Below are 114447 nucleotides of genomic sequence, written 5' to 3'. Positions count from 1 at the left end.
GGTCAAGGAACGCCGGACCCCCACAGCCCAGAAAGTTGCGTACTATCGCTCCGGCAGTGCGGGTTCCCGGATTGCGCCCGACGACGTCAACGAACGGCTGATTGCGGGGGCGGCGTTGCTCCATGTCAGCGGGATCACCCCGGCACTCTCTCCGCAGGCCGCTTCCACCCTTCACTACGCTGTCGCCGCAGCCAAAGCAGCCGGTGTTCCGGTATCTTTCGACCTGAATTACCGCAGCAAGCTCTGGGACGCCGAGGCCGCCGGAAGCGCCTACCGCGAGATCATCCCGCACGTGGACATCGTCTTCGCGGGCCTTGAGGAGGCCGAACTCGCAGTCGGGACAGTCCGCGACGCCGAAGAGGCCGCCAGGCGCATCGCCGCCATGGGTCCGGGCCAAGTGATTATCAAGTTGGGCGCAGATGGCGCGTTGGCATTCATCGACGGCCAACTCTTCCGACAGGAAGCCATGGAAATCGACGTCCTCGATACCGTGGGCGCCGGCGACGCGTTCGTGGCCGGATACCTCGCCGAATTCGTCGAAGGCTTGGGGGCTGGGGAGCGTCTTCAGACAGCCGTCAGAACCGGTGCATTTGTGTGTCTCGTGCCCGGCGACTGGGAGGGGCTCCCCCGGCGCGATGAACTGCGACTCCTCGGCAACCCTGAGCCGGTCAGTCGATGAGCACCTTCTTTGTAGGGCCTACGCGGTAGGGGCCTACGCGGCAGCACCAAGCTTGAAGCGATGGGAAGCTCGATCTGGCCCGCCGCGCCGAACCGTAACCTTCCCTCCATTCGGGACGATTACCCCTCGGGGGACGAATGTCCATGTCCCCGGCAAAGGGGGCCTAGACTGTACGGGCTCCGTCGGTTCGAAGAATGCGAGGTAAACCCGTGCCGGATGGCCCTATCACTGGAGACAGCGATGCTCTTATTGCGGGTCGGTACAGGCTGGGAACCCTGATCGGCCGCGGCGCGACTGCGTCGGTGTACCGGGCACAGGACGAGAGGCTAGGCCGCGACGTGGCGCTAAAGCTCTTTGCTCCCCAGCTCGGAGGGCCGGACGAGCTTGCCCGGCATGAAAACGAGATGCGGCTCCTGGCGACATTCAACCATCCGTCACTCGTGACTCTCTTCGATGCCGGTACCGACCATCGGGACCCGGAGCATGCCCGGACATTCCTCACTATGGAACTGATTCATGGTCCGGATCTGTATTCCAGATTGCGGGACCGGCCGCTGACGACCCAAGACGTAGCCCACATAGGAGCGGATCTGGCGTCGGCCCTGGAATACGTCCATGGGCGCGGGGTCATCCACCGCGATATCAAACCTGCGAATGTCCTCCTGCCTGAAGCCCCGGTAGGGTCACCTATCCGGCCCAAGCTCACCGACTTCGGAATCGCCCGCATCATCGAGGGAACGCGCCTGACGGCTACGGGCACCATGGTGGGAACCGCCGCGTACTTGAGTCCGGAACAGGCCACCGGCTCTGCCCTCGGACCGGCCAGCGATATCTACTCCCTCGGCCTTCTCCTCCTCGAATGCCTGACCGGAAAGCTCGAGTACCCGGGAACCAGCGTGGAGTCGGCCGTTGCGCGGCTCCACCGGCCGCCCCGTGTGCCGGAGGCCCTCGGGACGCGGTGGGTTGACCTCCTCACCGCCATGACATCGGCTGAGCCCTCCGCCCGGCCCGGCGCACTGGAGGTTGAGCAAGCACTGCGGGATGCCTTCAGTTCCGGCGTTCCCGCGCCAACGCCGGTTGCCCCGAATGGAGCCACGCAGAGCCTTCCCCGCATGCCCGATCGCCCGCCCCGCACCGCGAAGGCCACCGTCCAGATGGGGGTGCAGCCCGCGGCAATGGCGGGGCGGGGGAAGCCCGCAATCCGAGCGCGCCGAAAGGCGTGGGCCGTCGGTGCGGCACTTCTTACCACCGCACTGGTGATTGTTGGTGTGAGTGCCTTCCAGCCGCCTGCGCCCGCCGCACCGGACCCGTCCGTCTCGGCAACGCCAACGCCCAGCACCCCCACGCCGACGCCTTCACCGAGCGTTGAGATATCGACGCCGGTTGCTCCGGCTCCTGCAGCACCGGTGCCGCCGGGGCGCCACAAGGGCAACGGCAAGGGAAACGGCGGTTAGGAACCGGCGCTTGGTCTGAGGACGGGCAACAATGGGTTTGATCGCCGTCCGGGCACATGGAAAAGGGGAGTGCCGGCACGCCGACCCTCCCCTTCGTTCCTATTGTTGCTAGATTCCGCCGTCGCGGGTGTCCCTGGTCACGATGCGGTCCCCCGTGACGGGGTCTACTGTGGCGCGGCTTTCGCTGATTCGACGGGTCCGGCGCGGGCCGAACACGAAGAGGGAAACGATCAAGCCGATGACGCCGACGACCATGAGGATGTAGCCGACCATATGGAGGTCGATGAATGACACGACATCTCCGGGGATCGCGAAGGCCAGAATGGCGCCTATCGCAATAAGGAAGATGGATGATCCGATACCCACTGGTGTACCTCCTGCTGAACCGCGGACCCGGCGGTGGCGGGTATTACTAAGCTTACTTTGCATCGCCAAAACTACACGTCGACGCCCCATCCGGCAACCACATCCCTGCGGAATCCGGGATCTGTGCGGCGCAAGGGGCTAAACGCTAAGGGTGCTTTGCTTTAAGGTGACCGCCGGGTACGGTCGTTAGAAGGACGATATGTCTCTATTGGGGAGGTCAGCGTGGCAGGAAAGTTTGAACTATTTGTCGATGCCCGGGAACGCTACAGGTTCCGGCTTAAGGCGGCGGACGGGACCGTCATGGCGGTCTCGAAGGATTTTGAGACAAAACGCGCCGCAGTGGTGGGAATCCGCGAAGTGCGGGCATGCGCGGGAATGGGACTGATCACGGACCTGTGCCCGGGCCAGCCGGCAGCACCCGGACCGGCATCCGGAATCTCCGCGCCAGCCCTTCCAGAAGCGAGGCCGCCCCGGGGCCGGAGTTGGCTGGGCCGAACCTCCATCGCTCGCAAGCGCGGCAACAAAGCACTGACGTCCAAGCGGTGGCCGAACCTGGTCAAATAGCGCCGGACTGCGGAAAAGGCCGGTTCCGCACTCTTCAGAGAGTGCGGAACCGGCCTTGTCTGTTAAGCCTACTTTGAGACCGGGGTCTTCTTCCGGGTCAGCGCGGCCCACCGGGAGGCGAGCCCCCACTTGGTGACGTTGATCATGGCCTCAACAACTATATTGCCGCTCATCTTGGAGGCACCCAGCTCGCGCTCAACAAATGTGATGGGGCATTCGACGATCTTCAGGCCGAGCTTGGCGACCCGCCACGCCAGATCCACCTGGAAACCGTAGCCAACCGATTCGACCTGGTCCAGCTTGAGCGCCTCTAGCGTGCTGCGCCGGAACGCGCGGTAGCCGCCGGTGATGTCCTTGATCTTCAAGCCAAGCATGAGCCGGGCGTAGGTGCTCCCCGTGCGTGAAATCGCTTGACGGTAGAACGGCCAGTTCACCGTGCCGCCACCGGGAACCCAGCGTGAGCCCATCGCAAGGTCGGCGCCGTCGTTGATCGCGTCAAGCAGCAACGGCAGCTGCTCGGGCTGGTGCGAACCATCGGCGTCCATCTCGACAAGGACGTCGTAGCCGGCGGCCATGCCCCATTTGAATCCGGCGATATACGCGGCTCCGAGGCCTTCCTTGCCCTTGCGGTGTAGGACATGGACCTGGCCGTCCTCGGCGGCGATGCTGTCGGCTAGCTGTCCCGTGCCGTCAGGGCTGTTGTCGTCGACAACCAGGACGTCTGAGGCGGGCACAGCCGCGCGCAGCCGTCCGAGGGTCTTGGGTAGCGATTCCAGCTCGTTGTACGTGGGGATGATCGTCAGGACACGCAAGAAGAGGCCTTTCCTTGATGGAGCGGTCAGTGGGCCGGAGCAGCAGCGTGGCTGGCATTCAGGCGCAACTCTCCATTATAGAACGACAACTTGACGTACCTGGGGACACCTGTGGCGTCCGCCACATGGGTCTCACTTGGCCGCGGGCAGGCCCACTAGCGCAGGTCCAGTGCCGGCACGCGTGTTGAACTCGAGGCCGAACCGTTTTCTGCGGCGCAGTGGACCTGCCCACTACGAGTGCCACGGTCTTGGAAAACGGGTCCGTTGACTGTTTTTGGCAGCGGACCCCACCGCGGCCAGACAACCAGGTATTTCCTGTGGAAGCCTGTTGACCCTAAATGCTACGGACTTCACAAATCCTGTCAAGCGCCGCCTGAGCTGGGGCTTTATCTATACATGCAGGTCAGGGGCCCCAGGACCGGCAAAGCTATCTGCAACTATGACCGCAAAATTTCGCTCGCGAAGATCTCCTGGCCTTCGCGTACGGTCTGCAGGCAAGCGGGATCGCTACCGCTGTCCAGCGCGGGGAGGAGGGGCGTCCGTGCACGTGGATCGGTAGACCAGGACTGGACGCGGTCGTCGGCCACCTGCACCATCAGCTCTTCGACTTCCCACACCGCAAAACTCGCAGGTGCCCCGGGAACCAACTGTCCCATCAGCGGATTGCGCTCTTTGCCGGCCCGCCAACCGGCCCGGGTGTGTCCGAGGAACGCTGCCCGCGCCGAAATGCGCTGATCCGGATTGCTGTGTTCCAAGCATGCCCTGACGCTGGACCATGGGCGCAACGGGGTGACCGGGCTATCGCTTCCGAAGCACACCGGCACGCCCGTGGAGTAATACGAAGCGAAGGGGTTCATGGCCACGCTTCGCGCCCCCAGGCGCTGCTCGTACAGTTTTCCCGCCCCGCCCCAGGTGGCATCGAAGGCGGGCTGTGCGCTCACTGTGATCGAATATTTCGCAAGCCGCGCGAGATCGCCGGCATCGGCCATTTCCACATGCTCAAGACGGTGCGCGGCGGCACGGACCCGCTGCTCCCCCACCTCCGATGCGGCAACGTCAAAAGCGTCCAGCGCCGTCTTCAGTCCTGCGTCGCCAATGACGTGGAAGCCTGCCTGGATACCGAGCGCTGAACAGGCCGCAATGTGGCCGGCGGCTTCGTCGACGGAGACGTAGAGGCTTCCACGGTGGCCTGGAGCGTCGGCGTAGTCTGCGCTGAGGGCAGCCGTTCTCGAACCGATGGAACCGTCGATGTTCAAGTCCCCCGCCAGGCCAAGGACGGGCACGCCCAAGCCTTCCAGGATGGCAGAGGCGTGCTCGGCCGATGTGGCGAGTTCGCCCCAATAGGGAAGGATCCCGGGCACGCCCGCGCTGCCCTCCTTCCACGACGCAGAGTTCCACGACGCAGACATCCGAAGGTCGTCGACGCTGCAAATGTGCGGGGCCGCCATCTCGGCCAAGGCGACATAGCCGTGGGCCGCAGCCTCGCGCAGGGCCAGTTCCTGGTATCGGCGGCGCTCGGAGTCGGGGAACTGCCTGGCGACCAGCCGGGCCGCGGCGTGCGCGGCCCTCAGGACGTGCGCCGAACCGTCGTAGCCATCGAGGCCGTCCAGCCCGGCCGCGGATGCCAAGGCGGATGAGGCAAGAGCCGAGTGCGCATCTACGCGCGCCAGGTACACCTTGCGCCCGCCCGCCGCGCGGTCGAGCTCCTCGGGCGTGGGCAGCGTCTTTTCGCGCCACACCGACTCGTCCCAACCGTGGCCAAGCACGACGCCGCTGGTACCGAGTGCCTTGGCGGCCAGGGCGACGGCGTCGAGCAGCTCCCGCGCCGAGCGGACCCCGGCCAGGTGGAGGGAATCGGAAGCAATTCCGGTCTCCGTGAGGTGCATGTGGGAGTCTACGAAACCGGGCGCCAGCAAGGCTCCCCGGAGATCGATCACCTCCATCGATGAGTCGGCAATCGATGTTGCAGCCTGCTCAGAGCCAACCCAGGCAACAGTGTCACCGTCAACCAGCATTGCCGTCGCGAAGGGATCAGCGGCTGTGTAGACGGAGCCGTTCCGGTACATCGTGACCTTGCGGGGCCGGGTTTCGGCGGGCACGCCTGGATGAGTCATGGATATGCTCCTTGCTGGGAATCTGTGGTGTGTCAGGAGACGTTGGAGTAGGCGACGACGCCGCGCCGGACCAGATCGATCGCTTCGCGGCACATCTTGGTTTGGCGCCGTTCGAGCCCTGGAATCTTCGCCATCTGGTCCAGCAGGTCGATGACCTGCTTCGCCCAGCGCACAAAGTCGCCTGCGGCGAGGTCGGTGCCGCTGAGGACCTCCTGGAGATGGCGGCCCTTCGCCCACTTGAAGATGGGCCAGACAAGTCCCAGCTCCGGTTCGGCGGTGAGCGGGAGCCTGTTCTTGTCCTCGACCTCCTCCAACGCAGACCACTCCCGGACCACGATGTCCACGGACGTTTCGAGGGATACGGACGGCATTTTGGGTCGCAGGCCGCGATCGTCGCGCTTGGCTTGGTAGACCATCGTGCTGGCCAGCGCAGCCAGTTCGGCGCCATCGAGGTCCTTGATGGCCCCTTGGCGGATGGATTGGGAGATCAGTAGGTCTTTTTCGCCGTAGATGCGGCGCAGGCGCTGGCCGTCCGCGCTGATGGTGACATGGCCGGCGTCGGACGTCTGGAGGTAACCGTAAACGGCGAGGACATCGCAGACCCGGTCAAATGTCTTCGCGATCGTATTGGTACGGCCCTGGATCTGCCGGATGAGCCCATCGGTTTCATGCCGCAGTTTCCACCAGCGTTCGGCCCAACGGGCATGGTCCTCACGCTCGCTGCAACCGTGGCACGGATGGGCTCGCAGTGCCCGGCGAAGGTCTGCGATCTTCTTTTCCTGGTCCGGCATGTAGCGGGCGCGCCCGAAGTCCTCGCTCCGGTTCGTGCCGCGGGCCGGCGGACGCCCCTCCCGCACGGCATTCCGCATGGCGGATGCCAGATCACGGCGGGATTTGGGCAGCTTGGCGTTGAACGCCTTGGGAATCCGGATCCAGGACACGGGATCAACCGGCCCTTCGACTTCGTGGGCACCGATCCTGTGAAGCTGGTTGTCTTCCGTCAGGACCGCGGGCCGAGGTTCGCGCGAGTTCGGATCGGCATTGAGCACGACGGCGTAACCCGGCGTGCGTCCGCCCGGAACCTTGACGATGTCGCCGGGCATGAGCCGGCTCAGGGAGTCAACGGTCAGCGACTTGCGGGCCCGCGAGGTGCTCCTCGAGGCGAATTGTTCTGCCTCGCTGAGATCCCGCCTGAGCTTGGCGTACTCGGTGAAATCGCCGAGGTGGCACTTCATGGATTCGGCATAGCCGGCCAGGGACTCTTCACGGCTTCGCACCTGCCGGGCCAGCCCGACGACTGAACGGTCCGCCTGGAACTGGGCGAACGACGATTCGAGGATCTGCCGTGCCCGGGGCCGCCCGAACTGGGCAATCAGGTTGATGCTCATGTTGTAGGTAGGGCGGAAGCTTGAGTTGAGCGGATAGGTGCGCCGCGAAGCGAGGCCGGCGACGGCAGCAGGATCCGTACCCGGTTGCCAAAGCACCACTGCGTGGCCTTCGACGTCGATTCCGCGCCGTCCCGCCCGGCCGGTCAACTGGGTGTACTCCCCCGCGGTGATGTTGACGTGGGCTTCGCCGTTGAACTTGTCGAGCTTCTCCAGGACGACACAGCGTGCGGGCATGTTGACGCCCAGGGCGAGGGTCTCCGTGGCGAAAACGGCTTTGACCAGGCCATCGGCGAAGAGTTTCTCGACGACTTCCTTGAAGGTCGGCAGCAAACCGGCGTGGTGCGCCGCGAGCCCGCGGAGCAGCCCGTCGCGCCAACTCCAAAAGCCCAGGACATCGAGGTCGTCGGCGGGAATCTCCCGGCTCGCCTCGTCCACCCGGGACGCAATGATCTGCTGTTCGCGCTCGGTCGTGAGCCACAGCCCGGCCGCGGCACACTGCGCAACAGCTCCGTCGCAACCGGCGCGGGAGAAGATGAAGGTAATGGCCGGAAGCAGTCCTTGGCGGTCCAGGCTCGCAATGATCTGGGGCCGGCTGGCCTTGCGCACCGGGCTGCGCTGCTCACTGGCTGTGTTGTCACGCTGGCGGTCCTGCCGCCGGCGGCTGCGTCCGCCATGGCCAAAGCGGCCGCGGAAGTTCATCTGGCTTTCCGCCCGTGCCATGGAAAGCAACTCCGGGTTGACCTCGAATTCCCTTTGCGGGGGGTTCCTGTCGGGCTCCCGGACTGGCTCCGGCACGGATCCTTCGCCGTCTGCTGCCTCCGGAGCGATCTCGTCAAAGGTGGTATCCCCCGCGAAGAGATCAACGATTTCACGCCCCACCATGACGTGCTGCCACAAGGGGACGGGACGGTGTTCGGAGACAATCACGTCGGTGTGTCCGCGCACCGTGTCCAGCCACGCGCCGAACTCTTCCGCGTTGGACACCGTGGCGCTCAAGGAAACCACTTGCACTTCGCTGGGTAGGTGGATGATCACTTCTTCCCAGACTGCGCCGCGGAAGCGGTCTGCCAGGTAGTGCACCTCATCCATCACGACGTAGCCAAGGTCCCCCAAGGTGTCCGAATCGGCATACAGCATGTTCCTCAGGACTTCAGTGGTCATCACCACGATCGGAGCCTCGCCGTTGATGGTGGTGTCGCCGGTCAGCAGTCCCACGCTTGAGGCACCGTACTTCGCCGATAGCTCGGAGAACTTCTGGTTGCTCAGCGCTTTGATCGGCGTCGTGTAGAACGCCTTGAGCCCGCGTTCGAGGGCCAAGTAGATGGCGAACTCGCCGACGATTGTCTTCCCGGCCCCCGTGGGCGCCGCTACGAGTACTCCCTTGCCTTCCTGGAGCGAACGGCACGCGTCACGCTGGAAAGGGTCAAGCTCGAACTCCAGCGACTGGGCAAAGGTGCCAAGATAAGTTTTCGACTCGGCACTCCGTTGCGCTGCTGCTTGAAAGGCTTCTGAGGGCGAAAGGGCCCCTGAATTGGAGGACATGCTTCAAGCCTAGTGGCCGTGGGACTACAGGTTCTCCAGATCGGAGGCGGGTGTGGCGAGGTCGGCCGTGGCTTCCGTCTCGGCGGCAATCTTCGACTGCTGGCGGGCGCGACGTTTGTCGTTCAGCATGCAGAGACCAATCGCGGCGAAGAACAGCACCAGGAGCGGGCCGGCAAGCATGAACATTGACAGCGCGTCAGCACCGGGCGCGGCAACCGCTGCCAGGACAAACACGAGAAAGACCGTGATGCGCCAGGCCTTGAGGATGGTCCTGCCGCTCAAGACGCCCGCCATGTTGACGCCCACCAGCACCACCGGTACCAGGAAGGCGATACCCAGGAAAAGAAGCATGTGCGTAGCGAACGTCAAGTACTGGGAAGCGTCGATGTTGTTGGCACCGTTTTGTGGAGTGAACTGCAGCAGTGCCCGCACGACGTTCGGAATCACCAGCCAGGCGACGTACACGCCAACCAGGAACAATGGCACAGCGGCGGCCATGTACCCGAGCGTGTACCGGCGTTCCTTCTTGGTCAGGCCGGGAGTGATGAATGCCCAGACCTGGTAGATCCAGATAGGGCTTGAGAGTACCAGGCCGATCTGGATAGCAATGCGGAGCTTGAAGTCGAAGGGATCGGCCACGCTAGCGAAGTTCAGGACCGCGGTGCGTTTGGTCTCCTGCGCGATCTTGACCAATGGATCCGACAGGCTGTTGACTACCGGCTCATAGAGGAACCACCCTGCCACGGCGCCTAGGAGAATGCCGATGGCAGACTTGATCAGCCGGTTCTTAAGCTCCCTCAGGTGGTCTAGGAGCGCCATCCGCCCTTCGGGGTTGGCTTTGCGGCCCGTCTTCGTTGCCACTACTGCTTAGCTACGGCTTGCAGGCGGAACGTCGGTGTCGTTGCCGCTCTTGTTCGCTTCGGGGTGGTTGACCACTTTGCCTTCAACGGGGTCCGTGTCGTCCTTGGCCGCCGGCTTGCCGTCGTTCTTCATTTCCTTGACTTCGGATCTGATGATGCGCATCGATTGGCCGAGGCTGCGGGCCATGGCAGGCAGCTTGGGTGCCGCGAAGAGCAGCAGGGCCACGATGATGATAATGACAATTGGCCAAGGGCCATCAAATAGTCGTCCCACGGGAAGTCCTTTCGTTGGAATACATCCTACGTCTAACTGAAATCGATGTCGTGCAGAGACTGGGGTTGGCCCCGTTCCGCTTTGCGCTTAACGCGCTTCTGGCGACGCACTTCCTGGCGGGAGGCCTTGGCCGTCACGTAATCATGACGCATCTGTTCCGGTGAGGCAAAAACGGCCGCACCGAACACTTTCACTGGAGACTCGCCGTCGTCGTCGGGGCGTTCGGGAAGGTGCGTGCGGTGCCCTAGCCGCTCGCCTGCGGCACTCAATTCACGCACCGCGGCCATGAACTTCCGGAAAAGCCGGACGCCCAACAGGACGTAGCAAAGCAGCGACACCGCGATCAGCGCGAGCCATAAAAGGATCCAGGACCACCAAGGCATCTGAGTAGTCTAACCAGCCTTCATTGCTTGTACTGCGCAAGTGCGGCAGCCAGCCAGGCGACCGAGGCGTCGGCAAGCCCCTCTGGCGCCAGTATGCGGGCCGCACCGCCGTGCTGTGCAACAAACATCGGCAACCAGTCCGCATTTCCGAACCGGACCTCGGCAAGCAAGCCGCCGTCGGGAAGCACGGCCGTCCGTTCCGCATAATAGTCATCCGCCAGCCCCGCGCCTTGCCGGGTCAGCTGGAGCACGACCACCACGTCGTCGTCGTTCGGTGTGTATAGCTTCACCGGGACGCCCTCCTCGGTGCTTGCGCTCTTGGAAACGGAACGGCCGTTGGGCGCGATCTCCTCGATGCGGTCCAGGCGGAAGTTCCGCAGCCCGGCTTTGCTGTGGCAGTACGCCTCGAAGTACCAGGTGTTGTCCAAGGAATAAAGCCGGAAAGGGTCGACGTCCCGTTCGGACACGGAGTCGTGCTGCTGCGACAGGTAGCGAAGCCGCAATTGGCGGCCCTCCTGGATCGCGCGGGTGATGGTGTCGAACGCGCCGGCGTCGGCCGGGGCGACGGGCGGGCCAGCGACTGCCGCCGCCAAACGGCCGGCCTCCCCTGCCGCGCCGGTGAGCTTCAGTGTTACTGACTGCAGGGCTCCGCTTTGCTCGTCCTCCGACATTCCGGCTTGGGCGGGAAGCCCGCCCAGGGTCGCCAAGCCCGTCAGCAGGGCGGAAGCCTCATCAACACTGAAGCCGATGGGCCGGTTGAGGTCGAGGTGCTCGCGGATGTAGACGTGCTCGTTTTCCCAATCGATATCGAACAAGTCATCCGGATAGCCTTCGGGGCGGCCGGAGCAAATCAGGATCTTCAGGTCCTCGACTAGTTCCTCGCGGGTGACACCGAAACGGTCCGCCACTTCCTGGATGGGCAGGCCCTGGTTATGGACAAGGAAGGGGACCAGCTGGAGCATGCGGTTCAGCTGGTCTTCCGAGGTCCGCTTACGCGCCCGCGGTGCCGGTCCGGCGTCTTCGAAGCGGACCTCGACGGCGGGGCCCGAGGCGAACGCGGCGGCAGCCTCAAGGCGACGGATCACGGCGTCGCGCAGCTCGGGAGGTCCCTCCACGAACACGTGGGGACCGTAGGAGGCCAGTTCTTCGGCGAGCAGTTCGCTATCCCGGTACGGCACGGAGAGGCGGTCCCTTCCCATCCGCGAGCCACTGACGCCTCCGGCTCCGCCGACACCCACCGCGCGCTTGCGAAGACCCAGCAGACGGCCTTCGGCGACGTCGAGCTGGGCCTCCTGCAAGGGAAGTTCATTGAGGCCGTCCAGTTCGGCACGGGTATCAAACCCTGGGGGGATTTCGCAGTGATACGCCGTCTCAACGTGAACATCGCTCGTCATCCGGGACAGCCTGAAAAACCGTTTCGCTTTCCGGCCCCTGTCGTAGCCCACCAGGTACCACTGGCCGAACCGGCTCCCGAGGCCCCAGGGCTCTACCATCCGGCGTTCGTCTTTGCCGGTACTCGCGGCACGGTAGCCAAAACTCACAGGGTGCCGGCCGTTCATGGCCACGATGATGTCGTCAAAAGCCTGGCCGGCGGGCTTGATGCGCGGCTGGACGCCGGCGGGGAGTTCGACGTCGGCAAGGTCGCCGGAAGCCTGCAGCTTACGTAGCGCGCTTGCAGCGGCAGAGCCAAGCGCCGCGCGTTCCCACAGCTGCGCGGCCAGAAGCAAAACCGTGCCTTCGGCCGGCGTCAGGTGCACGTACGGCAATCGATTGGACTCCTTGCCGATCCGGTATCGGGTCGAAGCGGGATCGTCCGAGCCGAAACCGTGGTCAAGGAGCGTTTCGATGTCGAAGCCAAACCGCTTCAGCTCCGCCTTGTCCCGCTCAAACATGCGTCCGAACGCGACGTCACTCTCGCCGGAATCGTGATAGACCTGCTGGATTTCTCCGGCTGCAGACGCGCCTTCCCATGCTGCGAAACCTAGCGGACTGCTACGAGGTCCACCACGAAGATGAGGGCTTCGTTGGGCTTGATGGCCCCGCCCGCTCCACGGGAGCCGTAGGCAAGCTCGGACGGGATTTCAAGGCGACGGCGGCCGCCGACCTTCATGCCAAGCAGGCCCTGGTCCCAGCCCTGGATGACCTGGCCGACTCCCACGCGGAAGTCCAGCGGTGCGCCGCGGCCCCAGGACGCGTCGAATTCCTCGCCGGTGGACCAAGCAACGCCAACGTAGTGGGTGGAGACGGTGTCGCCGGCCTGAGCCTCGGCGCCGTCACCAACGATGATGTCCTTGATAACGAGTTCCGTCGGGACGTCGCCCTCCGGGAAGTCGATCTCCGGCTTAGTGCGGTCGTAATCGCGCTGACCAAATGACATGGGTACTCCTCAATTTGATAGGGACGGTGTTATGGAGGTTTGCGGATGCTTACTGGGCGCCCAGGATGTCCACGACGAAGACGAGGTCGCCTGTGGGCTGGCCCTGGGCCGCGGCGCCGTCGCCATACGCGAGGCTCTTGGGAATGACCAAGAGGACGCGGGAGCCGACTGTCTTGCCGGCAAGGCCTTGCGTCCAGCCCTTGATGACGCCGTTGAGCGCGAAGCTGGCGGTTTGGCCCTTGTCGTAGCTGGAGTCGAACTTCTTGCCATCAGCCAAGGTGACGCCGACGTAGTTGACCGTCAGGGTGTCCGTTTCCTTGACGACCGCGCCCTTGCCCTTGATGAGGTCCTGGGCGACGAGGGCCGACGGCGCCTTCGCGCCGTCAACGGAAATCTGCGGAATTCCCTTGTCGTCGACCTTGACCGTGGGGAGGCCGGCGGGCGGGGTAACGGGATCGCCCTCGGGCTTGTCCAGGGGCTTGACAGCGTCCTTGACGCCGGTGACCTTGAAGACCACCAGCTGGGATGACGTTGCCGCTGCTTCAGCCGAAGCAGGAGTTCCCGGGACGGCGAAAGCGATGTCGGCGCCGACCTTCGCACCGACCAGAGCGTTGTAGAACACAGCGCTGCCGGTCTTGAGCTGGTCGTTCAGTTCGACGGGCTGGGACCCTGTCGGGAAAGTGTCTTCGAGGGTCTTGCCGTCCTTGCCGTCGACGGCAATGTAGGTGATCTGCGCCACCTGTCCGGCCTTCACCTTGTCGCCGGTGCCGTCGCTGACCATTTTGATGGTCGGCTGCGTTACGTCCAGCGGCTTGTTGAATTCCAGGCCGGGTGCCTTCTTGTCTCCATTGTCGGAGACCTTAAGGGAATCCAGCTTGGCGACTTCGCCGGCGGACTGACTGGTGGGCTCCGGGGTTGCTGTTGGTGCCGGGCTTCCGCCGCATGCGGTCATCAGCAAGAGGCCGGGGATAAGAATTGCTAGTAGACGTCGCACAAATTGAACTTTCGTCGGGGCAAAAGGAGGGCATGGACGGGCCAGGCTCGGCCATGCGCGTAGAGGCCTGTTAAGAGGCCAACCTCCAGAGTAGCGGGTGAAGCTGGGAGTCAGCTCATCGAGTCCAGGAGGGCATCTACTCTTTCGTCGACGCTGCGGAAGGGATCCTTGCACAAAATCGTCTGGTGCGCGCGGTCGTTCAACTTCAGATGGACCCAATCCACGGTGTAGTCACGGCCGAGTTCCTGGGCGCGCCGGACGAAGTCGCCGCGGAGTTTTGCCCGGGTGGTCTGCGGCGGCGCATCCACTGCATCCTTGATGTCCGTGTCGGCAACCAGACGCCGCGCCGCGCCGCGGGACTGGAGCAGGAAGAAGAGCCCGCGCTTGCGTGAGATGTCGTGATACGTCAGGTCCAATTGCGCGATCCGCGGGGAGTCCAGGCCGATTCCATGGCGGCGCATGTACCCATCCATCAGCTTCTTCTTGATGGCCCAGTCCACTTCGGTGTCTATTCCACTGGTGTCGCCGCTATCGATCGCGTCCAGCGTCCGCTCCCAAAGATCCAGGATGAGCGGCACGTGCGGATTGTGGGCTCCATTCGATGCGACAAAAGCGGTGACCTTTGCAAGGTACTCCCGCTGGATGTCCAGGGCCGTCAGTTGCCTGCCGTTGGCCAGGCGAACCAAGGCCTTACCGCTGAGATCATGGGAGATTTCCCGGATGCTTCGGATGGGGTTCTCCATCCGCATGTCCCGCATGATCACTCCGGCCTCAATCATGCGCAGGAGCAGATCCACCGTTCCCACCTTCAAGAGCGCGGTGGTCTCGGACATGTTGGAATCGCCGACGATCACGTGCAGACGGCGGAAGAACTCGGCATCGGCGTGCGGCTCGTCACGGGTGTTGATGATGGGGCGGGATCTCGTCGTCGCCGAAGACACGCCTTCCCAAATGTGGTCGGCACGCTGGGAGAACGCGAACGTGGCCCCGTGGGGCGTCTTCAGGACCTTGCCCGCACCTGCGATCAGCTGACGCGTGACGAGGAAGGGAATGAGGATCTCCGCGAGCCGCGAGAACTCGCCCCGCCGCGGAATCAGGTAGTTTTCGTGGCTGCCGTAGGAATTGCCGGCGGAATCGGTGTTGTTCTTGAACAGGTAGACCGTTCCGTTGAATCCCTCCGCCGCAAGCCGGGCCTGTGCTTCATCAACGAGGTCATCGAGGATGAGCTCCCCCGCCCTGTCGTGGGCGATCAGCTGCGCGAGGTCGTCGCATTCCGCGGTGGCGTACTCCGGGTGCGAGCCTACATCCAAGTACAGGCGCGAGCCATTCGTGAGGAAGACGTTTGAGGAGCGTCCCCAGCTCACTACTTTGCGAAAGAGGTACCTGGCCACTTCCTCGGGAGCCAACGGCCGTGAGTCGGGGCTCGAGTACGAAATACCGAACTCCGTTTCGATCCCGAATATCCTCTTGTCCATCTCAGGCCTCCCCTGCCAGCAGTTGCGTGATTTCGTCAGCCCTGAGCCGCCGGAATGCCCTCCGGGATCCGCGCCCGCTTTCCGGACTCCGGTCCAACACCGCGGCTTCGACTGCCGTCCCGGGAAGCGCGTCCACTTCCTTGTCCGTGGCCAGCGCCTTGACGGCCAATCGAAGCGCCCCGGCCAGGCTGAGGTCAGCCTTCCAACCGCGGCCCACCGTCTCGGCTACTTGCTCGGCCAAGCCGCCCATCACCACAAAACCGTTCTCGTCGGCAATCGAGCCGTCGAAAGTCAGCCGATAGAGGTGGTCCTCGGCCTGTGTGTGCCCGACCTCTGCCACCGCCAGTTCGACTTCGAAAGGTTTTTGTTCCGCGGTGAAGACGGCGCCAAGGCTCTGCGCGTAGACGCTGGCCAGACCGCGTGCGGTGACGTCCTCGCGATCGTATGAATAGCCGCGGACGTCGGCGTAGCGGACACCGGCTTGCCGAAGACTCTCAAACTCGTTGTACTTCCCCACGGCTGCGAACGCGATCTTGTCGTAGATCTCACCGATCTTGTGGAGCGACGGCGAAGGGTTTTCAGCCACCAGCGCGATGCCGTCAGCGCAACTGATCACGACGACGGACCGGCCGCGGGCGATGCCCTTCCGCGCGAAGTCCGCACGGTCCTTCATCAGTTGTTCGGGCGAAACATAAAACTGCTGGGTCATCTCAGGCCTCCCGTCCGGCGACTGCGCGCGATTCAACAATAGATCCAGCGATCGCTGCCAACTCCCGTTCCGGCACCCGTCGGGCACCGGCACGGTTGACCGTGTAGACCACCGGCCAGAGCTGCCGGACCGGGTCCGGACCGCCCGTGGCGGAGTCGTCGTCGGCAGCGTCATAGAGGGCTTCAACCGCGACGGCGACGGCCTCGTCTTCGGTGAGGTTCGGCCGCCACAGCTTCTTCAAGGCGCCGCGTGCGAAGACGGAACCCGAGCCGACAGAGTGGTGCTCGAATTCCTCGTACCGTCCGCCTGTCACATCATAAGAAAACAACCGTCCCACGCCGGCTGCCTGGTCGAAGCCCGCGAAGAGCGGGATCACCGCGAGGCCTTGCATGGCCATCGGCAGGTTTCCCCGGATCATGGCGCCAAGCCTGTTGGCTTTGCCGTCCAGGCTCAGCAGAGTGCCCTCGATCTTTTCGTAGTGTTCCAGTTCCACTTGGAACAACCGCGTGATGTCGATGGCCAGGCCCGCGGTCCCGGCAATTCCCAGGACGGAGTATTCGTCGGCCGGGAAGACCTTCTCGATGTGCCTGCTGGCGATCACATTGCCCATCGTGGCACGCCGGTCCCCCGCCATCAGGACGCCACCGGGGTAACTGAGGGCGACGATCGTTGTGGCATGGGGCACGGGGGGAATCTGTCCCGCGGGCAGCGCTTGATTAAAGGGGAGGAGTTCAGGCCTGGAGCGTTGCAGATGCTCTATGAACGAAGACGTTGCTTGGGTGGCCGGGTGGCCGGTTGATGGATCCTGCATTGCTGCGCTCCTTCGACTCTGACATCCGATGCCCGGCGGCCTCGCGCCGGCCGGGCCCTTGGCTTAGCTGGCGGCGGGCTATTGGCCGCCCTTTTGCACAAATGCCCTGACGAACTCTTCGGCGTTCGATTCAAGCACGCCGTCGATTTCGTCGAGGAGATCGTCCACGCCCTGCGTCGCTACCGAGGCCTGGGCCTCCGGCGCTGCGGGCGGCGCCTCGGGGGCGTCGGTCTCTACGTCGACGTCCCGCGACTGCGGTTGCTGCTGCTCCTGAGCTGCCATTTCCTTCTCCATTCTGTCCATCCCCGGCAACGGGGACTTCCTGTAATGCCATACTGCCACGGGGCGGGCCGCCACGCTGCGGTTTTAAGGGCCCGTTTGACGCCCTTTAGCCGGCTGCTTGTTCAGGCAGGCGGGGCCGGGTCCAGGCCGAGCAATTCGCGGAGGAATGCGCCCGCCGTGTCGTGTTTCCGAAACAGTTGTCCGGTGAGTGCTTCCGTGCCGCGGAGGGGTTCCCGAGTGGGCACGCGCTGCAGTTTTCCAATGCCGGGAACGTCGAAGATGACCGAATCCCAACTGGCACCGACCACGTCCTTGCCGAAGCTGGAAACACACTTCCCGCGGAAAAACGCGCGCGTGTCCGGCGGCGGTTCGACTACAGCGCGGCTGATGGCGGCTTCGTCCACGATCGTCTGCATGCGGTCGCGGGAAAGCATCCGGTAATAGAGGCCCTTTTCCGGCCTCACGTCGGACCATTGCAAATCGACGAGGCCCAGGCGGGCATCGTTCCATTCCAGGCCGTCACGGTTCCGATAACCATCCAGCAAGGACATTTTGGCGAGCCATTCGACCGATGACGCGGCACCGGCGGGGTTGGTCCCCAAGAGCCCCAGCGTCGACTCCCACCGTTCCAGGACATCCCGGGTGTGGCCGTCTCCGCTGAAGGAATCAGAAACCCCGGTTTCCTGTCCAAGTTTGGCCGCTGCCTCGTAGTACATCCACTGGATATCGAGCGCTGTGACGCGCCGTCCGTCAAGGAGCCTGACCATGGCAGTCAAGGAGGTGTCGTGGCTGATTGCCTGGAGGCCGGCCACCGGCTCATGCACCTCGATCTTCGGAGCTTGGCCGGCTTCGATGAGGCTCAGGACCAAAGCCGTGGTGCCGAACTTCAAGTAGTTCGACACCTGGCTCAGGTTGGCGTCGCCGATGATGACATGCAGGCGCCGGTATTTGTCCGCCGTCGCGTGCGGTTCATCCCGGGTATTGATGATCGGGCGCCTGATGGTGGTTTCCAGTCCCACCTCGGCCTCAAAGAAATCCGCACGCTGACTGATCTGGAATCCAGCGGTTGAACCGTCCTGGCCCTTGCCGAGCCGTCCGGCACCACAGATGACCTGGCGCGTGACGAAGAAAGGCGTCAGGCCGCGGACGATGTCCCCGAAAGGTACCGACCGTGGCATGAGGTAGTTTTCGTGGGAACCGTAGGACACAGATTTGTTGTCGGTGTTGTTCTTGTACAGGTTGATGGCCGGCAGATCCGGATCCGCGGCGACTTTCCGAACCGTGGCCAGGGCGACGAGGTCGCCGGCCGCGTCCCACGCGACGATGTCCCGGGGATTCGTGACCTCCGGACTCGAATATTCCGGATGGGCATGGTCCACGTACAGGCGCGCCCCGTTGCCGAGGACCATGTTCATCAGCAACGAGCCTGACTCGTCGCCGCCGTCGGCTTCGAGCTCCTGGCGCCCGTACGCCAAGGCGACTTCCTCGGCGTCGAGCACGGGGGGCCTGTCCGTCAGCTGGCTGGGGTCGGCGGCACTGCGCTCCACCGTCCAACCGCGTGCGTCATGCAGGGGCTCTTCGTCCGTATAGTCCCAGCGGGTCTCGGCCCCGCCGGCCGCCCGCTGTCGCGTGAGGTTGGCGTAGGCCTGGATGATCCGCGCGGACATCATCGTGGCGTTCGCCCCCGGAGCGGAGGGCGCATGGATACCGTATTCAGTTTCCGAACCCATGACCCGCATGGCCCCGCCCACGGGAAGCTTGTCCGAAGGCAGGCCTTCCGGCCGGGCCGTCACAGGTACTGGCCGGTGTTGGGAGTCGTTTCGATCGACTTCCCGGGCTCCTGGCCGGCCTTGCCCTGGACGATGGTGCGGATGTAGGTGATGCGTTCGCCCTTCTTGCCCGAGATGCGTGCCCAGTCGTCCGGGTTGGTGGTGTTGGGCATGTCCTCGTGTTCGCGGAATTCGTCGACGACGGCGCGCAGGAAGTGGTCGATCCGCAGGCCTTTCTGCTGGGTTAGCAGGAGGTCCTTGATGGCGTACTTCTTGGCCCGGTCCACGACGTTCTGGACAACCGCGCCGGAGTTGAAGTCCTTGAAATAGAGCATCTCGGTATCGCCGTTGGCGTAGGTGACTTCGAGATACTCGTTGGACTTCTCCGTCGAATACATGGCTTCAACGGTGCGCTGGATAATGGCGTCGACCGTGGCCTGGACGTCGCCGCCGTGCTCTGCCAGATCCGTCGCGTGGAATGGAAGGTCGGTGGTGATGTACTTGGCGAAAATGTCGGCGGCCGCCTCGGCGTCGGGCCGCTGGATCTTGACCTTCACGTCAAGCCGCCCTGGACGAAGAATAGCCGGATCGATCATGTCTTCACGGTTCGAGGCACCGATCACGATGACGTTGTCCAGGCGTTCGACGCCGTCGATCTCGCTCAGGAGCTGCGGGACGATGGTTGTTTCGACGTCGGAGGACACCCCGGTGCCGCGGGTGCGGAACAGCGAGTCCATTTCGTCGAAGAACACCACCACGGGGCTGCCATCGGAGGCCTTCTCCCGGGCACGCGCAAAGATCAGGCGGATGTGCCGCTCTGTTTCGCCGACGTATTTGTCAAGGAGTTCAGGCCCCTTGATGTTCAGGAAATAGCTCTTCAGGTCTACGTTGCCGGCCCGTTCGGAGGCGCGGGCGGCGAGCGAGTTGGCAACGGCCTTCGCGATCAGCGTCTTGCCGCAACCCGGAGGGCCGTAAAGCAGGATGCCCTTGGGGGCTTTGAGACCGTGTTCGCGGTACAGGTCCGGGTGCAGGAACGGCAGTTCCACCGCGTCGCGGATCTGTTCGATTTGAGGGCCCAGGCCGCCGATGTCCTCGTACGTAATATCCGGGACTTCCTCGAGGACGAGGTTTTCGACCTCTGCCCGGGGTACCTTCTCCAGTGCGTAGCCCGTGCGGGAATCGAGCGACAAAGCATCGCCGACGCGCAGGTGCACCTTCTGCAATGCGCCTGAGAGCCTGACTACCCGCTCTTCATCGGCCCTGCCCACGACGAGGGCGCGGTCCGTGCCCAGCATTTCCTTGAGCGTGACAAGTTCGCCTGCCCGTTCGTAGCCCAGGCCTGTCACCACGAGGAGGGCCTCATTGAGGAGGACTTCCTGCCCAACGGCCAGCTGGTTGATGTTCACGAGCGGGCTGACGCCCACGCGCATCTTGCGGCCGGCATTGAAGATGTCGACCGATTCCTCGGTGGCCGCCTGGCCGGTGCTTCCTGCCGTCGGCTGGCGCCTTGGATTGATCTGCAGGATGGTCCCGAAGCTGTACGGTGGTTGGCCGTCCTGCTCGAGGGCGCCTTTGAGTCGCAGGATTTCGGCCTTCGCCGTCTCCAGCATGGTCACGAGCTTGGTGTTGTTCTGGGTGGCGGCGGCAAGCTGACGGTCGATATGGCGCAGTTTGTCTCGAAGGATGTTTATCTGGCGTTCCGCGACAGTGAGTTCCGCGGAGTCGTCCACCGGTTGGATTGCCCCACCCCCGTGTCCCGCTTTTCCTTCAGTCACAGCCTTGTTCGATGGCTCCTCCGGCGTTGTTCGCCCGAAGTCATTGTTCGACGTATCCACGAAGCATCAGCTCCTTCCCGCTTTCTATAAATAGACCTTAGCCCTCAAAAGCGTTGGGTAACCTGTGACATCCGGAATGCGGACCAGTTTGTGATCTTTCCCTAGGGGGCGGGTGTGGGGTCGTCCTTGACGTTGGTGCCGGCAATCGCATCCCGTGCGGCCCGGCGCAGTTTCTTGTCGGAAACCGCACGCTCTCCTACCGCCCCCGGAGTCCAGGCATTCAGGTCCTCTTCGCTGAACTCGGTCTTGGACGGTCGCCGTTTGACGGAGATCCCGGTCACGCCGTCGGCGAGGCGACGCGTCACCAAAAGGAAGCCGGTGTGGGCCACCATGCGGTGGTCGGGACGGACAGCGAGGCCCTCAAGGTGCCAGCCGCGCACCATGGACTCCCAGGCGTCCGGTTCCGTGAAACGGCCGTCGGCGCGGATCGCTTCAGCGGTACGGGAGAGCTGGGTCACGGTGGCCACGTAGTTGATCCACACGCCGCCCGGGGCCAAAACGGTGGCTACGGCGTCGAGGCATTCCCACGGAGCGAGCATGTCCAGCACCACGCGGTCCACGGATCCGGGCCCTTCGGAGCGGACGACTTCCTCCTGGAAGTCGCCAAGAGAGATCTTCCAGGCCGGGTGCGGACCGCCGAAAATGGTTTCCACGTTGCCGCGGGCAATGTCGGCGAATTCTTCGCGACGCTCGAAGGAGTGGAGGTACCCGTTGTCGCCGACTGCTCGAAGCAGGGAGATCGAAAGGGCGCCGGAACCAACGCCGGCCTCCACAACGCGGGCCCCCGGGAAGATATCGGCCATGGTGACGATCTGGCCGGCATCCTTGGGGTACACCACTGCGGCACCGCGGGGCATGGACAACACGAAGTCCGAGAGCAAGGGACGGAGGGTCTGGTACTGCTGGCCGATGTTGTTGGCCACCACTGAACCGTCAACCTGGCCGATGATTTCGTCGTGGTTCAGGAAGCCGCGGTGCGTATGGAAAGCGCCGCCTTCCTCCAGGGTGATGGTGTTCATCCGGCCGCGTTCGTCCGTGAGTTGAACCCGCTCGCCCACACGGAAGGGCCCTCGGCGCCGGGCCGCACCAGTCGGCTGAATGGCGGTGTCGGCGGCGCCGGTGGCCGTGTAGTTGGCGGCGGTTTCGCTGCTCATGGGTGTTTCCTCGCTCCTGTACGGCTGGGCCGTCATTTGTTGCCGCAGTTACTGCTTAGTGATGCGCACTGCCGGCCGGGTTAATTCACGACCGGCAGGTAACTCTACCGGGAAGGTCCTACGGGCGTCCGCTCCGTCGGGCTACTTTACCTGTAATGGCTGTCACTACCGCCTGCTGACGCAGCAGGCCCATGACCGTGCCGCGTTCGTCCACGACCGCGTATTCGGCGCCGCTGAGCTGCGCCAAATACTGGATCAGTTCCTGGCCGCTGGACGTCCAGGGGACGTAGGCACCGTCGGCGAGCGGGGTGGAAACCGCGGTCACGAAGGTCGTGGATACCTCGGAGGCCGGCACGGCTGCAGTCGCAGCCGGATCTACCAGACCCTGTGGCCGGCCATCCGGTCCGCAGATCACGACGGCGGGCGTGCCGTAGGGTGCCACGCGCAGGACTTCGGCGACCGTGGCCGAGTTCGGAATTCCGACGGCGGGTTCGGCCAAGGCGGCGGCACTCACCGAGGGGAGGCGTCCACGGAGCGTGGCCTGCTTGATCGCGCCCGAGGCGCCCATCCACAGGAAGCTGCAGACAAGGACAGTGATGAGCGTGTAGCTGAGATCCGGGGTATTTCCGCTCAGCAGGGGCAGCACGATAAACCACACGATCAAGACGATCACGATCACCCGCCCCGCCCAGCCAGCCGCCACTGTTCCCTTTTCCTGGCTACCCGTGGCTTTCCATACCGCGGACTCCACCAGGCGACCTCCGTCAAGGGGAAGACCCGGGAGCACATTGAAGATGCCGATGAGCACATTGGCGGCCATGAGGATGTTCGTCAGCGTGTCCGCTACCCCAGTGAAGTCATTTGCCGCTCGCAGCAGCCATGTGGCCCCCGCAAGGACAAAGTTCGCGGCGGGCCCCGCCAAGGCGACAACCACCGAACGGCCCGGGGACGCGATGAAGCTTTCGAATTGCGTGTGCCCGCCCCAGAGATTCAACACGATCTTCTCGGTGGGCCAGTTGAAGGCCTTGGCGCTCAACGCATGGGCGAGTTCGTGGACAAGGACCGAGAACGCAAGGAGCAGCGCGTAAGCAAAGGCAACGAAGTACGCGGCGATACCCAACGTGTGGTCTCGGATGAGCAGCGCCGGGCCGAAGACGATCACCGTGAACGCGGCGATGATGAACCAGGAGTACGCAAGGTACACGGGGATTCCCGCGATGCGGCCGAGCGGAATCCCGTCCTTCCTGCTGCTACGTGTGCTGTGGCCACCGTTCCGGGGAGTGCTCACTTAGTTTGCCTGTCCAAGGAAAGCCGCGGCGGGCATGGTGGCGGAAGCGCGGGCGGCGACAAGCGCCTCAAGGTCGGAGACCTTCCGTCCCTGCAGGGTGTCCCAGGTTGCCCGGCGGGCATCCTCGGGCAAAGCCATTTGGTGCGGAATTCCCACCGTGACCACCCCGGAGGCGATCGCGGACGCAACGCCCGGCACGGAATCCTCGAGGGCGACGCAGTGATCCACGGTCAGCGCAGGATCCGTGTCCCGGAGCCGCTCGACGGCGGCGAGGTAAGCCTCGGGGTGGGGTTTTCCTTGGCTGACGGTGTCCCCCGTGATGAGGAACTCGAAGTAGGGCTTGGGGAGGTTGGCGACGACTTCCCGCGCCATCGGGCCTTCGGACATCGTCACGAGGGCGCAGCGGACGCCCGATTGATACAGCTCGTCCAGCAGCTCCTTGGCACCGGGCCGCCACGGCACCTCGACGCGGAGGCGGTCGATGACCTGGGCGCTCAAGGAGTCAACGATCTCCCGCTTCTCCAGGTTCACTCCAGCCTTTTGGAGAATGCCGGCCGAGTGCATGAGCGATTGCCCTACGAGCTGCATGGCTTGTTCATGGCTCCAGGCGCCTCCGTAGGACTCCACGAGGGTGCGCTCTGCGGCAATCCAATACGGCTCGGTGTCCACCAGGGTGCCATCCATGTCCCATAGCGCGGCTTTGAGCTCGGCTTTTACAAAGGGCTGGGTGGCTGAAGCAAGCATGCCTAAAGTCTACGTGGAAGGAGGCAGGGCGATTGCCGCTCTACGCCCGGGGCGAAGTATGGCCACGCCGGTCCCCGCACGCCATGCATCGGTGGCGGTGTTGGACGTAGGGTGAGTGAATGAACAGTTTGGACGGAGCCCCTGACGGACAGGCCACTTCACCGGAGCCTGAGCGCCTTCTCCAGCCTGTAGCCGAAGGTCAGCGCATCACCGTGATGCTCGCGGCTTTCGAAGGTTGGAACGACGCCGGTGAGGCGGCCAGCGATTCCCTGCACTACTTGAACAAGTTGTGGCAAGGAAAGAAAGTGGCATCCGTTGATGCCGACGACTATTACGACTTCCAGTTCACCAGGCCGACTGTGCGACGCACGGCCGCCGGGACGCGCAAAGTGAAGTGGCCTTCCACGCGCTTGTACAAGGCCAGCGTCCCGGACAGCAACGTCGATGTGGTGTTCGTGCTCGGCACCGAGCCGTCCTACCGCTGGCGTGCCTACACGGCCGAGCTTCTGGTCCACGCTGAAACGCTCAAGGTCGACTATGTGGTGTTGATCGGCGCCCTTCTGGCCGATGTCCCGCACAGCCGCCCGATCCCCGTGAGCACCACCTCGGACGACAGCGGATTGCGGCAGCGGTTGAACCTGGAGGCTTCGCAGTACGAGGGTCCGGTAGGCATTGTGGGCGTGCTGGCGGAATTCGCGCTGCTCGCGGGCTTGCCCACGGTGTCGCTGTGGGCGGCCGTGCCGCACTATGTCGCCCAACCGCCCTCCCCCAAGGCGCAACTGGCCATCTTGAACAGGATCGAGGACCTGCTCCAGGTGCCGCTGGACACCCACGCCCTCAACGAGGAATCCGAGGCCTGGGAGCGGGGCGTGGACGAACTGGCCACCGAAGACCCGGAAATCGCCGCCTACGTGCGGCAGCTCGAGGAGGCCAAGGACACGGCCGACCTGCCGGAGGCCAGTGGCGAATCCATCGCCCGCGAGTTCGAGCGCTATCTCAAGCGCAGGGGCAAGGACAAGCCCTAACCCAACGCGGGGTCACTTACGGCCCGTCCAAGGGGACATTATGGGCCGTAAGTGACCCCGCGTTGCTTAGAGCTCGACGCCGAGCAATCCGTTGATCGCGTCGCTCACCAGGGCGGAATCCAGTGCACTCGGATTAGCGGTGGACGGATTACTGAGAGCCGCCGCGGCCCAGGCATCGACGGCGGCGACCGCGCCGGGAGCATTCAGGTCGTTGGCCAGCTCGGCACGCATCCGCGTCAGCAATTCCGCCGCTGTTCCCTCGGGAGCGATGTCCCGGGCGGCCCGCCACGTGTTGAGGCGTTCCTTGGCCTGGGCGAAGCCTTCATCGGTCCAGGACCAATCCGAGCGGTAGTGGTTGGCCAGGATCGCCAGGCGGATTGCGGCGGGCTCTTCGCCTGCTGCACGGAGCTTGGACACCAGCACCAGGTTGCCCTTGGACTTGCTCATCTTTTCACCGTCCAGGCCCACCATTCCAGCATGGGCGTAGTGGCGTGCCAGGGGAATGCCGCTTAGCGAATACGCGTGTCCGGCGCCCATTTCGTGGTGCGGGAAAACGAGGTCAGATCCGCCGCCCTGCACGGTGAACGGTTCCGGCAGGTACTTCTGCGCGATGACCGTACATTCGATGTGCCAGCCGGGACGTCCGTCACCGAGGCTTGCGCCCGGCCAGCTCGGCTCACTGTCGCGGGCAACGCGCCATAGCAGGGGATCAAGGGGATTCCGCTTGCCGGAGCGGCCGGGATCGCCGCCGCGCTCGGCGAAAAGCTCGAGCATTTCCACTTCGCCGAGCCCCGAAATGTCCCCGAGGGTCCACGCGTCCGGGCTATCCGACGCCTTGCCGGCTGCCTCGACGTCGTAGTAGACGTCGCCGTCGGGTTCGCCACCCGTGCCGTGCACGCGGTAGGCGAGCTCGTCCGCGATCAATTTCTCGATAGCCGGAACGATCATCGGGATCGCTTCGACGGCTCCGATGTAGTAATTCGGGGCCAGCACATTGAGGGCGTCCATGTCGGTCTGGAAAAGCTCAATCTGGCTCGCAGCCAACTCCCGCCAGTCAACGCCGGTGGCGGTGGCCCGCTCCAGGAGCGGATCGTCGACGTCGGTGACGTTCTGGACGTACGCAACGCGCTGGCCGCTGTCCCGCCATGCCCGGTTGAGCAGGTCGAAGGCGACGTAGCTGGCGGCGTGGCCCATGTGGGTGGCGTCGTACGGCGTGATGCCGCAGACGTACATGGATTGCTCCGTACGTGGCTCGACCTCCACGAGGGACCCGAGGGCGGTGTCGAACAGCCTCAACGGGGGCATGCTGCCGGGTAGTTCAGGCACAGGGCGGGAGATCCACGATTTCACAGCCTCAACCATAGTGCTAGGCGCTGATGACATTGAAACCGAGCAATACATAGAGGGCTAGTCCCAGGAGAATGCGGTACCACACAAAGGCACGGTAGCTGTGGGTGGAAATGAATTTCAGGAACCAGCCAATGATGATGAAGCCCACCACGAAGGCGATAACGGTGGCCAAGGCTGTTTCCGGAAGGCCGAAGGGTCCGGTGATTCCTTCCTTCGAGACCACCTTGTACAGCTGGTACAGGCCGCTGCCGAAGACAGCGGGTATGGCAAGCAGGAACGAATACCGTGCGGCGGCTTCACGCGTGTACCCCATCAAGAGGCCGGCCGTGATGGTTCCGCCGGAGCGGGAGACGCCCGGGATGAGAGCCATGGCCTGGGCCAGCCCGTAAAGGATGCCGTGCTTGAAGGTCAATTGGCTCAGCTCGCGTTCCTGCTTGCCGACGGCGTCGGCCACCGCGAGGATCATGCCAAAGACGATGAGCATCGTGGCGACGATCCACAGGCTGCGCAGGACGGATTCGATCTGGTCCTGGAAGAGCAGGCCGAGCACGATGATAGGCACGCTGCCGAGGATGACCAACCAGCCCATCCGCGCGTCGGGATCATCCCTGGAGACTTTCCCCCGCAGCGATCCGAACCAGGCGCGGACAATCCTGACGATGTCGCGCCAAAAGAAAACGATGACGGCCGTCTCGGTGCCTAGCTGGGTAATGGCCGTGAAAGCAGCTCCGGGATCCGCCGCATTGGGCAGGAACGAGCCGACAATTCGCAGGTGTGCGCTTGAAGAAATCGGAAGGAATTCTGTCAGGCCCTGCACGAGGCCAAGGAAGGCTGCTTCTATCCAGTTCACGTGAATAGACCCTACGTCATGATCTACCCGATCTCCCCGTAAGCTATCAGCTATGCAGCAGCGTTACGTCGGCAACAGCGGGTTTCGGGTGTCCACCCTTTCCCTGGGCACTATGTCCTGGGCGGAAGAAACGGACGAACAGGATGCACGGGAACTGCTCCATACGTTCATCGCTGCCGGCGGCACCATGATCGATACCGCCGCTTCCTACGCCGGTGGACGGGCCGAAGCCCTGCTGGGTTCCATGCTGGGGGACGTTGTGGCGCGTTCGGAGGTTGTCCTCTCCACGAAAGCGGGCGTCTCGACGTCGGACGGCCGGCGCAGCGTCGATGCGTCCCGCGGATCCATGCTGTCCGCTCTCGACGCCAGCCTCGCCCGCTTGGGAACCGACTACGTGGACATCTGGTTCGCGCACGCTTGGGACGGAAACGTACCGCTCGAGGAAACCCTTTCCGCGCTGGACCTCGCGTTGCGCTCGGGCCGCGCACGGTACGTCGGCATCTCCAACTACAACGGCTGGCAGACCGCCAAGGCTGCGGCGATCGCGGGATTCACCCTGGTGGCCAACCAATCCGAATACTCGCTCCTGCACAGGAAGCCCGAAGACGAACTGGTGCCTGCCATCGAGGACGCCGGCCTCGGCCTCATGGCGTGGGGGCCCCTCGGCCGCGGAGTGCTCAGCGGCAAATACCGCGGACAGATTCCGTCCGAATCACGGGCGGCTGAAGGCCGCCTCAGCGGCTACGTCGAGAAGTACCTCGATGCGCGGGGAGCACGGATCGTCGAAGCGGCAGCCATGGCTGCGCGCGGCTTGGGACGGTCCGCCGTCGATGTTTCCCTGAGCTGGCTGCTCTCGCGCCCTGGGGTATCCACCGCCATAGTGGGCGCACGCAATGCGGTCCAGCTCAAGGAACTGCTCGATGCGCAGCTTTCGCCTCTTCCCGCCGAAATTTCGAGGGCACTGGAAGACGTTTCAGCGATCTGACTCAACTGAAACTCGGGCATTACTGATCGGGCTTACTGGTCGAGGATCTCCAGCTCGTCTTCGTCGAGGAGTTCATTGTTGTCCTCGTCGTCATCTTCTTCATCGTCGTCGAACACCTGAAGTGGTGTGACTTCCGAGTAGGCCTCGTATAGTGAGTCCTCATATACCTCAAAGGCATCTGCAACGGCGAAAAACGCTGCCTCCACAGTGGGATCTCCTTCGCCCCGGCGGGCGGAAGCGGCAATCAGGTGCTCTTCCAAGGCTGCTGTCAATGACTGAAGCGCGACACGCGGATCGATGCTCATGACTTCACGTTAGCCCGAAAAAGACGAAAATGGAGAGGGATGAGAGAACAATTTCTGAGCAGTTCAGTGGAGCGTCAGCGGGACTACGCAAGGCAGTACGAGTACCTCGTACTGACCGTCAGCCCTGACGATTCCTTGCCCGAGGCGCGGCGTCGGCTCGTGGAGCACTCCGAATACGGCAAGTGGGAACTGGAGCGGAGCATCCTCTATATCGGCGGCGGTCGCCGGTTCTGGCTGCGCCGCAGAGTACTCAACGTACAGCGCACCGTGTAAGCAGCACGGCCGTTATTTCAGGGTCCCCGCTCCAGCGTTCGAGTGTTTCAGCTTTCGAGCGGACCAAGCCACGCGTTGGCAACTGTGGTGTGCGCGGATTCCTCATTGGAGGGATGGAAGATCCCGGCCAGCACATCGCGGTACAGCCGTTCGAGTTCGGAGCCCCGGAAGTAGCTGGAGCCTCCCGAAACTCGTATCGCCACGTCCACGATGGTCCGGGCGTTCTCCGTGGCCCGCACTTTGAGCCCCACGAACTTGGGAAACCACTGCGACCCGTGATCGACCAGGGCATCCACGTCACGGGCCACCGACGCCAAATGCGGCTGGATGGAATCCATTCCCATGGCGGCGTCGGCAATCTTCCAGCGGATGTCCGGGTCCTGCGAAAAGCTTCGGCCCCCGTACTTGGCCGAGGTACGGCGCTTGACGGCCTCGACCGCCAGCGTGAATGCCCGCTCCGCGATGCCTGTGTAGACCGCGGCAAGCAGCGTTTCGAAGCACGCGAAGATCGCGAAGATCAACGGATCCTGGTTGGGTCCTACGGGCAGTTTCCGGAAGATCCGTTCCGGCGGCACCATGGCGCCGTGGAGGAGCGTGGTGTTCGATTGGCTTGCCCGCATGCCCAGGGTGTCCCAGTCATTCAGTGTCTCGTGGCCGGGTGCGTCGCGTTGGATAAAGCCGAAAACCAGCTCACCACTCCCCTCCCGTGCGCCGCCATCCTTGCCGAAGATGCCGAGGCGGGTCCATGCCGGCGACAAGCTCGTGAAGATCTTCCGCCCGGTGAAGCTGTACCCGCCGTCCAGCTGCGGTTCCGCCGTGGTCCCTGAGTCGAAGAGCATGGAGTCATTTCCCGGCTCGGAAATCCCGAAGGCAAAGACCTCGCCGTGTCCGGACTCCTTCAGCACAAAGTCGAGGGAGCCGTCGCCGCGCCTCGCCAGGACGTGCGCGACGCCGGTCCAGACAAGGTGCATGTTGACGGCCAACGCCGTGGCCGGGGCAGCCGTGGCAAGCCGGCGCTGAAGCGCCGCCGCGGCTTCGAGCCCGAGCCCCAGTCCGCCGTCGGACTCCGGGACGAAGATCTTCAGGTATCCCGCCGCGGCGAGCTCCTCAAGATCCTCGTGGAAGAACGAGTTGTTCTGGTCGTACCCCGCGGCGCGGTCCCGGATGCGGCGGAGCATCTCGTCCGGCAGGATCTCTTCGGGGGTCAAGGCGTTCTCCCTAGTAGTTGCTGAGCAGGGTGTTGAGCACCCTGGATCCGAACTTGAGCGAATCGGCAGGAACGCGTTCGTCGACCCCGTGGAACATGCCAGTGAAGTCGAGTTCCTCCGGGAGCATCAACGGGGCGAATCCGTAGCCTGTGATGCCGATCTTGCTGAGCGACTTGTTGTCGGTGCCGCCGGACAAGGTGTAGGGCAGCACTTTGGCGCCGGGGTCTTCCGAGTGCAAGGCATCGATCATGGCGTCCACCAGGTTGCCGGCAAACGGCACTTCCAGGGACACGTCTTTGTTGACGTAGCTGACCTCCACGCCGTCTCCGGCGAGTTTCTTGACGGTTTCGAAGACCATCTCCTGCTGGCCGGGGAGCGTGCGGCAGTCCACCAGCGCTTCGGCCGATTCGGGGATGACGTTGTGCTTGTATCCGGAGCTCAGCAGCGTGGGGTTCGAGGTGTTTTGAAGGGTGGCTCCGACGAAGCGGGCGACGGTGCCGAGTTCCTTCAGCAGGGCCTCGGGATTGTCCGGATCGAACTCGACGCCGGTCAGTTCCGTCACGCCGTCGAGGAACTGACGGGTAGTGGGGGTCAGCTCAATCGGCCAGGGGTATTCGCCGATCCTCATGACTGCCCCGGCCAGGCGGGTGATCGCGTTGTCGGTGTTGATTTGCGAGCCGTGCCCGGCACGGCCGTGCGCCACGAGGCGCAGCCAGGAAAGTCCCTTCTCCGCGGTCTGCAGCAGGTAGGTGCGCTGGCCCCCGATGGTGGCCGAGAACCCACCTACCTCGGAGATCGCTTCCGTTGCGCCGTCGAAGAGTTCCCTGCGATGCTCGACGGCGTAGCGCGCGCCGTGGTTGCCCCCGGCTTCCTCGTCGGCGAAGAAGGCAAAGATGATGTCGCGCTTGGGCTTGCGTCCCGTCCGGGCGAAGTCACGCATGACCGCGAGGATCATGGCGTCCATGTCCTTCATGTCCACGGCGCCGCGTCCCCAGATGAGTCCATCCTTGAGTTCGCCGCTGAAGGGATCCACGGACCACTGGTCCTTGAGCGCCGGAACCACGTCGAGGTGGCCGTGCACCACCAGTGCGCCGGCCGAGGGGTCCTCCCCGGCCATGCGCGTGACAACATTGGCCCGGCCCGGAGCCGACTCGAAGATTTCCGCGTCCAATCCAACTTCATTAATAAGCGCCGCCGTGTATTCCGCTGCGGCGCGTTCGCCAGGACCGGAATCGTCACCGAAGTTCGAGGTGTCTATGCGGATGAGTTCCTGGCAGATCCGGACTACTTCGTCCTCGGGTCGGATATCAGTCATGGAACTCTCCTTGCTGGCTGGGATGGACGTACTCCGTCGGGAAGGCAGGTGGTGCGGACGCTCCCCGCGCGCTTCCCTCAGCCTACCCACCGCATGCCCGTTTGGCCGCGCGCTTTCCCGCGTTTTGGCGCGGATTGGCGAGGCCCAATTGCCGTTGACAGCGCCGTCTCGAGCTCCGGTTTTTTTATTTCCCAGAAACCGTGTTAGAGTTTTTCTCGCTGCTTCGGAGGAAAGAGAAGCGCCGAGAGGCGCAGAACGAACGCTCCGAACACCACCTGCGCGGGTGGCGGAATGGCAGACGCGCTAGCTTGAGGTGCTAGTCCTCGAAAGGGGGTGGGGGTTCAAGTCCCCCTCCGCGCACAATTGCAAGGCCTGGAATTCTGAGAATTCCAGGCCTTGTTTGTTTAACCTGAATTTGCCTTTTCGGACGCTAATGCGGCGTTCATCACATTTATTAAATTGCATTACTGGGAATTCACCACCGGCAATGAATCCGCCGTCGAACCCGGCTCCGGGACCCGGCTCTGAATCCGGCTCCGTCAGGCGCGACGACGGCGGCCGCCCGCGTGGGTGACCGCCGTCGTCGTAGCTGTTGTTGGACCCTGGACCGTGACCCTGAAGCTTGCCCCTGAACCTGGAACCCGAAACCGGCGCCCTACAGCGCCGTCACGGATCCGCTGAAGTGCCTCCTGCCGCTTCGCGGGTTCCAGGCCACGTAGTCCGAACGCTCCCACGAGCCTGACGCGGAGTGGACCGTGCCGATTTCCAGGGCCACCCGCGCCGGAAGGAACACCGGCGCCTCGAAGTTCACGTCCCACCGGAACGCTTCCGACTTCACCGAGCCCACGTCAGCCAAGGCCCGGGACGCAAGGTACATGCCGTGCGCGATCGACCGCGGCAGGCCCAACGCCTTGGCCGAGAGCAGGCTCAAGTGGATCGGATTGAAGTCCCCGGATACGGCGGCGTACAGGCGGCCGGTATCCACTCCGAGCTGCCAGACGGCGGTTGGTGCGGGCGCCCTGAACTCCGGTGGAGCGGCGGCCGCGGCGGCCTTGTCGACTCCCGGAAGGAAGACCCCCTTGGCGAGGTACGTCGAGACGCCGCGCCAGAGCAAGGCCCCGCCGTTGCTTGACCGGACTTCGGCGACGACGTCCAGCTGGGTTCCAGCCCTGTGGCCGCGCATGTGCTCTGCCCAGGACCGGACGTCGAGCGGCTCACTGAACTGGACTGCCCGCAATTGCTCCACATGGTTCTTCAAATGGATCATCCCCAGCAAGGGAAGCGGGAAATCGTCCCGGTTCAGCACGCTCATGGCAACCGGGAACGCAAGGGCATGGATGAAGCCCGCCGGCAGTGCGTCATTCGCTGTCTCCCCGATCAGGTGCTGGTAGGCGGTGAGGTTCGCGACGTCGGCCCGCACCCCGCGGACCTCGTGGCTCCCGTGGGGCAGCGCGGTGGCTGCCTGGAACCCCATCACCCTCCGCCGTGCCGCCGTCGCCGCCGCGTTCACATACAGCTTAGAGAGGGACGGCAGTTCCCCCAGGATGAGCGGTTGTTCCGTAGTCATGCACCCACCAGGTTCTGTCCACAGACCCTGAGCACTTCTCCCGTGATTCCACCGGCCTCGTCCGATGCCAGGAACGCGATTGCCTCTGCCACGTCGCCGGGCAGGCCTCCCTGCTGCAGCGAATTAAGCCTGCGGGCTACTTCCCGGGTAGCGAAGGGGATCCGGGCGGTCATGTCTGTCTCTATGAAGCCGGGCGCGACGGCGTTGATGGAGCTGCCGCGTTCAGCCAGCAAGGGCGCCGTGGCCCTCACCATGCCGATCACTCCCCCTTTGGATGCGGCGTAGTTTGTCTGCCCGCGGTTGCCCGCGATGCCGCTCGTAGAGGCCACGGATACGATCCGCGGGGTTTTGTGGAGCTGGTCCGCACCAAGGAGTGCCTCGTTGATTCTCAACTGCGAGGCGATGTTCACGCCGATGACGGAATTCCAGCGGCCCTCATCCATGTTGGCCAGGAGCTTGTCCCGGGTAATACCCGCGTTGTGGATGACGATGTCCAGCGCGCCATGGCGTTCCACGGCGTGGTCGATGATCCGCCTCCCGGCGTCCCCGGCCGTGATGTCCAATTGCAGGGCAGTGCCATGAACCTCGTTGGCGACGGCGGCGAGGTGGTCACCCGCCGCGGGAATATCCACCACCACGAGCCGGGCGCCGTCCCGGTGCAGCGTCCGTGCGATCGCCGCGCCGATCCCACGGGCGGCTCCCGTCACGACGGCGACCTTCCCGGCCAAGGGCTTGTCGGGGTCGGCGGAAAGTTGGCCGGCGCCTGAGGTAACGGTCAGGAACTGACCATCCACGAACGCGGACCGGCCGGACAGGAAGAAGCGCAGCGCGCCGAGCGTGCTCGGGCTCGTGGTGCCGGCACCGTCCCCGAGGAGAATGCCGTTGGCCGTGGCACCCGCCCGGAGTTCCTTGGCGAGCGAACGGAGCAGCCCGTCGACGCCTTGACGGCCGGCGGCAACAGCCGGGGTGGCAGCGGACGCCGAGGTGCGGGAGATCGTGACCACCCGCGCGCCGGGGGCCAAATCGCGGAGCGACGGAGCCGCAGTGAGAACCGGTCCGGCAAGCTCTTCCGGATGCTCGACGGCGTCAAGCACCAGGACGATCGCACCCAGCTTTTCCTTGGGCAAGGCGGAACGCCGAACGTCGAGGCCCCAGCCCGCCAGGGCGGCAGCCAAGTCGTCGGAGCCGGCGGTTCTGCCGTTGCCGCTCCCGAGTACCAGGACCGGCCCCGGAACCAGCGGCTCTCCCTCTTTGTACCTCCGGAGCACGGCAGGTTGGGGCAGTCCGAGCTTTTTGGCCAGGTCCTTGCCGATCCCGTGGCTGACAAACTGCGTGTATTTGTCCGTCATGCCGGTTACCGACCTTCCGGAGCGGAGTAGGCCTCGAGGATCGCGACGACGCCCTGCCCTCCGGCAGCGCAGATGGAAATGAGTCCGCGCGCAGGGCGGCCGTCAACCGGGCCGTTGTCGTGGAGCATCTTCGCCAGCGAAGCCACGATGCGTCCTCCAGTGGCGGCAAAAGGATGTCCGGCGGCGAGGGACGAGCCATTGACGTTGAGCTTGGCGCGGTCGATCTTGCCGAACGCACCGTCCAGTCCCAGCCTGGTTCGGCCGAATTCCTCGTCTTCCCATGCGGCGAGCGTGCTCAGGACGGTGCCCGCGAAGGCTTCGTGGATTTCGAAGAAGTCGATGTCTTCGAAGGACAGCCCGTTGCGTGCGAGGAGTCGCGGTACTGCAAAGGCCGGGGCCATGAGGAGTCCGTCCTTGCCGTGGACGAAATCGACGGCGGCCGCCTCTCCGTCAACGACGACGGCCAGCTTGGGCAGGCCACGGGCGTCAGCCCAGTCCTCAGTGCCGAGGAGCACCGTGGAGGCGCCGTCCGTGAGCGGAGTCGAGTTGCCGGCCGTCATGGTGGCCTCCGCGCCAAGGCTCTTGCCGAAGACGGGCTTGAGGGTGGCCAACTTCTCCATGGACGTATCGGGCCGGAGGTTCGAATCACGGCTCAGCCCGCGGTATGGAGTGACGAGGTCATCGAAGAAGCCACGATCGTAGGCCGCGGCGAGGTTGTGGTGGCTGTTGAACGCGATCTCGTCCTGGGCTTCGCGGCTGATCTTCCATTGGGCCGTGGTCAGCGCCTGGTGTTCTCCCATCGACAGGCCGGTACGCGGTTCCCCTGTGTTCGGAGCATCCGGGGCGAGGTCCTTGGGACGCAGCCGCGAGAGGACCTTGAGCCGATCGGGCAGGGACTTGGCGCGATTGAGGTCGAGCAGGACCTCGCGGAGGCCCTCGCTGACGGCAATCGGGGCATCGGAGGCAGAGTCGACGCCGCCGGCGATGGCCGAGTCGATCTGGCCAAGCTTGATCTTGTTGGCGAGGCCCAGGACGGTTTCAAGGCCGGTGGCGCACGCCTGCTGGAGATCGTAGGCGGGTGTCTCCGGCGAAAGGGCCGAGCCAAGCACCGCTTCGCGTGTCAGGTTGAAGTCGCGGGAGTGCTTCAGGACAGCTCCGGCTGCGACTTCACCGATCCGTTCCTCCTGAAGGCCGAAGCGTGCGATCAGCCCGTCCAGTGCAGCCGTCAGCATGTCCTGGTTCGAGGATTTGGTGTAGGCGCCCCCGGTACGGGCAAAGGGGATCCTGTTCCCGCCAACCACCACTGCCTTGCGGACTGTACCCGGGGCTACCGGGGATTCGTGTGGCGCGCTCGCGGAATGTGCTGCTGCAGGCATGCGTTGCTCCTTAGATCACATCGGGTTACTGATACCCAGCGTACCTGATACGCTGAGTATCGTGAACATCCCCAGCCCAGGACTTCCCGCCGACCGCGACGCCGTGACCCCGCCCCCCACGGACAGCGAGGCTCCCGCCGTCGACGGCCGTGCCGCCCGCTGGCAGGTCCACCGCGAAGAACGCCGGCGGGAACTCATCAAGGCCGCCCGCAAAGCCGTCCATGCACTGGGCAGCGACGCCTCCATGGAGGACATCGCGACCGCGGCCAGCACCTCCAAGTCGGTGTACTACCGCTATTTCGGGGACAAAGCCGGCTTGCAGCAAGCCATGGGCGAAGTAGTCCTCGGACAAATGCAACGACGAATGAAGGAAGCGGCAGAAAGCGCTCAAACTCCCCGCGAAGGCCTGTTCGCCATGGTTTCCGCGTACCTGCAGATGGCGGAGTCCAGCCCCGCCGTCTACGCGTTCATCACGCGGCTCTCGCAAGGGGAACCATCGGCGCAAGACGCCATCGCAGCTTCGGGAGCCCTTGGCCACTTCTTCGAATCAATCAGCGCCATGATCGCCAGGCCCATGCGGGAACACCTGGGGGCGGAAAAGGAAGCGTTGATCGACTACTGGCCCACCGCCGCCATCGGGCTTGTCCGCAATGCCGGCGAGAGGTGGCTCGGCAGTCCCGCCTCCCCCGCTAAGCCCGACCAGGAAACCATGGCGGCCCGGATCACCGATTGGCTGTGCGTGGGAATCGCCCCGGAACTCAAGATCAACTCCCCTGAATATCAGCAATGACTCCACGTTGTTCGGAACCAAAGAAGGAATGACCATGACTGAAGTAGTGGACCGCACCTCCTCCAGCAACCGGGTGGCCGCGGAAACGGCTGCAACCACACAGCCAGTTGAGCCCGCCCCCACGGTGGACGTAGCGGCCCTTGGCGAACTGCTGCTCGGCAAGTGGGCCCACATCCGGCACACGGCACGTGACCTCGCGGGCCGCCCCGAGGTGCACAAGATCGAAGGCTTGACGCATACCGAGCACCGCAAGCGCGTCTTCGGGCAGCTCAAGTACCTCGTGGACAACAACGCCGTGCACCGGGCTTTCCCCACCAGCCTGGGCGGTTCGGATGACCACGGCGGCAACATCGCCGGCTTCGAGGAGCTCGTCACTGCCGATCCATCACTGCAGATCAAGGCCGGCGTCCAGTGGGGCCTCTTCGGTTCAGCCGTGATGCACCTCGGCACGAAAGAGCACCAGGACAAATGGCTGCCCGGGATCATGAGCCTGGAGATCCCCGGCTGCTTCGCCATGACCGAAACCGGGCACGGCTCCGATGTTGCGAGCATTGCCACCACGGCCACCTACGACGAGGCCACCCAGGAGTTCGTCATCAACACTCCGTTCCGCGCCGCGTGGAAGGACTACATCGGCAACGCAGCCGAGGATGGCCTGGCCGCCGTCGTATTCGCCCAACTGGTCACCCGCAATGTGAACCATGGCGTCCACGCGTTCTATGTCGAGCTGAGGGACCCGGACACCAAAGAGTTCCTGCCCGGAATCGGCGGCGAGGACGACGGTATCAAGGGCGGGCTCAACGGGATCGACAACGGCCGCCTCCACTTCACCGACGTCCGCGTCCCGCGCACCAGCCTGCTCAACCGTTACGGCAACGTCGCCCCCGACGGCGAATACACCTCGCCGATCGCCAGCCCGGGACGGCGCTTCTTCACGATGCTGGGTACTTTGGTGCAAGGCCGGGTCTCCCTCGACGGAGCCGCAGTCGCAGCCAGCAAGGTGGCCTTGACGACAGCCATCCGGTACGCCGCCGAACGGCGCCAGTTCAACGCCTCATCCCCCACGGACGAGGAAGTACTGCTGGACTACCAGCGGCACCAGCGCCGCTTGTTCACTCGCCTTGCCACCACCGTTGCGGCGAGCTTCGCGCATGAGCAGCTGCTCGAAAAGTTCGACGATGTCTTCTCCGGCCGGCACGACACCGACGCCGACCGCCAGGACCTCGAGACCCTGGCCGCCGCCCTCAAGCCGATGAGCACCTGGCACGCCCTCGACACCCTGCAAGAGTGCCGCGAGGCCTGCGGCGGCGCCGGATTCCTGATCGAGAACCGATTCGCCTCGCTGCGTGCGGACCTGGACGTCTATGCCACTTTCGAAGGGGACAACACCGTGCTTCTGCAGCTCGTGGCTAAGCGCCTCCTGGCGGACTATGCCAAAGAGTTCCGCAATGTCGACTTTGGCGTGCTGGCCCGCTTCGTCGCTGCCCAGGCTGCCGACGTCGCCATCAACCGGACCGGCCTGCGGCAAGTGGCGCAGTTCGTGGCGGACACCGGATCAGTCCAGAAGGCTGCTTTGGCCCTGCGGGACGAGGAAGGCCAACGCACGCTCCTGACGGACCGGGTGCAGTCCATGGTGGCGGAGGTCGGTTCGGCGCTCAAGGGTGCGAACAAGCTTCCGCAGCACCAAGGCGCCGCCCTGTTCAACCAGCACCAGGACGATCTGATTGAAGCCGCCCAGGCCCACGCCGAGCTACTGCAATGGGAAGCGTTCACGGAAGCCCTTGGCAAGGTCGGCGATCCGGGCACCTTGCGAGTGCTGACCTGGCTCCGCGACCTGTTCGGCCTTTCGCTCATTGAGAAGCACTTGTCCTGGTACCTCATGAACGGCCGCCTCTCCATGCAGCGCGGACGCACTGTGGGGGCCTACATCAACAGGCTGCTCGTCAAGATCCGTCCCCACGCCCTGGACCTGGTCGATTCCTTCGGCTACGGTCCGGAGCACTTGCGGGCGGCCATCGCCTCGGGGGCCGAGAAGGAACGCCAGGACGAAGCCCGGGGCTACTTCCAGGCGCAGAGGGCAAGCGGCGAGGCACCCGCCGAGGAGAAGAGCCTCCTCGCCTTGAAGGGCCGCACCCCTCAGCGGGGGTGCGGCGCCGCCGTCGTTCTTCCCCAACTGACTCGCATTTGTTGTCGTTATGAGCCCTCATAACGACACTTACTGCGAGTCAGTTGGGCTGGTGGGCTACGGGGTGAGGACCGAGCGATAGACCTCAAGGGTTGTTTCGGTGATCGATTCCCAGGAAAAGTGTTCCTCCGCCCGGACGCGGCCCGCGGCGCCCATGACCTTGGCTCGCGCAGGATCGGACACCACCTCGTTGAGGGCGGCGGCGAAATCTGCGACGAACTTTTCGGGATCCAGCGGGGTGCCGGTACCGTCCGTGACCTGCTCCAGTTCCACCAGCAGTCCTGTTTCACCGTGCTGAACCACTTCGGGGATGCCGCCTGTAGCGCTGGCCACCACGGCTGCGCCACATGCCATGGCCTCAAGGTTGACGATGCCGAGGGGTTCGTAGATCGACGGGCAGGCGAAGGCCGTGGCATGGCTGAGGACCTGGATGAGCTCATGCCGCGGAAGCATGCGTTCGATGACCAGGACACCTTCGCGTTTGCCCTGCAATTCCTCGATGAGCCGGGCCGTTTCGGCCGCGAGTTCCGGAGTGTCCGCCGCGCCCAAGCACAGCACAAGCTGCACATCGTCGGGCAGGCTGGCCGCAGCCTTCAGGAGGTAAGGAACGCCCTTCTGCCGGGTGTTGCGCCCGACGAAGACCACACTCGGCTTGGCGGGGTCGATGCCGAGGGCACGGATTGCGTCTTCGCCTTCGTCCGGCTGCCACATGTCGACGTCGATGCCGTTGTGGACCACGCGGACCTTGGCGGGATCCACGTTCGGATAGCTGCGCAGGATGTCCTTCCGCATGCCTTCCGAGACGGCGATGATAGCGGCGGCAGCCTCATAGGCGGTTTTTTCAACCCATGAGGACAACGCGTAGCCGCCACCCAACTGCTCCGCTTTCCATGGGCGCAACGGCTCCAGGCTATGTGCGCTGAGCACGTGGGGTATCCCATGCAACAGGGACGCCAGGTGGCCGGCCATGTTGGCGTACCAGGTATGGGAATGGACCAGGTCCGCTCCGGCGATGTCCGGCACGATGCGCAAATCCACGCCAAGGGTCTGGACAGCGGCATTGGCCGCGCCCAGATCATCCGGTGTGGAATACGACGTCACCGTTGCCCCGTGGAAGTCCGCATCACGGGGCGCGCCAAAGGCACGCACCTGCAGATCCACGTGCTTCGCCAAGACGCGGCTGAGCTCGGCAACATGCACACCGGCCCCGCCATAGATTTCGGGTGGAAACTCTTTAGTCACAATGTCTACGCGCACGCTACCTAACGTAGTCCTTCCGGAGTATGTGTTCTAGTGTGAAAGGGTCCGGCAACCCGGGCTTTTTTCGGGGGCTACAAAGACGTACAGGGAGAGCAAACACCATGGCGTTGAAGAAAGTATTGTCAATTGTGTTGGCAGGCGGCGAAGGAAACCGCCTTATGCCATTGACGGCAGACAGGGCAAAACCTGCGGTGCCGTTTGCGGGGGGCTATCGGTTGATCGATTTCGCTCTCTCGAATCTGGTCAATTCCGGGTACCTCCAGATCGTGGTGTTGACCCAGTACAAGTCGCACAGTCTTGACCGCCACATCTCCGAGACCTGGCGGATGTCCACCCAGCTGGGAAGATATGTCGCCTCGGTTCCGGCCCAGCAGCGCGTGGGCAAGAGCTGGTTCCTCGGCAGCGCGAATGCCATCTACCAGTCCCTGAACCTGATTCACGACGCCAACCCGGACATTGTGGTGGTTGTCGGAGCGGACCACGTCTACCGCATGGACTTCCAGCAAATGGTTCAACAGCACGTTGCGAGCGGAGCCAAGGCCACGGTTGCGGCCGTCCGCCAGCCGCTGAACATGGCCAACCAGTTCGGCGTCATCGAGGTCGACAAGAACGATCCCCAGAAGATCTCGGCGTTCGTGGAAAAGCCCGCTGAAACGGAAGGCCTCGCCGCCGATCCCTCGCAGTTCCTTGCTTCCATGGGCAACTATGTCTTTGACGCCGATGCCCTGGTGGAAGCACTTCGCATCGATGCGGAGCGCTTGGACACCAAGCACGACATGGGCGGCGACATCATCCCCTATTTCGTGTCCCAGGGTGAGGCCGGCGTCTACGACTTCACGCTCAACGACATCCCCGGATCCACCGACCGCGACCGCACCTACTGGCGTGACGTTGGAACCATCGATTCGTTCTATGACGCCCACATGGACCTGATTTCCCCGGTCCCCGTGTTCAACCTGTACAACTCGGAATGGCCCATCTACACGCGGCAGAGCATCTCTCCGCCGGCCAAGTTCGTCCGGGGAGACAACAACACGGTCGGCACCGCTTTGGACTCCATCGTGGCCAGCGGCTCGGTGATCTCCGGAGGAATCGTGGAAGGGTCCGTCCTCTCCAACGATGTCTACGTTGGACCGGCCAGCAGGATCCAGGACTCGGTGCTGATGGACAAGGTGCGCATCGGTGAAGGCGCCGTCATCAAGCGGGCCATCATCGACAAGAACGTGAAGGTTCCTGCCGGGGCCGCCATTGGATTGGATGCCGACCTCGACCGCGCGCGCGGCTTCAAGGTCACCGAATCCGGAATCACCGTACTCGCCAAGGGTCAGGTAGTACCGGAGCCTGACGGTTCCGAGCTTGCCCTGGCTGCCGAGTACCGCCGCTCGGTGCCGGAAGCAATCAAGGCTGCCACGGAGAAGTTCCCCGACATCAGGGACTCCGCGGAGCAGGTCACGAAAATCCAGGCGGACTCGGTAGAGGTCTGACCCGGAACACCGGAACCAGGATAGCCCCCGGCCTCCCGGCCGACAGCAGGCCTCCAGCCTCTGTTGCCCGGGAGGCTTTGCTGTGCCTGACCCTGTAAAATTGACCCAATGAGCCCCGCCGATTTGACGCCTGAAGAAATCCAGGCCTGCCTCAAGGTCTTGAACACCATCCACGCCTACGACGAGGAGCACCCGGACTACGTCGCAATCCGTCGTGCCACGGGAAAGATGTTCAAAGCCGTCAAGCGGCATCGCCGGGTCACCAAACGGGACGAGATCGCGGAAGCCGACCGCGCCGTCATCGCACTGACCGCCACCGCGGCCCCGGACAGGATCGACGACGAAACCCGCGGCAACAAGCTGGCAACCTCGGCGACGGGCGAAATCGCCGGCCACCTCATCCGTTCCAGGCCCTGCTACATCTGCAAGCAGCACTACACGCAGGTAGACGCGTTCTACCACCAGTTGTGCCCGGAATGTGCGGCCTTCAGCCACAGCAAGCGCGATGCCCGCACCGACCTCAGCGGACGCCGCGCCCTCCTCACGGGCGGGCGCGCCAAGATCGGCATGTACATCGCCCTCCGCTTGCTCCGCGACGGCGCACACACGACGATCACCACCCGCTTCCCCAAAGACGCGGCACGACGCTTCGCCGCCATGGAAGACAGTGCTGACTGGTTGCACCGGCTCAGGATTGTGGGCATCGACCTCCGGGACCCCTCACAGGTCATGGCCCTCACCGATTCCCTCAACGAAGCCGGCCCGCTCGATATCATCATCAACAACGCCGCCCAGACCGTCCGGCGTTCGGGGAATGCGTACAAGCCCTTGGTCGATGCCGAGGACGAGCCGCTGCCTGAGGCCTTGGAGGCAGCCAACGGCGGCCCCGAACTCGTCACCTTCGGGCATGCCCACGACAAACACCCGTTGGCCATCACCCACAGCGTCACGGAACATCCCGTGCTCGCGGGAGATGCGATTACCTCGCTCGCGCTGTCCACGGGCTCCGCGTCGTTGGAGCGGATAGCGACAGGCACCGCGATCGATGCCGGCGGCCTGGTTCCCGACCTCGCGGCCATCAATAGCTGGACCCAGGTGGTGGACGAAGTAGATCCGCTGGAGATGCTCGAGGTTCAACTCTGCAACGTCACGGCGCCGTTCCTCTTGGTCAGCCGACTCCGAGGGGCCATGAAGCGTTCCACCGCACGCAGGAAGTACATCGTGAACGTCTCGGCCATGGAAGGGCAGTTCTCCCGCGCCTACAAGGGCCCCGGGCACCCGCACACAAACATGGCAAAGGCCGCGTTGAACATGATGACGCGGACCAGTGCACAAGAGATGCTGGACAGCGACGGGATCCTGATGACCGCCGTCGACACCGGATGGATCACGGACGAACGCCCGCATTACACCAAAGTGCGGCTCATGGAGGAAGGCTTCCACGCGCCGCTCGACCTTGTGGATGGAGCGGCGCGTGTCTACGATCCCATCGTCATGGGCGAAAACGGCGAAGACCAGTACGGCGTCTTCCTGAAGGACTACAAGCCCTCCCCCTGGTAAATCCAGGCGGAGGGCCGCGGTCCTGCTAAGTGAGCCGGGTTATCTCGACAGTGACGGTGAGGCCTGAGCCGCCGCCCCCGGACAAGATCCCCTTCAAGGGCGGAACATCCCGGTAATCCCGGCCCCGCGCCACGGTGACGTGGAGATCTCCGGCAGGCTTGTGGTTGGTGGGATCCCAGCTGCGCCATTCGCCGTCCCACCATTCCAGCCACGCGTGGGATTGGCCCGCGACGGTTTCGCCGATCTCGGCCGTGGGCCGCGGATGGATGTACCCGGACACGTACCGGGCCGGGATACCGCAGCTGCGGAGTGAGCCGATAGCCAAGTGGGCCAGGTCCTGGCAGACTCCTTGACGCTGGTTCCAGGCTTCTTCGGCGTTGGTGGTGACGCCCGTGGTGCCCTTCACATAGCTCATTTCGCCGCGCATCCATTCGAAAATGGCCATGGCTGTCTCGTGCGGATTCTTGCCGGCGACGACGGCGGGAATGATGCCGAGGACTTCCTCCCCCGGACCCGTGAGCTGCGACTGTGGCAGCCAGTCGCTGAACTGGTCCCGGATCTCGTCGGAAGCCATCACATCCCAGCCCACAATCTCGTCGTCCAGGGCGACCCGCTCCACCCGGTGGACCTCAACGGTGGTGGTTGCCACCACTTCGAGGCGCTCGTGCGGCATCTGCATATCGAAGGCGGTGACGCGGGTACCCCAATAGTCACGGTAGGTGCTCACGGCAGCTTGCGACGGCGTGATCTTCAGCGAGGATTCAAGCACCACCTGTTGCGGATCGGTCAACGGGGTCATGCGTGCCTCGTTGTACGACAGGGTCACTCGGCGGTTGTATTTGTAGGCCGTCTTGTGGACGATGCTCAGCCGGGTCATGAAACTTCTCCCACCCAGGCCAGTTCATCCGCCTGATTGAAGTACTTACGGGAAATCGCGTCGGAGGCCTGCGTGACGGCTTTCTGCACCCGGTCCATGTGCTCGGGCAGCTCGGACATGAGATCGTCCGTGCGATGGAACTCAAGGAAGGTACGGGCCTGGCCGACGATCCGACGGGCGTCGTTGATGAAGCCCACCCGCTGGGCGGAGGGATCCAGCTTGGCCAGGCATTCGTCGGCGTCGCGCAGGGCGAAGACGATGGAGCGGGGAAACAAACGGTCCAGCAGGAGGAACTCCGCGGCGTGTTGGTCTCCGAACGCCGCACGGCGGGTCCGAAGGAACGACTCGTAGGCGCCGGCGCAACGCAACATGTTCACCCAGGACATTCCGGCGGAGAGCACATCCCGGGTGGAGAGCATCCGCGCGGTCATGTCGGCGCGTTCGAGCGAGCGACCGAGGACCAGGAAGAGCCAGCTTTCGTCGTGGCTCACCGTAGTGTCCGCGAGGCCCCTGACCATTGCGGTGCGTTCCAGGACCCAGTTGCAGAAGCGGTACGTACCCACGACGTCTTTACGGTGCTGGTTCAGCCCGTAGTAGGTGGTGTTGAGGCTCTCCCACAATGACGAGGACACAGTCTCGCGCGCGCGCCGCGCATTTTCACGCGCGGCCCCCAGGGACCCGGCAATCGAGGTGGCACTCGTCTTGTCGTAGGCGAGGGCGTGCAGCAGCTCCGGCAAGCCGAATTCCTCGCTCTGTGGCCGGGCTCCCATGACAGCCAGGAGTTCCCTCGCCACACTGCGTTGCTCCTCGAGCGGAAGGTGGTTTAGGCGTTCTAGATGGACGTCCAGGATTCTGGCCGTTCCGTCGGCCCGCTCCACGTAACGGCCGATCCAGAAAAGGGATTCAGCAATACGGCTCAGCATGGGGCTGTGCCTCCTTCGGGTCCTGCGTTGTGACGATGAATGTATCCTGCTCCGGCACCATAGCGTGACGGATCACTGCTGCTGGTCCGATTGGCGGTCCCGCCAGTTGCTTTCGACGGGCCAGACCGAGACCTGTTCACGCACCGTGATGGAGGAACGGGGCAGTTCGACGGCGGGCAGTTGCGGGGAGTCGGAGAGTACCCACGTGTCCTTGGAACCGCCGCCTTGGGAAGAGTTCACGATCAACGAGCCCTCCTTCAGTGCCACCCGGGTCAGCCCGCCCGGCAGCACCCAGACGTCGTCGCCGTCGTTGACCGCGAACGGACGCAAGTCCACGTGGCGGGGCCCGAAGCGGTCTCCCGAGAGGGTGGGCACGGTGGAAAGCTGCAGCACCGGCTGCGCGATCCAGCCTCGCGGATCCGCCAGCACCCGCTTCCGCAAGGCGTCCAGCTCGTCCCGTGAAGCATCCGGACCGATCACCAGGCCCTTGCCCCCGGAACCGTCCACCGGCTTGACCACGAGTTCCTCGAGCCGGTCCAGGACCTGCTCCCGGGCTTCCTTCTCCTCCAGCCGGAAAGTCTCCACGTTCGCGATCACCGGCTCTTCGTGCAGGTAGTACCGGATCAGGTCCGGCACGTAGGAATAGACCAGCTTGTCATCGGCCACCCCGTTTCCAACGGCGTTTGCGATCGTCACACCGCCCGCCCGGGCCGCGTTCACGAGTCCCGGACACCCGAGCATGGAATCGGAGCGGAACTGCAGCGGATCCAGGAATTCGTCGTCGATCCGCTTGTAGATCACGTCCACCCGCTGTTCACCGGCCGTGGTGCGCATGTAGACCCGGTTACCGCGGCAGATCAGGTCCCTGCCCTCGACCAGTTCAACGCCCATCAACCCGGCCAGCAGCGTGTGTTCGAAGTAGGCGCTGTTGAACACACCGGGGGTAAGCACCACCACCGTGGGGTCATCGACCCCGGACGGCGCCGTCTTCCGCAACGCCGACAGCAGACGCCGCGGGTATTCCTCGACCGGACGGATGTGCTGCTGCCCGAACGCCTCCGGCAAACCCTTCGCCATCGCCCGCCGGTTCTCCAGCACGTAGGACACGCCGGAAGGCACACGGACGTTGTCCTCCAGCACCCGGAAGGTGCCCGCCGCATCGCGGACAACGTCGATACCCGACACGTGCACCCGCACGCCACCGGCCGGTTCGAAACCATGCACGGCACGGTGGAAATGCGCGCTCGTGGTCACCAATGCCCGCGGCACCACGCCATCAGCGACCACCGCCATCCGCCCGTAGACATCGTCCAGGAAAGCCTCCAGCGCCCGCACCCGCTGCGCCACCCCGCGCTCGAGGACATCCCACTCGTCAGCCGGAATCACCCTCGGCACGATATCCAGCGGGAAGGGTCTCTCCTCCCCCGCATAATCGAAGGTCACGCCCCGGTCCAAGAAGGTCCGCGCCATCGACTCGGCACGCGCGCTCACATCCGCAAGCGAAAGCTCGCGAAGTGCGCCGTCCACCTGGCCGTAGGACTTTCGGGCAACGGTGCCTGGGGCGAACATTTCGTCGTAGGCGCCGGAACGCGCGGCGGCCTCGGAGTAATCCCGGAATAGCTCTGACATGGGATTCAGACAATCACCTTTTCGATTACGAACGCATTTCGCGTTCTGCATGTTGCGACACCAAGCGTGAACCCGGTTCGCATTTCAGCGCCTGCATGCATCAAGGTTGACGAATGCACTCCAATCGTTTCCCGGCCCCGGTCTCCCGATTGGGAGCCGGGATCGTCATGGCAGTGGCAGCCACTGGACTTGCCTTCATTGTCCATGCCCTGCTTCCCCCCATCCCTGCCATGACAGCCGCTGTAGCGCTGGGTTTGTTAGCTGCAAATATACCGGGCACGGCGGCATGGGCTGCCGGACGCGCCCGCCCGGGCCTCGACTTCGCGGGCAAGCACCACATGCGGGCGGGCATCGTGCTGTTGGGCCTGAAGGTCAGCGTTGTCGATGTCCTCGACCTTGGCTGGTTCGCTCTCGGTCTGATTGCCGCCGTCGTGCTCCTCAGTTTCGCGGGCACCTATGGGCTGGCCCGCTTGGTAAAGCTTCCCCGCGAGGGGGCCCTGCTGATAGCCACCGGCTTCTCCATCTGCGGTGCCTCCGCGATCGGAGCCATGGCCGCGGTACGCCGCATCAAACACCAGGACACCGTCCTGCCGGTTGCCCTGGTGACCCTTTGCGGCACGCTCGCGATCGGCGTCCTGCCCCTGCTCATGCACCCCTTGGGCCTGAGCCCGGAACAATTCGGCGCCTGGACCGGGGCTTCCGTGCACGACGTCGGCCAGGTAGTCGCGACTGCACAGACTGCCGGTCCGGTGGCGCTGGCGCTCGCCGTCGTCGTGAAACTGACCAGGGTGGTCCTGCTGGCCCCCATCGTGGCCGGGGCGGGCCTTGCGCAACGATGGTCCATGCGGCGGAAGTCGCGCAACGGTACGGAGGCGAACGACGACGGCGGTAAGTTTCCGCCGATCGTCCCTCTCTTCGTGCTCGGGTTCATCGCGATGGTGGCCGTCCGTTCCGTTGGCTGGCTCGGTCCTGGCGTGCTGGACGCCGCAGGAGGGCTCCAAGACATCCTGCTCGCCTCGGCCTTGTTCGGGCTGGGTTCGGCGGTCCGCGTCCGCACGCTGTTGCACACGGGTGGCCGCGCCGCGCTAGTCGCGCTTGGCTCCTGGTTCCTTATCGCCATCTTGGGCCTGGGCGCAGTCTTCTTCATGATTAGATAGCTGGGTGTCGAATCACAACTTGGCGCGCGCTGAAGCCGCCACCCGTTCAGCCCTGATCAGCACCCACAGCTACGATGTCTCCCTTGACGTCCGCGAAGCCGCAGATTCCGGCGTGCCGGGGTACACCAGCCGCAGCATCATTGACTTCTCCGCGGAGCCTGGTTCCTCCACGTTCCTGGATTTCATCCACGGCGGCGTGCACAGCGTCTTCCTCAATGGAAAAGGACTCGACGTCGCCGAGGTGGTGGACGGCGACAGGATCCACCTCAACAATCTCCAGGCCGAAAATCAGGTCACGGTCACCGGAACCGCCCTTTACAGCCGATCCGGCGAGGGCATGCACCGCTTCGTCGATCCGGCCGACGGGCAGTGCTACCTCTATACGCAATACGAACCGGCGGATGCCCGCCGCGTGTTCGCGAACTTCGAGCAGCCGGACCTGAAGGCCGAATTCACCTTCCACGTCATGGCGCCTTCCGCTTGGCAGGTGGCTTCCAACGGCGCAGAGCTTGCCCGGACGCAACTGACCAGCGACCCGGCTACGAGCCGCTGGGACTTCGCCACCACCAAGCGGATGTCCACCTATATCACCACCGTCCTCGCCGGTCCCTATTTCCGCGCTACTGACCGCTGGAGCAAGACGCTCGACGACGGCACCAGCCTTGAGGTTCCGCTGGCGCTCTATTGCCGCGCATCCATGCAGGAGTCCTTCGACGCCGCGGAGCTTTTCCGGCTGACGAAGAACGGCCTGGACTTCTTCAACGATCTCTTCGACTACCCCTACCCGTGGGGCAAGTACGATCAGGCGTTCGTGCCGGAGTACAACCTCGGTGCGATGGAAAATCCCGGCTTGGTCACCTTCACGGAGAAGTACGTCTTCACCTCACGGGCCACCGATGCCCAGTACCAAGCCCGCGCCAACACCCTCATGCACGAGATGGCCCACATGTGGTTCGGAGACCTCGTGACCATGACCTGGTGGGACGACCTCTGGCTCAAGGAATCCTTCGCCGACTACATGGGCACCCTCGGCGTGGACAAGGCCACGGACTGGGACACCGCCTGGGTGAATTTTGCGAACAAGCGCAAGTCCTGGGCCTATGTGCAGGACCAGCTGCCCACGACCCACCCCATCGTGGCGGACATTCCCGACCTGGAAGCCGCCAAGCAGAACTTCGATGGCATTACCTACGCAAAGGGCGCTTCCGTCCTCAAGCAATTGGTGGCCTACGTCGGGTTCGAGGCGTTCATTGCCGGCTCGCGACGCTACTTCAGGGATCACGAATACGGCAACACCTCGCTGACCGACCTCCTGGAAGCCCTGGGCACGGCATCGGGCCGGGACCTTGGAACCTGGGCCCGACAGTGGCTGCAGACCTCGGGGATCTCCACCATTGCGGCCGAGATCTCCGGGAGCGGCGATGCCATGGCGGCGGTCACCCTGCGCCAGGACTCCGTGGACCCCATCACCGGCAAGCAGGAGCACCGGCCGCATAGGCTCAGGATAGGTCTTTACAACTTTGACGACGGCGGACAGTTGTTCCGAACCGAGGGCATCGAGCTCGACCTCGACGGCGCCGACACTACCGTGGGCGGACTCGCCGGCAAGCAGCGCCCGGCCCTCCTTCTCGTCAACGACGACGACCTCAGCTATGCGAAGGTCCGCCTGGATGCGGGGTCCGAAGCAACAGTACGTTCCTCCCTGGACCGGATCAGCGATCCGATGGCCCGGGCATTGTGCTGGACAGCCTTATGGGATTCAGCTCGCGACGCCGTGACCCCGGCGGCACTGTACGTCGCCGCCGTCGAACGCTTCGCGCCCGCCGAGCCAGGAATCGGCGTCCTCCTCAACGTTCTCGGCAACGCGGTGACCGCCGTCGAGCGCTACGTACCGGCTCCGCAGCGCGATGAGGTCCGGGAGGGCCTGATGGCTGCCAGCGCGATGCGGTTGCGAAGCTCCGAGCCGGGTTCGGACCAGCAACTCGCGTGGGCCAGGACCCTGGCAGACTTGTCGCGGCATGATGGCGCCTACGTCGAATTCTTCCGCGGCATTCTCTCCGGCATCGTCGTAGTGGACGGGCTGGCGGTGGATGCGGATCTCCGGTGGAGCCTGTGGCAGGCATTGGCAGCGAACGGAGCGGCCACCCTCCCGGAATTGGATGCCGAACTCGCCCTGGACCACACCGCCTCCGGACGCGAAGGCCATGCACTGGCCGCGGCTGCCCGTCCCGATGCCGACGTCAAGACGGCCGCATGGGATGCCGCAGTCAACGACACCGGGCTCTCCAACGAGATTCTGGGCGCGACAATCGCAGGCTTCTCCCTTGCCCCGTCCGGGCTCCTGGACGGCTTCACCGAACCGTACTTCGACAGCCTGGAAGACATATGGCAGTCCCGGAGCATCGAGATCGCGGGCCGGATTGTCCGGGGGCTGTTCCCCTCGGCCCAGGATCTTCAGGCCGGCATGGCGCCGGCAGATCATCCGGTGCTTCGACGCACGGACGATTGGCTAGGCACCCACACGTCAGCCCCGCGGGCGCTCCGACGCATCGTCATTGAGCAGCGAAGCCATTTGTTCCGCGCCCTGGCGGCGCAAGCCGCCGGTGCCCCGCAACGGGAAGCTGTGGCGCTCGAGCGGGGCTGACGCAGGAGCCGGCGATCCCGGGGTGGACTGCTGGCCTTGAACCAAGGGGATCGCCGGCATCGTCTTTAGTTGCAAAGCCCGGCGCTCCGCATGGGCCTTTCTTGAGGACGGTCACCATGAAGATTCCTCGCCCCGTGCTTGCCGTCGCGGCGCTGGGTGCCAGCCTTTTGCTCGGGGGCTGCTTCGGCGGACAACCTGCCGCTCCGGCGCCCGCAAGGCCGCCGGCGAGTACAACGCCCGCCCCAAGCACACCGTCACCCGCGCCGACGGCGACGCCGGTCGCGCCGCCTGCTACCCCACCCGCCGTCGTTCCAGCCACGGTTCCACCCGCAGCGCCAGCCGTCGTTCCGCCACCCCCAGCGCCGCCAGCCGTGGTCCCGCCGCCGGTACCGGCGCCACCGCACATGGCGCCGCCGACCCCGCGGCACCCCAATGGCGGCGACCGCGACGGCGACGATAACGGCGGACCGGACGACGGCGATGGAAACCGCTAGCACGCCGCCTCGCAATAAACCGGCACTATTCGCCGGGCTCTCCTTGGGCACGGCTGCTGCGATAATCGCCGTCGCAGCTTGCAGTTCCGCTGGTCAAAGCCCGGGTTCCCGCCCCGAGCAGTCTGCGGAAGCGCCGTTCGGGTGGTTCACGGCAGCACCGGCCCCGGCAGGCTGGAGAACCATGGACCTCCCGGATGGCACCGGGGTCCTTTCGGTCCCTGCCGATGCGAGTCCTGCGGAAAGCGACCCGGGCAGCGTGTCCGCGGCTGTCTCGTCCCCAACGGGTGAACCTCGGATCTACTTCAACGCCACGCCCCGGCAGGGCAGCGAGTCGCTGGACAATTGGAGCACCTTCAGGATTGATCACTTGGCGGACGAGAACTCCTCGTCGCCCACCAAAATCGCCGAGCGATCCGGAATGGCTTTCCTTGGCGGTACGGGATCCTGTGTCGAGGACAGCTACGTGACCCGCGTCGGCAACAACCAATACCGGGAAATGGCTTGCCTCGTAGCGGGGAGTAAGGGCAGCAGCGTCCTCATCGTGGCGGCTCCCGCCGATTCATGGCCGCTCTACGGTCCGGTCCTGGAACACGCAGTGGACGCGTACCGGGCCGGTTAAGGAGGGAACACCCGCAGTTAAGGAACACGGTGCAGTTAAGGGACACGGTGCAGCCATTCTTCAGTACCGAACTTTGACTGCACCCGCTCCCGGGCTATCGCCAATTCAGCGTCGGTGATGCGGGACTCCGTGGCGCCGTAGCGCTCGGTGAAGACTTCCTGCATGGCTTTGATGATGTCCGTCCGCGCCAGGCCGGTTTGCCGTCGGAGTGGATCCACGCGCTTCTTTGCGCTGCGGGTGCCTTTGTCGGAAAGCTTTTCCTTGCCGATGCGCAGAACCTCCACCATCTTGTCGGCGTCGATGTCGTAGCTCATGGTGACATGATGCAGCATGCCGCCGTTGGCGAGGCGCTTTTGCGCCGCACCGCCGATCTTTCCCTGCTCGGTGGCGATGTCATTGAGCGGGACGTAGAACGCGGTAATGCCCAGTTTTTCCAGGGCAGCCATGACCCACGCGTCCAGGAACGCGTAGGAGTCGGCGAAGCTGATGCCATCGACGAGGCTCTGTGGCACATAGAGCGAATAGGTGATGCAGTTCCCCGCTTCCATGAACATCGCTCCCCCGCCGCTGATGCGGCGGACCACCGTGATGCCGTGGCGGGCAACGCCGTCGGGATCCACCTCGTTGCGGTAAGACTGGAAGCTGCCGATTACCACCGACGGCTCTTCCCAGTCCCAGAAGCGCAGGGTGGGCTTGCGTAGCCCGGCCCCGACCTGTTCGGTGAGGACCTCGTCCAGCGCTACATTGAGGTGGGTGGGAAGGACCGACGGCGGGATGACCTCCCACTGGTGGTCCGCCCACCCGCTCGCCTTGGACAGCGCCCTGCGGACAGCGACGGCGACGGCGTCGGCAGAGAAGCCGAACAGGACAGCGTCCGCGGGCAATGCGGCGGAGACGGCAGCGGAAATCTCTGCCGGCGTCGAACTTTCCGGAAGGCCCGTGAGCGCCCGGTTGATGTCCTGCAGGGCCTCGTCCGGTTCCAGGAAGAAGTCTCCGCTGAGCGAGACGTGCGCGAACTGCCCATCCACGACGTCGAGGTCGACCACCACGAGCTTTCCGCCGGGGACCTTGTATTCGCCGTGGAGCAGGGGATCGGGTTGCTCGAAAGCCATGCTGGAAGTCATGGCTTCCATCCTGCCGGAAAACGCAAAAGCCCGCAGCCACCGAAGATACGGCGGGTGCGGGCTTTCACAGAAGCTTGGAGGTGAAGTTGATTACTTCTTGCCGCCGAAGCCCTTGAAGCGAGCGTTGAAGCGCTCGACGCGGCCTGCAGAGTCCATGATGCGCTGCTTGCCCGTGTAGAACGGGTGGGACTCCGAGGAGATTTCGACGTCGATGACCGGGTAGGTGTTGCCGTCTTCCCACTCGATGGTCTTGGAAGAAGACACGGTGGACTTGGTCAGGAACTTGACGCCGGAAGCCAGGTCGTTGAATACAACAGCTTCGTACTTCGGGTGGATATCAGACTTCATAATGGGACCTTTGTTCACGCAGCTGGATTTTGCCAGTTGCCAGGTATGAATGGAGGTGGTCCGTTGCTTCCATTTGCAAATTTCAGCGGTCGGGCCAACAACCAATCATAGCGGAAACCGCAGGGCCAAACGAACCGAGGTCAGCCGCGGGGGCGGTCTCCTCATTGGCCGCGCCTGTCAGGAGTGCCTGCAAGTGTCCTGGCTAGTTTGCTTCCCTGTAGTCGTGGTGGACGTCGTTCGGCAAGGACTCTGCCTCGCGTGAGCGGAGTTCTGCTTTCAGCTTCCGCGTCTTCTGGATCTGTATTTCGTTGAGTATCAGAGGAATGAGCACAAAGAGCGGGAAGACGAGCCGCCCGAAGACAGGGAGGTCTTCGAGAAAGATCGCCCAGAACATTGCGAAGACGAATACAGCACTATAGATGTACCGGAAGACAAGCATGTTTCTCCTCGTGCGTTCTGCGCAGTCGCGGGCTGGCACGGGTATGGCCCCGGCTCCAGGATTCCAAATCCTGGATCCGTAGCAACCCCACAGGAGAAGCCCTGAGCTGGACTGCCAGACGTTTCCGATGTTGCGGACGATGTCAGCCTCCCAGCCGTACATGGCGACGACCGGGTATGGAATCCACTGGATCGAGGGATCCGCGACGATTGGATAGGCAGCACCGTTGGTGTTGACGTGCTGGGTGATTTTGGGCCCGTTGACGGTATACGACGTCGGGAGCTTCTTGCCGTTGGAGTCGAGTGCCCATGGGGCACTGATGAATGGAATCACGATGCGGGCGGACTGGTTGCGGAGCTGCACGCCGCCGTCGTTGGTGAGTTCTGCGACGTACCCGTCCGGGATCGACATGGAGAAGTCCGCGGAAGCTGCCAGTGCCGCGGTTCCCGGGAGCAACTTCTTCAGTGCATTCATCAAGTTGTCCCCTAACCTCTGATTGACTTGGAATCAGCAACGCCAAAGGTGATAGCCGTCTTTCACTTTATTTTGCGGCGTCGACGGAAACGTCATCCTCGGGGACTAGATTGTGCGCCGATTCGGTTTTGCCTGGTCCACCTATCGGATGAGCCGGATAACGACGCTCAGACCCTTCGCGCCGCAGGCGTGCCCGACCGGGGCAGAGCGCCGGCTGTTGCTTGGCTCGCCCGTCTAGTGTTCGACGGGTCGGAATCGCGGGCTCGAGTTGGCGAAGAGACAGCAGACCCCAGCCAAAGAATCATGCTGCACTTTGTCTCAGAAGTCCGCATGTGGAGCGGTGGATCCCACTTCAGCTGTACGAGGCCACGCCGACCTGCGCCGAGATCGCAATGGAGGGTCGGAGCGGCTAGCGCACCAACTGGGTCTCCTCCTCCAAGTGGCCCAGCTTGTCCGGGTTACGCATGGCGAAGATCCGCGCGATCCTGCCGTCCTCCACCACCAGGCTGATGAGCGACGGACCGCCTGCTTCGTCGTCGATCCGGATGCCGAGGCCGCCGTTGAGCCAAAGCAGAGCGATTTTCGGGTTGAGCGCGGCCTCTGGGAAGGACCGCAGCAGATTTGTCACCTTCTTCGCACCGTACACCGGCACCCGAACCGCCTGCGCGATGCCGCCGCCGTCGGCGATGAGTACGACGTCCGGCGCCAACACATCCATCAAGCCCTGCACATCCCCGGTGGTGACCGCCGCCAGGAACCGTTGGACGACTTCCTGCTGCTCGCTGCGGTCCACGCGCATGCGGGGGCGGCGGGCGGCCACATGAGAGCGCGCACGGCTGACGATCTGGCGCACGGCGGCCGCTGACTTGCCCACGGCCTCGGCAATCTCCTCGTAGGGCACGTCGAAAACCTCCCGTAATACGAAAACCGCCCGCTCCACAGGGGTGAGGGATTCGAGAACCGTGAGCATGGCGATCGAGACGCTTTCGGCCAGTTCCACGTCCTCGGCGACATCCGGCACGGTGAGCAGGGGCTCGGGCAGCCATTCCCCGACGTAATCCTCCCGCCGTCGTGACAGCGTGCGGAGGCGGTTGAGCGCCTGGCGGGTGACGATACGGACGAAATAGGCCCGCGGGTCACGCACCTCCGCGCGGGCTCCGGTGCCCAGGTCAGACCACCGCAGCCAGGCCTCCTGCACCACGTCCTCGGCATCGGCGGCGGAGCCAAGCATTTCGTAGGCGACGGTGAAGAGCAGGCTGCGATGAGTGACGAAAAGGTCCAAGCTGTCGGCGGCGCCGGAGCTACTCATGCCCGCCACGCTACCGCGCGCCGCTTCGTGCCGCGAGCGGCTTCAAGCCACAGGCATCCGCGAAACCCTCGGACTCAATGCCCAGGGCGACGTTGCCGCGGGTCGTGAGGTTGGCAAAGCCGATAACGCTGGTCAGCTCAACCAGGCCCGGTGAGCCGAGCTGCTCCAGCAGCCGGGCAGCGAGCTCGTCAGTGACCGTTACGGGGGTCGTACTCATCGCTTCGGCATATTCCAGCACGTCCCGCTCCAGGGGCGTGAAGACCCCGGAATCACGCCAGCGCGGGATCTGCTGTGCCTTTTCCAGGTCGAGGCCGTGGTTGTGGGCCATGAAGTAGTTGTAGTCCAGGCACCACGTACAACCGATGAGTGAGGCCACGGCCATGTGCGCGTAGGACTTCAGCGACTCGTCACACCTGTTCCACTTCTGCAGCTTCTGTCCGAAGCCCATGGATGCCTTGAGAACGGGCTGGTTGTGCCACGTGACGCCCAACGATTCCGGGACTTTGCCAAACATCTTCGCGCTGAATTTCTTGATGAGTGCGCCGTAGAAACCGGTGATCTCTGCGGCCGGGATCCTGCTGGTCATGACTCCTCCTGCGGGTCTGTTCTGGGTCCTACGACATGAAGACACCGCCCGCGCCCGATCTGTGACAGCGACGTGACGCCAGAGGGCGGCGTCCACCTGATCTGATAACTGTCCCCGCCCGCGTAGCCTAGGGCTAACGATTATTGGGGGGAACCAGTGAATTTAAGTCCAGCCTTCAGTGTTATTGGGGTTCTGTACGCGATCGTCACGTTCGTGCTGGCCGGACTGGCGGTGTACGCCCTGGTCCTCGTCATTGTTTTCCTTCGGCTGCGGATCGCCGAGCTGAAGCAGGCGGCACGGCGCAAAGACGATCCCCTGCGGTGATGACTCGAGCAAGCGAATGACCCGGTCAGGACGCGTCAGGGCTGCCATGGGATATGGCGACGGACACAGCGAGCAGCTGATCGGGATGGTGCTCACCGATCGGCAGGAGCCGGTGGTCGTCGCGACCAAGGCCTCGCCGAAGAACAGGCAATGGCCCGCGGCGGCCGATACGCCGGTCTCGGAGGCCTTCCCCAAGGGCTATCTCCGCGAGTGCACCGAGGCGAGCCTCGCACGGCTCGGCACGGACAGCATCGACGTGCAGCAGATGCATGTCTGGGCACCCTGACCCGTCTCAGATTTTCCTTCGTGCCATTCGTTACCTCGTCGCGTAGAAGGCGACAGCCGACGACGCAGCAACGTTCAGCGAGTCGACGCCGTTCATCATCGGAATCGTCACGCGGGCATCAAGTAGTTGATCTGTCTCGGGCTTCAGCCCGTCGCCTTCGGTTCCGAAAACCAGCACCAGGTTTTGATGATCCTGGGCCACCAGCTCATCCAGAGTGATGGCTCCCTCCCCCAGGGACATGCCTGCCACGAAGTAGCCCGCCTCTTTCAGCTGTTCGATGCTAGCTGGCCACGGGTCGACCCTTGTCCACGGCACCTGAAAAACTGTGCCCATGCTGACCCTGATCGAGCGCCGGTACAACGGATCGGCACACTGAGGTGACACCAGCACGGCGTCGACGCCAATGGCCGCGGCTGACCTGAACACGGCTCCGACATTTGTATGGTCGGTAAGGTCCTCAAGCACTGCGATCCTTGATCGCCCTCGTGCACGAACGCAATCGGCGAGAAGTTCCTCGAGGGGCACCGGTGCGGGGCGATGCATGGCCGCCATGGCACCGCGGTGCAGGTGGAATCCGGTGATTTCCTCGAGCAGCGAAGCTTTGCCGACGTAGACCGGGACCTCCGGGAACTGTTGGAAGACGTCGTCGAGGTCTTCCAACCATTTCTCCGCCAGGAAGAAGGAACGGGGTTGGTGCCCGGCCGCGAGGGCGCGTCGCAGGACCCGTGACGACTCTGCGATGTACATGCCCTCAGCAGGCTCGCGGAGCTTGCGGAGGTGTACATCCGTCAATTGCGTGTAGTCGGCAACGCACGGATCGTCGGCCGACTCGAGGTAGTGGAAAGTCACGGGGTTCCTATTTCAGCAGGTTGGCGATCATGAACCCGAGGGCCACGATGCCGAGCGCGAAGATCACGATGCGCAGCGCGAGGGGCTTCAAACGCCGTCCCACTTTGGAGCCCACCAGACCGCCGATCAACGAACTGACCGCGATGACTGCCACCACCGGCCATTCGATCCGGCCAAAGGCAAACAAGAGGTAGGAGCAGGCTGCCACTACGTTGACGGCCAGCACCAGGATGTTCTTCATGGCGTTGGCGTTCTGGATGGTGCCGGTCATGAAGACACCCAGAATGCCAACGAGCAGGATGCCTTGGGCTGCGACAAAGTAGCCGCCGTAGACCCCCGCGAGGTACACCAACACCACCAGGATCACGGTGTGCCGCTTGTCGTGGATGGCGTGCTCCGGGTTGCCGGCCCGGTCCTGGACCCACCGTTGGAGTTTCGGCTGGAAGAGCACCATGAGCAGCGCGACCACAATCAGGATGGGAGCGGCGTAGTAGAAGACTTTTTCCGGAAGGTGCAGCAGCAGCCAAGCACCCGTGATGCCGCCAAGCAACGACGCCGGCAAGAGCCTGAGCAGTTGCCGGCCCCTGCCCCTGAGTTCGTGTCGGTAGCCCCAGGCCCCTGTCACGTTGCCGGCCACAAGCCCCATGGCGTTGCTGATGGTCGCCGTGACGGGCGCGTAGCCCAGGGCGATGAGGACCGGGAACGTCACCAGGGTGCCGGAGCCGACAACGCTGTTGATGGTTCCGGCCCACAAGCCCGCGAAAAAGATCAGGATGCCGCTAAGGATCTCCACTGCTTCTCGCTGCCCCGGCCTAGCGGCGGGCGGTGGCCGTGTATCGGCCGGAGTTTTCGGTCACATCCAGGGGCAGGCCGAAGGTGTTGCTGAGGTGTTCCGCGGTCAGGACTTCCTCGATGGGTCCTGCGGCAACCACCCCGCCGTCGCGAAGCAGCATGGCGTGGGTGAATCCCGGAGGAACTTCTTCAAGGTGGTGCGTCACGAGGACCATGGCGGGGGCGTCCTCGTCACGGGCGAGTTCACCCAGTTTGTGGACGAGCTCTTCGCGTCCGCCGAGGTCCAGGCCGGCGGCCGGCTCGTCGAGGAGGAGCAGCTCCGGGTCGGTCATGAGGGCCCGGGCGATCTGCACGCGCTTGCGCTCGCCCTCGGAAAGCGAAGAGAAGGAGCGGTTCAGCAGCGGACCCATGCCCCACTCGTTGAGAAGGCCGAAGGCCCGGCGCTCGTCGTCGCGCTCGTATCCCTCACGCCAGCGGCCGGTCACACCATAGGCCGCGGTGACCACGACGTTCAACACGTTTTCCTGTTCCGGGATCTGGGTAGCCAGGGCCGCAGAGGAAAGGCCGATCCGCGGACGGAGCTCGAACACGTCCACCCGGCCTAGCGTCTCGTCCAGGATCCCGGCCTTCCCGCTGGTGGGATGCATCCGGGCTGCGGCGATCTGGAGCAGAGTGGTCTTTCCGGCACCGTTGGGACCGAGGATGACCCAGCGTTCGCCTTCATTGACCTGCCAGTCAACCTTGTCCAGCAGGGTCTTGGTACCTCGGACAACGCTGACGGAAGCCAATTCAAGAACATCACTCATAGGAGTAGACACTAGGACAAAAATAGGGGCGATAGATAACTGGAACTCCGGTCACATGGTTTGCGCGACGACGTGGATGAAGCACGAGTTCGGGCGGCGGTTCCCCGCTCGCTAAGATTGCAGCCATGAGTTCGAACTTGACCGCGGTCAGCTATGGCGTGAATTTGTCCCTTTCGGAGCTTGAACACCTGCGCAAGGTCTTGTCCGGATCGGGGGCTACCTTCACGTCGGAGTCGCGTTCGGGCGACGAGCGCTTCGGGGTCTATACCATGGGCCTGGCCGTTGACGGGGCTACTGACACCGACTTGTCAGGCCTCCGGCGCAGGGTCGCCGAGGCCTCCGCACCGGGCATGGACACCGCGATTGTCGCCGACGCGCTGCGTGACGCTTCGCGCAAGCTGCTGATCATGGATGTGGACTCCACCTTGATCCAGCAGGAAGTGATCGAACTGCTTGCCGCGCACGCCGGCAAACGCGAGGAAGTAGCCGCCGTGACCGAGGCTGCGATGCGCGGCGAACTGGACTTCGCGCAAAGCCTCCACGCCCGGGTGGCGGTCCTCGCAGGCCTGCCGGCCGCCGTCGTCGACGCCGTCCGCGCTGAGGTGCGCCTGAGCGAGGGGGCCGCGGAACTCGTGGCCGCGTTCAAGGCCGCCGGCCATGCGGTGGCGGTGGTATCCGGTGGCTTCAACCAGATCCTTCGGCCCATCGCTGAGGAACTCGGCCTGGACTACTGGATCGCAAATGAACTTGAAATCGTTGACGGCTTCCTGACGGGCAAGGTCCTTGGCGACGTGATCGACCGCGCCGCCAAGGAGAAGTACCTTCGCGAGTGGGCAGCCGCCGAGGGAATCGACCTGGAGCACACCATCGCAGTGGGCGACGGTGCCAATGACCTGGACATGCTGGGCGCTGCGGGCATCGGTGTGGCGTTCAACGCCAAGCCTGCCGTCCGGGCGGTAGCCGATGCCGCCATCAACATGCCGTACCTGGACGCGGTCCGGCATATCGCCGGCGTTTAGGCGGAAATGCACGCGCAACGACGAAGCGGCCCGGGACAGTGTCATTCAGACAGTCCCGGGCCGCTTCTTTATGCGCTAAGAGGTGATCAGGCGCTCTTGCCGAAGTAATCGGCGCCGCCGACGTACTCGGTGTGGCCGCTCTCGACGTCGGCCGTGGCCATCTTCGCCACCTCGGCTGCGAACTCCTCCACCGAGTACAGCTTGCCGGCCTCGGCCCGGCGGGCCTCGATGGCGCCAGGGTTCGAGCGGTCCAGCAGGGTGGCCGTCACGGTGCCCTCGATCATGTCGCCGGAAACCACCACGAGGGAGATGCCCTTGTCGCTAAGGTTCGGCAGAAGTTCACGCAATGCGTCTTCGCCGGCGCGCTTGCTCCGGGCAACGGGCTCGTACTCGGGCATCGTGGGAACGGTCTCGACGAAGTGCGCCTGGTGGCTCGTGACGAACACCACGCGGGAACCTTCCGGCATCAGCGGAACTGCGGCGTTGAGCATGTTGATCTGGGCGTCGCGGTTCAGCTTGAGGGCGTAGTCCTCTTCCATGCCGGACTCCATGCCGCCGGAAGCGTTGAGCACGAGGACGTTCAGCGAACCGAATTCCTCCATGGCGGCGCTGGCCAGCGCCTGGACGCCTTCCTGCGTGGTCAGGTCCGCGCCAACGGCTACGGCACGGCCGCCGGCCGCCTGGATCTCGCCGACTACCTTGTTGGCCCGGGGGGCCTTCTGGCGGTAGTTGACGACGACGGCAGCGCCCTCGCCAGCCAGGATCTTGGCTACTTCAGCGCCGATGCCGCGCGAAGAACCGGTGACGATTGCCGTCTTGTTGTCCAGCAGTCCCATTCGTGCTCCTTTATTCAAAACGTCCAACTTGTTGAAAACATCCAACTTCTATTAATTCCGAGTCAATCATGCCAGCGGGATTGGTGATCTAGTGGCCCATGCCCAGGCCGCCGTCCACGGGGATGACGGCACCGGAAATGTATGCGGCTTCGTCACTGGCAATCCAGCGGACCACGTTGGCCACCTCGGAGGCTTCGGCAAAGCGGCCGGCCGGAACACTCGCCAAGTAGGCCTTCTGGGTGTTTTCGGGAAGCTCGGCGGTCATGTCCGTGTTGATGAACCCCGGTGCCACCACGTTCGCCGTGATGCCCCTGCTACCAAGTTCGCGGGTGAGGGAACGGGCGATGCCCACCATGCCCGCCTTCGAGGCCGAGTAATTGATCTGTCCCGGTGCGCCGTAGAGACCCGACACGGAAGAGATCAGCACAACCCGGCCCTTGCGCAGGCGGATCATGCCTTTGGAGGCACGCTTGATCACCCGGAAGGCGCCCGTGAGGTTGGTGTCGATGACGGACGTGAAGTCGTCCTCGCTCATGCGCAAAAGGAGAGTGTCCTTGGTGATCCCGGCGTTGGCTACCAAAACCTCCACGGGTCCATGGGCGGCCTCGACTTCCTTGAACGCTGCGTCGAGGGAGGCCTCGTCCGTCACATCGGCCTTGACGCCAAGGATGCCCTCGGGAAGGGGGGTTTCGCTGCGGTAGGTCACGGCGACCTTGTCGCCGTTGGCGAGGAATGCCTCTGCGATAGCCAGGCCGATGCCGCGGTTTCCGCCCGTGATGAGGACGCTGCGGGCGGTTGATACTGCTTCAGACATGCTGCTCTCCAGAGTTCCGCGGCAGGACTGTGCCGCTTGAAAGTGGGTGATTTCCTGCATCGATCTTAGCCGCCGCGAGGCCCCGGCCGCGGGTAGCTGCACCTGGCGCGGTTTGGGAGGCCCGTTCAAGGGTGAGAGAATTGAGGGAAGCCGTTGGAGCGTGATGAATCAGCCGTGACAAGAGATAGCAGTCCCCTGCAGGCGCCCGGGGACCCCGACGCCGTATCAGGTGACCCCGTGGTGCATAGCATTACCGACGCCGCCGCCGCCCACTCGGACGACATGCGCGAACGAATGATCAAGTACGCCTTGGCAATGGGTATCCGCTTGGTGTGCCTCCTCCTCATTTTCGTGGTCGACGGCTGGTTCAAGATCATCGCTGTCGCAGGGGCCGTGTTCCTGCCCTGGATTGCCGTAGTGATCGCCAATGGCAGCGACAAGGCCGAAGTCCACAGCGACGCCTTGCTGGACTACGTCCCGGCCGTCGAGCTGGAAGCGGCACCGGCTGAAGAAGGGGCGCCGTCGGCGGCGCCCGTCACTGTCCTGGAAGGCGAACTCATCGACGACGACGGCGACGACGCCACCGTCCAGGACGCTTCCGGTCCGGAACCAGCCGACAACACCGGTGCCAGCAAGCAGCGATATCCGCTCGGCGGGGAAGAACAGGCGGCTTCATGAATATCTTCACTATGGGCGGCCTTGGGCTGGAGAATGAAGAGCACGCGGGCCGGGGCGGGACGCATCCGGCCGTCTGCTCACGCAAGGCGTGCCGCGCCGAGGCGACGTGGCAGCTCCTGTGGAACAATCCCCGCATCCACACTCCCGAGCGCCGCAAAGTATGGCTGTCCTGCGAGGAACACCGGGAATGGTTGGAGGACTACTTGCAGACCCGCGGCCTCTGGAAAGAGACCATCCCGTTCGCGATGACCACTGACCCAGGCGAGGCCAGCTGAATGTACCGCTTTCTCTTTTCCAGCAAGTGGCTGGGCTACTTCGTCTTGGCCGTGATCTTCGCCACCGGCTGCGTCTTGCTGGGTCGCTGGCAAATGGACCGCAGGGCCGAGACGTTGGCCGAGATCAACCGCGTTGTCACCAACTACTCGGCCGCTCCCCTTCCCTTCTCCGCCGCCAAGGCGGAGTTCCAGTCCCTGGACCCCGAACGGGAATGGGCACAAGTTGAGCTCCACGGAAGGTATGACGTTGCGGGCCAACGAGTCGTCCGTAACCGTCCCCTCAACGGCCAGCCCGGGTACGAAGTAGTGGTCCCGTTCCGATTGTCGAGTGGCGACGCCGTGGTGATTGACCGCGGATGGTTGCCCATCGGAAACAAGACGCCCGGGCACCCCGACAGCATCCCGGCCCCGCCGGTCGGCGAGGTTACCGTCGTCGCCCGCTTGAAGGCCTCTGAACCGGATCTGGGCCGCGGCGCCGTGGACGGCCAGCTGGCATCGATCGACCTCCCTTCATATGCCACGGAGCTTGGCTATCCCATCATGACCGGGGCCTACGGGCAGCTCGCCACGGAATCGCCCGCCGTCCAGGTGATGCCCGCGCCGTTCGCCAAGCCGGCCACCGACGAGGGCACCCACCTTTCCTACTCCTTGCAGTGGTTCGCGTTCGGCGTGCTGATGTTCGTTGGTTTCGGCTACGCTGCCAGGCAACAGGCCCGCAATGCCCGGATTGATGCCGAGGACGAGGAAGAAGAAATCAGCGCGATGCCTCGTCCGAAGGCACCCGCGCCACGGAAATCAAAGCGGCCAACGGCCGAAGAAGAGGAAGACGCCATCCTGGATGCGCAAGGCTACTGAAACGATCCCGGCCTCCGTGCTGAACGTGAAGTCCGCCCTGACCGCGGCGGGCGCCCAGGACACGGTGCTCACCTTCGACGACGATGTCCCCACCGCCGCTGCGGCAGCATCCTTGCTGGGTTGCGACATTGCGGCCATCGCCAACAGCCTCGTCTTCGAACTCGACGGCACTCCCCTGTTGATTCTCGCGAGCGGGGCCGCGAAGGTGGACACCGCCTTGGTCGCGGATTCCTTGGGCACAGCCAGGATCCGCCGGGCTAGCCCGGACTTCGTCTTGGAGCACACCGGCCAGGCCGTAGGCGGCGTGGCTCCCCTTGGACACCCGCGGCCCCTACGAACCATCCTCGACATCTCGCTCGAGGAGCATCCACTGCTCTGGGCGGGCGCGGGTGACCATAACTCGATGTTCTCCATCAGTTACTGCGAACTCCAGCGGATTACGGCCGCCCAGCCCCTCAAGGTCCGCTGAGCCAGCAGTCCGCCGGGCTATTGATCCGGCGGAGCCGTCGTTCCGCTGCGGCCTGGGGCTAGGCTGTTGAGCATGGCTGAATACACCTACGTCACGTACATCGAAGGAACCGCGGACCAGATTTGGACGGCGCTCACGGACGCAGCCCAAAGCGCTGAATACTGGGGCCATGCCAATGTCTCGGATTGGAAGGCAGGTTCACGATGGGAACACCAGCGCACGGACGGCTCCGGAACCGCCGACGTCGTGGGAACCATCCTGGAAGCAACACCCCCGGCGCGCCTGGTGAACACGTGGGAGGATCCCGCGGTTCCAGCGGTGGTGAAGCCCGACGTTGTCACGTTCACCATCGAGTCGCATGACGGCATTGCAAGGCTCACGGTCCATCACAGGAACATCGCCGACGACGAACAGTTGGCGATCGCAGGCCGCGGCTGGTCGGCGGTCCTGTCCAATCTGAAAAGCTACATTGAACTGGGCCGCCCGCTTGCCTCCGTGCCGTGGGAAATGCCCTGACGCCGTGGGAAAGGCCCTGACCCTCAGCCCTAAGCGAGCGTGATGAGGTCCAGGTAGTCTTCGTTCCAGTGGTCTTCGACCCCGTCCGGAAGCAGGACAACACGTTCCGGGTTCAGGGCCTGCACGGCGCCCTCATCGTGGCTGACGAGCACGACGGCGCCGGAATAGTTTCGCAGTGCGCCCAGGATCTCGGCGCGGCTGGCCGGGTCGAGGTTGTTGGTGGGTTCGTCGAGTAGCAGCACGTTGGCACTTGAGGCCACGATCGTGGCGAGGGCCAGCCGCGTCTTCTCACCGCCGGAAAGCACACCTGCCGGCTTGTCGACGTCGTCACCCGAGAACAGGAACGACCCGAGGATCCCGCGGACCTCTGCGTCCTTCATGTCCGGAGCCGATGAACGCATGTTCTCCAGGACCGTGCGGTCGTGGTCCAGGGTTTCGTGTTCCTGCGCGTAGTAGCCCACTTTGAGCCCGTGGCCCGGGACGATATCGCCAGTGTCCGGCTTGTCCACCCCCGCGAGCATCCGCAGGAGGGTGGTCTTGCCGGCACCGTTGAGGCCCAGGATGACCACTTTGGAGCCACGGTCGATTGCCAGGTCCACGTCGGTGAAAATTTCCAGTGAGCCGTACGACTTGCTCAAACCCTCTGCCGTGAGCGGAGTCTTGCCGCACGGAGCAGGATCCGGGAAACGCAAGGCTGCCACGCGGTCATTCTCGCGGACTGCTTCCAGGCCGCCAAGCAGCCGTTCGGCACGCTTCGCCATGTTCTGCGCGGCCACGGCCTTGGTGGCCTTGGCACGCATCTTGTTGGCCTGGTCCATGAGGACCTGGGCCTTCTTCTCGGCATTGGCGCGTTCGCGCTTTCGGGCGCGCTCGTCGGTTTCTCGCTGCTGCAGGTAGCGCTTCCAACCCATGTTGTAGAAGTCGATCTGCGCCCGGTTGGCGTCCAGGTGGTAGACCTTGTTGACGGTGGCTTCCAGGAGCTCCACATCGTGGCTGATCACAATCAGCCCGCCCTGGTGGCCCTTGAGGAAGTCGCGGAGCCACGTGATGGAGTCTGCATCGAGGTGGTTCGTGGGTTCGTCCAGGAGGAGGGTCTCGGCGTCCGAGTAGAGGATCCTGGCGAGTTCCACGCGGCGGCGCTGGCCGCCGGAGAGTGTCTTGAGCGGCTGGTTCAGGAGACGCTCGGGAAGTGCCAGGTTGGAGGAAATAGCTGCGGCTTCCGCCTCGGCCGCATAACCGCCTCCCGCGAGGAACTCGGCTTCCAAACGGTCGTAGCGGTTCATGGCCTTGCGCTGGACCGTGGCGTCCTCGCTGGACATGTCCGTTTGCGCCTGCTTCAGCTTGCCCACCACCACGTCGAGGCCGCGGGCGGAAAGGATGCGGTCGCGTGCAAGCTGTTCCATGTCCGGGGTCCGGGGATCCTGGGGCAAGTAGCCAATCTCGCCACTGCGGGCAACCTTGCCGGCAGCGGGGAGTCCCTCACCGGCGAGGACGCGGGTGAGGGTCGTCTTGCCTGCACCGTTCCGGCCCACCAGACCGATTTTGTCCCCCTTGTCCACGCGGAAGCTCACCTGGTCCATGAGCAGGCGGGCGCCGGCGCGCAGTTCGAGTTCCTGGACGGTAATCAATTCGGGGGATGCCTTTCAATGGGGAACACCCGCAGCACCCGAAGTCAAGGCGCGGCTGAAGTGGAGGGGCCGAACAAACGGCCTTTACGATTCTACCGCCCACGGGGTCCCACACTCGCCAGCGCCAGGGCAGGGCGCGGAACGCCCCGAAATAGTAAGCACCCTTGCTACTATTTTCGGTGCGTGGTTAGGTGAAGGTAGGACGATTCCGAAGGAGGCTCTCGATGAGCAGCACAACAGGATCCGATGGCAAACACGTCCGGGCCCACCGCGGCCAGGATGAAGTCCCTTACACCGAACCACGCCGTGACCGGGTAGGAGATGTACCTGGAACCGGCCCTGGCTACACTGACAACAGCTACGTCGACGAGACGAGCAGCTACCCCGTGGTTCCCGCCGCATCAGACCCAAACGCCGCCACCCGCGAGACAGTCATCGCCCGCGAAAAGGAGCAGTTCGGCGGAATCAAGATCGGCTCGGCCTTCTTCGGTTGGCTGACCGCCACGGGAATGGCCGTGCTCCTGGTCGCCCTCGTGGCGGCCGCCGGGATCGCTGTTGGACTCGCGAACAACGCGAACGTCAGTGACGCAGCGAACCTGGCATCATCGCAGCCCGTTGGCATTGCCGGGATCATCGCGCTTCTGGTGATCCTGTTCCTCTCCTATTATTGCGGCGGCTACGTTGCCGGACGCATGGCCCGGTTCAACGGCATCAGGCAGGGGCTCATGGTCTGGTTTTGGGCAATTATTGTCGCCGTGCTGGTCGCGTTGCTGGGCTTGTTCGCCGGACCGCGGTTCAATATCCTCGCCACCGTGAACAGTTTCCCGAGGATTCCGGTGAATGAGGGACAGCTGAGCACCATCGGCATCATCGCCGCCCTGGTCGTGGCAGCAGTGACCCTCATCGCCGCGGCACTGGGCGGACTGGCTGGAATGCACTACCACCGCAGGGTTGACCGCGCGGGCTTTACCCCAACAGCAGAGGACGTCGAGGCTTAGCCAAGGCGGCTCCGGCAACCAACAGCGCCGCTCTTTGTACCTTGGCCCCAAGGCCCGGGCGCGTTGCTCGTGGACACCCTACAAAATGCAGTGTCAGGCCGCTCTGTAGTGTCGGTTTCAGGGGATTCCCTCTGCCCCGGCACCAGATAGGACTCACGATGAGCAGCACCGAAACCGCATCCACGCGAAAAACTTCACCCCGAACCCGCTGGACGTCCACGGACATCGGCCTCATCGCGGTATTCGCAGCCCTCGTGGCCGCCTCAACACTGATTCCAGGCATTCCTGTCGGCGCACTCGGCGTGCCGATCACCCTGCAGACCCTCACCGTCATCCTCACGGGCCTTGTGCTCGGCGGCGGACGGGCCTTTGCCGCCGTCGGTCTTTACACCCTGCTTGGTTTCGCGGGACTGCCGATCTTCAGCGGAGGTCGCAGCGGGCTCGGTATCCTGGCGACACCGTCGGCCGGCTACATCATCGCCTTTCCCTTGGCGGCGGCCGCCACCGGCTGGCTGGCGGCAATCGTGATCCGCAAGACCGTCAAATACCGCGCCGTTTTCCTGTTTGCCGCAGCCATGATCAGCACGATCGTCCTCATCCACGGCCTCGGAGTGCTTGGCTTCATGGTCAATGGCAAGTTCGACTTCGCCAAGGCATTCCTGGCCGACCTGCCCTACTACCCCGGCGACACCATCAAGAACGTCCTTGCTGCGATCATCGCCGTCTCGCTCCACAAGGCCTTCCCGGACATCCTGGTCCGCCGCGTCAAGTAAAGCGGGAACAATCAGTACATGAACACCATCATTCTCAGCGAAGTCGCGGTGCGCGTAGCCATCGATGGCAGCCCGGCGCCCAAGACTTTGCTGCAGGACGTCTCCTTGGAACTCACGGAGCAACGCATCGCAGTCATCGGGGCCAACGGCTCGGGAAAGTCCACCCTTCTGCGCTTGCTCAACGGCTTGGTGGCGCCCAGCGAAGGCACCGTCAGCGTCAACGGCGCCGACAGCTTGCTTGACGTCCGCCAGGTCCGCAGCCAGGTAGGATTCGTGTTCACCGACCCCCTGTCGCAATTGGTCATGCCGACCGGGCGGGAAGACGTCGAACTATCACTGCGGCGTTCCATCAAGAACTCCAAGGAGCGTACAGCCCGGGCGGAAGCTGTCCTGGAACGGTTCGGGCTCCTCGACCTTGCCGACCAAAGCATTTACGAGCTGTCCGGCGGCGAACGGCAACTACTCGCCCTGGCCGCAGTCCTCGCGGTAAACCCCGGCGTGTTGGTCCTCGACGAGCCGTCAACATTGCTGGACCTGCGCAACCGGGAGCTGCTCCGGCGGACCCTTGCGGGCCTGGAGCAACAGATCATCATGTCCACCCACGATCTCGACCTCGCCCTCGAAGCGGATCGTGCCCTGGTGGTGGATTGCGGACGGATAGTGTTCGACGGCGGAGCAGCCGACGCCGTCGAACACTACCGCGCGCTGTGCGCCGCTGAGCCCGCACATGGCAAGGTCGAGGCGACGTGAGGGGCCACGGGGTCCTGATCCCGAATTACGTGCCGGGCGACTCGATCGTGCACCGCACTCCCCTATGGCTCAAGTTCCTGCTCGTTGCCGGCTGCGGCCTGGCGTCGTTCCTCGTTGTCGACTGGCTTGTCTCGGCAGCCGTCCTCGGGGTGATGTGCGTGCTCTTCCTGCTCAGCGGCGCGGGGCTCAAACGTCTCGCGCGTTCCGTGTGGCTCGTGACGCCCATCCTCGCCGTGATCGGCGCCTTCCAATGGTGGCAACTGGGCGGCCCCGTAGCCGCGCGGATCGTGCTCAATGTGCTGGTCTGCGTCGTTGCGGCGTCGGTATTGACGGTCACGACTCCGGTGCAGGCGTTGCTGGACGGGGTGGTTGCCCTGTCCAAGCCGTTCAAGCGGTTCGGGGCGGACCCCGAGCGTTTCGCGCTGACCATCGCCATTATGCTACGCAGCCTTCCGTTCATCGCCGGCGCATTCTCCGATGTCCGTGACTCAGCCCGTGCGCGCGGCCTCGAACGCAATCCCCGCGCCCTGGTACTGCCGGTATTCATCACCACGGTTGCCTATGCGCGCCAGACCGGCGATGCCCTGGCCGCGCGCGGTCTTGGCGACGCGGAAGACTAATTGCCCTGCAACTGGGAGTACTGGAACATTGCCGCCGTGCCCATGCCACCCGCGATGCTGATCATTGCCAGTGCCAGGCTCTCCCGGCCGGGCTGATCTTCGGCAATCCTGCGGGCCTGGGCAAGTAGCCGCGTTACCAGGACAGCGCCCGACGCACCGTAGGCGTGTCCCAACGCCAGCGCACCGCCGTCGAGGTTCGCCCGTTCCGGTTCCACTCCCAGCGCCTCAAGGCAGGCGAGGGTCTGCGAAGCGAATGCCTCGTTGAATTCCACGAGGTCCAGTTCCGCAGGTTCAAGATCGAGCCCGGCCAGCAACCGTCTGGCCGCCACCGAAGCTCCGAGCCCCAGCAATTCCGGGTCCACGCCCGCGGTGTCACAGCCCAGGACGAGCAATCCGTCGGCGGCACCAAGCTGCCGTGCTCGCTCGAGTGAAGTGATCACGACGGCGGAGGCCGCGTCAGCGTCGAAGCACGAGTTTCCGGCGGTAACAGTGCCGCCCGGTACGAATGCCGACGGAAAGCGGGCCATGAGTCCGGCCTTGAGGGATGCCCGGGGTCCGTCATCCGCCTGCACTACGACGCCCCCGGCTTCCAAGGGAACAATTTCGGAGGCGAATGCGCCGGCGGCACGGGCAGCGACGGCGCGCTCGTGACTCCGCACGGCGAACCCGTCCTGTTGTTCCCGGCTGACGCCACACTCCCGCGCTACGTTTTCAGCGGCCACACCCATGTCCGGATCCCCGAACCCGGGCGGCACGAAGGTGGCGCGGGTGTAGAAGTCCGGCTCGCCGTCGGGGTCCGGATTTCGCCTGGCACGCAACGGAGCAGTACTGATGCTCTCCACACCCCCGGCGAGGAAGACGCCGTTACCCCCCGCGGCCACGAGCCGGGAGGCCAGGGCGATGGCGTCGAGTCCGGAACCGCACTGCCGGTCCACGGTCAGTCCTGGAACACCCACGGGCAGTCCCGCGAGCAATGCGGCATATCTGGCCAGGTTTCCGCCCCCGCCCACCGCATTGCCGATGACGACGTCGCTGACGCCCGAGCCGGCAACACCGGTGGCTTTCAGGAGTGAGCGCAGCACGGGAGCGAGGAGTTCCTCGGCGCGAAGCGGCTTCAGTTGCCCATTGGCCCGGCAAATTGGTGTACGCAAGGCGGCGATGATCACCGGCTGGCGCGAGGGGTCCAGCCCCGTGGCCCGCTCACGGCTAGGCAAGGGGTTTCGCCCGCGGATCGTTGTTCTCAATCCAGTCGAGCAACATTTGGCGGCTGACCTTCCCGCGGTCCGTCACGGGCAATTCGGACAGGGTGAAATACCGCAGGGGTCGCTTGTCCCGGGCGAGCAAACCGTCCAGTCCCGTCTTCACTTGGGTTGCCGTCACCGAACCATAGGCGGGTACGATTCCGGCGACGACTTTCTGGCCGCGCACTTCGTCCAACATCCCGGCCGCTACAGCCGCCGAGACCCCGGGGACCGATGCCAGGGCGAGTTCCACCTCGTGGGGATAGACGTTCCTCCCGGAGGTGATGATCATGTCGGACCGACGGCCGAGGATGTGGAGGACACCGGAGTCCACATAGCCCTGGTCCCCCACCGTGTACCAACCGTCAAAGCACCGCAGCGCTTGGCCGTCGTCGCCCCACAGATACCCGTTGCTGACCATGCCGGAGCGGACACAGATATTCCCGTCTGCCCCTTCGGGCCGCTCCGCGCCGTCGTCGTCCATGATCTTGAGTTCGACGCCGGGAAACGGTTGGCCGATTCCCGTTCCGCCGGCGTCGAGCGGTTCCCCGGCGGCAAGGCGCGTTCCGGAAACGAAACTGAGCTCGGACGCACCGTAATACTCGAAAATTGCCGCATTGGGCGCCCACCGCCTGGCCGCCTCAAGGGTACGGGCGTCCAGCTTCGAGCCTGCGCAAATAATGCTCCGAACACCGGATGCGTCCACGCCCCCGGTCAATCCGCGCTCGCTCAAGAGGCGCAGCATCGTAGGCACGAGGACAAGGCGGGTGACGCCGTCGTAAGCGATGGCCGCGTGGACATCGCCGACGTCGAAGGTCTCCAGGGTATGGAAGGCCGCCCCGGCATACAGGCATTCGGACAAGGCGTAGAGGTTCAAGCTCGCGGCCAGCGGTCCGGGCGCGAGCGTCCTGTCCTCCCGTGTGAGCCCGAAGAATTCGATGGAGGCGTCAAACGAGACCTGCCACGAACGCCGTGAACGGGTGAAGGCCTTGGGCACGGACGTGGTTCCGGATGTCAGGCCGATCAGGAACGTGGAGTCCGGATCGCCGTCGGACAGCTCGTCGGCATTGCCACGCTCGCGGCCGGTGGCGGACCCGGCTTGCCTCATCCTTCCGGTGACCTCATCGATCATGGCGTGCGGCCACAACGGGTCGAGCACGGCGCAGCGCCGCTCGCCGGCCACCGCGGCCGTGTACGCCACCACGAAGTCCAGGGAATTGGGCTCGGCGAGTATCGTCGTCGCGGCGGTCTCGCCCAGGCGCAACGTTGCGGCGTCCCGAAGGTCAGCCCAGTTGAGCCGTTTGCCGCCGACGACGACGGCGGTGTCGTCGGGGCGGTCATCGGCCCAGAGCTGAAGTTTGTCCAGAAAAGGCATCATCGAATTTTAGCCTGTGCGGCAGCTCCCCGGCCTTCTGTGACGCTGTGCGGGTACGACGACGGCCGGTCACCTTCGCTGGAAGGTGACCGGCCGTCGTCGTACTCTAATCGGGCGGTGGGGATCCTAGATGTTGAAGCCGAGTGCCCGCATCTGGTCCTTGCCGTCGTCAGTGATCCGCTCGGGACCCCATGGCGGCATCCATACCCAGTTGAGGCGCCAGTCGTCGACGATGCCGTCGAGGGACTGGCCGACCTGCTCCTCGAGGACATCCGTCAGCGGACAGGCCGCCGTCGTCAACGTCATGTCGATGAGCAGGGCGCCGTCCTCCTCCGAGTATTTCAGACCGTAGAGCAGCCCAAGGTCCACCACGTTGACACCGAGTTCCGGGTCAATGACATCCTTGAGCGCCTCCTCGACGTCCTCGAGGCTGGTGCGAGCCGCGTTGATTTCGGTCATGGCGGGAGTCCTAACTAGGCCTGTGCTGCTGCGGCAGCAGCGATGGTGGCTGCGCCGGCGCCCGTGGCGTAACGGTCGTAGCCTTCTTCTTCGAGGCGGTCGGCCAATTCGGGGCCGCCCTCTTCGACAACCTGGCCATCAACAAACACGTGGACGAAGTCCGGCTTGATGTAGCGCAGGATGCGGGTGTAGTGGGTGATGAGCAAAGTACCCATGTTGCCCGTGGCGTGGGCGCGGTTGACACCCTCGGAGACGACCTTGAGCGCGTCGACGTCCAGGCCGGAGTCGGTCTCGTCAAGCACGGCGAACTTCGGCTTGAAGAGTTCGAGCTGGAGGATCTCCACGCGCTTCTTCTCGCCGCCCGAGAAGCCCTCGTTGACGTTGCGCTGTGCGAAGTCGGCGTCGATGCGCAGCTGCTGCATGGCCGCCTTGACATCCTTGGTCCAGGTGCGGAGAGCGGGAGCTTCGCCGTCGATTGCCGTCTTGGCGGTGCGCAGGAAGTTGGTCATGGTGACGCCCGGAACCTCTACGGGGTACTGCATGGCCAGGAAGACGCCTGCACGGGCGCGCTGGTCAACGGTCATGGCCAATACGTCTTCGCCGTCGAGCGTGATGGTGCCCCTCGTGACGTTGTAGCGCGGGTGGCCGGCAATGGTAGACGCCAGGGTGGACTTGCCCGAACCGTTGGGGCCCATGATTGCGTGGGTCTCGCCGGTCTTGATGGTCAGGCTGACGCCCTTCAGGATCTCCTTGGTACCCTGCTCCGTCTCGATGCTGACGTGCAGGTCCTTGATCTCAAGAGTAGACATGCTCTTCTTTCTTTCGTAAGTCTTTAGGCACTTGGCGCTCAGTAGTTCTGTACTGACGCGCCGTTCACAACGTTGGTCACGTCCACGTAGACGTCGTCACCGTCGAGGGTGACGGCGAAGACGGGGACGGGGTCATAGGCAGGGAGCTGCAAGGGCTGTCCGGTGCGGAGATCGAACTGGGAGCCGTGGCCCCAGCATTCGATCGCGCAGCCTTCGATTTCACCCTCGGCGAGCGAAATGTCCGCATGCGAGCAGGTGTCGCCGATGGCGTGGATCTCCCCCATCGAGTCCTTGACGATGGCTACGGGGTAGTCATCGATCAGGATGCGCAGCGCCTGCTTGACCTGGATCTCGTTGGCGTTGCATACCAGTTCGCCTTGTGGCTGATCGCTCATAGTCTGTTTTCCCTGCTTGGCTTGAATTAGTTGTCGCTCGCGGCGAGCTCACGCTCAACAGCTTCGGTGAGGCGCTCTTCGAGTGCCGGTACCTTGATCTGCTGGATGATCTCGTTGAGGAAGCCACGGACCACCAAACGGCGGGCGACGTCTTCCGGAATGCCGCGTGCCATCAGGTAGAACAGGTGCTCATCGTCGAAGCGGCCGGTGGCGCTGGCGTGGCCGGCACCCTCGATCAGACCGGTCTCGATTTCCAGGTTCGGCACCGAGTCGGCGCGTGCACCGTCAGTGAGGACCAGGTTGCGGTTGGCCTCGTAGGTGTCGGTGCCTTCTGCTTCCTTGCGGATCAGGACGTCGCCGACCCACACCGTGTGCGCGTTGCGGCCTTGCAGGGCGCCCTTGTAGAGGACGTTGGACTTGCAGTTGGCCACGGCGTGGTCAACAAACAAGCGCTGCTCGAGGTGCTGGCCGGCGTCGGCGAAGTACAGGCCGAACATCTCGGCTTCCGCGCCCGGCGCCGTGAAGCGCGTGGACGGAGTCATGCGCACGACGTCGCCGCCGAGGCTGACCACGATGTGCTTGAACTTGGCGTCCCGGCCCAGCTTGGCCTGCTGCGAAGAGGCGTGAACGGCGTCGTCGTTCCATTCCTGGAGCGAGATGACCGTCAGGTCGGCACCGTCTTCGACGAGGATTTCGACGTTCTCCGAAACGATCGCGCTGCCCTGGTGGTCCAGGACGATCCGGGACTTGGAGAAGCGCCCTGCCACGAGCACGATGTGCTGGGCGGAAGCTTCAGTCGAGGTGCCGGTCAGCAGGACGGACACTTCGCCGTCGAGCTGGAGCTCCGCGGGCACCGTAATGACGGTGGCCTCGGTGAAGTTCTCCCAAGCGTTGGCGGACACGCGGTCCTCCGGGATGGCTGCGGAGCCGATGCGGACGTCGTCCCGCCCCACGGTCTCGACGACGACGCCTTCCGGGGCGGTCACGGCGACCGACGGTGCCGAACCGGAGAGGACCTCGTTGTGTAGGCCGCGAAGCCGCTTGAGCGGGGTGAAGCGCCAGTCTTCTTCCAGTCCGGTGAGGGGCTTGAAGTCGGCCAGCTTGTACGAGGTCAGTCGACCTGCGCGCGAACTGTCCGGAATTCCAACGCCGCCGCCGTGGGAGTGGCTCTTGGCCGAGGCGCCCGCAAGCGGTCCGGCCGAAGGAGCCTGTTCCGAGGTCTTTTCCGAGGTGGAAGACGTGTTCGTGCCGGTGTTGACAGGCGAGAGGTTCTCGCCTTCTTCGGTGAAGCCGTCAATAAATGGCTGTGCCGAGGGCGCGCCGATGCGGGCCTTTTCAGTAGTGATTTCAGTCATTGCTAACCGACGGATCCTTCCATCTGCAGTTCAATCAGGCGGTTGAGTTCAAGGGCGTATTCCATGGGCAACTCACGGGCAATCGGCTCGATGAAGCCGCGCACGATCATGGCCATGGCCTCGTCCTCGGGCATACCGCGTGACATCAGATAGAAGAGTTGCTCCTCACTGACTCGGGAAACGGTGGCCTCGTGACCCATCACCACGTCATCCTCGCGGATGTCGATGTAGGGATAGGTGTCGGAACGGGAAATGGTGTCTACCAGCAAGGCGTCGCAACGCACCGTGTTGGCGGAGTGCTTGGCGCCTTCGCGGACCTGGACCAGGCCTCGGTAGGCTGCACGGCCGCCGCCGCGGGCAACGGACTTGGAAATGATGGAGCTCTTGGTGTTCGGCGCGATGTGGACCATCTTCGAGCCGGTGTCCTGGTGCTGGCCTTCGCCGGCGAAGGCGATGGACAGGGTCTCACCCTTGGCGTGCTCGCCGACCAGGTAGACAGCCGGGTACTTCATGGTCACCTTGGAGCCGATGTTGCCATCGATCCATTCCATGGTGGCGCCTTCTTCGCAGATGGCGCGCTTGGTGACCAGGTTGTACACGTTGGTGGACCAGTTCTGGATGGTCGTGTAGCGGACGCGGGCGCCCTTCTTCACGATGATTTCCACCACGGCGGAGTGCAGCGAGTCCGAAGTGTAGATCGGAGCGGTGCAGCCTTCGATGTAGTGGACGTAGGAGTCTTCGTCCGCGATGATCAGGGTCCGCTCGAACTGGCCCATGTTCTCGGTGTTGATACGGAAGTAGGCCTGCAGCGGGATGTCCACGTGGACGCCCTTGGGGACGTACACGAAGGAACCGCCGGACCACACGGCCGTGTTCAGCGACGCGAACTTGTTGTCGCCCACCGGAATGATGGTGCCGAAGTATTCCTGGAAGATCTCCGGGTGCTCGCGGAGCGCGGTGTCGGTGTCCAGGAAGATCACGCCCTGCTTTTCCAGGTCCTCGCGGATCTGGTGGTACACGACCTCGGACTCGTACTGCGCGGCCACGCCGGACACGAGGCGGCTGCGCTCGGCTTCCGGGATGCCCAGCTTCTCGTAGGTGTTGCGGATGTCCTCGGGGAGGTCTTCCCACGTGGCAGCCTGCTTCTCGGTGGAGCGCACAAAGTACTTGATGTTGTCGAAGTCGATGCCGGAGAGGTCTGCACCCCAGGTGGGCATGGGCTTGCGGTCGAAGTACTTCAAGCCCTTCAGGCGCAGGTCCAGCATCCATTGCGGCTCGTTCTTCTTGGCCGAAATGTCGCGGACTACCTCTTCGTTGAGACCACGGCGTGCGTTGGCGCCGACGTCGTTCTTGTCGGCCCATCCGTACTCGTAGTTGCCAATACCGTGCAGCTCGGGATTCTTCTCCAGAATCTCCGAGATCACAGCACCGTCAGCTAGCGCTTTCTCTGCTGTTCCTTCAGCTAATTGACCCGTCATCACGGCCTTTCTTACTGATTGTTGGATTCGACATGGGGCGTGGCCCGCAGCTTCGGAAACCCGAGGGCTTCCTTGGCGGCCGGCCTGCCGGTTGGAATGTGGGTGGTGCAGACATGTCCGCCCTGCGCGAGGGTGGAAAGCCTGCGGACGTCGACGCCGACCAAACGGGAGAACAATTCGGTCTCGGTGTCGCAAAAAACGGGAAATTCCGCGGCGAGCTGCTGGATGGGGCAATGGCCTTGGCACAGCTGGACGCTCGAGAGGGAAGCGGGCAACGGCGCCTTGGTCTCAATAGACGCAGCGGACGCGACATATCCGTCCCTGCTCAGCGCCTTGGACAGTGCCACAGCGCGGGCCGCAATGTCGGAACCCGCCAGGTCCACTTCGGGTGCGTAGCGCTCTTCCATTTCGGCGAAGCGCTCCACCGCATAGTCCCTGACAGCTTCCTCGCCTGCGAGGTCCCGGAGCTTCCGCAACGCGGAACTGGCAATGTTCAGGTAGTCATCCCCGAGCTTCGACTGCCCTTGTGAGCTGAGGACATAGCGACGGGCCGGCCGGCCTGCGCCGGCACCCGCCTTCGCGACGCGTTTTACCTCAATGACCCCGGCGCGCTGGAGGTGATCCAGGTGACGGCGGACGGCTGCGGGGGTGAAACCCAGCATGTCGCCGAGTTCAGCCGCGCTGACGGGGCCGTGCTCCAACACCGCGTTGAGTACACGGTCGCGGGTGCGGTCTTCCGCGTCAGCCGCGCCAGCAGCTGTGCCACCGGGCACAGGCATGACCGCGCTATGCCTTGCGGGCACGGAAACAGAACTCCTCATGGAATACACAACACAATCATGTCGTAATTTAGTCCGGGCATCCAGTAAGGCAAGGCTGGCCTGCGGCACCTTGCCCGCCGCACCCCTACTACTTCACGTAGAATACTCTGGTGCGATCCCCCGAATCCCCTGTCCTCACCATCGATGGACTCATCAAGGACGTTGGCCCGCTGGCTTCCCTTGACGGCAAGATGCTCCGGGTAGTCAGCGGCCTGTCAATGTTCGCAGAGCGCGGCCAGATCACTGCCTTGCTGGGTGCCAATGGTGCGGGCAAGACGACAACGCTCGAATGCGCGCAAGGCCTTCAAAAACGTACCGGCGGCCGCATCGCGCTCCTTGGCGAAGACCCCGACACGGCCGGCGCGAACCTTCGTTCGCGCGTCGGCGTGATGCTGCAGGACGGCGGCCTCCCGCCGTCGGCCCGTCCTATCCCCTTGCTCCGTCACATTGCGGGCATGTACCAGAACCCGCTGCCCCTGGATGGACTCGTGGAGCGCTTGGGCATCGACACCTTCAGCCGCACCGGAGTCCGCCGCCTGTCAGGCGGCCAAAAGCAACGGCTCTCCCTTGCGGCTGCCCTGATCGGCAACCCCGAAGTCCTGTTCCTGGACGAGCCCAGCGCGGGCCTCGATCCCCAGTCCCGCCAAATCGTCTTCGAGCTCATCGCCGAACTGCGGGATGCCGGCATGGGCATCATCCTCACCACACACCTCATGGATGACGCCCAGAGGCTTGCGGACTACGTCTACATCATCGACGCCGGTCACAACGTCGCAGAGGGCACCGTCGCCGACTTGTTGAGCCACGGCCACGAGGCCATGGACGGCGTGACCGAACGCACCCTGTTCTTCGATGCCCCGGCCGGACTCGACATAGCCGCGGCCATCGGCGACGAACTCACCATCACGGAAAGCCGGGCAGGCAGCTACGCGATCGCAGGCACGCTGACTCCGCAACATCTGGCCAAACTCACGGCCTGGTGGGCCGAAAAGGGCATTATGCCGGCGTCCCTCCGCTTGGAGGCGCGCAGCTTGGAAGACGTATTCCTGGACATTTCCGGAAGGGACATCCGATGACCACTGCGATCCCCGCGCGCAGCACACCCCACGCCGGACCCGCACCTTTGATGCGCAGGATCCTGCTGCAGGGGCGCTACGAAACCTTGACCATGATCCGGAACGGCGAGCAGCTGATCCTGGCTGTGATCATGCCCTTGCTGGCCTTGGTGGGACTCGCCGTCACACCGCTGCTCGATGGCTTGGGCGCCAGCCGCGTGGACATCGCGACGCCGGGCGTCCTCGCATTGTGCGCCATGTCCACGGCATTCACGGGCCAAGGCATCGCCACGGGCTTCGACCGGCGCTACGGCGTGCTCCGCTTCCTCTCGACCACTCCCTTGGGCCGGACCGGCCTCATCGCCGGAAAGATCATCGCCGTCTTGGCCGTCCTGGTCCTCCAGGTCCTGGTGATCGGCGCCGTGGCCGGGTTGCTGGGCTGGCATCCGCGTCCCGAAGGCTGGCTTCCGGGCCTGGTGCTTTTGGTTCTCGGCGCTGCCGCTTTCACCGCGCTCGGGCTTCTGGTTGCCGGTACAGTGCGGCCGGAGGCAACCCTCGCCATCACGAACCTGCTCTGGATTCTGCTGGGCGCCCTCGGCGGAATCGTGGTTCCTGCCGAGCGTTTGCCGGAACTGGCACAGAACATTGTGCATTTCCTGCCCTCGGGAGCCCTGGGGCAGTCGCTCAGGGACGCTTTCCTCCATGGCAGCGTCTCCCTGCCCTACGTCCTTGTGCTGTTGCTGTGGACCATCGTTCCTGGCGCGGCCGCCGTCCGCTGGTTCAAATGGAACTGAGCGTCCCGTTGTGGAACCAAAACGTCAGCGTGAATTGAGTACCGAGAATTGAGAAAACTGTGAGCACGGCTTCCCGCCTCCCGAAGTCCATCCAGCAGTTGACCGCCAAGCTCCCCACGGAGGTCAACAGCACCGTCCGCAGGCTGGCGATGTTGTCGCTGATCGGCCAGGTGGTCCTGGTGGTCACCGGCGGCGCGGTCCGGCTGACATCCTCGGGGCTCGGCTGCCCCACGTGGCCGCGCTGCACCAGCGGTTCCCTGGTGAACACGCCGGAGATGGGCATCCACGGCTTCATCGAATTCGGCAACCGCATGTTGACGTTCGCCCTGGCCGCCGTCGCCGTGCTGATGCTGGTGTACTTGTGGAACCTCCGTAAGGAACGCCGCGACCTTTTCCTCCTCGCCGTGGGCCTGCTCGCGAGCATTCCGGCCCAGGCCATCATCGGCGGCATCACCGTGCTGTCGAATCTGAACCCCTGGGTTGTCGGCCTGCACTTCCTGGTTTCGATGGCCCTGGTTGTCTTCTCCACGCTCCTGGTCAACCGCGCCTACGGACGGACCGGCCGCTTCATGAAGCTGACGTTGGCGCCGATTCCGGGCGCCATGAGCCCCGTCATGACCGCCGTCGCGTTCTTCTCGGCAGTCGCCGTGTGCCTCGGCGTCGTGGTGACCGGTGCCGGACCCCACGCAGGGGACGCGAACGCGCCGCGCAACGATCTCGATTGGGACCTCTTCTCGCATATCCACGCAGTGCCCGCGTACCTCATCACGGCGGGAGCCGTCTTCGCCGTCTACTTCGTCCTGCGCAAGGGCATCACCGGCTTGTTCCGCACAGCTGCCCTGCTGCTGCTCGCGGTGACGGTCCTGCAGGCGGTCATTGGCTTTGCCCAGTACTACAACGGCATTCCTGCCCTCCTGGTAGGCGCGCACATGTTGGGCGCCGCCCTGCTCATGAGTGCCGCCACGAACGCGGCGGATGTGGCCCGGTTCAGCCCGAAGCTCTAGCACCTGGCGGCTGATGGCCCCTGCGAAAGCCAAACGAAAGACCCTCTTTCACGTCATGCGACGTGAAAGAGGGTCTTTCGTTTTAGCGCTATCAGTGAGCGGGCGTTCGGGGAAAAGGCGGTAAAGGTGAGCGGGCGTTTGGGGGTGACGGGGATGTAGAGGGCGAGTGTGACGGGCCGTCAGCCGCCGATGATCGGGGAACCGATGAACGGGTCCACCGCGAGGGCAATGAAGAGGAGCGTCAGGTAGCTGATGGAGCCGTGGAAGACCTTCATGGCTCCCTTGTTCGAGACGTCCCCGCCCTGTGCCCGGTTGTAGAGGGCGTGTGATTCATACAGGAACCAGGCGCCCGCGAGGACGGCGGCGATGGTGTACACCCAGCCGGCGCGGCCCACGGGCACCAAAAGCAGCGAACACGCAACCATGGCCCAGGCGTAGAGAACCACCTGCACGGAAACCACCTTGGCGCCTGCGATGGCACCCAGCATGGGGACGTTGGCGTTGCGGTAGTCCTCGCCGTACCGCATGGACAGCGGCCAGTAGTGCGGAGGAGTCCACAGGAAGATCACCATGAAGAGCACGACGGCGGGCCACTCCACAGTGTTGGTCACGGCGGCCCAGGCGATCAGCACCGGGAAGCAGCCGGCCGCGCCGCCCCACACGATGTTCTGTGCAGTGCGGCGCTTGAGGATCATCGTGTAGATGACAACGTAGAAAACAATCGCACCAAGGCCGAGCCACGCAGACAGCGGATTGGCCCCGAACCACAGGATGGCGATGGAGGCAGCTCCAAGGATCCATGCGAAGACGAGTGCTTCGCGAGGGGTGACTTCGCCCGTCACGAGGGGCCGCTTTTCGGTGCGGTGCATCAACTTGTCGATGTCGCGGTCGATGTAGCAGTTGAAGACCCCTGCGCTGCCGGCGGCGAAGGCGCCGCCCACCAACGTGGCGAGGATCAAGCCGATCGAGGGGAAGCCCCGTTGCGCGAAGATCATGGTGGGCAGGGTGCTGACCAGCAGCAATTCGATCACGCGGGGTTTGGTCAGTGCCAGATACGCCTTGAACTTACGGGACATTCCGCGCTTCCCCACAGCCGGGGAAGCATTGAGGGGCGTATCTGTTGTGCTCACGTTGGCAGTCACTCTGTTCTTTGCTGGTGTTGTCAAGGCGGGTTTCCCGCGGTGGCGGCACCCCGGTTCGGCCTCCAGATATCATACCGTGGCCTGTCCGACGCCATGGCACCCGGAACTTTCCTTTGTTTCCGAAAGTTCACCGGCGCTTTGCCGCTGCCGTGATTCATAAAACGGAATATGCGTCCATTTTTTGAGATTCCCACCATTCGGGGTGGCGAACCGGGCTAAGCTGTCTGCAGATCAGCTCACGCAGGTTTCCGAGAAAGCGTATTCTCAGATTTGCATGTCTGGGTGATAGATCAACGTTTCAATGGTGAACGGCTGGTAGGAACTTCGCAGCGGGCGCCATCCTGTGCCCGAGGCTTGCCATGTGCCGTCACCAGCCGTCAGCACAGAGAGGGGCTCGGTTTACGTGCCACATTTGGAAGAGCAAGAACTGACTTGGACAAGCCTGGACCAGCGCGCCGTGGACACCGTCCGCGTTTTGGCCGCTGACGCCGTCGAGAAGGTCGGCAACGGTCACCCCGGTACGGCCATGAGCCTTGCGCCGGCCGCCTACCTGCTGTTCCAGAAGCTGATGCGCCACGACCCGAAGCACCCGGACTGGATCGGCCGCGACCGGTTCATCCTGTCCCCCGGACACACATCGCTGACCCTGTACATCCAGCTGTTCCTTTCCGGCTACGGCCTGGAGCTGAAGGACCTCGAGGCTCTGCGCACCTGGGGCTCGCTGACCCCCGGCCACCCGGAATACAAGCACACCGCCGGCGTCGAGATCACCACCGGCCCGCTGGGCCAGGGCCTGGCCTCCTCGGTGGGCTTCGCCTACTCGCAGCGCCGCCAACGCGGCCTGTTCGACGCCGATGCTCCCGCCGGCGAGAGCCCGTTCGACCACACCATCTGGGTCATTGCCTCCGACGGCGATCTCCAGGAAGGCGTCACCTCGGAAGCTTCTTCCCTGGCCGGCCACCAGGAACTGGGCAACCTCGTGGTGATCTACGACGAGAACCACATCTCCATCGAAGACGACACCGACGTGGCCTTCACCGAAGACGTCCTCAAGCGCTACGAGGCCTACGGCTGGCACACCCAGCGCGTGGACTGGACGAAGACCGGCGAATACGTCGAAGACGTCCAGGAGCTCTACGGTGCCCTGCTCGCCGCCAAGGCCGAGACCGGCAAGCCGTCCATCATCTCGCTGCGCACCATCATCGGCTACCCGGCTCCCAAGAAGCAGAACACCGGCAAGATCCACGGTTCCGCCCTCGGTGCCGAAGAAGTCGCAGCATTGAAGGAAGTCCTGGGCTTCGATCCCGAGCGTTCCTTCCAGGTTGACGAGGACGTCCTGGCGCACGCCCGTGCAGTCGTCGAGCGCGGCGCAGCCGAGCGCAGCGAATGGCAGGCATCCTTCGAGGCGTGGCAGACCGCCAACCCCGAGGGCGCGGCACTGCTTGAGCGCATCGAGGCCAAGAAGCTCCCCGTCGAGCTCGACGCCGCACTGCCGGTGTTCGAAGCAGGCAAGGAAGTTTCCACCCGCGCCGCGTCCGGCAAGGTCCTGAACGCGATCGGCCCGGTCCTTCCGGAACTGTGGGGCGGCTCAGCCGACCTCGCCGAGTCCAACAACACCACCATCGAGGGTTCGCCGTCGTTCATCCCGGCCTCGCGCTCCACCGGCGCGTGGAAGGGCAACCCGTACGGCCGGGTGTTGCACTTCGGTATCCGCGAGCACGCTGCCGCGTCGATCGTGAACGGCATTTCGCTGCACGGCCGGACCCGGGCGTTCTCCGGCACGTTCTTGATCTTCAGTGACTACCAGCGTCCCGCGATCCGCCTTGGCGCGCTCATGGGCGTCCCGTCGCTGTACGTCTGGACCCACGACTCGATCGGCCTGGGCGAAGACGGCCCAACCCACCAGCCGGTGGAGCAGCTGTCCACCCTCCGCGCCATTCCGGGCCTGGACGTTGTCCGTCCCGGCGACGCCAACGAGGTTGCCGCGGCATGGAAGACCATGCTTGAGAACCACGAGAACCCGGCAGGCATCGTGCTGACCCGCCAGAACATCCCGACCTACGCACGCGGCGAAGGCCTTGCCGAGGGTGACACCTTCGGCTCCACCGCCGGGGTCGCCAAGGGCGGCTACGTCCTGGCAGAGGCTTCAAAGGACGGCGCTACGGTCCCGGCCGAGGTCATCCTGATCGGCACCGGTTCCGAGGTCCAGCTCGCGGTGAACGCCCGCGAAGCGCTCCAGGCCGAAGGCATCGCCACCCGCGTCGTCTCCATGCCGTGCGTCGAGTGGTTCAACAAGCAGGACTCCGCGTACCGCGAGTCCGTGCTCCCCGCCGCCGTCAAGGCCCGCGTCTCGGTCGAAGCAGGCCTGGCACTGGGCTGGAAGGAATTCGTCGGCGACGCCGGACGCTCCATCAGCCTCGAGCACTTCGGCGCCTCGGCAGACTACAAGCGCCTCTTCAAGGAGTTCGGCATCACGGCAGAAGCAGTCGCCGCCGCCGCAAAGGACTCCCTCGCGGGTCTCAATAGCTGAAAAAGCGTTTGAGACGAATCCGACAGCAACGAACAGATTTCCAAGGAGATTAAAGAAATGACTACGACTCCCACCCAGCAGCTTTCCGACGCCGGCGTGTCCATCTGGCTTGACGACCTCTCCCGCGAACGCCTTTCCAGCGGCAGCCTGCAGAAGCTCATCGAAGAGAAGAACGTCGTTGGTGTCACCACCAACCCGTCCATCTTCCACGCCGCCATCACCGCCGGCAGCGACTACGACGCCGTGATTGCCGAAGAGGCCGCCAAGGGCGCAACCGTTGAAGAGACTGTCTTCGAGATCACCACCACCGACGTCGCCGATGCCTGCGACCTCTTCGCCCCGGTCGCGGCAGCGAGCAACGGCGTGGACGGCCGCGTCTCCATCGAGGTGGACCCCCGCCTGGCGTGGGACACCGAAGGCACCATCGCCGAGGCCAAGCACCTGTACAAGAAGGTCAACAAGGACAACGTCCACATCAAGATCCCGGCAACCCTCGAAGGCCTCGCCGCCATCACGGCAACCCTGGCCGAGGGCATCAGCGTCAACGTGACCCTGATCTTCTCCCTGGAGCGCTACCGCGCCGTCATCAACGCATTCCAGTCCGGCCTGGAGCTGGCCAAGGAAAACGGCCACGACCTCTCCAAGATCCACTCCGTGGCGTCCTTCTTCGTCTCCCGCGTGGACACCGAGATCGACAAGCGCCTCAACGCCATCGGCACCGATGAGGCCAAGGCCCTCAAGGGCAAGGCAGGCGTCGCCAACGCCCGCCTCGCCTACCAGGTCTACGAAGAGCTGTTCTCCACCGAGCGTTGGGCAGTCCTGGCCGAAGCAGGCGCGCTCCCCCAGCGCCCGCTGTGGGCCTCCACCGGCGTCAAGGACCCGGCGTACCCGGACACCCTGTACGTGACCGAACTGGTCGCGGCCGGCGTCGTCAACACCATGCCGGAAAAGACCCTCGACGCCACGTTCGACCACGGCGTCGTCACGGGTGACACCATCTCCGGCACCTACGAAGAAGCAAACAACGTCCTCAACGCACTCGAGGGCCTGGGCATCTCCTACAACGACGTTGTCGCAATCCTCGAATCCGAGGGCCTGGACAAGTTCGTCGCCAGCTGGAAGGAACTTCTGGCCGACGTCGAAGGTGCCCTCGCCTCTGCACGGAAGGCTTCCTAACCCACATGAGCACTCTCAGCTACGACGCCAGCGGTGCTGCGCAGCAGGCCATCGAGCAACACATCCCGGCACTTGTCGAAGACCGGATTGCCACCAGGATTTTCGCCAAGGACCACACTCTGTGGGGTCCGGATGCCGAATCCGAATCCGCCATCCGTCTCGGATGGGTGGAAGCGGCAACCGTTTCCCAGCCCTTGGTCGAAGGGATCCTGGAACTCCGGGATGCCCTCCGGGCCGAAGGCGTCTCCCGCATTGTCCTGTGTGGCATGGGCGGCTCTTCGCTTGCCCCCGAGGTCATTGCCGGCACTGCTGGCGTCGAGCTGACCGTGCTGGACAGCACAGACCCCGAACAAGTCGGTGCTGCCCTCGCGGACCGCCTGGCCGAGACCGCCATCGTGGTCTCGTCCAAGTCAGGCTCCACTGTCGAAACCGACTCGCAGCGACGGGCATTCGAGCAGGCCTTCACCGAGGCCGGGATCGACGCCAAGAGCCGCATCGTCATCGTGACCGATCCGGGTTCCCCGCTGGACAAGGCCTCCCGTGAAGCCGGCTACCGTGCCGTCTTCAACGCCGACCCGAACGTCGGCGGCCGCTTTTCGGCGCTGACGGCTTTCGGCCTGGTCCCCAGCGGCCTCGCGGGAGTCGACATCCAGGCATTCCTGGACGAGGCCGAGGAAGCTGCGGAAATCCTCAACGAAGACTCACCCGAGAACATCGGGCTCCGGCTCGGTGCCGCCCTGGGCGGAACCACCCCGCTGCGCAACAAGATCGTCATCGTCGAAGACGGTTCCGGAATCGTCGGCTTCGCGGACTGGGCCGAACAGCTCATCGCCGAATCCACGGGCAAGCTCGGCACGGGGGTCCTGCCGGTTGTTGCAGGTCCTTCCGCACCCGAGGTCAGCAGCGGTGCGGAAGACGTCCTGGTGATCCGCCTCGTCGGTGCGGAATCCGACGTCGAACTCGGCGAAAACGAAGCCGCCATCGCCGGTGGCCTCGCCACCCAGATGTTCGTCTGGGAATTCGCCACCTCGGTCGCCGGCCGCCTGCTGGGCATCAACCCCTTTGACCAGCCCGACGTCGAGGCAGCCAAGATTGCCGCGCGCGGCCTGTTGGACGCGCGTCCCGAGCCGACGCCGGCGAACTTCGTCGACGGCGCGATCGAGGTCCGCGGAGGTGCGTGGCTCGGCGACGCGGCAACGGCCGCCGATGCCGTCAAGGCGCTCCTCGGCGAACTCGGCACGGACGGCTACCTGAGCGTCCAGGCGTATTTCGACCGGATCGCGTTCGCGCAGCTTAAGGGCATCCGGGACGAACTCGCCGGGGTCAGCGGCCGCCCGGTCACTTTTGGCTGGGGTCCGCGCTTCCTGCACTCCACCGGGCAATTCCACAAGGGCGGACCGGCCATCGGTTCGTTCCTGCAGGTGACCGCTTCCGCGACCGGCGACATCGCCATTCCGGAACGGCCGTTCACCTTCGGCCAGCTGATTGCAGCCCAGGCGGCCGGCGATGCCCAGGTTCTCGAGAACCACGGCCGCCCGGTACTACGTCTGCACCTCACGGACCGCGGAGCCGGCGTTGCCCAGCTCCAGGAAATCGTCGCCGCATTGGCCGGCCAGGCCAGCGCGCTCGAAAGCTAAGGCACAAACCCAAACATGCCAGAAACTGAAATCGGTTACCGGTCCACCGGAAAGGCAAGCCACCGCAATCCCCTTCGGGATCCTCGGGATCGGCGCCTGAACCGCATCGCAGGGCCATCGTCGCTGGTGTTCTTCGGAGTCACCGGCGACCTTGCCCGGAAGAAACTCATGCCGGCGGTCTACGACCTCGCCAACCGCGGGCTGTTGCCGCCGAGCTTCGCGCTCGTCGGCTTCGGCCGGCGGGATTGGAGCAACGAGGACTTCGCGAACGAGGTCAAGGAGAACGTCAAGGCGCACTCCCGCACCCCGTTCGACGACGCCGTCTGGAACCAGCTCTCCGAGGGCATCCGCTTCGTCCAGGGAGAATTCGACGACGACCAGGCGTTCAAGCGCCTCAGCGCCACGCTGGACGAACTGGACGAAACCCGCGGCACGCGCGGCAATCACGGTTTCTACCTGTCCATCCCACCCAAGGCCTTCGAGCAGGTCTGCCAGCAGCTCTCCAAGCACGGGCTGGCGCAGGCCGGCGACGGCCAGTGGCGCCGGGTGGTCATCGAAAAGCCGTTCGGCCACGACCTGGAGTCCGCGCGCAAGCTCAACGACATCGTGGAGTCCGTCTTCCCGCCGGACGCGGTCTTCCGCATCGACCACTACCTTGGCAAGGAGACGGTCCAGAACATCCTGGCCCTGCGCTTCGCCAACCAGCTGTTCGAGCCTTTGTGGAACGCCAACTATGTTGACCACGTCCAGATCACCATGGCCGAGGACATCGGCACCGGCGGCCGGGCGGGGTATTACGACGGCGTCGGCGCGGCCCGCGACGTCATCCAGAACCACCTGCTGCAGTTGCTGGCCCTGACGGCCATGGAGGAGCCCATTTCCTTCAACGCCGATGACCTGCGTGCCGAGAAGGAAAAGGTCCTCGCTGCTGTCAGGCTTCCCGAGGACCTCTCCACCCATTCGGCCCGCGGCCAGTTCACCGGGGGCTGGCAGGGCGGGGAACTGGTGCAGGGCTACCTCGAGGAAGACGGCATTCCGGCCGATTCCAAGACGGAAACCTACGCGGCCATCCGCCTGGACATCAACACCCGGCGCTGGGCCGGGGCTCCGTTCTACCTGAGGGCCGGCAAGCGTCTTGGCCGCCGCGTCACGGAAATCGCCGTGGTGTTCAAGCGCGCACCCAACCTGCTGTTCCGCGGCCACGGCGAGGACGACTTCGGCCAGAACGCCGTGGTCATCCGGGTCCAGCCCGACGAGGGCGCTACCATCCGCTTCGGGTCCAAGGTTCCCGGCACGCAGATGGAAGTCCGCGACGTGACCATGGACTTCGGCTACGGCCACTCGTTCACGGAGTCCAGCCCCGAGGCGTACGAACGCCTGATCCTGGACGTGCTGCTCGGCGAGCCCCCGCTCTTCCCGCGGCACCAGGAAGTCGAGGAGTCCTGGAAGATCCTGGACCCCTTCGAGGAATACTGGGCCGGACTCGACGAACAGCCCGAACCCTACGCTCCCGGCAGCTGGGGCCCGGCCTCGGCCGACGAGCTGCTTGCCCGCGACGGACGAACCTGGAGAAGGCCATGATCGTAGATCTTCCCGACACCACCACCTCCAAGATCTCCAAGAAGATCACCTCCCTGCGCGAGCAGGGAGGTGTGATCGCCCTTGGACGCGTCCTGACCCTCGTGGTGGTGACCAAGTCCGGGCTTGAGGAAGAAGCCATCGAGGCAGCCAACGAGGCCAGCCGCGAACATCCGTGCCGCATCATCGTCCTCGCGGACGCAGGCAGCGAAGCGCCGAACCGCCTCGACGCCCAGATCCGCGTGGGTGGCGACGCCGGAGCATCAGAAGTCATCGTGCTGCGCGGTTACGGTGAACTCGCCAAGGAAAGCGAATCCCTCGTCGCGGCACTGCTGCTCCCGGACGCGCCGATCGTGGCCTGGTGGCCGCACGGAGCACCCGAGAACGCCTGCGAGACATCCATCGGCAGGATCGCGCACCGCCGCATCACGGACTCCGCCAACGAGGCCGACCCCGCAGCAGCGCTGGCCCGGATCCGGAACACGTACCGGGCCGGCGACACCGATCTCGCCTGGACACGCCTGACCAACTGGCGCCTCCAGCTCGCGGCAGCCCTGGACCAGGTAGACGAATCCCCCGTCACGGCCATCGCCGTCGAGGGTGCTTCCGACTCGCCCAGCACGCTGCTGCTGGCCGCCTGGCTCACCCTGTTCCTCGACGCTCCGGTCCAGATTGTTGCCGACCCGGCGGGAACAGGCATCCGCAGGGTACGGCTGAGCCGCGCCACAGGCGACGTCCAGCTGGTCCGTCCCGGACTCACCATCGCGGAACTGACCCAGCCCGGCCAGCCCGCGCAGCGGATTTCACTGCCTCGCCGCAGCCTGCGGGACTGCCTCGCCGAAGAATTGCGCCGTCTTGATCCGGACGATGTCTTCGGAGAAGTGATTACTATGGGACTGCCCCGAACCAATAGCAAGGAGTGACCGTCCCAGTGAGCGCTGACCCAAGAGTAAGCATCCATCCCGACTCCGCCGTCCTTATGGCCGCGATCGCAGCACGGCTCATCACCAAGCTGGTGGACGTCCAGGACAAGCACGGAGAAGCCACTGTGGTCCTCACCGGCGGAACCGTGGGCATCGGCACCCTGAAAGCGGTTGCCGATTCGCCCGCGGCGCCGGCCGTTGACTGGTCCCGGGTGAACTTCTGGTGGGGTGACGAGCGCTTCGTCGGCAAGGACAGCACCGACCGCAACACCGTGCAAGCGCGTGAGGCACTGCTCTCCAGCTTGCCAGTGGACCCGGCCCGCGTGCACGAACCGGGATCATCGGATGAGTTCGCCACCGCGGACGAGGCCGCGGCGGACTACGCGGCCCGGCTCAAAGCCGCTGCCGAGGCCGAGCACTCCGCGGACACCTCGGACAACCGTCCCGAGGAGGCAGGCGAGTTGCCCCGCTTCGACATCCTGCTGCTCGGGGTGGGTCCGGATGCGCATATTGCCTCGCTCTTCCCGGAGCAGGCAGGTATCCGCGTGAAGGACCGTACGGTGGTGGGGGTCGAGAACTCCCCCAAGCCACCGCCGTCGAGGATTTCGCTGACCTTGCCCGCCATCAACTCCGCCCAGGAAATCTGGATGGTCGTGGCAGGCGAGGACAAGGCCGGCGCCGTGGGGCTGGCACTTGCCGGGGCCAACCCGGTGCAGGTTCCCGCCTCCGGGCCCAGTGGCCGCTCGAGGACCCTGTGGCTTATCGATGAGAATGCAGCCTCACGCGTCCCCCAGCAGCTCGTCCGAAAGGACCCCGCGGGCGCGTAGCCGCTTGAGCGCTCCGGCCAGGACAATCTCCGCGTCTTGGCTGGAGCGTCTTTCTTTAACGTAGTCCAGGTGGCTCTTGAAGATTTCTTCGTCCGCACGTTCCATGGTGGCTTCGCCCTGTTCGCGGACGGCAACCAGGCCACACTTCGGGCAATCCCACCGGATCGGGATTTGATCTTCCGGGAGTTTAACGAAAACAAGCCGCGTCTCATGTCCCTTGGCGCACCAATAGGGAACACGAATACGCGGCAAGCTTTCGCCGACTACAGAGTCGGGTTGGTTTCTTGGGGCCGATCCAGCTGTTACGCCGGCCCGTGTGCCCCGGAATCCAGAAGTACCATGAACCATCGTCGATCCCCTTGAGAGTTCGGCTGCATGGCTTGAAGGCCATGCAGCCTAGTCTAGTGGGAGGATCCCGGCGACGGCAGTGCTAGGAGTCTCCGCCCGCGGTGAAGCGCATGATGAGGCCAAGTCCAATGATCACGACACCCCAAGTGCAGCCCAAGACGATGGTGAAGCGGTTGAGGTTTCGCTCTGCGACACCTGAAGAACTCAATCCTGAGCTCATGCCACCGCCAAACATATCGGACAACCCGCCGCCACGTCCCTTGTGGAGGAGGATGAGCAGCGTCAGCAGAAGGCTGGTAATGCCCAGCAGAATCTGCAGAATGACTTGAAGAACGTCCACGACGGCCTTTCAGAAGAACGGAAAACGGGAGCGGAACCGGAAACGGACTAAGCCGCGCTGAGGTGGCTCTCGAACCTGACAATGTTAGCAAACTCGGCGGGGTCCAGGCTCGCGCCACCCACCAGCAAGCCGTCGACGTCGCTTTCGGCCATGATCGCTGCCGCATTGTTGGCCTTGACCGAACCACCGTAAAGGAGGCGGGTCTTGGCGGCCACAGCATCGTCGAACAAGGATGCGAGCTCTGAACGGATAGCGGCGCACATCTCCTGTGCGTCTTCGGGACCCGCGACTTCGCCAGTACCAATGGCCCAGACAGGCTCGTACGCGACAACCAGTTCGCCGGCCTGGTCTGCGGTGAGGCCTTCGACGCCGGCGCGCAACTGGGCCAGCGTGTGCTCCACATGGGTGCCGGCCTGGCGGACCTCAAGGCCCTCGCCGACACACAGGACCGGCGTAACGTCGTGGCGGAAGGCTGCTTTGACCTTCGCGTTGAGGACCTGGTCGTCCTCGTTGTGGATGGTGCGGCGTTCGCTGTGGCCCACCAGGACATAGGCGCAACCGAGCTTGTTGAGGAACTGGCCGGAGATATCGCCGGTGTACGCTCCGGAGTCGAACTGCGAGAGGTCCTGTCCGCCATAGACGACGTCCAACTCGTCGCCCTGGACGAGGGTCTGCACACCGCGCAGATCGGTAAACGGGGGGAAGACCGACACCTCCACCCGGCTGTAGTCGTGCTTGGCGTCGGAGAGGGTCCAAGCCAGCTTCTGGAGCAGGGTGATGCCCTGGACGTGGTCCATGTTCATCTTCCAGTTGCCGGCAATGAAGGGCTTGCGGATGAAGTTTCCGTTGGCAGAAGTTGTCACGTGTGCTCCAAAGATGCGTTGAGATAGGGAAAGCCGGCGGGGCGCTTGCCTTCAAGGAAGGGCGCCCCGCCGGCCATGTAGCCTTAGCGGTCCAGAACGCTCAGGCCGGGAAGATCCTTGCCTTCAAGGTATTCCAGGCTGGCGCCGCCGCCCGTGGAAATGTGTCCGAACTGGGAGTCCTCAAAGCCGAGGGTCCGGACGGCCGCGGCGGAGTCGCCGCCGCCAACCACGGTGAATGCCGGCGTCTCAGTCAAGGCCTGGGCGATGGCACGGGTGCCGCCGGAGAAGGCTTCGAATTCGAAGACGCCCATGGGGCCGTTCCAGAACACGGTCTGTGCGGCCTTGATCTGCTCGGCGAAAGCCTCCGCGGATACCGGTCCGATGTCCAGGCCAATGCCGGAGGCGCCGAACGAGCTGTCCTCGATCGCGTCAGCGGCGACCACTTCGTGTTCAGCGTCGGCGGCGAAGCGGCTTGCGACCACGACGTCGGTGGGGATGACGAAGGCGGTACCGGCGTCGGAGGCGCGCTTGAGGTAGTCCTGGACCACGGGGATCTGGTCAGCTTCAAGCAGGCTGCCCGCAACCTTGTGACCGGCCGCTGCGAGGAAGGTGAAGAGCATTCCGCCACCGACGAGGATGGTGTCTGCCTTGCCGAGGAGGTTGTCGATCACTGCGAGCTTGTCAGAGACCTTGGAACCGCCGAGGACCACGACGTACGGGCGCTGGGTATCAGTGGTGAGTTTGCGCAGAACCTCCACCTCGGTGTGCACAAGGTCACCCTGGTAGGAAGGAAGCCGGGTGGCGACGTCGTAGACGCTGGCGTGCTTGCGGTGGACAGCGCCGAAGGCGTCATCCACGAAGGCACCGTTGTCGCCGGTGAGCGCCACGAGTTCATCGGCGAAGGCGCCGCGCTCGGCGTCGTCCTTGCTGGTTTCGCGGGCGTCGAAACGGACGTTCTCCAGGACCAGGACGTCTCCATCGTCCAGGGACCCGGCCAGCTCCTTGGCGGACTCACCAACGGTGTCTTCCGCGAGCTGGACCTTGAATGGCGCGAGCTCCGCAAGCCGCGCCACAGCCGGCTTGAGCGAATACTTGGCCTCGGGAGCGCCCTTGGGGCGTCCCAGGTGGGCCGTGACGAGCACGCGGGCACCGGCGTCCGAGAGCTTTTCGATGACCGGGAGGGAGGCCTTGATGCGGCCGTCGTCGGTCACTGTAGAGCCGTCGAGCGGCACATTCAGGTCACTTCTGACAAGAATGTACCGCCCGCGGACACCTTCAGCGATCAGTTCGTTGAGGGTGTGAGATGTCATGTGTCTACCCTAGCCCAGCTTGGATGCGACGAGCTCCGTGAGGTCAACGAGGCGGTTGGAGTAGCCCCATTCGTTGTCATACCAGGAAACAACCTTGACCTGGTTGCCGATGACCTTGGTGAGGCCGGAGTCGAAGATCGAAGAAGAGGGGTCGCCGACGATGTCAGAAGAGACGATCGGGTCTGCCGTGTAGCTGAGGATGCCCTTGAACTGCTCGGTCTCCGAAGCTGCCTTGAGAGCCGCGTTGACTTCCTCAACGGTTACTTCGCGGGAAACCGTGACGGTCAGGTCCGTGGCGGAACCGGTGGGGACCGGGACGCGGATGGCGTAGCCGTCGAGCTTGCCCTTGAGTTCCGGAAGGACGAGACCGATCGCCTTGGCAGCACCAGTGGAGGTGGGAACCATGTTGATCGCTGCGGCGCGGGCACGGCGGAGGTCGCTGTGGGGGCCGTCCTGCAGGTTCTGGTCCGCCGTGTAGGCGTGCACCGTGGTCATGAGGCCGCGTTCGATGCCGAAGGCGTCGTTGACCACCTTGGCCAGCGGGCCGAGGCAGTTGGTGGTGCAGGAAGCGTTGGAAATGATGTGGTGTGCTGCGGGGTCGTAGAGCTCGTGGTTGACGCCCATGACGATGGTGATGTCTTCGTCCGAAGCAGGAGCGGAGATCAGGACCTTCTTGGCACCTGCGTCGATGTGCTTCTGGGCAGCGGCGGCCTTGGTGAAGAAGCCGGTGGACTCGATGACGATGTCGACGCCCAGTTCGGCCCACGGCAGGTTTGCAGGGTCGCGCTCTGCGAGGACCTTGATGATGCTGCCGTCGACAATGAGGTTGCCCTCTTTGACTTCGACGGACTGGGTCAGGCGGCCGCCGACGGAGTCGTACTTCAAAAGGTGGGCAAGTGCCTCGGGACTCGTGAGGTCGTTGACCGCAACAATTTCGAGGTCGGCACCCTGGGCGAGTGCTGCGCGGAAGTAGTTGCGGCCGATGCGGCCAAAGCCGTTGATACCAATACGGGTGGTCACTATTTCAGTCTCCTTGGTGCTCTTGCAAGCACACCTAGTGAGTCGGATCTTGATTCCAACTAACAATTCCCGCACATCATTGGGCAGAAGTGATTATCAGATCGGAGGGCGACCAGCCACATTGCTGAAGGCTAACCGCCTTCCGTGACCCATCTTACGTTTAACTACGTCTGCCCCCGCAACTGCGGGGGCAGACAATCCGGTATTTGGGCGAAATTCACCTGAATGTGAAGTTTGTTACATCCCCGTGTATTCCGCGTCACCCACCGATCCTGGACGGAGTCCCTAGAGAACGATCAGCCCGGTGGCGTTCGCGCGGGCCGCTTCGAAGCGCTTTGCGACGTCGGCCCAGTTGACGATGTTCCAGAAGGCCTTGACATAGTCGGCCTTGACGTTGACGTAGTCCAGGTAGAAAGCGTGCTCCCACATGTCCAGCATGAGCAGCGGCGTGGTGCCGACTGCGACATTGCCCTGCTGGTCGTAGAGCTGCTCGATGAGGAGGTTGCCGCCGATGGGCTCGTAGGCAAGGAAGCCCCAGCCGGAACCCTGCAGTCCAAGCGCGGCTGCCGAGAACTGGGCACGGAAAGCATCGAAGGAGCCGAAGGCGTCATCGATGGCCGCAGCCAGCTCACCCTCGGGCTTGTCGCCACCGTCCGGGGAGATGTTGTTCCAGAACACGGAGTGGTTGATGTGGCCGCCGGTGTGGAACGCGAGGTCCTTGGAGAGGCGGTTGATGTTGGCGAAGTCGCCCTTGTCGCGCGCCTCGGCCAACTGGGCCAAAGCGTTGTTGGCGCCTGCTACATAGGCGGCGTGGTGCTTGCTGTGGTGCAGCTCCATGATCTTCGCCGAAATGTGCGGCTCAAGTGCTGCGTAGTCGTAGCCGAGCTCGGGCAGTACGTACTCTGTCACGAAATCCTCCAATGTAGTGGACCGGGGTCCGTTTGGTAACTCTCGTTTTGTTCATCCGACCGGCGAACCGGCCGGAAATCTACACCCTGACGATTCTAGGACGGGCGCCCTATTCGTCCATCATTTCGGGGGTCACATTTGCCTCGGTGCCCGGGATCCCCAGGTCGCCGGCCCGCTTGTCCGCCATGGCCAGCAGCCGGCGGATCCTTCCCGCGATGGCGTCCTTGGTCATGGGCGGATCGGCAAGCCGGCCCAATTCATCGAGGCTGGCCTGCTTGTGCGCGACCCGGAGTTCACCCGCGTACTTGAGGTGGTCCGGAACGTCGTCACCCAGGATTTCCAGGGCCCGGTCCACGCGGGCGCCAGCCGCGACGGCGGCCTGGGCCGAACGGCGCAGATTGGCGTCGTCGAAGTTCGCGAGGCGGTTGGCCGTGGCCCGGACTTCCTTCCGCATGCGGCGCTCCTCCCACACCATGAGGGCGTCATGCGCGCCCATCCGGGTGAGCAACGCGGCGATGGTGTCGCCGTCACGGATGACCACGCGATCCACGCCGCGCACTTCCCGGGCCTTGGCCTGGATGCCGAGGCGGCGGGCAGCGCCTACCAGGGCAAGCGCCGATTCCGGCCCGGGGCACGTGACCTCGAGCGAGGATGACCGGCCGGGTTCGGTGAGGGAACCGTGAGCCAGGAACGCGCCGCGCCACACAGCCTCCGCGTCCGACGCCGAACCGTTGACGACGGCGGACGGCAAGCCGCGCACGGGCCGCCCGCGGCCGTCGAGGAGGCCGGTCTGGCGGGCCAGGGCTTCGCCGTCGCGCACTACGCGGACAACGTAGCGGCTACCCCGACGGAGTCCCCCGCCGGAGACGACGATGATCTCGCTCTGGTGCCCGTAGACTTCGGCGATCGCGGCGCGCAGCCGCCGCGCCGTTGAGGCGAGGTCAACCTCCGCCTCGATCACGATGCGGCCCGAAATGATGTGCAGCCCGCCGGCAAAACGCAGCATGGCCGAAACTTCGGCCTTGCGGACGGACGACTTCTTGATGTCCAGCCGGGAAAGTTCTTCCTTGACCGATGCGGTCAGTGCCATCGCATGTTCCTAACTATTCCCGAAGATATCGTGATACGCCGATGCCAGACGCAGCGGGTCGTGGACTGGACGGCGGCTCGACGCCCCCACTTTACCCAAGACMACCTCCGCACCGATCATCCCGGCAGCGCGTTCGAATTCCTTGAGGTCCGATATCGAGGTGGGATCGGCCAGGACAACGTCCACGCTGAACTCCGGCGCATAGTGGCGCAGGGCATCCAGGTGGTCCGCCGCGGACATCCCGGAGGTTTCCTTGGTGTCCATGGCGAGGTTCATGGTGAGGCAGCGTTTGGCGGGGGTGTCGCACAAGGCCTGGCGCATTTCCGGCAGCAGCAAATGCGGCAACACTGACGTGTACCAGGAGCCGGGACCCAGGATGATCCAGTCCGCAAGCTCGATTGCGGTCAACGCTTCGATGCAGGCGCGTGCGTCTTCCGGAAGGAGCCTGACGTTTTCGAGCGATCCGGCAACGGCGCACTTGGCCTGGCCTTTGACGATCTGGAACTCGTACCCGCCCCCGGGCAGTGGCACCCGGACGTCGCCCTCGATGTTCAGCGGCTGGGTGGACATCGGGAGGACCTGGCCGCGGGCACCCAGAAGGGCGCCTGCCCATTTCAATCCAGCCACTGCGTCGCCCAGAAGCTCCCAGAGGGTGACAATGAGCAGGTTCCCCATGGCGTGGTCGTCCAGGGAACCTTGGCGTCCGCTTGGAGTCTTGAAGCGATGCTGCATGACGTCCCGCCAGGTGCGGCCCCAATCGGTGTCGTCACACAGTGCGCTCAGCGCCATTCGAAGGTCGCCCGGCGGAAGGACGCCGTACTCTTCGCGGAGCCGCCCGGAGGATCCGCCGTCGTCGGCAACGGTGACAATCGCGGTGAGCTCGGAGGTCAGGAGCCGCAGTGCCGACAACGATGCGGAAAGCCCGTGTCCGCCGCCGAGCGCCACAACCGAGGGGCCTTTGGCGGGCTGGCTGCCCGGCGTGCCTTTCGGTGGAACCAGCGGCAGGGGTCCGGTCAGGACCCCCATTATTCGCGACCCAGATCGCGGTGGCTTGTGGTGACGGTGACCCGCGGGTATTGCGCGAGCCGTTTGGAGAGTTCGACGGCGACCGCGACCGAACGGTGCTTGCCGCCGGTGCAACCGACGGCAATGGTGGCGTAGTGCTTGTTTTCCGTCCGATAGCCGTCGAGGACGGGCTCCAAGGCGAGGACGTAACGGTCGACGAAGTCCTTCACGCCAGCGGCCCCCAGGACATAGTCGCTGACGTCGGCGTCGAGCCCTGTGTGCGGACGCAATTTCGGAACCCAGTGCGGGTTGGGGATGAAGCGAGCATCCGCCACGAAGTTGGCGTCCACGGGCAGGCCGTATTTGAAGCCGAAGCTCATGACGTTCAAGCGCAGCGCCACAGGGCCCGTGTCGGTGAAGAGTTCGGTGATGGCGGTCGCCAGGCCGTGGACGTTGTACGTGCTCGTGTCCAAGACGACGTCCGCGGATTCTTTTAGCTCTTTCAGGACGTCCCGCTCCGCCGCGATGCCGTCCAGGATCCGGCCACCGCCCTGGAGCGGATGCGGGCGGCGGCCCTGCTCAAACCGCCGCACCAGGACGTTGTCGCTGGCATCGAGGAAGAGGACGCGGAAGGTGATTCCGGTGGCGCTGAGCGCGCCGAGCGCCGTCCTGATATCGGTGAAGAGGCCCTTGCTGCGCACGTCCACGACGACGGCAAGCTTGGGGATGGACTGTGGCGCGTGCGAGACGATTTCCGCCAGCGTCCCCAGCATCTGCGGGGGAAGGTTTTCGACGACGTACCAGCCATGGTCCTCCAGGGCGTCGGAGGCGGTGCTCCGGCCTGCTCCGGACATGCCGGTCACCACCAGCAGTTCCGCTTCGACAGGCTTGACGGGTACCAGACCGTCCTGCTCCGCGCCGGATCCTGCTGTTGGCTCTGACATCAAGTTTCCCCGTTTCTGAGATGGTCCAAAGTTTTTGGGATGGTCCACAAGCGGACCCCTTCAGGAGGGGTCCGCTTATTACCCTAGCTAAATTTCAAGGATTTCGCCGGTGGTCATGTTCACGGCAGGAGCGGCCTCTCCGGAGGCACCGGCCGCCGCGAGATGGCTGACGACCGCTTCCGCCAATGCCGGGCCGATCCCCTTCGCGGCCGTGAGCTCGAGGGCCGTTGCCGCCTTGATCTTCTTGAGCGAACCGAAATGCGCCACGAGCGCCTTCCGTTTGGCTTCGCCGAGACCCGGAACGCCGTCAAGCGCCGACACCGTCATGGCCTTTCCACGTTTCTGCCGGTGGAAGGTGATGGCGAAACGGTGGGCTTCGTCGCGGATGCGCTGGAGCAGATAGAGCCCCTGGGAGGTGCGGGGCAGGATCACCGGGAAGTCGCTGTCCGGCAACCAGACCTCTTCGAGGCGCTTGGCGAGGCCCACGACGTAGACGTCGTCGATGCCCAGTTCCGCGAGGGCCCGGGCGGCCGCATTCACTTGGGGTTGCCCGCCGTCGACGACGACGAGGTTGGGCGGATAAGCGAACTTCGCCTTGGCTCCCGTGAGGGCAGCATCCTCCGGCGACGGCGGTTCACCTGTTCCCGGGTGCGGAACTTCTCCGCTCTTGGGAAGCTGGGCGGATTTATCCTGCAAGTAGTGCCTGAAGCGCCTGGTGAGGACGTCGTGCATCGCAGCGGTGTCGTCGCTTGCCGCCGCACCGGTGATGGAGAACTTCCTGTAGTCGGCCTTCTTCGGGAGGCCGTCCTCCACCACCACCATGGACGCAACCACGTTGGTGCCCTGCACATGGGAAATGTCGTAGCACTCGATCCGGAGCAACGGCACGGGAAGCTCGAGCGCTTCCTGCAGTTCCTGGAGCGCCTGGGAACGGACCGTGATATCGCCGGCGCGCCGGACTTTGTGGAGCTTCAGCGCCTGCTCGGCGTTTTCGCGGACGGTGGACAGGAGGGCGGCCTTGTCGCCACGCTGCGGCACGCGGATGTCCACCTTGGCGCCCCTGAGGCCGCCGAGCCATTCGAGCAGTTCGTGATGGTTGCTCGGAATCTCAGGGACGAGGACTTCGCGCGGAATACGGCCTTGGTTGTCGCTGTCCTCTCCGTAGACCTGCTGCAAGAGGTGCTCGATGAGTTCCGGAGTGGTGGCGTCTTCGACTTTTTCCACGACCCAGCCCCGCTGGCCGCGCACCCGGCCACCCCTGACGTGGAATACCTGCACGGAAGCCTCAAGGTCGTCGTCGTGCAGGGCGAAGACATCCGCGTCGGTGTCTTCGGAGAGCACGACGGCGTTGCGCTCGAACACTTTGCGGAGGGCGATGATGTCGTCCCGGAGCCGGGCCGCCCGCTCGTAGTCCAGCTCGGCGACGGCGGCGCCCATGTCCTTTTCGAGGCGGGTGATGAAGCGTTTGGCTTCGCCACCCATGAACGAGCAGAAGTCTTCGGCGATGGCCCGGTGCTCTTCGGCGGTGACGCGGCCGACGCACGGGGCCGAGCATTTGTCGATGTAGCCGAGCAAGCATGGCCGGCCGCTGGCCTGGGCGCGCTTCAGCACGCCGGGACTGCAGCTGCGGACCGGGAAGACGCGGAGCAAGGTGTCCATTGTTTCGCGGATGGCCCCGGCCGTGTATGGCCCGAAATAGCGGGTGCCCTTGCGGCGCTCCCCGCGCATGACCTGGACCCGCGGGAGCTTCTCCGCCATGCTCACGGCAAGGTACGGATACGTCTTGTCATCGCGGAAGACCACATTGAAGCGGGGCTTGAATTCCTTGATCCAGGTGTATTCGAGCTGGAGCGACTCAAGCTCGCTGCCCACCATGGTCCATTCGACGCTGCTGGCCGCGTGCACCATCGCGTGCGTCTTCGGCAGCAAACCCGCCGGGTTGGCAAAGTACGAGTTCAGCCGGGATCGGAGGTTCTTCGCCTTGCCCACGTAGATGACACGGCCGTGCGGATCCCGGAACCGATAGACGCCGGGGGTGGTGGGGATTTCTCCCGTCTGGGGTCGATAACTCGCTGGATCTGCCACAGATCCAGTCTAGTAAGGGAATCGCGCTCCCCCGTACGGGCCCGCTTCGCGGAGGGCTACTCCGCGGACTTGCTCTGGTTGTAGCTCGTGGAACGTTCCTGGCCGCTCAATACCGCAATGGCATCCATGATCTTGTCCGTGACTTCGCGCCTGGCCGGCAGGGAATGGTCCGGACCGGTCTTCTCGAAGTACAGCGGCTCGCCGACCTTCATGGTGAAATGCTGTGGACGAACGGTGTTCCGGTCCACGGGCTGCAGCTTGTCCGTGCCGATGAGGCCAACCGGCACCACCGGCGCCCCAGTTGTCAGGGCAAGCCAGCCGACACCGGTCCGCCCGCGGTAGAGCAAGCCGTCGCGCGAGCGGGTTCCCTCCGGATAGATGCCGATGCCCCTGCCGTTCTCCAGGATGTCCAGGAGGGTCTTGAGGGCCTGCACGCTGGCTGCCTGCTCTCCGCGTTCCACCGGAATGGATCCAACGGCCTGGAAGAACGCCTTCATCGCGCGGCCTTTGAAGCCTTTGGTGGTGAAATACTCGGCCTTGGCAAAGAAGCCCACCGGGCGCGGCATCAAGGCTTGGACAATAACGCTGTCCAGAAAAGACAAATGGTTCGGGGCCACGATGAAGGGCCCTTCCTTGGGCACGTTCTCCAGCCCGATGACCGTGGGCCGGCAGGTGCTGGAAATCAGTCCGCGCGTGGTCCAGCGGATGACATCAAAGGCTTCCATCGTTCTGCACCTCGCTCAGGGCCGCCGCGCGGACAGCGTCAAGTTCTTCGATCTTCTTCAGCAGCTGCGCCGCGGTGTCCACGACGGCGACGGCGCCTGCCTCCTGAAGTTCGCCGTCGGGCGCAAATCCCCAACTGACCCCGATGCAGTCGAGGCCGTTGGCCATGGCCCCGGCAACATCCTGGTGGCGGTCTCCGACCATCACCGCAGGCTGGGAACGCAACGTGGCCAGAGCGGCACCAACGATTGCCACCTTACCCGGAGTTGTATTGGCGGCTATTGACTCGTCGTCCGGCGCACCGCAGATGGAGGCAAAGAAACCGGCAATGCCATGGTGCTCCAACACGGTGTGGGCCAAGCCCTGGGGTTTCTGGGTGGCGACGGCAACCGGCCGCCGCGACTCCGCGAAGAACTGCAGGAGCTCACGGATTCCGGGGTATAGCCGGCTTTGAGCGATTCCGACGGAACGATAATAGCTGCGGTACAGCCCAATGACTTCGTCGACTTTTCCTGTGGGAACCCCGGCAATGTGTTCCAGGGAATCGCTGAGCTTGGGCCCGACCATGGAGTCCAGCACGGCCTGTTCCGGGACACGGAGCCCCATTTCGCCCAGGGCCGCGGCGATACCGCCGGTTATGCCGCCTGCAGGATCGACAAGGGTGCCGTCCAGATCAAAGATTACGGGCACCATTGTTTGAGTCACCGGGTTAGTTTCTCACGAGTTGAGGCATGCCTGAAACTCACATGCCGGCCAGGGAATACTTCGACCACTGCCGAAAAATTCCCCGGCCGTTCACGCAGGGCTAACCGAGAATCTCCGCCAGGAAGGTTGCGGTATGGCTTTCCGTGGACTTGGCAACCTGTTCGGGCGTGCCCGTTGCCACGATCCGGCCGCCGCCTGAACCGCCATTGGGGCCAAGGTCCACAATCCAGTCAGCGGACTTGATGACGTCGAGGTTGTGCTCAATGGTGATGACCGTATTGCCCTTGTCCACCAAACCCTGCAGCACCATGAGCAACTTCCGGATGTCCTCGAAGTGGAGGCCCGTTGTGGGCTCGTCCAAGACGTAGACGCTCCGGCCATTCGAACGCTTCTGCAGTTCCGAGGCCAGCTTCACGCGCTGCGCCTCGCCGCCGGAAAGCGTGGTGGCCGGCTGCCCGAGCCGGACATAACCTAGGCCGACGTCGACGAGGGTGTTCAAATGCCGGGCAATGGGGGTGAAAGCGGCAAAGAACTCGGCACCCTCCTCGATGGGCATGTTGAGGACGTCCGCGATGGTCTTGCCCTTGTAATGGACCTCCAGGGTCTCGCGGTTGTACCGGGCACCGTGGCACACCTCGCAGGGAACATAGACGTCCGGCAGGAAGTTCATCTCGATCTTCAGGGTGCCGTCACCGGAGCACGCCTCGCAGCGGCCGCCCTTGACGTTGAAGGAGAAGCGTCCAGGCTGGTATCCACGGACCTTGGCTTCGGTGGTTTCCGCGAAAAGCTTCCGGATGTTGTCGAAGACGCCCGTGTACGTGGCGGGGTTGGAGCGCGGGGTCCGCCCGATGGGGCTCTGGTCCACGTGCACCACTTTGTCGAGGTGCTCAAGGCCGGCCACGGAGCGATGCCGGCCGGCGACCTGCTTGGCACCGTTGAGCTTGTTGGCAAGGACCTTGTAAAGGATCTCGTTCACCAGGGTGGACTTCCCCGATCCACTGACGCCAGTGACTGCCGTGAAGAGGCCCAGCGGGAACGTTGCGTCAACGTTGTTCAGGTTGTTTTCGCGTGCGCCGATGACCTTGAGCTCGCGCTTCTTGTCATACTTGCGCCGCTTGGCCGGGATGTCGATCTTGCGCCGGCCGGACAAGTAGTCGCCGGTCAGCGAGTCCGTGTTTTCCAGGAGCTCCTTGTAGGAACCGGAGTGCACCACCTGGCCACCGTGCTCACCGGCGCCGGGTCCAATATCCACAACCCAGTCGGCCTCGTGAATCGTGTCCTCGTCGTGCTCGACCACAATCAGTGTGTTGCCGAGATCGCGCAATCGGGTGAGCGTCTCGATCAGGCGGCGGTTGTCCTTCTGGTGCAGCCCGATGGACGGCTCGTCCAGGACATACAGGACGCCCACCAGGCCGGAGCCGATCTGCGTGGCGAGCCGGATACGCTGGGCTTCGCCACCGGACAAGGTCCCGGACGGCCGTTCGAGATTCAGGTATTCGAGCCCGACGTCCAAGAGGAATGTCAGGCGCGCCTGGATCTCCTTGAGAACCTGGTGGGCGATCTGGGCCTCGCGGTCGGTGAGCGTGAGGCTACCGAGGAAATCCGCGCAATCACGCATCGGAAGGGCCGCAACTTCGGCGATGGACTTGCCGTTGATCAGCACGGACAGCGACGCCGGGTTGAGCCGCGCACCGTTGCATGCGGGGCAAGGAACCTGCCGCATGTACTCTTCGTAGCGGTCGCGGGCCCAGTCGGAATCCGTTTCGCCGTGCTTGCGGTGAACGTACTGGATGGCGCCTTCGAAGCCGGTGCTGTACTTGCGCTCCCGGCCGAACCTGTTGCGGTACTGGACGACTACTTTGTGGTCCTTGCCGTGCAGCACCGTCTGCCGGACTTCCTGCGGCAGCTTCTCCCACGGGGTGTCCATGGAGAACTCGAGCTCCAGGGCCAGGCCTTCGAGGAGCCGGTTCCAGTACTCAGTGGTGGCAGTACCCAGCGACCAAGGTGCGATGGCACCCTGGTTCAAGGAAAGTTCCGGATTGGGGACAACCAACTCTTCGTCGACCTCGAGCTTGGTGCCGATACCGCTGCAGGCCGAACATGCGCCGAAGGGGTTGTTGAACGAGAAGGAGCGTGGCTCGATCTCGTCGATGGCCAGCGGGTGCTCATTGGGGCAGGCAAGGTTTTCGGAGAAGGCCCGGATCCGGGCTGGGTCTTCGGCGTCGAGATCCACGAACTCGACCAGTACCCGGCCTTCCGCAAGCCGGAGCGCGGTTTCGATCGAGTCGGTCAGCCGTTGGCTGATCCCTTCCTTGACAACGAGCCGGTCCACGACCACTTCAATGGAGTGCTTGAATTGCTTGCCGAGCTTGGGCGGATCGCTCAGCTGGACGAGATCTCCGTCCACCCGGGCGCGTGAGTATCCCTTGGCCGTGAGCTCTTTGAAGAGCTCGACGAATTCGCCCTTGCGTCCGCGGACCACAGGGGCAAGAATCTGGAATCGGGTGCCGGATTCGAGTTCCAGCAACTGGTCGACGATCTGCTGCGGCGTCTGGCGCGTGATCGGCTCGTGGCACACGGGGCAATGCGGCCGGCCGACACGTGCCCAGAGAAGGCGCATGTAGTCGTAGATCTCGGTGATGGTGCCCACTGTGGAGCGCGGGTTCTTGCTCGTCGACTTCTGGTCGATGGACACGGCCGGCGAAAGGCCCTCGATGAAATCCACGTCCGGCTTGTCCACTTGGCCCAGGAACTGGCGGGCATATGCCGACAATGACTCCACGTACCGGCGCTGGCCCTCCGCGAAGATAGTGTCGAAAGCCAAGGACGACTTGCCTGAACCTGACAAGCCCGTGAAAACGATCATTGCGTCACGGGGAAGATCGAGATCGACGTTGCGGAGGTTGTGTTCACGCGCTCCCTTGACCACGAGCCGGGACAGGTCATGTCTTACGGGCGTGGCAGCTTGCTGCTCGGAAACACTTGCGAAGGATTCGACGGCGGGGACTTCAGCTACGGCTTTAGGCACCCACTAATGCTAATCGAAAACTTCTTCGAATTTCCATGTGGCTTCCCACAGCCTACCGACGGGTATCAATCGGCGTCGTAGGCAGCCGCCAGAAGCTGCACCGCCTCCGCGAAACTGGCGCCCTGCGCTTTGGCCGCCGCCGAGTAGCTCGCAGCCACGGCTGCCAACGCGCTCCAGCGGTCATCCCGGGCGCACACAACTGTTCCGTTGCGGCCACGCGTGGCCACTACTCCAGCGGCTTCAAGTTCTTTATAGGCCCGGGCCACCGTGTGGGGGGCGACATCCAATTGTTCGGCCAAGCTGCGCACTGCGGGGAGCTTGGTACCGACAGCCAGGATGCCGCCGTCGGCCAACTCGATGACGCGGAGCCGAAGCTGTTCGTACAGCGCGACGGTACTGGACTGATTGGGACGCCACGAACCGGGAAACTCAAGCGGGCTCATGATGCTTCCCTCTCTCCTTGCCCGGCGCGGTGCTTCGCGGACCTCACCGGCATCGCGGCGAGTTCGCCGCCTCCGGCGGCAAACTGCGCTTCATGCAAATGGGCGTAGTGCCCGCCAAGCGCCAACAGCGAATGATGCGTGCCGTGTTCAACGATCCGTCCGTGGTCCATGACGAGAATTAGATCAGCGTCGCGGATAGTGGACAAGCGGTGCGCAATGACGAATGACGTCTTGTTGCTCCGGAGCCGGTGCATCGCTTGGCGGATAAGGACTTCGGTGCGGGTATCCACCGAACTTGTCGCCTCGTCCAGGATCAGGATGGGGCGGCCCGAGAGCCGTGCGCGCGCGATGCTCAGCAATTGCCTCTGGCCCTGGCTGAGGGGTTCGCCTCCGTTGCTGAGCATGGTTGAGTACCCGTTGGGCAGCGAGCGGACAAAGTGGTCGACGTGGCTCGCCTCGGCTGCGGCCACGATCTCGGCCTCGCCGGCGCCCGGAAAGCCATACTCGATGTTCTCCCGGATGGTGCCGGTGAAAATCCACGGATCCTGGAGAACGACGCCGAAATTCCGGCGGAGTGCGTCGCGTCCCATGCCCGCGATGTCAACGCCGTCGATGGTGATCCGTCCGGAGCCGAGTTCGTGGAAACGCATGAGGAGGCTGACCAGTGTGGTCTTCCCGGCTCCGGTGTGCCCGACAATCGCAACTGTCTGTCCCGGTTCCACCTGGAAGGACAGGTCCTCGATGAGGGGCGCATCCGGCCGGTAGCTGAAGGAGATGTGTTCGAAGGCAACGCGTCCCGAAGGGGCATCAAACTGCGCGTCAAACCGCGACTCAAGGCCCGGACCGGAGTCGGCGCGCGCATTTGCGCCCTGTTCCGCACGTTCCCCTGTCAGTTCGGCGGCGTCCAGCAGCTCGAAGACCCTGCTGGCGGAAACCGCGCATGATTGCAGGACCTGGGCCAATCCGCCGATCTGGCCCAGCGGCTGGCTGAAGAGGCGGTTGAATTGGATGAACGCTTGAATGCCCCCGATACTCATCGCCCCGGCGAGGAACTGCAGGGCACCGACAATGGCAACCCCCACGTAGCTGGCGTTGGACACGAAAGCCATGAGGGGCACCAGCAACCCTGAAGCGAACTGTGCCTTGGAACTGGCCGCGTAAAGCCCGTCGTTGTGATCAGCGAAGCGGACCGCCATCGATGACTGGGCGTTGAAAAGCTTGATGGTCTCGTGACCCGTGGCTGTCTCCTCCACAAGCGAGTTCACGTCGCTCGTGGCTTCCCACTGCCGGACGAAGTATTTCTGTGAGCGTCGGGTCACGATAATCGACGCCAGCGCCGAAACCGGAACGGCCAGCAGGGACACGACGGCGAGGAGCGGCGAAAGCAGCAGCATCATCACGAGCGAGCCGATGACCATCAGTGTTGAGGTCAGGAGCTGGGAGAGGAGCTGGTTGAGCGTCTGCGACACGTTGTCGAGGTCGTTCGTCGCGCGGCTCAGCACGTCGCCCCGGGAGCGGCCGTCGTAGTAGGCCACGGGAAGGCGATGCAGTTTCCCTTCCACGGCTTCGCGGAGGTCGTGTGCGAGGCGCTGGACGGCGAGGGCGTTGAGGCGGCCCTGCGCCCAGCTAAGCAGCGACGTGACGCAATACATGCCTGCGGCCAGGAGCAAGAGGAAGACGAAGCGCCCGGCGTCGAACTGCGCGCCGAACACGGCGGCGGCGATGACGTCGGTAGCGTCACCGAGTATTTTGGGTGCGGCGACATTGAGCGTGACAAAGCCGCAGATGCACAGGATCGCGGCGGTCATGATTCCCAGGGAGGGCTTCATCAAGCCCACCAGGCGGAGGAGCGACCGCGACGGTTTCGCTGGAATGGCGAGGTGTTCGCCTTCGCTGCTCACGCGGCGTCGTCCGTTTCCAGCTGGGACGCTACGATTTCCCGGTAAGTTTCCGAGGACTCGAGAAGTTCGGCATGGGTTCCTTGTGCCACCAGGCGGCCCTCGTCGATGAGCAGTATCTGGTCCGCCGACACCACGGTGTTGATGCGCTGGGCGACAATGATGACGGTCGCCCCCCGGAGTTCCGGTTCAAGCGCGGCCCGGAGCTTTGCTTCCGTCACCGTGTCCAACGCAGAGAAGCTGTCGTCAAACAAATAGACGGATGCAGGGCGCAGAATGGCGCGGGCTATGCATAAGCGCTGCCGCTGGCCGCCGGACAGACCGGCGCCGCCCTGGGACAACATGGTCTCCAGTCCTTGCGGCAACTCGTTCACGAAATCCGCGGCCTGGGCCGTCTCAAGGGCATGCCACAATTGCGAATCTGTCGCGGAAGGCAAGGAAATCCGCAGGTTCTCGGCGATGGTTCCGCGGAACAGCCAACTCTCCTGGGGCACGACGCCGAGCTGGTTGCGCAAGGCATTGAGCGGAACGGCCGCGATGTCCCGGCCATCGAGCGAGATACTTCCACTGCTCACCTCAAGCAGCCTCGGCACAAGGCTGACGATGGTCGACTTGCCGCTTCCCGTGGAGCCGATGACCGCCGTCGTGCTTCCCGGAGCCGCGTGGAATGTGATGCTTTCCACTACTGGTGTTTCGGCTCCCGGGTAGGCGAAAACGACATTGTCGAAGCGCAGGCCTTCAGCCCGCGAGGGGCGTGCCACCATCCCGCCGGCAGTGTTTCCCGGCTGCGTGATTTCTGATTCCGTGTTGAGCACTTCGGTGACGCGTTCAGCGCTGACAGCCGCCCGGGGGGCCGTGCTCAACACGTACATTGCCATCATGATCGCGAGGAGGATCTGCATGATGTAGGCGATGAACGCCGTGAGCGCACCCAGCTCCATGTCTCCCGCGATGATGCGGTGCCCGCCTAGCCAGACCACACCCGCGGATGAAAGATTGACCACGGTCATGACGAGGGGAAGCATGGCCGCGACAATCCTGGCCGAACGGAGATTGTTCCTTGTCAGTGCGTCGTTGGCGGCCTCGAACCGTTTCATCTCGAACGGCTGGCGGACGAACGCACGAATGACCGCGGTCCCCAGGATCTGTTCCCGGAGGACGCTATTGATCCGGTCCACCAAGCCTTGGCCCTCGCGGTACAGCGGGACGAGCTTGCGGACAATCAACAGCATGATGGCGAGCAACACGGGAACGATGGCGAAAACGATCCAAGACAGGGCAACGTCCTGTTCGACCGCCAGGATCACGCCTCCGATGCCCATGACGGGCGCCGCCACCAGCATGCCGAAAACCAGGACCGTGATGTTCTGCAGCTGCAGGACATCATTCGTCGTCCTGACCACGAGGCTGGCCGGTCCGAAGGCTGCGACGTCCTGGTCGGGCAGGGAATGAATCTTGTCGAAGAGTTCCTGCCGCAGCCCGCGGCCGACCTTCATGGCGACAATCGCTCCGAGGTAGCCGGCGAGCACCGCGGCGAGCACCTGGATCACCGTGAGGACCAGCATCCAGGTACCCAGGCGCAGGATTACCTCGCTGTTCCCGGCGACCAGGCCGTCGTCGACGATCTTCGCGTTGAAGGTGGGCAGGAGGAGTGTGGCGCCGGTCTGGACGAGCTGCAGGAGAACGATGGCCAGCACGTGGGGCTTGTAGGGGGCGAGGCGCTGCAACAGCAAGGATGCCAGCACACTGCCTCCAATCGTTGGCCTCCGGAGCAGCGGATTCCACACGATGCCACCCCGAGATCGCGTTGCCATTGTAGTTCAGAACACAGTGCGAAACCTTGTAAACGCGGCACTTCCGGCGTGCTTTGGACGCGGGCCCGCTCAGCCTCGTTTTTGTGCCACCGCAAAAACCCTGCGGAAGGCAAACACTGTTCCGTGCCGGCCCCGCGGATAGGCCTCGCGGAGCGCGGCTGCGTAGTGGTTTTCGAACTCGCGTGCTTCGTCTTCGGGAAGCCCTGCGAGCACTGGACGCAGGCCGGTCCCGCGCACCCACTCCAGTACCGGATCGGCTCCCGGCAGGAGTTGCTGGTAGGTGGTTTCCCAAGCGTCGGCGTCGCATCCGGCGTCGAGCATGATCCGCAGGTAGTCGGCCGGTTCACCCACGGCGTCGTCATGGCGGAGCACGCCGGACAGCCTTCCGGACCATTCCGGCGAAGCGGCCAGTTCGCGCATGAGCACGTGGGACGGCGCACCGAAGTTTCCGGGGACCTGGAGCGCAAACCACGCACCAGGTCTCAGCGCTTCCAACCACGCGGAGAGCATCGTCAAGTGGCCCGGCACCCATTGCAGCGCCGCGTTGCTGACCACGACGTCGGTGTCCGCTTCCGGTGCCCATCCGGCAATGTCTGCCTGCACGAACGAAAGACCCGGTTGCGCGGCAGCGAGGACTTGGGCTTTTGCCAGCATTTCGGCTGAGGAGTCCAGCCCGACGACGGCGGCGCCCTGCCATCGCGTCGCGAGGGTCGCCGTCAAGTTCCCCGGACCGCAGCCCAGATCCACGACGTGCCGGGGGTCCTCCGCCAGAATCCTCGACGTCAGGTCAAAAAACGGCCGGTCGCGGTGATTGCCGAACTCGATGTACTTGGCTGGATCCCACTTCACTGCATCCTCCATGGTCGGTCCCCGTGGTCTGCTCCACCCACACTAAGCTGGAAGGCAATGAAACTTCTTGAGCAGCTCCCCGACGGCGGACGCGTTGACCCGGACGAAATCTACACACGCTTCGTCGCCTGGACGGAGAGCCGCGGACTTCAGCTCTACCCCGCCCAGGACGAGGCCATCATGGAACTCGCGTCGGGCGCCAATGTCATCCTGGCAACCCCCACCGGTTCCGGAAAATCCCTCGTGGCGATCGCCGCGCACTTCGAGGCGATGTCCCGCGGCTTGCGCAGCTACTACACCGCCCCCATCAAGGCCTTGGTCTCGGAAAAGTTCTTCGCGCTTTGCGACATTTTCGGAGCCGAGAACGTCGGCATGATCACTGGAGATTCGGGAGTCAACCAGGATGCGCCGATCATCTGCTGCACCGCCGAAATCCTCGCCAACATCGCTTTGCGCGAAGGCAAGGAAGCCGAGCTCGGCACAGTCATCATGGACGAATTCCACTTCTACTCCGATCCCCAGCGCGGTTGGGCGTGGCAGGTGCCGCTCCTGGAGCTCCCCCAGGCCCAGTTCCTGCTGATGTCGGCCACCCTGGGAGACGTCAGCCGCTTCGAAGCCGGCCTGAGCGAACTCACCGGACGGTCCACTACCACCGTGAGTTCGGCCGAACGGCCCATCCCGCTGCACTATTACTTCCAGGAAACACCGGTCCACGAAACCCTCGAAGAACTGCTCAGCACCAAGCAGGTTCCGGTGTACGTGGTGCATTTCAGCCAGGTGGAGGCCATCGAGCGGGCCCAGAACCTCATGAGCGTCAACATGTGCTCCCGCGAGGAGAAGGACAAGATTGCCGAGCTGATCGCGGGTTTCCGGTTCGCCGCCGGCTTCGGCAAGACCCTGAACCGGCTGGTCCGCCATGGCATCGGCGTCCATCACGCCGGCATGCTGCCCAAGTACCGCCGCCTCGTTGAGCAGCTGGCACAAGCAGGACTCCTGAAGGTCATCTGCGGCACCGACACGCTCGGGGTCGGGATCAACGTTCCCATCCGCACTGTCCTCCTGACGGCGCTCAGCAAGTACGACGGCGTCCGCACCCGCCTGTTGAACTCCCGGGAGTTCCACCAGATCGCGGGCCGCGCCGGCCGGGCGGGCTACGACACGGCCGGAACGGTTGTGGTGCAGGCTCCCGAACACGTGGTGGAAAACGCGAAGGCTATGGCGAAAGCCACCGCGAAGTTCGGCGACGACCAGAAGAAACTGCGGCAAGTGGTGCGGAAGAAACCGCCGGAAGGCTTCGTCTCCTGGGGCCAGCCCACCTTCACCCGTTTGGTGGAGTCCGTGCCGGACCCGTTGACCTCGAGTTTCACCGTGACGCATGCGATGCTGCTCAACCTGATGGAGCGCCCCGGCGACCCATTCGCCGCTGCCCGCCGTCTCCTCACTGAGAACCACGAGGCACGGCCCGCCCAACTGCAGCTCATGAAGAAGGCCCTGAGCATCTACCGCGAGCTGTTGGCAGCCGGAGTGGTTGAACGCATTCCCCCGGCCGAGCAGGAGAAAGAAGGACGATCCGTCCGGCTGACCGTTCACCTGCAAGCCAACTTTGCCCTGAACCAGCCGCTTTCACCGTTTGCGCTTGCCGCGCTCGAGCTCCTCGATCCGGAGTCGCCGTCGTACGCCTTGGACGTCGTGTCCGTGATCGAAGCGACCCTCGAGAAGCCCCGGCAGATCCTCTCTGCGCAGCAGAAGAAGGCACGCGGCGAGGCCGTCGCCGCGATGAAGGCCGACGGCATCGATTACGACCAGCGCATGGCGATGCTTGAAGAGGTCAGCTACCCGCAGCCCCTCGCGGAGATCCTGGGCGAAGCGTTCGAGGTGTACCGCAAGGCCGCACCCTGGGTGGGCGACTTTGAGCTGGCTCCGAAGTCGGTGGTCCGCGACATGTATGAGCGCGCCATGAATTTCGGTGAGTTCGTGCAGTTCTATGGGCTGGCCCGCTCCGAGGGAATCGTGCTGCGGTATTTGGCCGACGGCTTCAAGGCCCTGCGCCAGACGGTCCCGCAGGACGTGCTCCGCGAAGACCTCGAGGACCTCATCGCCTGGCTGGGTGAACTGGTCCGCCAAGTCGACTCCAGCCTGCTCGACGAGTGGGAAGAGCTCACCTCCGGGGTGGCTCCGACGCCGCACGACGCTCCACCTCCCCCGCCGCCGTCGCTCACGTCAAACATCCGCGCCTTCCGGGTCATGGTCCGCAACGAAATGTTCCGGCGCGTTGAGTTGTTCGCGGACGAGGATGCGGCTGCCTTGGGCGAGCTCGACGCCGGCAGCGGCTGGGATGCGGAGCGCTGGGAAGACGCTTTGGACGACTACTTCGACGAGCACGACGACATCGGAACCGGCCCCGATGCCCGCGGCCCGGGACTCCTCATGATCACGGAGGAACCAGGCATCTGGCGGGTGCGGCAGATTTTCGATGACCCGGCCCGCAACCATGACTGGGGCGTTTCCGCCGAAGTGGACCTGGCAGCCTCGGACGAGAGCGGCACCGCCGTGGTCAGGGTGACCTCGGTCAACCGCCTGTAGGCGCCTAGTAAGCTCGAATCATGAGTGTTGTCCGCCCAGCCACAGTGTCCGACGTCCCCGCGATCCTGCAGATGATCCATGAGCTTGCCGTCTATGAAAAAGAGCCCGACGCCGTGAAGAACACGCCGGAAATGCTCACCGAGGCCTTGTTCGGCGAGAATCCACGGGTGTACGCGCACATGGCGGAAAACGCGGCAGGAGACGTCCAGGGATTCGCTTTGTGGTTCCTGAACTACTCCACGTGGGAAGGCGTCCACGGCATCTATCTCGAGGACCTCTACGTCACGCCCGATGCCCGGGGCGAAGGCCACGGGAAGGCGCTCCTGCAGCACCTGGCCGCCACCGCCGTCGAACGCGGTTATGCACGGGTGGAATGGAGTGTCCTGGACTGGAACGAACCGTCCATCAACTTCTACCGCGGCCTCGGAGCGGTGCCCATGGACGGCTGGTCGACCTTCCGGCTGACCGGCGAAGCGCTGGGTGCCTTCGGCAGCGACAAGGTCATGGCTCGTGGCTGAGCGCGTGGTTGAAGGCGTGGCGCACACCATCCGGGCACGTCACGAATTCCGGGGCGTCCGCACCACCGAACACTTCTTCGCGGTCCCCCTCGACCATTGGGCGTCCGCAGGTGTGGAAGCCGACAGCACCGCGGAAACGATCACAGTCTTCGCACGGGAGTTCGTCTCCGCCGAGCACTCGGAGGAGGACACAGCCCAGCTACCGTGGTTGCTCTACCTCCAGGGCGGGCCCGGCGGACGCGGAACCCGGACCACCTCCCTGACCGGCTGGATGAAGGCTGCCGCGAGGAGTTTCCGCATCCTGATGCTGGATCAACGCGGCACGGGCCTGTCCACGCCGGCGGACCGAAATACCTTGCCGCTCCGGGGCGATGCCGCCGCACAGGCAGACTACCTCACGCATTTCCGGGCGGATTCGATCGTGGCCGACGCCGAACTCATCCGCAAGACCCTCGGTTCGGAACCCTGGACCGTCCTGGGCCAGAGCTTCGGCGGTTTCTGCGCGCTGACCTACTTGTCCTTCGCGCCGGAAGGTTTGAGCGAAGTGCTCATCACGGGAGGTCTGGCGCCGCTGGAAGGTCCGGCCGAACGCGTCTACAAGGCGACTTTCCAACGGGTCGCGGAACGCAACGCGGAATACTTCGGGTGGTACCCGGAGGACCGCAAGCGGGTCACCCGGATCGCGCGGCATCTGGAATCGACGGACGAGCGGCTGCCCAGCGGAGAACGCCTCACAACGGAACGCTTCCAAATGGTGGGATCGTTCCTGGGCGGGAACGCCCGCGTGGATGCCCTGCACACCCTCCTGGAGGACGCCTTCGTGCCGTCTCCGGCGGGCGAACGCCTCTCCGACGCCTTTCTGGAACAGGTCTACGGCCTCGTTTCCCGGGCATCGAATCCCCTGTACGCGGTCTTGCACGAGTCCATCTACGGACAGGGGCAGGCGACCGGCTGGGCGGCGTGGCGGGTGAGCGGGGAGTTCCCCGAGTTCCATCCCGACGCCGCGGAGCCGCTCCTGACGGGCGAAATGGTCTACCCCTGGTACTTCGAACAGGATCCAGCGCTTGTGCCCCTGCAGGAAGTGGCTGCGCTGTTGGCCAACAAACAAGACTGGAAACCGCTCTACGATGTGTCCCGGCTGAAGGCGAATACTGTGCCGGTCGCGGCAGCTGTCTACCGCGACGACATCTATGTGGACTTCCAGCTATCCATGGAAACCGCGGCCGCCGTCCGCGGACTGCAGGCCTGGACCACAGGGGATTTCCATCACGATGGAATCGGCGAAGACGGGGAAGGAATCTTCAACCGGCTCCTGGGGATGGTGCGCGGCAAGAACTGAGGTTCTGCTGTTCAGCTCAGGCCGCCGGCCGTACTGCCGGACGCTTCACCGAAGCCGCGACGACGGCCAGCACGACGACGGCCACGGCACCGGAAGCCATGTTCAGACCCTCGTAGCCCACCCAGCCCAGCACGAGCCCGGAGAAGCCTCCGCCCAAGGCACCGGCAGCCCCCATGAGTGTGTCTGAGACTCCCTGGACCATGACGCGTTGCTGCCGCTCGACGCTCTCGGCCAACAGGGTGGATCCTGAAATCGTCGCGGCCGACCACCCTAGGCCGAGCACGACGAGCCCCACCGTGACCAGGGCCGGGTCCTGCTGCCCGAAGCCGGCCACGGCGACAGCCACCGCCAGCAGCACGAAGCCCAGCACGATCGTCTGGATCCGGCCCGCCCTGTCCGTCAGCCACCCCATCAGCGGCGACAAAGCGAACATGCCGGCGATGTGGAGGGAAATCGTAAATCCAATGATCACCAGGGCGTCGGTACCCATGGCATGGCCGCCCTCGTGACCCACATGGCCCCCAACCGGCGCGGTAGAGACGAGCTCCTGCAGGTGCAACGGCGTCATCGACATGACCGCCACCATGATTCCATGCGCCGCAACCACCGCAGTCAGGGCCAGTTTGGCGCGCGGAGACGCCCGCACGGCCTGGAATCCGGCAGTCAATGAACGACGTCGGGGCCCTCCTGCTTCGGCACGGTCGCCAGCGCTTCCGCCGTCGTCGTGCGTCCCCTCGGCCAGGCGCCTAGCCAGCAACAGCGGGTCGGGGCGCAGTGCGCCCATCAGTATCACCGCGGCCAGAAGGAGGCCGGCAACGGAGAAGACGAATGGCCCGGAGATTGCGGGCAGGCCCAGAGCTTCGCCCACCGCAGCGCCAGGTTGGATGAGGTTCGGACCGGCCACGGCGCCGATGGTGATTGCCCAGACAACGGTTGCAAGCGATCGTCCGCGGTGCTCCGGTGCGGCGAGATCGACGGCGGCGAATCGCGCCTGGAGGTTCGATGCCGTGCCGAGACCCAGCAGGGCTGCACCAAGGAGGAGCACCGCGAAAGCCCCCGTAGCCGCCGCGACAATCATGAAGATTGCCCCAAGCATCGCGGCCAGGAGACCGGTGACGAGTCCGGCACGGCGCCCCCTGCGCTCGGCAAGACCGGCCAGGGGCAAAGCAGTGACGGCACCGGCGAGCGTGAGGATAGTGGTGACCGATCCCGCCCAGGCGCTCGATCCACTGAGCTGGACGGCAAGCAACGATCCGATGGACAGGGTGGCGCCGTTGCCCACACCGCTCAGCAGTTGTGCGGTGCTCAGCAATCGGACTGTGCGTCGCTGTACTGCTGCCGGATCGAGGGTCATCGGAGAGGTCAAC

At 64.3% G+C, this 114447-nt stretch carries 107 protein-coding genes and 1 tRNA gene (2 of these 108 cut by a window edge); 39 read left to right on the top strand and 69 right to left on the bottom strand.

From position 1 onward, the window contains the following. Positions 1-679 carry the 3' portion of a sugar kinase gene (locus tag AC1DJB_RS09710; protein ID WP_441437900.1) on the top strand. The gene continues 275 nt to the left of window position 1, outside the view, so 679 of the gene's 954 nt are visible here — the last part of the coding sequence; its start codon lies off the left edge, out of view; its stop codon occupies positions 677-679. A 209-nt stretch (positions 680-888) separates the two neighbouring features. Then, positions 889-2133, top strand: coding sequence for a serine/threonine-protein kinase (locus AC1DJB_RS09705; protein WP_441437899.1), 1245 nt, complete (start codon positions 889-891; stop codon positions 2131-2133). Positions 2134-2241: 108 nt separating this feature from the next. On the opposite strand, the gene AC1DJB_RS09700 is transcribed toward AC1DJB_RS09705, so the two are convergent. Next, entirely contained in the window at positions 2242-2499 is a 258-nt protein-coding gene (locus AC1DJB_RS09700; protein WP_078107972.1) for a DUF6458 family protein, read from the bottom strand. Between the two features lie 222 nt (positions 2500-2721). On the opposite strand from AC1DJB_RS09700, the gene AC1DJB_RS09695 reads away from it, so the two are divergent. Then, complete coding sequence (locus AC1DJB_RS09695) at positions 2722-3063, top strand: YegP family protein (RefSeq protein ID WP_307053961.1); 342 nt, start codon at positions 2722-2724, stop codon at positions 3061-3063. Between the two features lie 68 nt (positions 3064-3131). Here AC1DJB_RS09695 and AC1DJB_RS09690 read toward each other — a convergent pair whose 3' ends face one another. The 18 genes from AC1DJB_RS09690 to AC1DJB_RS09605 all read right to left on the bottom strand — a co-directional run bounded on the left by AC1DJB_RS09690 (position 3132) and on the right by AC1DJB_RS09605 (position 23874). Further along, positions 3132-3875 (bottom strand): polyprenol monophosphomannose synthase, encoded by a 744-nt coding sequence (locus AC1DJB_RS09690; protein ID WP_059389224.1) that lies wholly within the window; start codon positions 3873-3875, stop codon positions 3132-3134. Positions 3876-4312: 437 nt separating this feature from the next. After that, positions 4313-5989, bottom strand: coding sequence for an amidohydrolase (locus tag AC1DJB_RS09685; protein WP_441437898.1), 1677 nt, complete (start codon positions 5987-5989; stop codon positions 4313-4315). 32 nt (positions 5990-6021) lie between these two features. Beyond that, positions 6022-8919 (bottom strand): DEAD/DEAH box helicase, encoded by a 2898-nt coding sequence (locus AC1DJB_RS09680; protein WP_441437897.1) that lies wholly within the window; start codon positions 8917-8919, stop codon positions 6022-6024. Positions 8920-8943: 24 nt separating this feature from the next. Continuing rightward, positions 8944-9738, bottom strand: a complete 795-nt coding sequence (gene tatC / locus AC1DJB_RS09675) for a twin-arginine translocase subunit TatC (RefSeq protein ID WP_059389226.1) — start codon at positions 9736-9738, stop codon at positions 8944-8946. Between the two features lie 48 nt (positions 9739-9786). Next, positions 9787-10053: a Sec-independent protein translocase subunit TatA gene (gene tatA, locus AC1DJB_RS09670; RefSeq protein ID WP_059389227.1), complete on the bottom strand. Its 267-nt coding sequence runs from the start codon at positions 10051-10053 to the stop codon at positions 9787-9789. A gap of 32 nt (positions 10054-10085) precedes the next feature. Continuing rightward, positions 10086-10436: a hypothetical protein gene (locus AC1DJB_RS09665; protein WP_441437896.1), complete on the bottom strand. Its 351-nt coding sequence runs from the start codon at positions 10434-10436 to the stop codon at positions 10086-10088. Between the two features lie 20 nt (positions 10437-10456). Then, the gene (locus tag AC1DJB_RS09660; RefSeq protein ID WP_476910168.1) at positions 10457-12328 is read right to left on the bottom strand and encodes a helix-turn-helix transcriptional regulator; all 1872 of its coding nucleotides are present in this window, start codon (positions 12326-12328) and stop codon (positions 10457-10459) included. Between the two features lie 89 nt (positions 12329-12417). Further along, complete coding sequence (locus tag AC1DJB_RS09655) at positions 12418-12813, bottom strand: FKBP-type peptidyl-prolyl cis-trans isomerase (protein ID WP_059389230.1); 396 nt, start codon at positions 12811-12813, stop codon at positions 12418-12420. A 49-nt stretch (positions 12814-12862) separates the two neighbouring features. Beyond that, the gene (locus AC1DJB_RS09650; protein WP_476910167.1) at positions 12863-13807 is read right to left on the bottom strand and encodes an FKBP-type peptidyl-prolyl cis-trans isomerase; all 945 of its coding nucleotides are present in this window, start codon (positions 13805-13807) and stop codon (positions 12863-12865) included. A gap of 110 nt (positions 13808-13917) precedes the next feature. Further along, on the bottom strand, positions 13918-15282 hold the full coding sequence (gene pafA, locus AC1DJB_RS09645; RefSeq protein ID WP_284988171.1) for a Pup--protein ligase: 1365 nt from the start codon (positions 15280-15282) through the stop codon (positions 13918-13920). 1 nt (position 15283) lies between these two features. Next, a complete protein-coding gene (gene prcA, locus AC1DJB_RS09640) occupies positions 15284-15991 on the bottom strand; it encodes a proteasome subunit alpha (protein ID WP_284988172.1) in 708 nt (235 codons plus the stop codon). 1 nt (position 15992) lies between these two features. Further along, the gene (prcB, locus tag AC1DJB_RS09635) at positions 15993-16802 is read right to left on the bottom strand and encodes a proteasome subunit beta (protein WP_476910166.1); all 810 of its coding nucleotides are present in this window, start codon (positions 16800-16802) and stop codon (positions 15993-15995) included. A gap of 78 nt (positions 16803-16880) precedes the next feature. Continuing rightward, positions 16881-17084: a ubiquitin-like protein Pup gene (locus AC1DJB_RS09630; RefSeq protein ID WP_476910165.1), complete on the bottom strand. Its 204-nt coding sequence runs from the start codon at positions 17082-17084 to the stop codon at positions 16881-16883. A gap of 122 nt (positions 17085-17206) precedes the next feature. Continuing rightward, positions 17207-18823 carry a depupylase/deamidase Dop gene (gene dop / locus AC1DJB_RS09625; RefSeq protein ID WP_476910175.1) on the bottom strand — a complete coding sequence of 539 codons (1617 nt, stop codon included), beginning with the start codon at positions 18821-18823 and terminating at the stop codon, positions 17207-17209. A 50-nt stretch (positions 18824-18873) separates the two neighbouring features. Beyond that, positions 18874-20688: a proteasome ATPase gene (gene arc / locus AC1DJB_RS09620; RefSeq protein ID WP_084784542.1), complete on the bottom strand. Its 1815-nt coding sequence runs from the start codon at positions 20686-20688 to the stop codon at positions 18874-18876. A 101-nt stretch (positions 20689-20789) separates the two neighbouring features. Then, a complete protein-coding gene (locus tag AC1DJB_RS09615) occupies positions 20790-21842 on the bottom strand; it encodes a tRNA (adenine-N1)-methyltransferase (protein ID WP_284988174.1) in 1053 nt (350 codons plus the stop codon). A 118-nt stretch (positions 21843-21960) separates the two neighbouring features. After that, positions 21961-23130, bottom strand: coding sequence for a site-2 protease family protein (locus AC1DJB_RS09610; protein ID WP_476910164.1), 1170 nt, complete (start codon positions 23128-23130; stop codon positions 21961-21963). Next, positions 23131-23874, bottom strand: coding sequence for an HAD family hydrolase (locus AC1DJB_RS09605; protein WP_306959683.1), 744 nt, complete (start codon positions 23872-23874; stop codon positions 23131-23133). A 119-nt stretch (positions 23875-23993) separates the two neighbouring features. Here AC1DJB_RS09605 and AC1DJB_RS09600 point away from each other — a divergent pair, with 119 nt between their 5' ends. Continuing rightward, positions 23994-24899: a PAC2 family protein gene (locus AC1DJB_RS09600; RefSeq protein WP_284755619.1), complete on the top strand. Its 906-nt coding sequence runs from the start codon at positions 23994-23996 to the stop codon at positions 24897-24899. A 66-nt stretch (positions 24900-24965) separates the two neighbouring features. On the opposite strand, the gene mshC is transcribed toward AC1DJB_RS09600, so the two are convergent. Together mshC and AC1DJB_RS09590 are read right to left on the bottom strand one after the other, a co-directional pair. Then, positions 24966-26249, bottom strand: a complete 1284-nt coding sequence (gene mshC, locus AC1DJB_RS09595; RefSeq protein WP_476910163.1) for a cysteine--1-D-myo-inosityl 2-amino-2-deoxy-alpha-D-glucopyranoside ligase — start codon at positions 26247-26249, stop codon at positions 24966-24968. Positions 26250-26265: 16 nt separating this feature from the next. Next, entirely contained in the window at positions 26266-27099 is an 834-nt protein-coding gene (locus AC1DJB_RS09590) for an undecaprenyl-diphosphate phosphatase (protein ID WP_059389239.1), read from the bottom strand. Positions 27100-27151: 52 nt separating this feature from the next. On the opposite strand from AC1DJB_RS09590, the gene AC1DJB_RS09585 reads away from it, so the two are divergent. Beyond that, on the top strand, positions 27152-28084 hold the full coding sequence (locus tag AC1DJB_RS09585) for an aldo/keto reductase (RefSeq protein ID WP_306959680.1): 933 nt from the start codon (positions 27152-27154) through the stop codon (positions 28082-28084). 32 nt (positions 28085-28116) lie between these two features. Here AC1DJB_RS09585 and AC1DJB_RS09580 read toward each other — a convergent pair whose 3' ends face one another. After that, a complete protein-coding gene (locus tag AC1DJB_RS09580) occupies positions 28117-28389 on the bottom strand; it encodes a hypothetical protein (RefSeq protein ID WP_059389240.1) in 273 nt (90 codons plus the stop codon). A 39-nt stretch (positions 28390-28428) separates the two neighbouring features. Here AC1DJB_RS09580 and AC1DJB_RS09575 point away from each other — a divergent pair, with 39 nt between their 5' ends. After that, on the top strand, positions 28429-28662 hold the full coding sequence (locus AC1DJB_RS09575) for a DUF5703 family protein (RefSeq protein ID WP_059389241.1): 234 nt from the start codon (positions 28429-28431) through the stop codon (positions 28660-28662). A 47-nt stretch (positions 28663-28709) separates the two neighbouring features. Here the strand turns inward: AC1DJB_RS09575 and AC1DJB_RS09570 are convergent, their stop codons facing one another. Together AC1DJB_RS09570 and AC1DJB_RS09565 are read right to left on the bottom strand one after the other, a co-directional pair. Beyond that, positions 28710-29870, bottom strand: a complete 1161-nt coding sequence (locus AC1DJB_RS09570; protein ID WP_476910162.1) for an acyl-CoA dehydrogenase family protein — start codon at positions 29868-29870, stop codon at positions 28710-28712. A gap of 10 nt (positions 29871-29880) precedes the next feature. Beyond that, positions 29881-31185 carry a M20/M25/M40 family metallo-hydrolase gene (locus AC1DJB_RS09565; RefSeq protein ID WP_476910161.1) on the bottom strand — a complete coding sequence of 435 codons (1305 nt, stop codon included), beginning with the start codon at positions 31183-31185 and terminating at the stop codon, positions 29881-29883. 277 nt (positions 31186-31462) lie between these two features. Here AC1DJB_RS09565 and AC1DJB_RS09560 point away from each other — a divergent pair. Further along, positions 31463-31545: transfer RNA gene (locus tag AC1DJB_RS09560), tRNA-Leu, on the top strand. 295 nt (positions 31546-31840) lie between these two features. Here AC1DJB_RS09560 and AC1DJB_RS09555 read toward each other — a convergent pair. The 3 genes from AC1DJB_RS09555 to AC1DJB_RS09545 are packed head-to-tail and all read right to left on the bottom strand — an operon-like array spanning position 31841 to position 35477. Further along, the gene (locus AC1DJB_RS09555) at positions 31841-32752 is read right to left on the bottom strand and encodes a MaoC family dehydratase (protein WP_441437889.1); all 912 of its coding nucleotides are present in this window, start codon (positions 32750-32752) and stop codon (positions 31841-31843) included. After that, entirely contained in the window at positions 32749-34101 is a 1353-nt protein-coding gene (locus AC1DJB_RS09550; RefSeq protein WP_306959671.1) for a 3-oxoacyl-ACP reductase, read from the bottom strand. The genes AC1DJB_RS09555 and AC1DJB_RS09550 overlap by 4 nt, the downstream gene beginning before the upstream one ends. 5 nt (positions 34102-34106) lie before the next feature. After that, positions 34107-35477, bottom strand: coding sequence for an acetyl-CoA C-acetyltransferase (locus tag AC1DJB_RS09545; RefSeq protein ID WP_059389244.1), 1371 nt, complete (start codon positions 35475-35477; stop codon positions 34107-34109). 61 nt (positions 35478-35538) lie between these two features. Between AC1DJB_RS09545 and AC1DJB_RS09540 the strand changes: the two genes are divergently transcribed. Both AC1DJB_RS09540 and AC1DJB_RS09535 read left to right on the top strand, forming a co-directional pair. Next, positions 35539-36267 (top strand): TetR/AcrR family transcriptional regulator, encoded by a 729-nt coding sequence (locus AC1DJB_RS09540; protein WP_441437888.1) that lies wholly within the window; start codon positions 35539-35541, stop codon positions 36265-36267. Positions 36268-36301: 34 nt separating this feature from the next. Further along, complete coding sequence (locus tag AC1DJB_RS09535; protein ID WP_476910160.1) at positions 36302-38476, top strand: acyl-CoA dehydrogenase family protein; 2175 nt, start codon at positions 36302-36304, stop codon at positions 38474-38476. 33 nt (positions 38477-38509) lie between these two features. Here AC1DJB_RS09535 and glgA read toward each other — a convergent pair whose 3' ends face one another. Next, positions 38510-39709, bottom strand: coding sequence for a glycogen synthase (gene glgA / locus AC1DJB_RS09530; protein WP_306959666.1), 1200 nt, complete (start codon positions 39707-39709; stop codon positions 38510-38512). A gap of 104 nt (positions 39710-39813) precedes the next feature. On the opposite strand from glgA, the gene glgC reads away from it, so the two are divergent. Together glgC and AC1DJB_RS09520 are read left to right on the top strand one after the other, a co-directional pair. After that, on the top strand, positions 39814-41196 hold the full coding sequence (gene glgC, locus AC1DJB_RS09525; RefSeq protein WP_059389246.1) for a glucose-1-phosphate adenylyltransferase: 1383 nt from the start codon (positions 39814-39816) through the stop codon (positions 41194-41196). Between the two features lie 108 nt (positions 41197-41304). Further along, a complete protein-coding gene (locus AC1DJB_RS09520) occupies positions 41305-42756 on the top strand; it encodes an SDR family oxidoreductase (RefSeq protein ID WP_059389247.1) in 1452 nt (483 codons plus the stop codon). Between the two features lie 25 nt (positions 42757-42781). Here the strand turns inward: AC1DJB_RS09520 and AC1DJB_RS09515 are convergent, their stop codons facing one another. From AC1DJB_RS09515 to AC1DJB_RS09505, 3 genes are all read right to left on the bottom strand, one after another. After that, on the bottom strand, positions 42782-43633 hold the full coding sequence (locus AC1DJB_RS09515) for a transglutaminase family protein (protein ID WP_284988187.1): 852 nt from the start codon (positions 43631-43633) through the stop codon (positions 42782-42784). Next, complete coding sequence (locus tag AC1DJB_RS09510) at positions 43630-44556, bottom strand: alpha-E domain-containing protein (protein WP_078108851.1); 927 nt, start codon at positions 44554-44556, stop codon at positions 43630-43632. Before AC1DJB_RS09510 ends, AC1DJB_RS09515 begins: the two co-directional genes overlap by 4 nt. A gap of 72 nt (positions 44557-44628) precedes the next feature. After that, on the bottom strand, positions 44629-46185 hold the full coding sequence (locus AC1DJB_RS09505; RefSeq protein WP_059389248.1) for a circularly permuted type 2 ATP-grasp protein: 1557 nt from the start codon (positions 46183-46185) through the stop codon (positions 44629-44631). Positions 46186-46298: 113 nt separating this feature from the next. Here AC1DJB_RS09505 and AC1DJB_RS09500 point away from each other — a divergent pair, with 113 nt between their 5' ends. The 4 genes from AC1DJB_RS09500 to AC1DJB_RS09485 all read left to right on the top strand — a co-directional run bounded on the left by AC1DJB_RS09500 (position 46299) and on the right by AC1DJB_RS09485 (position 51099). Beyond that, the gene (locus tag AC1DJB_RS09500) at positions 46299-47342 is read left to right on the top strand and encodes a YeiH family protein (protein ID WP_441437886.1); all 1044 of its coding nucleotides are present in this window, start codon (positions 46299-46301) and stop codon (positions 47340-47342) included. A 4-nt stretch (positions 47343-47346) separates the two neighbouring features. Further along, the gene (gene pepN, locus AC1DJB_RS09495) at positions 47347-49986 is read left to right on the top strand and encodes an aminopeptidase N (RefSeq protein ID WP_476910159.1); all 2640 of its coding nucleotides are present in this window, start codon (positions 47347-47349) and stop codon (positions 49984-49986) included. 116 nt (positions 49987-50102) lie between these two features. After that, complete coding sequence (locus tag AC1DJB_RS09490) at positions 50103-50480, top strand: hypothetical protein (RefSeq protein ID WP_441437884.1); 378 nt, start codon at positions 50103-50105, stop codon at positions 50478-50480. Between the two features lie 181 nt (positions 50481-50661). Then, a complete protein-coding gene (locus AC1DJB_RS09485; RefSeq protein WP_441437883.1) occupies positions 50662-51099 on the top strand; it encodes a hypothetical protein in 438 nt (145 codons plus the stop codon). 35 nt (positions 51100-51134) lie between these two features. Here the strand turns inward: AC1DJB_RS09485 and AC1DJB_RS09480 are convergent, their stop codons facing one another. The 5 genes from AC1DJB_RS09480 to AC1DJB_RS09460 all read right to left on the bottom strand — a co-directional run bounded on the left by AC1DJB_RS09480 (position 51135) and on the right by AC1DJB_RS09460 (position 55379). Further along, positions 51135-52232: a lipoate--protein ligase family protein gene (locus AC1DJB_RS09480; protein WP_370872639.1), complete on the bottom strand. Its 1098-nt coding sequence runs from the start codon at positions 52230-52232 to the stop codon at positions 51135-51137. 81 nt (positions 52233-52313) lie between these two features. Beyond that, the gene (locus AC1DJB_RS09475; protein WP_009358283.1) at positions 52314-52571 is read right to left on the bottom strand and encodes a type B 50S ribosomal protein L31; all 258 of its coding nucleotides are present in this window, start codon (positions 52569-52571) and stop codon (positions 52314-52316) included. A 202-nt stretch (positions 52572-52773) separates the two neighbouring features. Next, positions 52774-53484 carry a hypothetical protein gene (locus AC1DJB_RS09470; RefSeq protein WP_476910158.1) on the bottom strand — a complete coding sequence of 237 codons (711 nt, stop codon included), beginning with the start codon at positions 53482-53484 and terminating at the stop codon, positions 52774-52776. Positions 53485-53893: 409 nt separating this feature from the next. Then, positions 53894-54793 (bottom strand): RNA polymerase sigma-70 factor, encoded by a 900-nt coding sequence (locus AC1DJB_RS09465; RefSeq protein ID WP_441437881.1) that lies wholly within the window; start codon positions 54791-54793, stop codon positions 53894-53896. Positions 54794-54803: 10 nt separating this feature from the next. Then, entirely contained in the window at positions 54804-55379 is a 576-nt protein-coding gene (locus AC1DJB_RS09460; protein WP_441437880.1) for a carboxymuconolactone decarboxylase family protein, read from the bottom strand. Positions 55380-55535: 156 nt separating this feature from the next. Here AC1DJB_RS09460 and AC1DJB_RS09455 point away from each other — a divergent pair, with 156 nt between their 5' ends. After that, on the top strand, positions 55536-55703 hold the full coding sequence (locus AC1DJB_RS09455; RefSeq protein WP_284752806.1) for a hypothetical protein: 168 nt from the start codon (positions 55536-55538) through the stop codon (positions 55701-55703). A 16-nt stretch (positions 55704-55719) separates the two neighbouring features. Then, a complete protein-coding gene (locus AC1DJB_RS09450) occupies positions 55720-55989 on the top strand; it encodes an aldo/keto reductase (protein ID WP_441437879.1) in 270 nt (89 codons plus the stop codon). Positions 55990-56019: 30 nt separating this feature from the next. Here AC1DJB_RS09450 and AC1DJB_RS09445 read toward each other — a convergent pair whose 3' ends face one another. From AC1DJB_RS09445 to AC1DJB_RS09435, 3 genes are read right to left on the bottom strand one after another with little or no spacing between them, the layout of a single operon-like run. After that, complete coding sequence (locus AC1DJB_RS09445) at positions 56020-56838, bottom strand: TrmH family RNA methyltransferase (protein WP_441437878.1); 819 nt, start codon at positions 56836-56838, stop codon at positions 56020-56022. 7 nt (positions 56839-56845) lie between these two features. After that, positions 56846-57631, bottom strand: a complete 786-nt coding sequence (locus AC1DJB_RS09440; protein ID WP_059389254.1) for a sulfite exporter TauE/SafE family protein — start codon at positions 57629-57631, stop codon at positions 56846-56848. A 19-nt stretch (positions 57632-57650) separates the two neighbouring features. Beyond that, positions 57651-58436, bottom strand: a complete 786-nt coding sequence (locus AC1DJB_RS09435) for an ABC transporter ATP-binding protein (protein WP_059389255.1) — start codon at positions 58434-58436, stop codon at positions 57651-57653. A 125-nt stretch (positions 58437-58561) separates the two neighbouring features. Between AC1DJB_RS09435 and serB the strand changes: the two genes are divergently transcribed. Continuing rightward, positions 58562-59455, top strand: coding sequence for a phosphoserine phosphatase SerB (gene serB / locus AC1DJB_RS09430; RefSeq protein ID WP_284988201.1), 894 nt, complete (start codon positions 58562-58564; stop codon positions 59453-59455). An 86-nt stretch (positions 59456-59541) separates the two neighbouring features. Here serB and AC1DJB_RS09425 read toward each other — a convergent pair whose 3' ends face one another. After that, the gene (locus tag AC1DJB_RS09425) at positions 59542-60291 is read right to left on the bottom strand and encodes an SDR family oxidoreductase (RefSeq protein WP_284988202.1); all 750 of its coding nucleotides are present in this window, start codon (positions 60289-60291) and stop codon (positions 59542-59544) included. A gap of 88 nt (positions 60292-60379) precedes the next feature. Next, positions 60380-61105: a beta-ketoacyl-ACP reductase gene (locus tag AC1DJB_RS09420; protein ID WP_476910157.1), complete on the bottom strand. Its 726-nt coding sequence runs from the start codon at positions 61103-61105 to the stop codon at positions 60380-60382. Positions 61106-61258: 153 nt separating this feature from the next. Here AC1DJB_RS09420 and AC1DJB_RS09415 point away from each other — a divergent pair, with 153 nt between their 5' ends. From AC1DJB_RS09415 to AC1DJB_RS09395, 5 genes are all read left to right on the top strand, one after another. Continuing rightward, a complete protein-coding gene (locus AC1DJB_RS09415) occupies positions 61259-61783 on the top strand; it encodes a DUF3099 domain-containing protein (RefSeq protein WP_441437877.1) in 525 nt (174 codons plus the stop codon). Next, positions 61780-62058, top strand: a complete 279-nt coding sequence (locus tag AC1DJB_RS09410; RefSeq protein WP_059389258.1) for a hypothetical protein — start codon at positions 61780-61782, stop codon at positions 62056-62058. The genes AC1DJB_RS09415 and AC1DJB_RS09410 overlap by 4 nt, the downstream gene beginning before the upstream one ends. Next, positions 62059-62913, top strand: coding sequence for an SURF1 family cytochrome oxidase biogenesis protein (locus tag AC1DJB_RS09405; protein WP_441437876.1), 855 nt, complete (start codon positions 62059-62061; stop codon positions 62911-62913). Beyond that, a complete protein-coding gene (locus AC1DJB_RS09400) occupies positions 62897-63382 on the top strand; it encodes a YbaK/EbsC family protein (RefSeq protein WP_441437875.1) in 486 nt (161 codons plus the stop codon). The genes AC1DJB_RS09405 and AC1DJB_RS09400 overlap by 17 nt, the downstream gene beginning before the upstream one ends. Positions 63383-63454: 72 nt before the next feature. Continuing rightward, complete coding sequence (locus tag AC1DJB_RS09395) at positions 63455-63898, top strand: SRPBCC domain-containing protein (RefSeq protein ID WP_059389261.1); 444 nt, start codon at positions 63455-63457, stop codon at positions 63896-63898. 29 nt (positions 63899-63927) lie between these two features. Here AC1DJB_RS09395 and AC1DJB_RS09390 read toward each other — a convergent pair whose 3' ends face one another. Beyond that, on the bottom strand, positions 63928-65526 hold the full coding sequence (locus AC1DJB_RS09390) for an ABC-F family ATP-binding cassette domain-containing protein (protein WP_306959633.1): 1599 nt from the start codon (positions 65524-65526) through the stop codon (positions 63928-63930). 224 nt (positions 65527-65750) lie between these two features. Between AC1DJB_RS09390 and AC1DJB_RS09385 the strand changes: the two genes are divergently transcribed. From AC1DJB_RS09385 to AC1DJB_RS09370, 4 genes are all read left to right on the top strand, one after another. Further along, positions 65751-66524, top strand: a complete 774-nt coding sequence (locus AC1DJB_RS09385) for a YrzE family protein (RefSeq protein ID WP_441437874.1) — start codon at positions 65751-65753, stop codon at positions 66522-66524. 158 nt (positions 66525-66682) lie between these two features. Then, positions 66683-67297 (top strand): biotin transporter BioY, encoded by a 615-nt coding sequence (locus tag AC1DJB_RS09380; RefSeq protein WP_059389263.1) that lies wholly within the window; start codon positions 66683-66685, stop codon positions 67295-67297. Between the two features lie 18 nt (positions 67298-67315). After that, positions 67316-68047, top strand: coding sequence for an energy-coupling factor ABC transporter ATP-binding protein (locus AC1DJB_RS09375; protein WP_441437873.1), 732 nt, complete (start codon positions 67316-67318; stop codon positions 68045-68047). After that, positions 68044-68667: an energy-coupling factor transporter transmembrane component T family protein gene (locus AC1DJB_RS09370; protein WP_059389265.1), complete on the top strand. Its 624-nt coding sequence runs from the start codon at positions 68044-68046 to the stop codon at positions 68665-68667. Before AC1DJB_RS09375 ends, AC1DJB_RS09370 begins: the two co-directional genes overlap by 4 nt. Here AC1DJB_RS09370 and AC1DJB_RS09365 read toward each other — a convergent pair. From AC1DJB_RS09365 to AC1DJB_RS09330, 8 genes are all read right to left on the bottom strand, one after another. After that, positions 68664-69881, bottom strand: a complete 1218-nt coding sequence (locus AC1DJB_RS09365; protein WP_441437872.1) for a thiolase family protein — start codon at positions 69879-69881, stop codon at positions 68664-68666. The genes AC1DJB_RS09370 and AC1DJB_RS09365 overlap by 4 nt on opposite strands. Beyond that, positions 69874-71283: a class I adenylate-forming enzyme family protein gene (locus AC1DJB_RS09360; RefSeq protein ID WP_476910156.1), complete on the bottom strand. Its 1410-nt coding sequence runs from the start codon at positions 71281-71283 to the stop codon at positions 69874-69876. The genes AC1DJB_RS09365 and AC1DJB_RS09360 overlap by 8 nt, the downstream gene beginning before the upstream one ends. A 126-nt stretch (positions 71284-71409) precedes the next feature. Further along, complete coding sequence (locus AC1DJB_RS09355) at positions 71410-71742, bottom strand: metal-sulfur cluster assembly factor (protein WP_059389266.1); 333 nt, start codon at positions 71740-71742, stop codon at positions 71410-71412. Positions 71743-71756: 14 nt separating this feature from the next. Beyond that, positions 71757-72551: a Fe-S cluster assembly ATPase SufC gene (sufC, locus tag AC1DJB_RS09350; RefSeq protein WP_284988212.1), complete on the bottom strand. Its 795-nt coding sequence runs from the start codon at positions 72549-72551 to the stop codon at positions 71757-71759. Between the two features lie 38 nt (positions 72552-72589). Beyond that, positions 72590-72946 carry a non-heme iron oxygenase ferredoxin subunit gene (locus AC1DJB_RS09345; RefSeq protein ID WP_059389267.1) on the bottom strand — a complete coding sequence of 119 codons (357 nt, stop codon included), beginning with the start codon at positions 72944-72946 and terminating at the stop codon, positions 72590-72592. A gap of 26 nt (positions 72947-72972) precedes the next feature. After that, positions 72973-74301 carry a Fe-S cluster assembly protein SufD gene (gene sufD / locus AC1DJB_RS09340; protein WP_284988213.1) on the bottom strand — a complete coding sequence of 443 codons (1329 nt, stop codon included), beginning with the start codon at positions 74299-74301 and terminating at the stop codon, positions 72973-72975. A 2-nt stretch (positions 74302-74303) separates the two neighbouring features. Then, a complete protein-coding gene (gene sufB / locus AC1DJB_RS09335) occupies positions 74304-75779 on the bottom strand; it encodes a Fe-S cluster assembly protein SufB (protein ID WP_284981344.1) in 1476 nt (491 codons plus the stop codon). Between the two features lie 11 nt (positions 75780-75790). Continuing rightward, positions 75791-76558: a helix-turn-helix transcriptional regulator gene (locus AC1DJB_RS09330; RefSeq protein ID WP_059389270.1), complete on the bottom strand. Its 768-nt coding sequence runs from the start codon at positions 76556-76558 to the stop codon at positions 75791-75793. A gap of 152 nt (positions 76559-76710) precedes the next feature. Here AC1DJB_RS09330 and AC1DJB_RS09325 point away from each other — a divergent pair, with 152 nt between their 5' ends. The 3 genes from AC1DJB_RS09325 to AC1DJB_RS09315 are packed head-to-tail and all read left to right on the top strand — an operon-like array spanning position 76711 to position 79453. After that, positions 76711-77676 (top strand): ABC transporter ATP-binding protein, encoded by a 966-nt coding sequence (locus AC1DJB_RS09325; protein ID WP_284988214.1) that lies wholly within the window; start codon positions 76711-76713, stop codon positions 77674-77676. Beyond that, positions 77673-78449: an ABC transporter permease gene (locus AC1DJB_RS09320; RefSeq protein ID WP_059389273.1), complete on the top strand. Its 777-nt coding sequence runs from the start codon at positions 77673-77675 to the stop codon at positions 78447-78449. The genes AC1DJB_RS09325 and AC1DJB_RS09320 overlap by 4 nt, the downstream gene beginning before the upstream one ends. Positions 78450-78508: 59 nt before the next feature. Next, positions 78509-79453, top strand: a complete 945-nt coding sequence (locus AC1DJB_RS09315) for a COX15/CtaA family protein (RefSeq protein ID WP_059389274.1) — start codon at positions 78509-78511, stop codon at positions 79451-79453. Between the two features lie 179 nt (positions 79454-79632). Here the strand turns inward: AC1DJB_RS09315 and AC1DJB_RS09310 are convergent, their stop codons facing one another. Further along, the gene (locus AC1DJB_RS09310; protein WP_059389275.1) at positions 79633-80595 is read right to left on the bottom strand and encodes a heme o synthase; all 963 of its coding nucleotides are present in this window, start codon (positions 80593-80595) and stop codon (positions 79633-79635) included. 403 nt (positions 80596-80998) lie between these two features. On the opposite strand from AC1DJB_RS09310, the gene tkt reads away from it, so the two are divergent. The 6 genes from tkt to pgl are packed head-to-tail and all read left to right on the top strand — an operon-like array spanning position 80999 to position 89266. Next, positions 80999-83125 carry a transketolase gene (gene tkt, locus AC1DJB_RS09305; RefSeq protein WP_370872085.1) on the top strand — a complete coding sequence of 709 codons (2127 nt, stop codon included), beginning with the start codon at positions 80999-81001 and terminating at the stop codon, positions 83123-83125. Positions 83126-83182: 57 nt separating this feature from the next. Then, positions 83183-84301, top strand: a complete 1119-nt coding sequence (gene tal / locus AC1DJB_RS09300; RefSeq protein WP_284988216.1) for a transaldolase — start codon at positions 83183-83185, stop codon at positions 84299-84301. Between the two features lie 5 nt (positions 84302-84306). Then, positions 84307-85938: a glucose-6-phosphate isomerase gene (locus AC1DJB_RS09295; RefSeq protein WP_476910155.1), complete on the top strand. Its 1632-nt coding sequence runs from the start codon at positions 84307-84309 to the stop codon at positions 85936-85938. 15 nt (positions 85939-85953) lie between these two features. After that, positions 85954-87519, top strand: coding sequence for a glucose-6-phosphate dehydrogenase (zwf, locus tag AC1DJB_RS09290; RefSeq protein WP_059389277.1), 1566 nt, complete (start codon positions 85954-85956; stop codon positions 87517-87519). Further along, positions 87516-88439 (top strand): glucose-6-phosphate dehydrogenase assembly protein OpcA, encoded by a 924-nt coding sequence (locus tag AC1DJB_RS09285; protein ID WP_284988218.1) that lies wholly within the window; start codon positions 87516-87518, stop codon positions 88437-88439. The genes zwf and AC1DJB_RS09285 overlap by 4 nt, the downstream gene beginning before the upstream one ends. 8 nt (positions 88440-88447) lie before the next feature. After that, a complete protein-coding gene (pgl, locus tag AC1DJB_RS09280; protein ID WP_284988219.1) occupies positions 88448-89266 on the top strand; it encodes a 6-phosphogluconolactonase in 819 nt (272 codons plus the stop codon). On the opposite strand, the gene AC1DJB_RS09275 is transcribed toward pgl, so the two are convergent. The 17 genes from AC1DJB_RS09275 to AC1DJB_RS09195 all read right to left on the bottom strand — a co-directional run bounded on the left by AC1DJB_RS09275 (position 89219) and on the right by AC1DJB_RS09195 (position 108640). Beyond that, positions 89219-89614, bottom strand: coding sequence for an RNA polymerase-binding protein RbpA (locus AC1DJB_RS09275; protein ID WP_284988220.1), 396 nt, complete (start codon positions 89612-89614; stop codon positions 89219-89221). The two genes, pgl and AC1DJB_RS09275, sit on opposite strands and share 48 nt — an antisense overlap. Before the next feature lie 82 nt (positions 89615-89696). Beyond that, positions 89697-89954: a preprotein translocase subunit SecG gene (gene secG, locus AC1DJB_RS09270; protein WP_059389278.1), complete on the bottom strand. Its 258-nt coding sequence runs from the start codon at positions 89952-89954 to the stop codon at positions 89697-89699. 47 nt (positions 89955-90001) lie between these two features. Then, positions 90002-90817, bottom strand: a complete 816-nt coding sequence (gene tpiA / locus AC1DJB_RS09265; protein WP_059389279.1) for a triose-phosphate isomerase — start codon at positions 90815-90817, stop codon at positions 90002-90004. Between the two features lie 83 nt (positions 90818-90900). After that, entirely contained in the window at positions 90901-92127 is a 1227-nt protein-coding gene (locus AC1DJB_RS09260) for a phosphoglycerate kinase (RefSeq protein WP_307053014.1), read from the bottom strand. A gap of 9 nt (positions 92128-92136) precedes the next feature. Then, positions 92137-93147 (bottom strand): type I glyceraldehyde-3-phosphate dehydrogenase, encoded by a 1011-nt coding sequence (gap, locus tag AC1DJB_RS09255; protein ID WP_059389281.1) that lies wholly within the window; start codon positions 93145-93147, stop codon positions 92137-92139. 285 nt (positions 93148-93432) lie between these two features. Then, on the bottom strand, positions 93433-94056 hold the full coding sequence (locus AC1DJB_RS09250; protein WP_059389282.1) for a superoxide dismutase: 624 nt from the start codon (positions 94054-94056) through the stop codon (positions 93433-93435). Between the two features lie 109 nt (positions 94057-94165). Further along, positions 94166-95146, bottom strand: a complete 981-nt coding sequence (whiA, locus tag AC1DJB_RS09245; RefSeq protein WP_133202987.1) for a DNA-binding protein WhiA — start codon at positions 95144-95146, stop codon at positions 94166-94168. A 9-nt stretch (positions 95147-95155) separates the two neighbouring features. Further along, positions 95156-96172 carry a gluconeogenesis factor YvcK family protein gene (locus AC1DJB_RS09240; RefSeq protein WP_059389284.1) on the bottom strand — a complete coding sequence of 339 codons (1017 nt, stop codon included), beginning with the start codon at positions 96170-96172 and terminating at the stop codon, positions 95156-95158. After that, positions 96172-97095, bottom strand: a complete 924-nt coding sequence (rapZ, locus tag AC1DJB_RS09235) for an RNase adapter RapZ (protein ID WP_284988224.1) — start codon at positions 97093-97095, stop codon at positions 96172-96174. Before rapZ ends, AC1DJB_RS09240 begins: the two co-directional genes overlap by 1 nt. 87 nt (positions 97096-97182) lie before the next feature. After that, complete coding sequence (gene uvrC, locus AC1DJB_RS09230) at positions 97183-99180, bottom strand: excinuclease ABC subunit UvrC (RefSeq protein WP_441437870.1); 1998 nt, start codon at positions 99178-99180, stop codon at positions 97183-97185. A gap of 56 nt (positions 99181-99236) precedes the next feature. Beyond that, positions 99237-99905 (bottom strand): lysophospholipid acyltransferase family protein, encoded by a 669-nt coding sequence (locus AC1DJB_RS09225; protein WP_059389285.1) that lies wholly within the window; start codon positions 99903-99905, stop codon positions 99237-99239. Next, the gene (locus AC1DJB_RS09220) at positions 99892-100608 is read right to left on the bottom strand and encodes an HAD hydrolase-like protein (protein WP_284988226.1); all 717 of its coding nucleotides are present in this window, start codon (positions 100606-100608) and stop codon (positions 99892-99894) included. The genes AC1DJB_RS09225 and AC1DJB_RS09220 overlap by 14 nt, the downstream gene beginning before the upstream one ends. A 100-nt stretch (positions 100609-100708) precedes the next feature. Next, positions 100709-103636, bottom strand: coding sequence for an excinuclease ABC subunit UvrA (uvrA, locus tag AC1DJB_RS09215; RefSeq protein ID WP_059389287.1), 2928 nt, complete (start codon positions 103634-103636; stop codon positions 100709-100711). Between the two features lie 65 nt (positions 103637-103701). After that, positions 103702-104079 (bottom strand): GntR family transcriptional regulator, encoded by a 378-nt coding sequence (locus tag AC1DJB_RS09210; RefSeq protein WP_284988227.1) that lies wholly within the window; start codon positions 104077-104079, stop codon positions 103702-103704. Beyond that, a complete protein-coding gene (locus tag AC1DJB_RS09205) occupies positions 104076-105887 on the bottom strand; it encodes an ABC transporter ATP-binding protein (RefSeq protein WP_441437913.1) in 1812 nt (603 codons plus the stop codon). The genes AC1DJB_RS09210 and AC1DJB_RS09205 overlap by 4 nt, the downstream gene beginning before the upstream one ends. Positions 105888-105976: 89 nt before the next feature. After that, positions 105977-107722: an ABC transporter ATP-binding protein gene (locus tag AC1DJB_RS09200; RefSeq protein ID WP_284988229.1), complete on the bottom strand. Its 1746-nt coding sequence runs from the start codon at positions 107720-107722 to the stop codon at positions 105977-105979. Between the two features lie 138 nt (positions 107723-107860). Beyond that, entirely contained in the window at positions 107861-108640 is a 780-nt protein-coding gene (locus AC1DJB_RS09195) for a trans-aconitate 2-methyltransferase (protein WP_306959590.1), read from the bottom strand. A gap of 57 nt (positions 108641-108697) precedes the next feature. On the opposite strand from AC1DJB_RS09195, the gene AC1DJB_RS09190 reads away from it, so the two are divergent. The 3 genes from AC1DJB_RS09190 to AC1DJB_RS09180 are packed head-to-tail and all read left to right on the top strand — an operon-like array spanning position 108698 to position 113080. Then, complete coding sequence (locus AC1DJB_RS09190; protein ID WP_441437869.1) at positions 108698-111223, top strand: DEAD/DEAH box helicase; 2526 nt, start codon at positions 108698-108700, stop codon at positions 111221-111223. 20 nt (positions 111224-111243) lie between these two features. Next, a complete protein-coding gene (locus tag AC1DJB_RS09185) occupies positions 111244-111741 on the top strand; it encodes a GNAT family N-acetyltransferase (protein WP_284988232.1) in 498 nt (165 codons plus the stop codon). After that, complete coding sequence (locus AC1DJB_RS09180; RefSeq protein WP_441437868.1) at positions 111734-113080, top strand: alpha/beta fold hydrolase; 1347 nt, start codon at positions 111734-111736, stop codon at positions 113078-113080. Before AC1DJB_RS09185 ends, AC1DJB_RS09180 begins: the two co-directional genes overlap by 8 nt. A gap of 16 nt (positions 113081-113096) precedes the next feature. Here AC1DJB_RS09180 and AC1DJB_RS09175 read toward each other — a convergent pair whose 3' ends face one another. Beyond that, positions 113097-114447 carry the 3' portion of an MFS transporter gene (locus AC1DJB_RS09175; RefSeq protein WP_441437867.1) on the bottom strand. The gene runs 5 nt beyond the window's last position, so only the last 1351 of its 1356 coding nucleotides appear in the window; its start codon lies beyond the right edge, outside the window; its stop codon occupies positions 113097-113099.

Source organism: Arthrobacter sp. 01T428, assembly GCF_056398685.1.
This window is presented reverse-complemented; position numbering and strand designations above follow the sequence as displayed.

Excerpts from the sequence above, each read along its gene's own strand:
- AC1DJB_RS09685 (WP_441437898.1), bottom strand. The coding sequence starts at position 5,989 with ATGACTCATCCAGGCGTGCCCGCCGAAACCCGGCCCCGCAAGGTCACG.
- AC1DJB_RS09680 (WP_441437897.1), bottom strand. The coding sequence starts at position 8,919 with ATGTCCTCCAATTCAGGGGCCCTTTCGCCCTCAGAAGCCTTTCAAGCA.
- tatC (WP_059389226.1), bottom strand. The coding sequence starts at position 9,738 with ATGGCGCTCCTAGACCACCTGAGGGAGCTTAAGAACCGGCTGATCAAG.
- AC1DJB_RS09665 (WP_441437896.1), bottom strand. The coding sequence starts at position 10,436 with ATGCCTTGGTGGTCCTGGATCCTTTTATGGCTCGCGCTGATCGCGGTG.
- AC1DJB_RS09660 (WP_476910168.1), bottom strand. The coding sequence starts at position 12,328 with ATGTTTGAGCGGGACAAGGCGGAGCTGAAGCGGTTTGGCTTCGACATC.
- AC1DJB_RS09655 (WP_059389230.1), bottom strand. The coding sequence starts at position 12,813 with ATGTCATTTGGTCAGCGCGATTACGACCGCACTAAGCCGGAGATCGAC.
- pafA (WP_284988171.1), bottom strand. The coding sequence starts at position 15,282 with ATGGACAAGAGGATATTCGGGATCGAAACGGAGTTCGGTATTTCGTAC.
- prcA (WP_284988172.1), bottom strand. The coding sequence starts at position 15,991 with ATGACCCAGCAGTTTTATGTTTCGCCCGAACAACTGATGAAGGACCGT.
- prcB (WP_476910166.1), bottom strand. The coding sequence starts at position 16,802 with ATGCAGGATCCATCAACCGGCCACCCGGCCACCCAAGCAACGTCTTCG.
- AC1DJB_RS09630 (WP_476910165.1), bottom strand. The coding sequence starts at position 17,084 with ATGGCAGCTCAGGAGCAGCAGCAACCGCAGTCGCGGGACGTCGACGTA.
- dop (WP_476910175.1), bottom strand. The coding sequence starts at position 18,823 with ATGCGGGTCATGGGTTCGGAAACTGAATACGGTATCCATGCGCCCTCC.
- AC1DJB_RS09615 (WP_284988174.1), bottom strand. The coding sequence starts at position 21,842 with ATGAGCAGCGAAACCGCCGCCAACTACACGGCCACCGGCGCCGCCGAC.
- AC1DJB_RS09605 (WP_306959683.1), bottom strand. The coding sequence starts at position 23,874 with ATGCTTGCTTCAGCCACCCAGCCCTTTGTAAAAGCCGAGCTCAAAGCC.
- AC1DJB_RS09600 (WP_284755619.1), top strand. The coding sequence starts at position 23,994 with ATGAACAGTTTGGACGGAGCCCCTGACGGACAGGCCACTTCACCGGAG.
- AC1DJB_RS09585 (WP_306959680.1), top strand. The coding sequence starts at position 27,152 with ATGCAGCAGCGTTACGTCGGCAACAGCGGGTTTCGGGTGTCCACCCTT.
- AC1DJB_RS09580 (WP_059389240.1), bottom strand. The coding sequence starts at position 28,389 with ATGAGCATCGATCCGCGTGTCGCGCTTCAGTCATTGACAGCAGCCTTG.
- AC1DJB_RS09575 (WP_059389241.1), top strand. The coding sequence starts at position 28,429 with ATGAGAGAACAATTTCTGAGCAGTTCAGTGGAGCGTCAGCGGGACTAC.
- AC1DJB_RS09565 (WP_476910161.1), bottom strand. The coding sequence starts at position 31,185 with ATGACTGATATCCGACCCGAGGACGAAGTAGTCCGGATCTGCCAGGAA.
- AC1DJB_RS09555 (WP_441437889.1), bottom strand. The coding sequence starts at position 32,752 with ATGACTACGGAACAACCGCTCATCCTGGGGGAACTGCCGTCCCTCTCT.
- AC1DJB_RS09550 (WP_306959671.1), bottom strand. The coding sequence starts at position 34,101 with ATGACGGACAAATACACGCAGTTTGTCAGCCACGGGATCGGCAAGGAC.
- AC1DJB_RS09545 (WP_059389244.1), bottom strand. The coding sequence starts at position 35,477 with ATGCCTGCAGCAGCACATTCCGCGAGCGCGCCACACGAATCCCCGGTA.
- AC1DJB_RS09535 (WP_476910160.1), top strand. The coding sequence starts at position 36,302 with ATGACTGAAGTAGTGGACCGCACCTCCTCCAGCAACCGGGTGGCCGCG.
- glgC (WP_059389246.1), top strand. The coding sequence starts at position 39,814 with ATGGCGTTGAAGAAAGTATTGTCAATTGTGTTGGCAGGCGGCGAAGGA.
- AC1DJB_RS09520 (WP_059389247.1), top strand. The coding sequence starts at position 41,305 with ATGAGCCCCGCCGATTTGACGCCTGAAGAAATCCAGGCCTGCCTCAAG.
- AC1DJB_RS09515 (WP_284988187.1), bottom strand. The coding sequence starts at position 43,633 with ATGACCCGGCTGAGCATCGTCCACAAGACGGCCTACAAATACAACCGC.
- AC1DJB_RS09510 (WP_078108851.1), bottom strand. The coding sequence starts at position 44,556 with ATGCTGAGCCGTATTGCTGAATCCCTTTTCTGGATCGGCCGTTACGTG.
- AC1DJB_RS09505 (WP_059389248.1), bottom strand. The coding sequence starts at position 46,185 with ATGTCAGAGCTATTCCGGGATTACTCCGAGGCCGCCGCGCGTTCCGGC.
- AC1DJB_RS09500 (WP_441437886.1), top strand. The coding sequence starts at position 46,299 with ATGCACTCCAATCGTTTCCCGGCCCCGGTCTCCCGATTGGGAGCCGGG.
- AC1DJB_RS09490 (WP_441437884.1), top strand. The coding sequence starts at position 50,103 with ATGAAGATTCCTCGCCCCGTGCTTGCCGTCGCGGCGCTGGGTGCCAGC.
- AC1DJB_RS09485 (WP_441437883.1), top strand. The coding sequence starts at position 50,662 with ATGGACCTCCCGGATGGCACCGGGGTCCTTTCGGTCCCTGCCGATGCG.
- AC1DJB_RS09480 (WP_370872639.1), bottom strand. The coding sequence starts at position 52,232 with ATGGAAGCCATGACTTCCAGCATGGCTTTCGAGCAACCCGATCCCCTG.
- AC1DJB_RS09475 (WP_009358283.1), bottom strand. The coding sequence starts at position 52,571 with ATGAAGTCTGATATCCACCCGAAGTACGAAGCTGTTGTATTCAACGAC.
- AC1DJB_RS09470 (WP_476910158.1), bottom strand. The coding sequence starts at position 53,484 with ATGAATGCACTGAAGAAGTTGCTCCCGGGAACCGCGGCACTGGCAGCT.
- AC1DJB_RS09465 (WP_441437881.1), bottom strand. The coding sequence starts at position 54,793 with ATGAGTAGCTCCGGCGCCGCCGACAGCTTGGACCTTTTCGTCACTCAT.
- AC1DJB_RS09460 (WP_441437880.1), bottom strand. The coding sequence starts at position 55,379 with ATGACCAGCAGGATCCCGGCCGCAGAGATCACCGGTTTCTACGGCGCA.
- AC1DJB_RS09450 (WP_441437879.1), top strand. The coding sequence starts at position 55,720 with ATGACCCGGTCAGGACGCGTCAGGGCTGCCATGGGATATGGCGACGGA.
- AC1DJB_RS09435 (WP_059389255.1), bottom strand. The coding sequence starts at position 58,436 with ATGAGTGATGTTCTTGAATTGGCTTCCGTCAGCGTTGTCCGAGGTACC.
- serB (WP_284988201.1), top strand. The coding sequence starts at position 58,562 with ATGAGTTCGAACTTGACCGCGGTCAGCTATGGCGTGAATTTGTCCCTT.
- AC1DJB_RS09425 (WP_284988202.1), bottom strand. The coding sequence starts at position 60,291 with ATGGGACTGCTGGACAACAAGACGGCAATCGTCACCGGTTCTTCGCGC.
- AC1DJB_RS09420 (WP_476910157.1), bottom strand. The coding sequence starts at position 61,105 with ATGTCTGAAGCAGTATCAACCGCCCGCAGCGTCCTCATCACGGGCGGA.
- AC1DJB_RS09410 (WP_059389258.1), top strand. The coding sequence starts at position 61,780 with ATGAATATCTTCACTATGGGCGGCCTTGGGCTGGAGAATGAAGAGCAC.
- AC1DJB_RS09405 (WP_441437876.1), top strand. The coding sequence starts at position 62,059 with ATGTACCGCTTTCTCTTTTCCAGCAAGTGGCTGGGCTACTTCGTCTTG.
- AC1DJB_RS09400 (WP_441437875.1), top strand. The coding sequence starts at position 62,897 with ATGCGCAAGGCTACTGAAACGATCCCGGCCTCCGTGCTGAACGTGAAG.
- AC1DJB_RS09395 (WP_059389261.1), top strand. The coding sequence starts at position 63,455 with ATGGCTGAATACACCTACGTCACGTACATCGAAGGAACCGCGGACCAG.
- AC1DJB_RS09385 (WP_441437874.1), top strand. The coding sequence starts at position 65,751 with ATGAGCAGCACAACAGGATCCGATGGCAAACACGTCCGGGCCCACCGC.
- AC1DJB_RS09380 (WP_059389263.1), top strand. The coding sequence starts at position 66,683 with ATGAGCAGCACCGAAACCGCATCCACGCGAAAAACTTCACCCCGAACC.
- AC1DJB_RS09375 (WP_441437873.1), top strand. The coding sequence starts at position 67,316 with ATGAACACCATCATTCTCAGCGAAGTCGCGGTGCGCGTAGCCATCGAT.
- AC1DJB_RS09360 (WP_476910156.1), bottom strand. The coding sequence starts at position 71,283 with ATGCCTTTTCTGGACAAACTTCAGCTCTGGGCCGATGACCGCCCCGAC.
- AC1DJB_RS09355 (WP_059389266.1), bottom strand. The coding sequence starts at position 71,742 with ATGACCGAAATCAACGCGGCTCGCACCAGCCTCGAGGACGTCGAGGAG.
- sufC (WP_284988212.1), bottom strand. The coding sequence starts at position 72,551 with ATGTCTACTCTTGAGATCAAGGACCTGCACGTCAGCATCGAGACGGAG.
- AC1DJB_RS09345 (WP_059389267.1), bottom strand. The coding sequence starts at position 72,946 with ATGAGCGATCAGCCACAAGGCGAACTGGTATGCAACGCCAACGAGATC.
- sufD (WP_284988213.1), bottom strand. The coding sequence starts at position 74,301 with ATGACTGAAATCACTACTGAAAAGGCCCGCATCGGCGCGCCCTCGGCA.
- sufB (WP_284981344.1), bottom strand. The coding sequence starts at position 75,779 with ATGACGGGTCAATTAGCTGAAGGAACAGCAGAGAAAGCGCTAGCTGAC.
- AC1DJB_RS09330 (WP_059389270.1), bottom strand. The coding sequence starts at position 76,558 with ATGCCTGTGCCCGGTGGCACAGCTGCTGGCGCGGCTGACGCGGAAGAC.
- AC1DJB_RS09320 (WP_059389273.1), top strand. The coding sequence starts at position 77,673 with ATGACCACTGCGATCCCCGCGCGCAGCACACCCCACGCCGGACCCGCA.
- tal (WP_284988216.1), top strand. The coding sequence starts at position 83,183 with ATGACTACGACTCCCACCCAGCAGCTTTCCGACGCCGGCGTGTCCATC.
- AC1DJB_RS09295 (WP_476910155.1), top strand. The coding sequence starts at position 84,307 with ATGAGCACTCTCAGCTACGACGCCAGCGGTGCTGCGCAGCAGGCCATC.
- zwf (WP_059389277.1), top strand. The coding sequence starts at position 85,954 with ATGCCAGAAACTGAAATCGGTTACCGGTCCACCGGAAAGGCAAGCCAC.
- AC1DJB_RS09285 (WP_284988218.1), top strand. The coding sequence starts at position 87,516 with ATGATCGTAGATCTTCCCGACACCACCACCTCCAAGATCTCCAAGAAG.
- AC1DJB_RS09275 (WP_284988220.1), bottom strand. The coding sequence starts at position 89,614 with ATGGTTCATGGTACTTCTGGATTCCGGGGCACACGGGCCGGCGTAACA.
- AC1DJB_RS09260 (WP_307053014.1), bottom strand. The coding sequence starts at position 92,127 with ATGACATCTCACACCCTCAACGAACTGATCGCTGAAGGTGTCCGCGGG.
- whiA (WP_133202987.1), bottom strand. The coding sequence starts at position 95,146 with ATGGCACTGACCGCATCGGTCAAGGAAGAACTTTCCCGGCTGGACATC.
- rapZ (WP_284988224.1), bottom strand. The coding sequence starts at position 97,095 with ATGTCAGAGCCAACAGCAGGATCCGGCGCGGAGCAGGACGGTCTGGTA.
- AC1DJB_RS09225 (WP_059389285.1), bottom strand. The coding sequence starts at position 99,905 with ATGGAAGCCTTTGATGTCATCCGCTGGACCACGCGCGGACTGATTTCC.
- AC1DJB_RS09210 (WP_284988227.1), bottom strand. The coding sequence starts at position 104,079 with ATGAGCCCGCTTGAGTTTCCCGGTTCGTGGCGTCCCAATCAGTCCAGT.
- AC1DJB_RS09205 (WP_441437913.1), bottom strand. The coding sequence starts at position 105,887 with ATGACCGCCGCGATCCTGTGCATCTGCGGCTTTGTCACGCTCAATGTC.
- AC1DJB_RS09190 (WP_441437869.1), top strand. The coding sequence starts at position 108,698 with ATGAAACTTCTTGAGCAGCTCCCCGACGGCGGACGCGTTGACCCGGAC.
- AC1DJB_RS09185 (WP_284988232.1), top strand. The coding sequence starts at position 111,244 with ATGAGTGTTGTCCGCCCAGCCACAGTGTCCGACGTCCCCGCGATCCTG.